General features: G+C 61.2%; 106 protein-coding genes, 7 tRNA genes, 1 other RNA gene and 2 pseudogenes (1 of these 116 cut by a window edge). 47 read left to right on the top strand and 69 right to left on the bottom strand.

Going from position 1 to position 112,375, the window contains the following annotated elements; genetic code table 11:
• Positions 1 to 1,324 precede the first annotated feature (1,324 nt).
• Genes MHK04_RS01885 through MHK04_RS01900 form a run of 4 tightly spaced genes read right to left on the bottom strand, consistent with a single transcriptional unit; the run spans position 1,325 to position 5,291 of the window.
• Complete coding sequence (locus MHK04_RS01885) at positions 1,325 to 1,699, bottom strand: hypothetical protein (protein WP_023020453.1); 375 nt, start codon at positions 1,697 to 1,699, stop codon at positions 1,325 to 1,327.
• Between the two features lie 56 nt (positions 1,700 to 1,755).
• The gene (locus tag MHK04_RS01890) at positions 1,756 to 2,505 is read right to left on the bottom strand and encodes a succinate dehydrogenase/fumarate reductase iron-sulfur subunit (protein WP_023020452.1); all 750 of its coding nucleotides are present in this window, start codon (positions 2,503 to 2,505) and stop codon (positions 1,756 to 1,758) included.
• Positions 2,505 to 4,520 (bottom strand): fumarate reductase/succinate dehydrogenase flavoprotein subunit, encoded by a 2,016-nt coding sequence (locus MHK04_RS01895; RefSeq protein WP_200288333.1) that lies wholly within the window; start codon positions 4,518 to 4,520, stop codon positions 2,505 to 2,507. The genes MHK04_RS01890 and MHK04_RS01895 overlap by 1 nt, the downstream gene beginning before the upstream one ends.
• Before the next feature lie 15 nt (positions 4,521 to 4,535).
• Entirely contained in the window at positions 4,536 to 5,291 is a 756-nt protein-coding gene (locus MHK04_RS01900; protein WP_023020450.1) for a succinate dehydrogenase cytochrome b subunit, read from the bottom strand.
• A 369-nt stretch (positions 5,292 to 5,660) separates the two neighbouring features.
• Here MHK04_RS01900 and ramB point away from each other — a divergent pair, with 369 nt between their 5' ends.
• Positions 5,661 to 7,070 carry an acetate metabolism transcriptional regulator RamB gene (ramB, locus tag MHK04_RS01905; protein WP_239207863.1) on the top strand — a complete coding sequence of 470 codons (1,410 nt, stop codon included), beginning with the start codon at positions 5,661 to 5,663 and terminating at the stop codon, positions 7,068 to 7,070.
• Between the two features lie 135 nt (positions 7,071 to 7,205).
• Here the strand turns inward: ramB and lpdA are convergent, their stop codons facing one another.
• On the bottom strand, positions 7,206 to 8,618 hold the full coding sequence (gene lpdA / locus MHK04_RS01910; protein ID WP_023027802.1) for a dihydrolipoyl dehydrogenase: 1,413 nt from the start codon (positions 8,616 to 8,618) through the stop codon (positions 7,206 to 7,208).
• A 527-nt stretch (positions 8,619 to 9,145) separates the two neighbouring features.
• Between lpdA and MHK04_RS01915 the strand changes: the two genes are divergently transcribed.
• From MHK04_RS01915 to rfbA, 7 genes are all read left to right on the top strand, one after another.
• Entirely contained in the window at positions 9,146 to 10,522 is a 1,377-nt protein-coding gene (locus MHK04_RS01915; protein ID WP_239207862.1) for an alpha/beta hydrolase, read from the top strand.
• Between the two features lie 51 nt (positions 10,523 to 10,573).
• Positions 10,574 to 11,653 (top strand): alpha/beta hydrolase, encoded by a 1,080-nt coding sequence (locus tag MHK04_RS01920; RefSeq protein ID WP_239207861.1) that lies wholly within the window; start codon positions 10,574 to 10,576, stop codon positions 11,651 to 11,653.
• A 45-nt stretch (positions 11,654 to 11,698) separates the two neighbouring features.
• A complete protein-coding gene (locus MHK04_RS01925; RefSeq protein ID WP_239207860.1) occupies positions 11,699 to 13,024 on the top strand; it encodes a M1 family metallopeptidase in 1,326 nt (441 codons plus the stop codon).
• A 122-nt stretch (positions 13,025 to 13,146) separates the two neighbouring features.
• A complete protein-coding gene (locus MHK04_RS01930; RefSeq protein ID WP_239207859.1) occupies positions 13,147 to 14,628 on the top strand; it encodes an HNH endonuclease signature motif containing protein in 1,482 nt (493 codons plus the stop codon).
• A gap of 73 nt (positions 14,629 to 14,701) precedes the next feature.
• The gene (gene rfbB, locus MHK04_RS01935) at positions 14,702 to 15,697 is read left to right on the top strand and encodes a dTDP-glucose 4,6-dehydratase (protein ID WP_200289071.1); all 996 of its coding nucleotides are present in this window, start codon (positions 14,702 to 14,704) and stop codon (positions 15,695 to 15,697) included.
• 2 nt (positions 15,698 to 15,699) lie between these two features.
• Complete coding sequence (locus tag MHK04_RS01940) at positions 15,700 to 17,055, top strand: sugar nucleotide-binding protein (RefSeq protein ID WP_239207858.1); 1,356 nt, start codon at positions 15,700 to 15,702, stop codon at positions 17,053 to 17,055.
• Positions 17,056 to 17,904, top strand: coding sequence for a glucose-1-phosphate thymidylyltransferase RfbA (gene rfbA, locus MHK04_RS01945; protein WP_023020440.1), 849 nt, complete (start codon positions 17,056 to 17,058; stop codon positions 17,902 to 17,904). It begins immediately after the preceding gene.
• A 3-nt stretch (positions 17,905 to 17,907) separates the two neighbouring features.
• On the opposite strand, the gene MHK04_RS01950 is transcribed toward rfbA, so the two are convergent.
• The 3 genes from MHK04_RS01950 to MHK04_RS01960 are packed head-to-tail and all read right to left on the bottom strand — an operon-like array spanning position 17,908 to position 20,475.
• On the bottom strand, positions 17,908 to 18,522 hold the full coding sequence (locus tag MHK04_RS01950; RefSeq protein WP_023020439.1) for an MBL fold metallo-hydrolase: 615 nt from the start codon (positions 18,520 to 18,522) through the stop codon (positions 17,908 to 17,910).
• On the bottom strand, positions 18,522 to 19,607 hold the full coding sequence (locus MHK04_RS01955) for an S-(hydroxymethyl)mycothiol dehydrogenase (protein ID WP_023020438.1): 1,086 nt from the start codon (positions 19,605 to 19,607) through the stop codon (positions 18,522 to 18,524). Before MHK04_RS01955 ends, MHK04_RS01950 begins: the two co-directional genes overlap by 1 nt.
• Positions 19,608 to 19,659: 52 nt before the next feature.
• Positions 19,660 to 20,475, bottom strand: coding sequence for a GDSL-type esterase/lipase family protein (locus MHK04_RS01960; RefSeq protein ID WP_200288340.1), 816 nt, complete (start codon positions 20,473 to 20,475; stop codon positions 19,660 to 19,662).
• Between the two features lie 146 nt (positions 20,476 to 20,621).
• Between MHK04_RS01960 and MHK04_RS01965 the strand changes: the two genes are divergently transcribed.
• Positions 20,622 to 22,244 (top strand): AMP-binding protein, encoded by a 1,623-nt coding sequence (locus MHK04_RS01965; RefSeq protein ID WP_239207857.1) that lies wholly within the window; start codon positions 20,622 to 20,624, stop codon positions 22,242 to 22,244.
• A 66-nt stretch (positions 22,245 to 22,310) separates the two neighbouring features.
• On the opposite strand, the gene MHK04_RS01970 is transcribed toward MHK04_RS01965, so the two are convergent.
• Positions 22,311 to 22,386 (bottom strand) — tRNA-Thr (locus tag MHK04_RS01970).
• Between the two features lie 87 nt (positions 22,387 to 22,473).
• Entirely contained in the window at positions 22,474 to 23,673 is a 1,200-nt protein-coding gene (locus MHK04_RS01975) for a DNA polymerase III subunit delta' (RefSeq protein ID WP_396130028.1), read from the bottom strand.
• Between the two features lie 37 nt (positions 23,674 to 23,710).
• Between MHK04_RS01975 and MHK04_RS01980 the strand changes: the two genes are divergently transcribed.
• Together MHK04_RS01980 and MHK04_RS01985 are read left to right on the top strand one after the other, a co-directional pair.
• Positions 23,711 to 25,243: an adenylate/guanylate cyclase domain-containing protein gene (locus MHK04_RS01980; RefSeq protein ID WP_239207856.1), complete on the top strand. Its 1,533-nt coding sequence runs from the start codon at positions 23,711 to 23,713 to the stop codon at positions 25,241 to 25,243.
• An 11-nt stretch (positions 25,244 to 25,254) separates the two neighbouring features.
• Positions 25,255 to 26,493 carry a DUF418 domain-containing protein gene (locus MHK04_RS01985; protein WP_239207855.1) on the top strand — a complete coding sequence of 413 codons (1,239 nt, stop codon included), beginning with the start codon at positions 25,255 to 25,257 and terminating at the stop codon, positions 26,491 to 26,493.
• Here the strand turns inward: MHK04_RS01985 and MHK04_RS01990 are convergent.
• A complete protein-coding gene (locus tag MHK04_RS01990) occupies positions 26,443 to 27,024 on the bottom strand; it encodes a hypothetical protein (RefSeq protein ID WP_239207854.1) in 582 nt (193 codons plus the stop codon). The two genes, MHK04_RS01985 and MHK04_RS01990, sit on opposite strands and share 51 nt — an antisense overlap.
• A gap of 18 nt (positions 27,025 to 27,042) precedes the next feature.
• The gene (gene topA, locus MHK04_RS01995; protein WP_239207853.1) at positions 27,043 to 30,018 is read right to left on the bottom strand and encodes a type I DNA topoisomerase; all 2,976 of its coding nucleotides are present in this window, start codon (positions 30,016 to 30,018) and stop codon (positions 27,043 to 27,045) included.
• A 248-nt stretch (positions 30,019 to 30,266) separates the two neighbouring features.
• Here topA and MHK04_RS02000 point away from each other — a divergent pair, with 248 nt between their 5' ends.
• A complete protein-coding gene (locus MHK04_RS02000) occupies positions 30,267 to 30,896 on the top strand; it encodes a DedA family protein (RefSeq protein ID WP_023020430.1) in 630 nt (209 codons plus the stop codon).
• Between the two features lie 17 nt (positions 30,897 to 30,913).
• On the opposite strand, the gene MHK04_RS02005 is transcribed toward MHK04_RS02000, so the two are convergent.
• A complete protein-coding gene (locus MHK04_RS02005; protein ID WP_023020429.1) occupies positions 30,914 to 31,117 on the bottom strand; it encodes a cold-shock protein in 204 nt (67 codons plus the stop codon).
• A gap of 177 nt (positions 31,118 to 31,294) precedes the next feature.
• On the opposite strand from MHK04_RS02005, the gene sftH reads away from it, so the two are divergent.
• Complete coding sequence (sftH, locus tag MHK04_RS02010) at positions 31,295 to 33,658, top strand: DNA 3'-5' helicase SftH (RefSeq protein ID WP_239207852.1); 2,364 nt, start codon at positions 31,295 to 31,297, stop codon at positions 33,656 to 33,658.
• A gap of 23 nt (positions 33,659 to 33,681) precedes the next feature.
• Here the strand turns inward: sftH and MHK04_RS02015 are convergent, their stop codons facing one another.
• The 7 genes from MHK04_RS02015 to ssd are packed head-to-tail and all read right to left on the bottom strand — an operon-like array spanning position 33,682 to position 38,201.
• Positions 33,682 to 34,008 carry an Rv3654c family TadE-like protein gene (locus tag MHK04_RS02015; protein ID WP_239207851.1) on the bottom strand — a complete coding sequence of 109 codons (327 nt, stop codon included), beginning with the start codon at positions 34,006 to 34,008 and terminating at the stop codon, positions 33,682 to 33,684.
• The gene (locus MHK04_RS02020; RefSeq protein ID WP_023020426.1) at positions 34,001 to 34,315 is read right to left on the bottom strand and encodes a hypothetical protein; all 315 of its coding nucleotides are present in this window, start codon (positions 34,313 to 34,315) and stop codon (positions 34,001 to 34,003) included. The genes MHK04_RS02015 and MHK04_RS02020 overlap by 8 nt, the downstream gene beginning before the upstream one ends.
• 56 nt (positions 34,316 to 34,371) lie before the next feature.
• Positions 34,372 to 34,560, bottom strand: coding sequence for a DUF4244 domain-containing protein (locus tag MHK04_RS02025; RefSeq protein ID WP_023020425.1), 189 nt, complete (start codon positions 34,558 to 34,560; stop codon positions 34,372 to 34,374).
• A 24-nt stretch (positions 34,561 to 34,584) separates the two neighbouring features.
• Complete coding sequence (locus MHK04_RS02030) at positions 34,585 to 35,181, bottom strand: type II secretion system F family protein (RefSeq protein WP_239204817.1); 597 nt, start codon at positions 35,179 to 35,181, stop codon at positions 34,585 to 34,587.
• Entirely contained in the window at positions 35,178 to 35,966 is a 789-nt protein-coding gene (locus MHK04_RS02035) for a type II secretion protein F (protein ID WP_239207850.1), read from the bottom strand. The genes MHK04_RS02030 and MHK04_RS02035 overlap by 4 nt, the downstream gene beginning before the upstream one ends.
• The gene (locus tag MHK04_RS02040) at positions 35,959 to 37,137 is read right to left on the bottom strand and encodes a TadA family conjugal transfer-associated ATPase (protein ID WP_023020422.1); all 1,179 of its coding nucleotides are present in this window, start codon (positions 37,135 to 37,137) and stop codon (positions 35,959 to 35,961) included. Before MHK04_RS02040 ends, MHK04_RS02035 begins: the two co-directional genes overlap by 8 nt.
• Complete coding sequence (ssd, locus tag MHK04_RS02045; RefSeq protein ID WP_239207849.1) at positions 37,134 to 38,201, bottom strand: septum site-determining protein Ssd; 1,068 nt, start codon at positions 38,199 to 38,201, stop codon at positions 37,134 to 37,136. Before ssd ends, MHK04_RS02040 begins: the two co-directional genes overlap by 4 nt.
• A 459-nt stretch (positions 38,202 to 38,660) precedes the next feature.
• Here ssd and MHK04_RS02050 point away from each other — a divergent pair, with 459 nt between their 5' ends.
• Positions 38,661 to 39,542, top strand: coding sequence for an HAD family hydrolase (locus tag MHK04_RS02050; protein ID WP_239207848.1), 882 nt, complete (start codon positions 38,661 to 38,663; stop codon positions 39,540 to 39,542).
• Here the strand turns inward: MHK04_RS02050 and MHK04_RS02055 are convergent.
• Entirely contained in the window at positions 39,539 to 40,255 is a 717-nt protein-coding gene (locus tag MHK04_RS02055; protein ID WP_239207847.1) for an oxidoreductase, read from the bottom strand. The genes MHK04_RS02050 and MHK04_RS02055 overlap by 4 nt on opposite strands.
• Before the next feature lie 108 nt (positions 40,256 to 40,363).
• Here MHK04_RS02055 and MHK04_RS02060 point away from each other — a divergent pair, with 108 nt between their 5' ends.
• Together MHK04_RS02060 and MHK04_RS02065 are read left to right on the top strand one after the other, a co-directional pair.
• Positions 40,364 to 40,867 carry a phage holin family protein gene (locus tag MHK04_RS02060; RefSeq protein WP_023020417.1) on the top strand — a complete coding sequence of 168 codons (504 nt, stop codon included), beginning with the start codon at positions 40,364 to 40,366 and terminating at the stop codon, positions 40,865 to 40,867.
• Between the two features lie 136 nt (positions 40,868 to 41,003).
• Complete coding sequence (locus MHK04_RS02065; protein WP_239207846.1) at positions 41,004 to 41,918, top strand: alpha/beta fold hydrolase; 915 nt, start codon at positions 41,004 to 41,006, stop codon at positions 41,916 to 41,918.
• On the opposite strand, the gene MHK04_RS02070 is transcribed toward MHK04_RS02065, so the two are convergent.
• From MHK04_RS02070 to nth, 4 genes are read right to left on the bottom strand one after another with little or no spacing between them, the layout of a single operon-like run.
• Positions 41,915 to 43,111 carry a MarP family serine protease gene (locus tag MHK04_RS02070; protein ID WP_239207845.1) on the bottom strand — a complete coding sequence of 399 codons (1,197 nt, stop codon included), beginning with the start codon at positions 43,109 to 43,111 and terminating at the stop codon, positions 41,915 to 41,917. The genes MHK04_RS02065 and MHK04_RS02070 overlap by 4 nt on opposite strands.
• A gap of 57 nt (positions 43,112 to 43,168) precedes the next feature.
• The gene (locus tag MHK04_RS02075; RefSeq protein ID WP_023020414.1) at positions 43,169 to 43,870 is read right to left on the bottom strand and encodes an NUDIX hydrolase; all 702 of its coding nucleotides are present in this window, start codon (positions 43,868 to 43,870) and stop codon (positions 43,169 to 43,171) included.
• Positions 43,867 to 44,430, bottom strand: a complete 564-nt coding sequence (locus tag MHK04_RS02080) for a TlpA family protein disulfide reductase (protein WP_239207844.1) — start codon at positions 44,428 to 44,430, stop codon at positions 43,867 to 43,869. Before MHK04_RS02080 ends, MHK04_RS02075 begins: the two co-directional genes overlap by 4 nt.
• A gap of 9 nt (positions 44,431 to 44,439) precedes the next feature.
• Positions 44,440 to 45,096, bottom strand: coding sequence for an endonuclease III (nth, locus tag MHK04_RS02085; protein WP_239207843.1), 657 nt, complete (start codon positions 45,094 to 45,096; stop codon positions 44,440 to 44,442).
• A 341-nt stretch (positions 45,097 to 45,437) separates the two neighbouring features.
• On the opposite strand from nth, the gene glxR reads away from it, so the two are divergent.
• Positions 45,438 to 46,121 carry a CRP-like cAMP-activated global transcriptional regulator GlxR gene (gene glxR / locus MHK04_RS02090; RefSeq protein ID WP_005323128.1) on the top strand — a complete coding sequence of 228 codons (684 nt, stop codon included), beginning with the start codon at positions 45,438 to 45,440 and terminating at the stop codon, positions 46,119 to 46,121.
• Between the two features lie 175 nt (positions 46,122 to 46,296).
• On the opposite strand, the gene MHK04_RS02095 is transcribed toward glxR, so the two are convergent.
• Genes MHK04_RS02095 through MHK04_RS02110 form a run of 4 tightly spaced genes read right to left on the bottom strand, consistent with a single transcriptional unit; the run spans position 46,297 to position 48,117 of the window.
• Complete coding sequence (locus MHK04_RS02095) at positions 46,297 to 47,112, bottom strand: MBL fold metallo-hydrolase (protein WP_023020410.1); 816 nt, start codon at positions 47,110 to 47,112, stop codon at positions 46,297 to 46,299.
• 18 nt (positions 47,113 to 47,130) lie between these two features.
• The gene (locus tag MHK04_RS02100) at positions 47,131 to 47,589 is read right to left on the bottom strand and encodes a RidA family protein (protein WP_239207842.1); all 459 of its coding nucleotides are present in this window, start codon (positions 47,587 to 47,589) and stop codon (positions 47,131 to 47,133) included.
• On the bottom strand, positions 47,590 to 47,748 hold the full coding sequence (sp36, locus tag MHK04_RS02105; protein WP_005323131.1) for a Sp36 family protein: 159 nt from the start codon (positions 47,746 to 47,748) through the stop codon (positions 47,590 to 47,592).
• Positions 47,749 to 47,793: 45 nt separating this feature from the next.
• Positions 47,794 to 48,117 carry a WhiB family transcriptional regulator gene (locus MHK04_RS02110; RefSeq protein WP_023020408.1) on the bottom strand — a complete coding sequence of 108 codons (324 nt, stop codon included), beginning with the start codon at positions 48,115 to 48,117 and terminating at the stop codon, positions 47,794 to 47,796.
• Positions 48,118 to 48,261: 144 nt separating this feature from the next.
• On the opposite strand from MHK04_RS02110, the gene MHK04_RS02115 reads away from it, so the two are divergent.
• The gene (locus MHK04_RS02115; protein WP_239207841.1) at positions 48,262 to 50,751 is read left to right on the top strand and encodes a transglycosylase domain-containing protein; all 2,490 of its coding nucleotides are present in this window, start codon (positions 48,262 to 48,264) and stop codon (positions 50,749 to 50,751) included.
• A gap of 30 nt (positions 50,752 to 50,781) precedes the next feature.
• Here the strand turns inward: MHK04_RS02115 and MHK04_RS02120 are convergent, their stop codons facing one another.
• Entirely contained in the window at positions 50,782 to 51,246 is a 465-nt protein-coding gene (locus MHK04_RS02120) for a GatB/YqeY domain-containing protein (protein ID WP_023020406.1), read from the bottom strand.
• A gap of 33 nt (positions 51,247 to 51,279) precedes the next feature.
• Between MHK04_RS02120 and MHK04_RS02125 the strand changes: the two genes are divergently transcribed.
• Both MHK04_RS02125 and MHK04_RS02130 read left to right on the top strand, forming a co-directional pair.
• Positions 51,280 to 52,170, top strand: coding sequence for a metallophosphoesterase (locus MHK04_RS02125; protein ID WP_023020405.1), 891 nt, complete (start codon positions 51,280 to 51,282; stop codon positions 52,168 to 52,170).
• Between the two features lie 78 nt (positions 52,171 to 52,248).
• A tRNA-Pro gene (locus tag MHK04_RS02130) sits at positions 52,249 to 52,325 on the top strand.
• A gap of 34 nt (positions 52,326 to 52,359) precedes the next feature.
• Here the strand turns inward: MHK04_RS02130 and MHK04_RS02135 are convergent.
• Both MHK04_RS02135 and MHK04_RS02140 read right to left on the bottom strand, forming a co-directional pair.
• A pseudogene (locus tag MHK04_RS02135) lies at positions 52,360 to 52,665 on the bottom strand (citrate transporter); the annotation flags it as partial.
• Between the two features lie 275 nt (positions 52,666 to 52,940).
• Complete coding sequence (locus MHK04_RS02140; RefSeq protein WP_239204839.1) at positions 52,941 to 54,389, bottom strand: ABC transporter permease; 1,449 nt, start codon at positions 54,387 to 54,389, stop codon at positions 52,941 to 52,943.
• Between the two features lie 85 nt (positions 54,390 to 54,474).
• Between MHK04_RS02140 and MHK04_RS02145 the strand changes: the two genes are divergently transcribed.
• Positions 54,475 to 55,062, top strand: a complete 588-nt coding sequence (locus MHK04_RS02145; protein ID WP_239207840.1) for a hypothetical protein — start codon at positions 54,475 to 54,477, stop codon at positions 55,060 to 55,062.
• Between the two features lie 91 nt (positions 55,063 to 55,153).
• Here MHK04_RS02145 and MHK04_RS02150 read toward each other — a convergent pair whose 3' ends face one another.
• Positions 55,154 to 56,704, bottom strand: coding sequence for a catalase (locus tag MHK04_RS02150; protein WP_200288362.1), 1,551 nt, complete (start codon positions 56,702 to 56,704; stop codon positions 55,154 to 55,156).
• Positions 56,705 to 56,809: 105 nt separating this feature from the next.
• On the opposite strand from MHK04_RS02150, the gene MHK04_RS02155 reads away from it, so the two are divergent.
• Entirely contained in the window at positions 56,810 to 57,352 is a 543-nt protein-coding gene (locus tag MHK04_RS02155; RefSeq protein WP_200288363.1) for an RNA polymerase sigma factor, read from the top strand.
• A 284-nt stretch (positions 57,353 to 57,636) separates the two neighbouring features.
• The gene (locus MHK04_RS02160) at positions 57,637 to 59,043 is read left to right on the top strand and encodes a YkvI family membrane protein (protein WP_200288364.1); all 1,407 of its coding nucleotides are present in this window, start codon (positions 57,637 to 57,639) and stop codon (positions 59,041 to 59,043) included.
• Positions 59,044 to 59,151: 108 nt separating this feature from the next.
• On the opposite strand, the gene MHK04_RS02165 is transcribed toward MHK04_RS02160, so the two are convergent.
• Both MHK04_RS02165 and MHK04_RS02170 read right to left on the bottom strand, forming a co-directional pair.
• Complete coding sequence (locus MHK04_RS02165; protein WP_086588696.1) at positions 59,152 to 60,183, bottom strand: aspartate-semialdehyde dehydrogenase; 1,032 nt, start codon at positions 60,181 to 60,183, stop codon at positions 59,152 to 59,154.
• A 32-nt stretch (positions 60,184 to 60,215) separates the two neighbouring features.
• On the bottom strand, positions 60,216 to 61,481 hold the full coding sequence (locus tag MHK04_RS02170) for an aspartate kinase (RefSeq protein WP_200288366.1): 1,266 nt from the start codon (positions 61,479 to 61,481) through the stop codon (positions 60,216 to 60,218).
• Positions 61,482 to 61,705: 224 nt separating this feature from the next.
• Here MHK04_RS02170 and MHK04_RS02175 point away from each other — a divergent pair, with 224 nt between their 5' ends.
• Positions 61,706 to 62,584, top strand: a complete 879-nt coding sequence (locus MHK04_RS02175) for a DMT family transporter (protein WP_239207839.1) — start codon at positions 61,706 to 61,708, stop codon at positions 62,582 to 62,584.
• Here MHK04_RS02175 and MHK04_RS02180 read toward each other — a convergent pair.
• Entirely contained in the window at positions 62,581 to 63,708 is a 1,128-nt protein-coding gene (locus MHK04_RS02180; RefSeq protein WP_239204849.1) for a mannosyltransferase family protein, read from the bottom strand. The two genes, MHK04_RS02175 and MHK04_RS02180, sit on opposite strands and share 4 nt — an antisense overlap.
• A 219-nt stretch (positions 63,709 to 63,927) precedes the next feature.
• On the opposite strand from MHK04_RS02180, the gene leuA reads away from it, so the two are divergent.
• The 7 genes from leuA to MHK04_RS02215 all read left to right on the top strand — a co-directional run bounded on the left by leuA (position 63,928) and on the right by MHK04_RS02215 (position 73,609).
• Positions 63,928 to 65,745, top strand: coding sequence for a 2-isopropylmalate synthase (gene leuA / locus MHK04_RS02185; RefSeq protein WP_239207838.1), 1,818 nt, complete (start codon positions 63,928 to 63,930; stop codon positions 65,743 to 65,745).
• A 44-nt stretch (positions 65,746 to 65,789) separates the two neighbouring features.
• Positions 65,790 to 66,566: a hypothetical protein gene (locus MHK04_RS02190; protein ID WP_239207837.1), complete on the top strand. Its 777-nt coding sequence runs from the start codon at positions 65,790 to 65,792 to the stop codon at positions 66,564 to 66,566.
• Positions 66,567 to 66,674: 108 nt separating this feature from the next.
• Positions 66,675 to 68,876 carry a hypothetical protein gene (locus MHK04_RS02195; RefSeq protein WP_239207836.1) on the top strand — a complete coding sequence of 734 codons (2,202 nt, stop codon included), beginning with the start codon at positions 66,675 to 66,677 and terminating at the stop codon, positions 68,874 to 68,876.
• Between the two features lie 51 nt (positions 68,877 to 68,927).
• On the top strand, positions 68,928 to 70,328 hold the full coding sequence (locus tag MHK04_RS02200) for an exonuclease domain-containing protein (RefSeq protein WP_239207835.1): 1,401 nt from the start codon (positions 68,928 to 68,930) through the stop codon (positions 70,326 to 70,328).
• 27 nt (positions 70,329 to 70,355) lie between these two features.
• Complete coding sequence (locus MHK04_RS02205) at positions 70,356 to 71,633, top strand: Mur ligase family protein (protein WP_239207834.1); 1,278 nt, start codon at positions 70,356 to 70,358, stop codon at positions 71,631 to 71,633.
• Positions 71,626 to 72,399 (top strand): type 1 glutamine amidotransferase, encoded by a 774-nt coding sequence (locus MHK04_RS02210; RefSeq protein ID WP_239207833.1) that lies wholly within the window; start codon positions 71,626 to 71,628, stop codon positions 72,397 to 72,399. The genes MHK04_RS02205 and MHK04_RS02210 overlap by 8 nt, the downstream gene beginning before the upstream one ends.
• A 109-nt stretch (positions 72,400 to 72,508) precedes the next feature.
• On the top strand, positions 72,509 to 73,609 hold the full coding sequence (locus tag MHK04_RS02215; RefSeq protein WP_239207832.1) for an HNH endonuclease signature motif containing protein: 1,101 nt from the start codon (positions 72,509 to 72,511) through the stop codon (positions 73,607 to 73,609).
• Between the two features lie 48 nt (positions 73,610 to 73,657).
• Here the strand turns inward: MHK04_RS02215 and recR are convergent, their stop codons facing one another.
• The 6 genes from recR to ffs form a co-directional block, all read right to left on the bottom strand.
• The gene (gene recR / locus MHK04_RS02220) at positions 73,658 to 74,314 is read right to left on the bottom strand and encodes a recombination mediator RecR (protein ID WP_005323161.1); all 657 of its coding nucleotides are present in this window, start codon (positions 74,312 to 74,314) and stop codon (positions 73,658 to 73,660) included.
• Between the two features lie 71 nt (positions 74,315 to 74,385).
• Positions 74,386 to 74,754: a YbaB/EbfC family nucleoid-associated protein gene (locus MHK04_RS02225; RefSeq protein ID WP_023020386.1), complete on the bottom strand. Its 369-nt coding sequence runs from the start codon at positions 74,752 to 74,754 to the stop codon at positions 74,386 to 74,388.
• 62 nt (positions 74,755 to 74,816) lie between these two features.
• A complete protein-coding gene (locus tag MHK04_RS02230; RefSeq protein WP_239207831.1) occupies positions 74,817 to 77,117 on the bottom strand; it encodes a DNA polymerase III subunit gamma and tau in 2,301 nt (766 codons plus the stop codon).
• A gap of 18 nt (positions 77,118 to 77,135) precedes the next feature.
• Entirely contained in the window at positions 77,136 to 77,717 is a 582-nt protein-coding gene (locus MHK04_RS02235) for a hypothetical protein (RefSeq protein ID WP_239207830.1), read from the bottom strand.
• Entirely contained in the window at positions 77,680 to 78,951 is a 1,272-nt protein-coding gene (locus tag MHK04_RS02240) for an aspartate aminotransferase type Ic (RefSeq protein ID WP_239207829.1), read from the bottom strand. The genes MHK04_RS02235 and MHK04_RS02240 overlap by 38 nt, the downstream gene beginning before the upstream one ends.
• A 60-nt stretch (positions 78,952 to 79,011) precedes the next feature.
• Positions 79,012 to 79,110, bottom strand: an RNA gene (ffs, locus tag MHK04_RS02245) — signal recognition particle sRNA small type.
• Positions 79,111 to 79,289: 179 nt separating this feature from the next.
• Between ffs and MHK04_RS02250 the strand changes: the two genes are divergently transcribed.
• Positions 79,290 to 79,378 (top strand) — tRNA-Ser (locus tag MHK04_RS02250).
• Between the two features lie 90 nt (positions 79,379 to 79,468).
• On the opposite strand, the gene MHK04_RS02255 is transcribed toward MHK04_RS02250, so the two are convergent.
• From MHK04_RS02255 to gluQRS, 3 genes are read right to left on the bottom strand one after another with little or no spacing between them, the layout of a single operon-like run.
• Complete coding sequence (locus tag MHK04_RS02255) at positions 79,469 to 79,804, bottom strand: hypothetical protein (RefSeq protein WP_200288376.1); 336 nt, start codon at positions 79,802 to 79,804, stop codon at positions 79,469 to 79,471.
• A 10-nt stretch (positions 79,805 to 79,814) separates the two neighbouring features.
• Complete coding sequence (locus tag MHK04_RS02260; protein WP_239207828.1) at positions 79,815 to 81,395, bottom strand: cation:proton antiporter; 1,581 nt, start codon at positions 81,393 to 81,395, stop codon at positions 79,815 to 79,817.
• 11 nt (positions 81,396 to 81,406) lie between these two features.
• Entirely contained in the window at positions 81,407 to 82,300 is an 894-nt protein-coding gene (gene gluQRS / locus MHK04_RS02265; RefSeq protein ID WP_239207827.1) for a tRNA glutamyl-Q(34) synthetase GluQRS, read from the bottom strand.
• Between the two features lie 33 nt (positions 82,301 to 82,333).
• Between gluQRS and MHK04_RS02270 the strand changes: the two genes are divergently transcribed.
• Positions 82,334 to 83,008, top strand: coding sequence for a queuosine precursor transporter (locus tag MHK04_RS02270; protein WP_369707467.1), 675 nt, complete (start codon positions 82,334 to 82,336; stop codon positions 83,006 to 83,008).
• Here MHK04_RS02270 and tgt read toward each other — a convergent pair.
• The 6 genes from tgt to MHK04_RS02300 all read right to left on the bottom strand — a co-directional run bounded on the left by tgt (position 82,993) and on the right by MHK04_RS02300 (position 88,366).
• Positions 82,993 to 84,237: a tRNA guanosine(34) transglycosylase Tgt gene (gene tgt, locus MHK04_RS02275; RefSeq protein ID WP_239207826.1), complete on the bottom strand. Its 1,245-nt coding sequence runs from the start codon at positions 84,235 to 84,237 to the stop codon at positions 82,993 to 82,995. The two genes, MHK04_RS02270 and tgt, sit on opposite strands and share 16 nt — an antisense overlap.
• Before the next feature lie 2 nt (positions 84,238 to 84,239).
• The gene (locus MHK04_RS02280; protein WP_239207825.1) at positions 84,240 to 86,795 is read right to left on the bottom strand and encodes an MMPL family transporter; all 2,556 of its coding nucleotides are present in this window, start codon (positions 86,793 to 86,795) and stop codon (positions 84,240 to 84,242) included.
• Positions 86,796 to 86,999: 204 nt separating this feature from the next.
• Positions 87,000 to 87,087: transfer RNA gene (locus MHK04_RS02285), tRNA-Ser, on the bottom strand.
• A 90-nt stretch (positions 87,088 to 87,177) separates the two neighbouring features.
• Positions 87,178 to 87,378 carry a CsbD family protein gene (locus tag MHK04_RS02290; protein ID WP_005323174.1) on the bottom strand — a complete coding sequence of 67 codons (201 nt, stop codon included), beginning with the start codon at positions 87,376 to 87,378 and terminating at the stop codon, positions 87,178 to 87,180.
• Between the two features lie 51 nt (positions 87,379 to 87,429).
• A complete protein-coding gene (locus MHK04_RS02295) occupies positions 87,430 to 87,861 on the bottom strand; it encodes a nucleoside deaminase (RefSeq protein WP_200289076.1) in 432 nt (143 codons plus the stop codon).
• Between the two features lie 25 nt (positions 87,862 to 87,886).
• A complete protein-coding gene (locus MHK04_RS02300; RefSeq protein WP_239207824.1) occupies positions 87,887 to 88,366 on the bottom strand; it encodes a tRNA adenosine deaminase-associated protein in 480 nt (159 codons plus the stop codon).
• A gap of 39 nt (positions 88,367 to 88,405) precedes the next feature.
• Between MHK04_RS02300 and MHK04_RS02305 the strand changes: the two genes are divergently transcribed.
• Positions 88,406 to 89,434: a prephenate dehydrogenase gene (locus MHK04_RS02305; RefSeq protein ID WP_239207823.1), complete on the top strand. Its 1,029-nt coding sequence runs from the start codon at positions 88,406 to 88,408 to the stop codon at positions 89,432 to 89,434.
• Here the strand turns inward: MHK04_RS02305 and MHK04_RS02310 are convergent.
• The 9 genes from MHK04_RS02310 to MHK04_RS02350 form a co-directional block, all read right to left on the bottom strand.
• Positions 89,431 to 90,471 carry a trypsin-like serine protease gene (locus MHK04_RS02310; RefSeq protein WP_239207822.1) on the bottom strand — a complete coding sequence of 347 codons (1,041 nt, stop codon included), beginning with the start codon at positions 90,469 to 90,471 and terminating at the stop codon, positions 89,431 to 89,433. The genes MHK04_RS02305 and MHK04_RS02310 overlap by 4 nt on opposite strands.
• A gap of 2 nt (positions 90,472 to 90,473) precedes the next feature.
• Positions 90,474 to 91,397 (bottom strand): DUF418 domain-containing protein, encoded by a 924-nt coding sequence (locus tag MHK04_RS02315; protein ID WP_239207821.1) that lies wholly within the window; start codon positions 91,395 to 91,397, stop codon positions 90,474 to 90,476.
• A gap of 168 nt (positions 91,398 to 91,565) precedes the next feature.
• Positions 91,566 to 91,757, bottom strand: coding sequence for a hypothetical protein (locus tag MHK04_RS02320; RefSeq protein WP_086588618.1), 192 nt, complete (start codon positions 91,755 to 91,757; stop codon positions 91,566 to 91,568).
• A gap of 61 nt (positions 91,758 to 91,818) precedes the next feature.
• A tRNA-Arg gene (locus tag MHK04_RS02325) sits at positions 91,819 to 91,891 on the bottom strand.
• Between the two features lie 120 nt (positions 91,892 to 92,011).
• Positions 92,012 to 93,085, bottom strand: coding sequence for a GTP-binding protein (locus MHK04_RS02330; RefSeq protein WP_239207820.1), 1,074 nt, complete (start codon positions 93,083 to 93,085; stop codon positions 92,012 to 92,014).
• Positions 93,086 to 93,127: 42 nt separating this feature from the next.
• Entirely contained in the window at positions 93,128 to 94,702 is a 1,575-nt protein-coding gene (locus MHK04_RS02335) for an SLC13 family permease (RefSeq protein ID WP_239207819.1), read from the bottom strand.
• Positions 94,703 to 94,960: 258 nt separating this feature from the next.
• Positions 94,961 to 96,325 carry a magnesium transporter gene (gene mgtE, locus MHK04_RS02340; protein ID WP_239207818.1) on the bottom strand — a complete coding sequence of 455 codons (1,365 nt, stop codon included), beginning with the start codon at positions 96,323 to 96,325 and terminating at the stop codon, positions 94,961 to 94,963.
• A gap of 138 nt (positions 96,326 to 96,463) precedes the next feature.
• Positions 96,464 to 96,772 (bottom strand): DUF202 domain-containing protein, encoded by a 309-nt coding sequence (locus tag MHK04_RS02345; RefSeq protein ID WP_200288386.1) that lies wholly within the window; start codon positions 96,770 to 96,772, stop codon positions 96,464 to 96,466.
• Positions 96,765 to 97,127, bottom strand: a complete 363-nt coding sequence (locus MHK04_RS02350) for a YidH family protein (RefSeq protein ID WP_049359000.1) — start codon at positions 97,125 to 97,127, stop codon at positions 96,765 to 96,767. Before MHK04_RS02350 ends, MHK04_RS02345 begins: the two co-directional genes overlap by 8 nt.
• A 117-nt stretch (positions 97,128 to 97,244) precedes the next feature.
• Here MHK04_RS02350 and MHK04_RS02355 point away from each other — a divergent pair, with 117 nt between their 5' ends.
• From MHK04_RS02355 to MHK04_RS02365, 3 genes are all read left to right on the top strand, one after another.
• On the top strand, positions 97,245 to 98,006 hold the full coding sequence (locus MHK04_RS02355) for a hypothetical protein (protein WP_239207817.1): 762 nt from the start codon (positions 97,245 to 97,247) through the stop codon (positions 98,004 to 98,006).
• A 28-nt stretch (positions 98,007 to 98,034) separates the two neighbouring features.
• Positions 98,035 to 98,418, top strand: a complete 384-nt coding sequence (locus MHK04_RS02360; RefSeq protein WP_239207816.1) for an NUDIX hydrolase — start codon at positions 98,035 to 98,037, stop codon at positions 98,416 to 98,418.
• Positions 98,419 to 98,498: 80 nt separating this feature from the next.
• Entirely contained in the window at positions 98,499 to 98,723 is a 225-nt protein-coding gene (locus MHK04_RS02365) for a hemolysin III family channel protein (protein WP_239207815.1), read from the top strand.
• A 77-nt stretch (positions 98,724 to 98,800) separates the two neighbouring features.
• Here MHK04_RS02365 and MHK04_RS02370 read toward each other — a convergent pair.
• Positions 98,801 to 98,889 (bottom strand) — tRNA-Ser (locus MHK04_RS02370).
• 110 nt (positions 98,890 to 98,999) lie between these two features.
• Here MHK04_RS02370 and hisC point away from each other — a divergent pair.
• Entirely contained in the window at positions 99,000 to 100,052 is a 1,053-nt protein-coding gene (gene hisC, locus MHK04_RS02375) for a histidinol-phosphate transaminase (protein WP_239207814.1), read from the top strand.
• Positions 100,053 to 100,445 (top strand): phage holin family protein, encoded by a 393-nt coding sequence (locus MHK04_RS02380; RefSeq protein ID WP_049358913.1) that lies wholly within the window; start codon positions 100,053 to 100,055, stop codon positions 100,443 to 100,445.
• Here the strand turns inward: MHK04_RS02380 and MHK04_RS02385 are convergent.
• Entirely contained in the window at positions 100,442 to 100,702 is a 261-nt protein-coding gene (locus MHK04_RS02385; RefSeq protein ID WP_049358915.1) for a MoaD/ThiS family protein, read from the bottom strand. The genes MHK04_RS02380 and MHK04_RS02385 overlap by 4 nt on opposite strands.
• A gap of 58 nt (positions 100,703 to 100,760) precedes the next feature.
• Between MHK04_RS02385 and MHK04_RS02390 the strand changes: the two genes are divergently transcribed.
• From MHK04_RS02390 to MHK04_RS02405, 4 genes are read left to right on the top strand one after another with little or no spacing between them, the layout of a single operon-like run.
• Positions 100,761 to 101,897 (top strand): molybdopterin molybdotransferase MoeA, encoded by a 1,137-nt coding sequence (locus tag MHK04_RS02390; RefSeq protein WP_239207813.1) that lies wholly within the window; start codon positions 100,761 to 100,763, stop codon positions 101,895 to 101,897.
• Entirely contained in the window at positions 101,894 to 102,373 is a 480-nt protein-coding gene (locus MHK04_RS02395; RefSeq protein WP_239207812.1) for a MogA/MoaB family molybdenum cofactor biosynthesis protein, read from the top strand. The genes MHK04_RS02390 and MHK04_RS02395 overlap by 4 nt, the downstream gene beginning before the upstream one ends.
• Positions 102,363 to 102,824, top strand: a complete 462-nt coding sequence (locus MHK04_RS02400) for a molybdenum cofactor biosynthesis protein MoaE (protein WP_239207811.1) — start codon at positions 102,363 to 102,365, stop codon at positions 102,822 to 102,824. The genes MHK04_RS02395 and MHK04_RS02400 overlap by 11 nt, the downstream gene beginning before the upstream one ends.
• Positions 102,821 to 103,828 carry a ThiF family adenylyltransferase gene (locus MHK04_RS02405; protein ID WP_239207810.1) on the top strand — a complete coding sequence of 336 codons (1,008 nt, stop codon included), beginning with the start codon at positions 102,821 to 102,823 and terminating at the stop codon, positions 103,826 to 103,828. The genes MHK04_RS02400 and MHK04_RS02405 overlap by 4 nt, the downstream gene beginning before the upstream one ends.
• A 19-nt stretch (positions 103,829 to 103,847) precedes the next feature.
• On the opposite strand, the gene MHK04_RS02410 is transcribed toward MHK04_RS02405, so the two are convergent.
• Together MHK04_RS02410 and MHK04_RS02415 are read right to left on the bottom strand one after the other, a co-directional pair.
• The gene (locus tag MHK04_RS02410) at positions 103,848 to 104,102 is read right to left on the bottom strand and encodes a PLD nuclease N-terminal domain-containing protein (protein WP_023020355.1); all 255 of its coding nucleotides are present in this window, start codon (positions 104,100 to 104,102) and stop codon (positions 103,848 to 103,850) included.
• A gap of 317 nt (positions 104,103 to 104,419) precedes the next feature.
• A tRNA-Ser gene (locus MHK04_RS02415) sits at positions 104,420 to 104,507 on the bottom strand.
• Positions 104,508 to 104,672: 165 nt separating this feature from the next.
• Here MHK04_RS02415 and MHK04_RS02420 point away from each other — a divergent pair.
• Entirely contained in the window at positions 104,673 to 105,629 is a 957-nt protein-coding gene (locus MHK04_RS02420; RefSeq protein ID WP_239207871.1) for an NAD(P)H-quinone oxidoreductase, read from the top strand.
• Here MHK04_RS02420 and MHK04_RS02425 read toward each other — a convergent pair.
• Positions 105,626 to 106,882 (bottom strand): aminotransferase class V-fold PLP-dependent enzyme, encoded by a 1,257-nt coding sequence (locus MHK04_RS02425; RefSeq protein WP_239207809.1) that lies wholly within the window; start codon positions 106,880 to 106,882, stop codon positions 105,626 to 105,628. The genes MHK04_RS02420 and MHK04_RS02425 overlap by 4 nt on opposite strands.
• Before the next feature lie 213 nt (positions 106,883 to 107,095).
• Here MHK04_RS02425 and wzm point away from each other — a divergent pair, with 213 nt between their 5' ends.
• Positions 107,096 to 107,947, top strand: coding sequence for a galactan export ABC transporter permease subunit Wzm/RfbD (gene wzm, locus MHK04_RS02430; RefSeq protein WP_239207870.1), 852 nt, complete (start codon positions 107,096 to 107,098; stop codon positions 107,945 to 107,947).
• 46 nt (positions 107,948 to 107,993) lie between these two features.
• Positions 107,994 to 108,797: a galactan export ABC transporter ATP-binding subunit Wzt/RfbE gene (gene wzt / locus MHK04_RS02435; RefSeq protein ID WP_086588605.1), complete on the top strand. Its 804-nt coding sequence runs from the start codon at positions 107,994 to 107,996 to the stop codon at positions 108,795 to 108,797.
• Between the two features lie 213 nt (positions 108,798 to 109,010).
• On the opposite strand, the pseudogene MHK04_RS12235 reads toward wzt, so the two are convergent.
• Positions 109,011 to 109,610 (bottom strand): annotated as a pseudogene (locus tag MHK04_RS12235) (GNAT family N-acetyltransferase); the annotation flags it as partial.
• Here MHK04_RS12235 and glfT1 point away from each other — a divergent pair.
• Complete coding sequence (glfT1, locus tag MHK04_RS02445) at positions 109,558 to 110,475, top strand: galactofuranosyltransferase GlfT1 (protein ID WP_239207869.1); 918 nt, start codon at positions 109,558 to 109,560, stop codon at positions 110,473 to 110,475. The pseudogene MHK04_RS12235 and the gene glfT1 sit on opposite strands and share 53 nt — an antisense overlap.
• 122 nt (positions 110,476 to 110,597) lie before the next feature.
• On the opposite strand, the gene MHK04_RS02450 is transcribed toward glfT1, so the two are convergent.
• The 3 genes in view from MHK04_RS02450 to MHK04_RS02460 are tightly spaced (at most 11 nt apart) and all read right to left on the bottom strand, a layout consistent with a single transcriptional unit that may run on beyond the window.
• Positions 110,598 to 111,038: a GtrA family protein gene (locus tag MHK04_RS02450; RefSeq protein ID WP_200288397.1), complete on the bottom strand. Its 441-nt coding sequence runs from the start codon at positions 111,036 to 111,038 to the stop codon at positions 110,598 to 110,600.
• An 11-nt stretch (positions 111,039 to 111,049) separates the two neighbouring features.
• Positions 111,050 to 111,958 (bottom strand): plasmid pRiA4b ORF-3 family protein, encoded by a 909-nt coding sequence (locus MHK04_RS02455; protein WP_200288398.1) that lies wholly within the window; start codon positions 111,956 to 111,958, stop codon positions 111,050 to 111,052.
• 9 nt (positions 111,959 to 111,967) lie between these two features.
• On the bottom strand, positions 111,968 to 112,375 hold the 3' portion of the coding sequence (locus tag MHK04_RS02460) for a hypothetical protein (RefSeq protein WP_200288399.1). Its footprint extends 57 nt past the window's final position; only the last 408 of its 465 coding nucleotides appear in the window; its start codon lies off the right edge, out of view; its stop codon occupies positions 111,968 to 111,970.

A 112,375-nucleotide genomic window follows, 5' to 3' on the forward strand; every position in this document is an offset into this window, starting at 1 on the left:
CCAGGCTAACTGCCTCGCCTGCCACCACGCGCTCAACAGCAGCATCCTTAACATCCTTCGGAGTCCAACGCGTCACAACTACCTCCCGGTCGAAGTGGCGCATTCACCCCTTGACAGCACGCCTGCCTTTTTGACAGATCTATCTGTAAATCTAATTGCAACAATAATTACAGGTATATTCGGAGTTGTGTTTACCCGGTTGGGGTACGATGGATTTCGCTCCATCTCTGACGATGAAGTACGGAACAAGGTGGCAATGAAGCAAGTTGAATCTCGAGTGTCAGATCTCCGGTTTTCAAAGAAGCAGTGGAAAGCTGAAAAGAAAAAATTCCGAGACCTCAAATATTAGTCCCAAGAAGCGGAAAAATGACCCCTAAGCCAACAGAATTTAGACTGTGCTCAGTACGCAAAATATAGATAGTCTAATCCTGTAGATTTACCTCATAGCAGAACCATAATTTGACGCAGGATAGCAGGTAACTTTAAGTACTGTTCTACCAAGACTCAACGGCCAGACCTCAATGACATTTTGAAGTTATAGGAACAGCTCTTTGATTGCTGATGCGCCGTAAGCCTCGAACTAGCTCCTCACACCGAGGAAAACAACCATTAACTTTTACCTGTTCCTGCAGATAGTATGAGCTTAAAACGCTCTCACCAGCTAAACTCTTCTAAGATTCAGAGCTTCAGAGTTCTGACACAATCTCACCGCCGTGGTAGGAAAGGGCCAACTGTGCTGCCGTGCCGCCCCCTGCGACGGTTTTAAGCTCATCAAACTGACAGCCATTACGGGATCGGACTCTGACCGACCCCTAGTGCCTGCGCGATAAGTTAGAGGTTAACGGTGCCGAAAAAGCTCCGCTTACCACGTACCGCCTCTGTAATAACTATAGTGAGCCGCGAGCAAATTGAATTTGTCCATCAATTCTCGAGTTGTTACGCCACCGAGCTTTCGACTCTGCCGAGTTAATTACACCAGTCTTCCAGCTTGCTGAACCTATCGTGACGGCAACAGTATAATTTATGGGTCTTCTAGGGGATGATTATGCTATCAGGCGCCCTCCTGTGAAGATCTTCGTGTAGTCGCTTTACTCTCGGAGCCGGCAACTTAGTGGAAGCCTCCTCCTCTTCAACTTACCTATCCATGTCAAGCCTCTCCTACCCATCGAAGCAATGGTGTGGAGGGGGGCATCGGCAAGCGCTGCTAAGTGCACCGTAATGTCGGCGCAGCCTTGGGTCTTTGGCGGCGAACATGCAACAACCCCCACCTCCCTGCATGTCATGCATACTGATGGACGCGGGGGTTGCGTGCTAAAGAAACGATTTAGTTGGCTCGGCCGGTTTCCTTGCGGTACTTGCGGTAGTAGCGGCGGCCATAGTGGACGGTGCTGAAGGCGGCGATAGCCACAACGGCTAGAGCGATGATGCCGATGATGGTGGTCAGGGTGTAGTCACCCTCGCCGGCGGTGCCCAGCGGGGTATCCCACACGCCGAGGCCCCAGATGAGGATTCCGGCAGCCGGGAGGCAAGACAGGATCAGACCCATGCCCACCCAGGTGGAGGTGCGAATGAGGGAAGAATGAGGAGCACCGAAGGAAACTGGGTCGTAGCCTTCAATGTAGGTGTCCTGAATCTTTCCGGAGAACTCCGGGTAAGTCTCGCTGGTGTAGTCAGCGACTGCGTGGGTGTTATCGCTCATGGCGGAGTCTTTCTGTCTTTCTCTCGTTCCTTGTATTCCTACGGAATAACCTTAGCTTAGTCGTCCTTGCCACGGAAAGCAGCACGTGCACGTTCGCGGGTAACCGCGGATACCGCGGTCAGGGGAACGCCGGCCGGGCAAACATCAGCGCACTCACCGTAGAGGGAGCAGTGGCCGAAGTTGGCTTCTAGGTCATCGACCATGTTGCGGGCACGGCGGCCACGCTCTTCCTTACCCAGCGGCATGAGGGACAGGTGCACCAGCTTCGCACCGGTAAACAGGTGTGCAGCACCATTCGGGCAAGCAGCAACGCAGGCGCCGCAGCCGATGCAGGCAGCGTGGTCCAGCGAGTACTCGGAAGTCTCATGGTTGACGTGCAGGGTATCCGCATCCGGAGCGGTACCAGCATCCATGGAGACGTAGCCGCCCTGCTCCATCACGTGATCCAGTGCCGCACGGTCGACGATCATGTCCTTGATAACCGGGTAGGCAGCGGAACGGAATGGCTCCAGCTTGATGGTCTGTCCTTCGGTGAAGTTGAACAGGCGCTGCTGGCAGGCCGGGGTGTTCTGTCCAGGGCCGTGTGGACGGCCGTTGACGGTCAGACCACAGGTACCACAAATGCCCTCACGGCAGTCAGAGGCGAAGGCGAAGGGCTCCTCGCCGCGCTCAATGTAGCCCTCGTTGACGTGGTCCAGCAGCTCCAGGATGGACATCTGCTCAGAGGCATCGTCCACCTGGACGGTCTCGAAGTGGCCTTCTTGGGTCGGTCCGGCTTGACGCCAGATCTCAAGTGTCAGTTTCATTACTTGTAGTTCCTTGTCATCAGCGGGATCGAATCAAAGTACAGCGGCTCGGCGTGGCGGATGAACTCGTTCTTATTAGCGCCCGGCTCCCAGGCGGAAACGAAGCACCAGTTCTCATCGTCGCGTTCTGCCTCGCCGTCCTCGGTGAGGTGGTCCTCGCGGAAGTGAGCGCCACAGGACTCGTCGCGGTCCAGAGCGTCAACACACATGAGCTCGCCCAGGTCCAGGTAGTCGGCAACGCGCAGGCCGTATTCCAGCACCTGGTTCATGTCGTTGGCCTCGCCCGGAATGCGGACATTAGCCCAGAAGTCCTCGCGCAGCTCACGGATCTTGGTGATGGCTTCCTTGAGGTCTTCCACGTTACGGGACACACCGCAGCCGTGGTACAGGATGTCGCCTAGCTGGCGGTGGTAGTAGGAAGGACCGTGCGGGTTCTCGCCGCGCACGCCCATGAGGCGGTCGATGCGCTCTTGGGACTGGGCCAGGGTTGCCTGTGCCTCTGGGGAATCCTCCGCCAGCTTCTCCTCGTTGAGGTGGTCGGCCAAGTAGTTCGGGATGGTAAACGGCAAGGTGAACCAGCCGTCAACGGAAGCCGAAAGCAGGGAGTTAGCACCCAGGCGGTTAGCGCCGTGGTAGGTCCAAGAGCACTCACCGGCGGCAAAGAGGCCGTCGATGGAGGTCATCTCATTGAAATCGGTCCACAGGCCACCCATGGTGAAGTGGCAGGTCGGAGCGATACGCATCGGAGTCTCATAGGCGGACTCACCAATGGCCTCTTCGTACATCTCGATGAGGTTGGAGTAGCGCTCGCGGATCTTGTCCTTGCCCAGGCGCTCGATGGCGTCGCGGAAGTCCAGGTACACCGAGTTGTGCAGCGGGCCAACACCCAGACCAGCGTTAATCTGCTGGGAGATAGCACGGGAAGCAACGTCACGCGGAACCAGGTTGCCGAATGCCGGGTAGCGGCGCTCCAGGAAGTAGTCGCGCTCTTCTTCCGGAATGGTATTCGGGTCGCGGTCGTCGCCCTCCTTCTTCGGGGACCAAATGCGGCCGTCGTTACGCAGGGACTCCGACATCAGGATGGTCTTGGACTGCCAATCGGAGTTGACCGGTAGGCCCGTCGGGTGGAACTGCACGAAGGCTGGGGAAGCCAGGTAAGCACCGCTGTCGTACGCACGCATCATGGCGCTGGCGTTGGAGTTCTTAGCCAGGGTGGACATGTGGTAGACGTTGCCGTAGCCGCCGGTACCCAGCACGACTGCGTGGCCGGTGAAGGCCTTGAGCTCACCGGTGATCAGGTTGCGGGTAACGATGCCGCCAGCGCGCTTCTTGCCATTGTCGTTGTAGACGATGATGTCCTGCAGATCATTGTGAGCGAAGAGCTCCACGTTGCCCAGGCCGATCTGGCGGTAGAGCGCCGAGGTGGTGGACAGCTGCAGCTGCTGGCCTGTTTGGCCACGGGTGTAGTAGGTACGGGAGACCTGCACACCACCGAAGGAACGGGTAGCCAGGGTGCCGCCGTACTCGCGAGCGAATGGTGCACCGATGGCGTTCATGTGGTCAATAACGCGGACGGATTCGTTGGCCAAACGCCAGCAGTCGGACTCGCGGCAGCGGTAGTCGCCACCCTTGACGGTGTCCTTGGTGTGGCGGTAGGCGGAGTCATTGTCCACCTTCTTGGCACGGGAGGCGTTGACGCCACCCTGCGCTGCGATGGAGTGCGCGCGGCGCGGGGAGTCGTGGTAGGTAAATACCTTTACCTTGTAGCCCAGCTCGCCCAGTGCGGCCGCAGCGGCGCCGGCGGACAGGCCGGTACCAACCACGAGGACCTCAAACTTGCGGCGGTTCAGCGGGGAAACCAGCTGCATGTGGTCCTTTTGGTGGGACCACATATCCTTCATTGGCACGCCGTGCGGCTCATTGGATTCCAGAATGTTGCCGGCAGATACGCCCGGAACGATGGACTGCGGATGCGAGAACTTGGGGTGCTCGCGCTTGAGTTCAGTATTAGTCATGGGTTTCTAACTCCTTTAGCTGACCAAGCCCAGGGCAACGGACAAAGGCATAACGATGTTGCCGATGCAGACAACGGCCGGGATGACGTACGCCAGGATCAGGAAGGTCTGACGCCACTTCGCACCGGTAATACCCAGGTCAGAAGCAGCGAGGCGAATGCCGTGGGTGAGGTGCAGGAACAGGAAGCACATGGCGATCACATACACGATGGTGACCGGCCAGCGGCTAAAGGTTGCGATCATATTGGCCTTCACCGCACCCTCCACAAAGTCACCTGGGGCGATGGGCTGTACGCCCAAGGTCAGGTCCAGCAAGTGGAAGATGATGAACAGCAGCAAAACGATGCCGGTAACCAGCATGGACTTGGTGGCGAAGGAATCAAGGCCGCCCATCAGGTTGCTACGGCGGAACTTGCCGCGGGACGCCTTGGAACGTGCGGTGAGAGCAAACGCGCCATAGATGTGGGCGATGATGGCAACCAGCAGGACTGCGCGGATGATCCACAACGCACCCTCATGCGGGAACAGTGGCTCGCCCATGGAGCGCAGGAATGCACCATATTCATCAAGAGCCTCGTCGCCGCCCTCAGCCGGCAAGTACAGCTTCAGGTTGCCGGCCATGTGGCCGACGACGAAAAGTGCAAATAGCAGGCCGGTGACGGCCATGATGAGCTTCAGAACCCAAGAGGGCACTCCCGGCTTCTGACGGATTGGTTCGTTAGTAATGTGGCCGTGAGCTACTGCCTCACGGTCGGGATTTCTTAAAGTCATGACACCTCCATTGTCGTCCTCACCTTAACTGGGCTTAACCGCTGGTTACCAGTCAATTCCGGCGGCGTTTCATCTAACGGTACGGCGGTACGGTTAAACTCAGAATTCTTTTAGGTAAGGGTTGCCTTAGATGGCCAGATTCAAAACGTCACTACCTTGGCTGCTCGCAATTTCGCAATATTGACGTTGCGTAAATCTTCCTCCAGTTGTGAACTTGGTCACCCAGTGTTACGGGAGTGATCCCCTTACCCCTTTATGTGTCAAACTTTCGCATGAAACCCACATATTCCCCACAGGAGGGTGAATATTCTTCACAAGATCTTTGCGATTAAGGTGCACACGCGCAGGCCACCCAGTAACCTTTCCGGCATGAGTAAGACGTATGTGGGATCCCGCCTTCGCCAACTTCGCCGTGAGCGCGATCTCAGCCAGGCTTCCTTAGCTGCCACGCTGGGACTTTCGGCCAGCTACGTCAACCAGATCGAGCACGACGTTCGGCCACTTACCGTTCCGGTCCTCCTTCGCATCACCGAGGTCTTTGGAGTTGACGCCACCTTCTTCTCCCGCGACGATGACTCGCGCCTACTCGCGGAGATCCAGGACGTCATCCAGGACAAGGAGCTGTGCCCCTCCCCCGTCGAGCTGCAGGAGCTCTCCGAGCTGGTCTATAACCACCCCACCGTCGCCCGCACGCTGGTGGATGTCCACCGCCGCTACCGCAATGTGCGCGATAAGCTCTCACTCGCCACCGATACCCGCCGCACCACCGAGGCCACCCAGGCACTGTCCATGCCGCACGATGAGGTGCGCGATTTCTTCTATGCCCGCCAGAACTACTTGGACGGCCTGGACCACCATGCGGAGCAGCTTGCCGACGCCCTCTCGGTCACCCAATTCGGCATCCGCGACACCGAACATGCCCTAGCCCAGCGCCTGCGCGATCTCCACAACGTAGACATTCGCATCACCTCACAGATGGATGGCACGCTGCACAGCTTCGACCGCGAGACCTGCGAATTTCGGCTCGCCTCGCGCTTAAGCGAAGGGCAACGCGCCTTCCGCATGGCCGCGGAACTGAGCTTCCTCGAGGCTGGCGAGGAGATCGCATCTTTGGTAAAAAATGAGCCGTTTACCTCGGATGCCTCGCGTAACCTAGCGCAACGCGGATTGGCCAGCTACTTCGCCGCCGCCACCGTGATGCCCTATACCCTGCTACATTCTGAGGCTGAACGCTCCGGCTACGACGTGGAATACCTCTGCCAGGTCTTCGGAGTGGGCTATGAATCCGTCGCCTCTCGGCTGTCCACCCTGCAGCGCGATAACCTGCGCGGCATTCCTTTTACCTTCGTCCGCGTCGACCGCGCCGGAAACATGTCCAAGCGACAATCCGCCACCGGCGTGCACTTTTCCAATAATGGCGGCACCTGCCCGCTGTGGAATGTCTACGAGACCTTCACCCAGCCGGGCATTATTTCCCGTCAGTTGGCCCAGATGCCCGATGGCCGCAATTACCTGTGGATCTCCCGCGCGGTACAGCACCATCAAGGCCGCTTTGGCGATACCAATAAGCTTTTCGCCATTGGCCTGGGCTGCGAGGCTCGCCACGCCGACCGCACCGTCTACGCAGAAGGTCTCGACCTCAAAGATCTCTCTTCTGCTACCCCTATCGGCTCCGGTTGCCGCACCTGCCCGCGCGAGAATTGTGCGCAGCGCGCCTTCCCACCCATTAACGAGGTCATCAGCATCGATGCCCACCGCTCAGCGGTGGCACCGTACTAGTTACGCATCACCACGACGAGCCTTTTCGGGGGCGTAGACATACAAAACGGCACCGCGGTCCCTTTGCCTGGTGGGCGGGGGACGGCGCGGTGCCGTGGGTGTTGCGCTCAAGGCGACGTCGCCAAGCGCCCCTGCTTAGAGGTTAATCATGTGGCCGCCGATGCCCTCGGCAGCTTCCTTCATGGCCTCAGAGAGGGTCGGGTGGGTGTGGACGTTGCGGCCGATTTCCTCAGCGGTGAGGTCGAAGCGCTGCGCCAAGGTCAGCTCCGGCAGCAGCTCGGAGACATTGGAGCCCACCATGTGGCCGCCGATGAGCTCGCCATACTCGCCATCCGCAATGAGCTTGACAAAGCCCGCGGTCTCGTTGAGACCGGCAGCCTTGCCGTTGGCGGAGAACGGGAAGGTAGCGACCTTGATATCGCGGTCCGCGAACTTCTCCTTTGCGGCCTCTTCGGTGTAGCCGAAGGAAGCGACCTGCGGGTTGCAGAAGGTAGCGCGCGGCATGTTCATGTAGTCACCCAGAAGCTGGGTCTCCACGCCGGCGATGGTCTCTGCGGCGACAACGCCCTGTGCCTCAGCAACGTGTGCGAGCTGCAGCTTCGCGGTGACGTCACCGATGGCGTAGATGTGGTCCACGTTGGTGCGCATGGTGTCATCGATGGCAATAGCACCGCGCTCGGTGAGCTCAACGCCGGTGTTCTCCAGGCCGAAGCCCTCGGTACGTGGGGCGAAGCCGATGGAAATCATGGCGCGGTCCACCGTGAGGGTGTCCTGCTTGGAGCCATCCTTGGACTCGACCTCAACGGTGACATTATCGCCGTTGTCCTTGACGGAGGTGGTCTTGTAGCCGGTCAGCAGCTTAACGCCAAGCTTCTTGTACTCCTTAGCAATGGCCTTGGAGACATCCTTGTCCTCGTTCGGCAGAACGCGGTCCATGAACTCCACGATGGTCACGTCCACGCCGTAGTTGGACAGAACATAAGCAAATTCCATACCGATGGCGCCGGCGCCGACGATGACCATGGACTTCGGGGCCTCATCGTTGAGGATCTGCTCCTCATAGGAGACGATATTGCCGCCGAGCTCTACGCCCGGCAGGGACTTGACCACGGAGCCGGTGGCGATGATGCAGTCATCGAAGGTGACGGTCTTGCCCTTGTCATCGCCGTCAGTGATTTCAATGGTCTTCTCATCCTTGAAGGAGCCAAGGCCGTTGATCTCGGTGATCTTGTTCTTCTTCATCAGGTAATGAACGCCCTTGACGATGCCCGCGGAAACCTTGCGGGAACGCTTGTGGGCTACACCGAAGTCGAAGGAAACATCGCCGGAGATGCCGAAGTCCTTTGCTTCATGGTTGAAGGTGTGGGCAACCTCAGCGTTCTTCAGCAGTGCCTTGGAAGGGATGCAGCCTACGTTGAGGCAGACACCACCCCAGTACTGCTTCTCGATTACGGCAACTTTCTTACCAAGCTGAGCTGCACGGATGGCGGCCACGTAGCCGCCAGGGCCCGCGCCGAGTACTACTACGTCATAATGTTCATTAGTCACGCCCTTTAGGATACGTAACTTTCCCCTCCATGTCGCGCATTGGGTCACACTCTTGTGCCCGAGTACCCCACGCTTCGGGGGTAAAACGCACAAAGGCCCTGCACGGTGGCGTCGGCAAGCGCGCGACGCCCCCACGCAGGGCTAGGGGCTCGGTGTTTTAGAACAGGCCGAGAGCCAGTGCAGCGGTGGAGGACATAGAGGAACCGGTGTGCAGGAACTGGCCCAGAACTTCGTTGATGGATACGAGGATGGAATCGAAAACGTTCATTTTTCTTCTTTCTGTTTTTGCCTAGAGCGAGGGATGGGCCCGCGGATGGGACCGCACTATTCACACGTTTAGAACTAACGGGAATTGTAGCGCCGCCGTTACATACGCGCTGCGTTCAGAATTATGACACACAAACCACATGCGTCACAGGTTTTGCTACATTAAAAGGGCTATTAAGGCATAGAGTCTTGCTAACACTCCCGCTATGCGGAACGATACCTACTGAGAAGATTCTCTTAACTCGAGGAAGCTAAAAAATATGCATACTTTGCGCTCTATCGGCTCCAGCGTCGCAGGCATCGCCATCGCGGCAGGAGTCCTCTCCGCCCCTATCGCCTCCGCCGTCGAGCCGGCCAAGATTCAGGGGGACGCCACCCCATCCACCATCCGCGAGGTAAACCTCACTGACTCGGCAGATCCGGAAAATATCAACTACGCCATCACCACCGAGGGCGAAAACCGCGTGGTAGATATTGCCGGACTAAAGGACAAGGACAAGTGGAAGGGTTATGCCTTCGGCCACAAGAGCGCCCAGGGCAACCACTACGGCAACCACGTCAAGGTCATGACGGCTACCTCCGCCGCCATGGGTGGCCGCGAGGTCCCGCTTGCGGTCATCTCCCCAGACGGCAACTTTGAAAAGAAGCGCCCCACCCTGTACCTACTCAACGGCGCGGGCGGCGCTGAGCAGGGCATGGACTGGATCACCGCCACCGCGAAGCGCGACGTCAACCCAGAGCAAGAGGGCGTGCAGGACATGGTGGATTTCTACACGTCCAAGGACGTCAATGTGGTCATCCCACAGGCCGGTGCCTTCTCCTACTACACTGACTGGGTTTCTACGCCGGATGCCGGCTACCTCAAGGGCCCACAGAAGTGGGAGACCTTCCTGACCAAGGAGCTGCCAGGCGCTCTAGAGGATCATATCGGAGGCAATGGCAAGCGCGGCATCGCTGGCATGTCCATGGCCGCTACCTCCTCCCTGCTGCTGGCGGAGCACAACCCGGGCTTCTACAACGCGGTGGGCTCCTTCTCTGGCTGCGCGGCTACCTCTCGCCCGCTGCCGCGCCTGTACACCCAGCTGACTGTCAACCGCGGCGGCGGCTCGGCCGATCAGATGTGGGGCGCTATGGGCAGTGAGTACAACGTGTACAACGACGCATTGGTCAATGCCACCCCGAAGAATTTGGGCCCATCCGAGACCTACGTCTCCGTGAATAGCGGTTTGGGCGGTGCCAATGACTGGGGCGCTAAGGGATCGTCCACCCTCATCGTGGAGGGCGGCGTCATCGAGGCTGCTATGAGCTCCTGCACCCACGATCTCAAGGCCAAGATGGATTCCCAGGGCATGAAGGCGGATTGGAACTTCCGCAATACCGGCACCCACTCCTGGCCGGGCTGGCGCGATGACATCTTCTCCTCGTGGAAGACCTTCGAGCGTGGCTTTAACAAGGACGCCGCAGAAGCTCCGGCCGAGCCGGAAGTAAAGCCCAACGAGCTTTCCATCGATGCGCCGCAGGCTCAGGAAAATGCGCAGATCAAGGACGCCCCGAGCGCCGCTGACCAGTCCCCTGATAAGGACTTCGTCGAGGGCAAGGAAGCCGAAGCTCCAGAGGCTGCCGCCGCTGCTGAATAAGTAGCGCAGAAGTATAATCAACGAGTTCATTAACTACAGGAAAGAAGCACAATGAAGCGTCTTAGCTCCATCCTGGCCGCCACCGCAGTGTGCGCAGGCTTAGCTAGCGCCCCGATGGCGGGCGCCGCACAGCTCACCCCGCAGCAGGTAGCAGGCAACGCCGCCCAGTCCACCCTGGCCCCACTGGAGGTCACCCCGGAATTGGAGCAGCAGACCTGGTACCAGAAGTACAAGGACGATCCGCGCGTCGATAAGCTGCAGGCCACCTCCCCGGCTATGAACGGCCGCAAGATTCCGCTGGCTGTCATTCGCGCGACGGATGAGAACCGCCCGACCATCTACCTGCTTAATGGCGCAGGCGGCGCGGAGCAGGACATGGACTGGCTGAAGCTTTCCGATGCCGTGGATTTTTACCACTCCAAGAACGTCAACGTGGTCATCCCGCAGGCTGGTGCCTTCTCCTACTACACCGACTGGGTATCCGAGCCGAACTCCCAGTATCTTAAGGGCCCGCAGAAGTGGGAAACCTTCCTCACCAAGGAACTGCCGGGCGCTATCGAGGGACACATCAAGGCCGATAACCACCGCGCCATCGCGGGTATGTCCATGTCCGCTACCTCCTCCCTGCTACTGGCGGAGCATAACCAAGGCTTCTATGACGCCGTTGGTTCCTACGCCGGCTGTGCGGCTACCGCCTATCCGGTAGAGCACAAGGCCGTTGAGCTCACCGTTAACCGCGGTGGCGCTTCCGCAGAGCAGATGTGGGGCCCCTTCGGTTCCCCCACCAACCGCTATAACGATGCGATGATGAACCACGAGAAGCTGCGCGCCACGGAGCTGTACATCTCCTCCGGTTCCGGTCTGGCCGGCAAGGAGGATACCTTCTCCTATCACGTGGCTCAGGGCACGAACCCTGCGGCGGCCGCGGCAGGCTCCGCTGTCCTGCAGGGTGAGGGCGGTGCCATCGAAGCTGGCGTGAACTACTGCACCCACAACTTCAAGGCCAAGTTGGACCAGGCTGGCATCCCGGCTACCTATAACTTCCGCAATACCGGCACCCACTCCTGGCCGCACTGGATTGCGGACCTCAAGGATTCTTGGCCGGTCTTCGAGCGCGCTTTCAATAAATAAGCTCGTTTCTTTCCGCGGCTAAAAGGGCGGTAGGCTTGCAGCATTATGAAGTTGCTTCCTACCGCCCTTTCGCGTACCCACACTGACCCTTATACCGGCGTGGATTTTAACCTCGGATTTGAGGTGTCCCACTACACGCTGGATCTGACCTACCGCGTGGAGCCCAACTTGCTCCACGGCGAGGCCGTTTTAGCAATCCGAGCGACCGCCGATTTAACGTCTTTGACCTTGGATTTGGGCGGGGCGATGGTGGCCCGTCGCGTGACCGCGAAGGGTGCACCGCGGGTGGCAAAGTTCCGCCAGTCTTCCGGTAAGTTGCGTCTTCGTTTCGCTGCAGAAATCGCCGCCGGTACGGAGTTTGAGCTGGTTATTCGCTATGGCGGTAGCCCTCGCCCCATCCGCACCACCTGGGGCGAGATTGGTTGGGAAGAAACCGAGTCCGGCTCGCTGGTAGCCAGCCAGCCCAATGGCGCGCCGAGCTGGTTCCCCTGCGACGATACACCGTCTGAAAAGGCGCTCTATGACATCATCATTACGGCCGATGATCCCTTTATCGTTGTGTCTAATGGCGACCTCGTCTCCCGCAGGGCGGGCGGCTCCACCACGCGCTGGCATTACCGTACCCGCCAGCCCATGGCCACCTACCTGGCTACGGTGCAGGTAGGTGAGTTTTCCAGCTTTGCCTTGGGCCCTTCCACTCGGGCTTGGGCTCCAGCCACGCTGCGCGAGCGGGTGCTGAATGAATTTGCCCAGCAGCAGGAGATGGTGGACTTCTTTACCTCCATTTATAGCCCCTACCCGTTTGCGGATTACCAGGTGGTCATCACGGAAGATGAGTTGGAGATTCCGCTCGAAGCGCAGGGGCTTTCTATCTTTGGATCCAACCATGTGAAGGGAGACCACGCCTTCGAGCGCCTTATCGCGCATGAGCTTTCCCACCAGTGGTTTGGCAATTCCGTGGGCCTAGGCGAGTGGAAGGATATCTGGCTCAATGAGGGCTTTGCCTGCTACAGCGAGTGGTTATGGGCCGAGCACAAGGGCGAGACCACCGCGCGCGAGGCAGCACGGTCCCACTACAACGTCCTAGGCCGCAAGGCGCAGAACCTCACCGTTTCCGATCCGGGTGCGCGCGATATGTTCGATGACCGCGTGTATAAGCGCGGTGCTTTGACCGTGCACGCCATTCACCGCCTGCTTGGCGACGCCTTCTTTAGCACCCTCCGCAGCTACCTCACCGAGCACCAGCATTCGGTGGTGGAGCCTTCCATGTTGCTAAATTCCTTCCGCGCCGCCGCTCCTGATGCCGCGCTTTTCGACGCCACCGTAGACGCTTGGCTCAACCACACGGCCCTTCCTTCATTCCCGAGTTAGTGGTTTTGGCCCTGCGTTTGTTTGGGGATTTTCTAATCTATTGACCAATCCCTTCTTTCCTGTTGACGGGGTGTTTTATCTAGGTAGAATAGAACATGTAAACGAACAGGAGGGGAGGGATTATGCAGACCACCAAGCACGCGGAGATAGACTCCGCCATCGCCCAAGTTGCCGCCGGGTTAACCCAACTGCGCGCCCTCATGCAGGATCCCTCCGACCTCTCTTTCGAGCTTCTTCACCCTCATTTCGAGCACTTGGAAAGGGCCCTGGGCAACAAGGCCGCTATTGACGCTGCCTTCGCCTTCATCGCGGAGCGCGATGACGCCGGCCGCCGCGTGGGCTCCTCCAAGGCCAAGGACTACCTGACCGCCCGCCTAGGTCTTAGCGAGTCCGAAGCCGCCGCCCGTCTGCGCAATGGGCGCAACCTATTTGCCCCTATCCCCGAACCGGAGCCCACTCCCCCACCTGCTGATCCCGATGCTGATGACGCCACACGCGCACAGGCCGAGGAAGAAGCCCGCCGCCGCGCCGACCGCGAGCGCCGCGAAGAGGAAAAGCGCCGCAAGAAGCTTTTCGAAGAAGAGCCTATCCCTGAGCGCATCCTTAACCTCATCGAGAATGAGCTGCGCAGCCTCAGCAAGTACGCCATCCCCGGCCCAAGCGAGCTGCGCAACCAGGCCCTCGAGCAGGCCAAGCGCCGCTCCTTCGATTCCTTACGCGAGTGGCTGCGTAAGGCAGTTCGCAAGGCGAATAAGCACGCCCTCAATCCTGCCGGCGAGCCCGATCCGCACGCCGCTACCCGCAAGCGGCGCTTTAGCATCTCCCGCCAAGATGCTGACGGCGGTGTGCATATCTCCGGATACCTCGACGCCTCCGCGGCCGCCATCCTTGCCAGTGCCTTTGCTCCCGCCAAAAATAAAGGCAGCGCCGATTTCAGCGCCGAGGATGATACCCGCACTTATGCCCAGCGCATGGCGGACCAATTGACCGCTGCCTTGTCGAGCTACCTTTCTGCCACCCAAAAGGACTCAGCGGGCCTTGGTTCTTTCTTCGTCGCCACCACCTTGGAAGAACTGGAGGCGATGGGCGGCGATACCCGCTTCGCCACCAGCACCGGCATCGAGCTTTCTCCGCTCGATCTCCTCCGCTTGGGTGCCGCGCAGCACGATTTCTTCTGTGCGGTGGATGAGAAGGGCTTTCCCCTCGAACTTGGCCGCACCAAACGCACCGCGTCCCTCTGGCAGAAGCTCGCCCTCGCGGCCTCCGAGCTTGTCTGCACCCACCCCGAGTGCCACCGCCCCTGGCAGGACTGCGATGTCCACCATCTGCAGGCTTGGTCTCACGGTGGCGCCACCGACCTCAAGAACCTCACGCTGCTGTGCCGGCGCCACCACGTAGACAATAACGACTACCGCGATGGCCGCAACGGAATGGGTCACGCCGAGCGAGACCCCGCCACCGGCCGGGTAGGCTACCGGGCCGCGCACGCGAGCGGGCTATCGCCCACAGTAGAGGTCAACGACCACCCCGCCGCGGAACAAGCCCCGGGACGCAGGCTCACGGATCCGCCCTCGCCACCACCGTCTCCCCCGGGCGCGGCCTGACCTCTTGCGCGCGGGCCCGCGGCCTGCCACAGCAGCCCGTCCGACTGCCCTACACTGGATAACCATGCAAACGATGCTCGTCACTGGCGGCGCCGGTTTTATCGGCGCCAATTTCGTGCGCCTCATGCGCCAGGCGCGCCCCGATACCCGCGTTACGGTGCTTGACAAGCTCACTTACGCTGGAAACCGCGCCAACCTCGCCGATCTGGATATTGACTTCGTCGAGGGTGATATCGCCGATTCTGCGACGGTAGAACCGCTCGTCGCTGCCGCCGATGTAGTAGTTCACTTCGCCGCCGAATCCCATAACGACAATTCTTTGCGTGACCCTTCCCGATTCCTCCACACGAATATCGTGGGCACGTTCACGCTGTTGGAGGCGTGCCGGAAGCACGATACCCGCTTCCACCATGTCTCCACCGACGAGGTTTTCGGTGATCTCGAGATTGGGGCAGAAACCAAGTTTGACGAGAACACCGCCTACGCCCCCTCCAGCCCGTACTCCGCCACCAAGGCAGGTTCTGACCACCTCGTGCGCGCATGGGTGCGTTCTTTTGGGCTGCGCGCCACCATCTCGAATTGCTCCAATAATTATGGGCCGTATCAGCACATCGAGAAGTTCATTCCCCGCCAGATCACCAATATTCTCTCCGGCCGCACGCCCAAGCTTTATGGGACGGGCGAGCAGGTCCGCGATTGGATTCATGTCGATGACCACAACGAGGCAGTGCTCGCCATCCTAGAGCGCGGCCGGATTGGAGAGACCTACGCTATCGGCGCGGATCAGCCAGATATCAGCAATAAGCAGGTCATCGAGCTTATCTGCGAGATCATGGGCCACACCCGCGATGGACGCGCGCTCTATGAGCACGTGGCGGACCGCCCCGGCCATGATCAGCGCTATGCCATGGATGCCACCAAGCTTCGCCGCGAGCTGGGCTGGGCCCCGCGGTTTACGGATATCCGCGCCGGCCTCGAAGACACCATCGCGTGGTACCGCGATAACGAAGACTGGTGGAAGCCCGAGAAAGAAGACGTAGAGACCCGCTACAAGCAGCAAGGACAGTAGACATGCACATAACTGAAACCGCCATCGCGGGACTACTCATCATCGACCTCGACGTGCACGGGGACAATCGCGGCTGGTTCAAAGAAAATTGGCAGCGGGAAAAGCTCACCGGTCTCGCGCCCGAACTCGCGAGCTTTCAGCCGGTGCAGAACAATATTTCCTTCAACCACGCCGGCGCTACCCGCGGGCTGCACGCCGAACCTTGGGACAAACTCATCTCGGTGGCGCAGGGCAAGATTTTTGGTGCGTGGTGCGACCTGCGCGAGGGGTCGGAGAGCTTCGGCGAGGTTATTACCCACGAGATTGGGCCGGAGACGGCGGTGTTTGTGCCGCGAGGCGTCGCCAATGGCTTTCAAGCGCTGGAGGATACCTCTTATAGTTACCTGGTCAATGAGCACTGGTCTGCCGAGGCGCGCTATGCCGCGGTGAACCTCGACATCGTGGACTGGCCACTAGAGCCCACCGAGATTTCGGAGAAAGACAAGCAGCACCACAGCCTCGAAGAGGTGAGCCCGATGCCCGCCCGGCGCATCCTCGTCACGGGTGCGAATGGGCAGTTGGGGAGGGCGCTGAAGCGCCTGCTTGGCGACGCCGAATTCTGCTCCCACGCCGACTTCGACATCACCAATCCGCCGGAGCGAAATTGGAAGCAGTACTCGACCATCATTAATTGCGCGGCGTACAACGACGTCAACGGCGCCGAAAACGACCGCGCCGCTGCCTGGGCCGTCAACGCGGAAGGGCCGGCAAAGCTGGCACGCATCGCCGCAGAAAACCAGATCACGCTGGTGCATGTCTCGAGCGACTATATCTTCGATGGGGCGAACGAAGTCCACACCGAGGCGGAGTTGCCGTCGCCGCTCAGTGCGTACGGGGCGTCGAAAGCCGCGGGTGATACCGCAGCACAGACCGCGCCGCAGCACTACGTCATTCGCACCTCGTGGGTCTTTGGCGATGGGGAAAATTTCATGTCCACCATGCGCCGGCTGGCTAATAAGGGCGTGGAGCCGAAGGTCATCCATGACCAGCGTGGCCGCCCCACGTTTGCCGAGGACCTAGCCAAGGGCATCGTGCACCTGCTCAAGTCCGACGCGGACTACGGCGTGTATAACCTATCCAATTCGGGCGATACCGTGGGCCGCGATGAGATTGCCATGGCGGTATTCATCGGGCTCGGCCACGATCCGTCCGAGGTCACGCCAGTGACGACCGAGCAGTACCGCGAAATCGCGGGACCGGAGGCGCCGCGGCCCAAGGAATCGACGTTTGCGCTGGATAAAGTCGAGGCCACCGGTTTCAAGCCGCAGAATTGGCGCGCCGCCCTGGCCCTGTACCTAGCGCTCTACCCGGAGGATTAAATGAAGGGCATCATCTTAGCCGGCGGTTCCGGCACGCGGCTCTACCCGATTACCAAGGGCATCTCGAAGCAGCTCATGCCCATCTATGACAAGCCGATGATTTACTATCCGCTGACCACGCTCATCCAGGCGGGGATTCGGGAAATCCTCATCATCACCACCCCGGAGGATGCGGGTGCCTTCCAACGCCTCTTTGGTGACGGCTCCCAGCTCGGACTCATGATCGATTATGCGGTCCAGCCGCGGCCGGAGGGGCTCGCGCAGGCCTTCTTGATTGGCGAGGATTTCATTGGCGATGACAGCGTCGCACTGGTGCTCGGCGATAATATCTTCCACGGCTTCGGCGGCGAGCTCACCCACTGCCAGGATCCGGAGGGTGGCATCATTTTTGCTTACGAGGTCTCGGATCCGCAGCGCTACGGCGTGGTGGAATTCGATGCTGCGGGGCATGCGCTCAGCATCGAAGAGAAGCCGGAGGTCCCGCGCTCAAACCACGCGGTGGTGGGCTTGTATTTCTATGACAACTCCGTCGTGGACATTGCCAAGGGCATCCAGCCCAGCGGCCGCGGCGAGCTGGAAATCACGGCGGTTAACGAGGAATACCTGCGCCGCGGCGAGCTGAATGTCCAGCGCCTGCACCGCGGTAGCGTCTGGCTCGATACCGGCACGGTGGACTCCATGAGCGAGGCTTCTGCCTATGTTGAGGTGATGCAAAAGCGCACCGGGATCGTTATCGGATCGCCCGAGGTTGCTGCCTATGAGGCGGGCTTTATCGACCGCGCCCAGCTAGAAGCACTCGCCGAGCCGCTGCTTAAGTCCGGCTACGGCGAGTACCTGCGGGCGTACTAACGGCTAGTAACCGCGCTCGATGTATTCGTCGAGGCGTGCGGCTTCGGCACCCACCGTGGTGGCGTCGCCATGCCCCGGCAGGACCTTGGTGTCCTCCGGCAGGGTGAAGACCACGTTCTTCAGCGACTCGATGATCACATCGAAGTCGGAGTACTTGCGGCCAGTGGCACCAGGGCCGCCATTGAAGAGCGTATCGCCCGACAGCAGCGTCTCGCCCACGTGCAGCACCACGCAGCCCGGCGAGTGACCAGGGGTGTGGTAGACCGTGATTTTCTCGCCGCCGATATCGAATTGACCGCGATCCGCCAGCGGCGTATACGGGGCATCGCCATTGGACTCCTGCCACAGCATGTCATCGTCCGGGTGCAGATAAACCTCGGTATCGAAGCGCTTGGCGGCCTCGGGGGCGAGCTCGCAGTGGTCATTGTGCGCGTGGGTGAGCAGGATGCCTTCCACGTGGCGATCGCCTACCAGCTCCGCTACGGCATCGAGATCGTGAGAGGGATCCACCACATAAACATTGGAGTCATCGCCCACGACGTAGACGTTATTATCCACGTCCCACTCGCCGCCGTCGAGGCGGAACTTGCCAGAAGTAACCGTGCTATCGATGCGCATTAGAACTCCACCACCGAACGCAGGACCTTGCCGGACTTCATGGTGGCGAAGGCCTGCTCGACGTCGTCAAGCGCAATGCGCTCGGAAACGAACTTTTCTAGCGGGAAATTGCCGGCCTTGGATAGCGCTACATAAGCGGGGAAATCGCGCTCCGGGAGGCAATCGCCGTACCACGCTGGCTTGATGGAACCGCCGCGGCCGTAGAGGTCGATGGCGGGAATGTCCACGTGGTCGGTGAGGTTTGGCACGCCCACCATGACCATGCGGCCGGCGTGGTCGCGGGAGTAGAAGGCCTGGCGCCAGGTGGGCTGGATACCCACGGCGTCGATGGAAACATCGGTACCGAAGCCGCCGGTGAGCTCGCGGACGGCGTCGATGACTTCCTGTTCCGACAGGTCCTTGGAGCAGATAGTATCGGTCGCGCCGAATTCGCGGGCGGTTTCCAGCTTGGATTCGTCAATGTCCACGGCGATGATCTTTGCCGCGGCCGCCAGCTTGGCGCCTGCAATGGCGGCCATGCCCACGCCGCCGCAGCCGAAGACGGCAACGGACTCGCCGAGCTGGATGTCACCGGTATTCACGGCTGCGCCGAGGCCCGCCATGATGCCGCAGCCCAACAAGCCTGCAGCGGCTGGGTCAGTGTCTTCCACCTTGGTGCACTGGCCCTCGTGGACCAGGGTCTTTTCCGCGAAGGAACCGATGCCCAGCGCAGGAGTGAGCTCGGTGCCGTCCTCGAGGGTCATCTTCTTCGAGGCGTTGTGGGTATTGAAGCAGTACTTTGGCTCGCCCTTCTTGCAAGCGCGGCACTCGCCGCATACGGCGCGCCAATTCAAAATGACGAAGTCGCCCTCCTCCACGTGGGTGACCGCAGAACCTACGGTCTCCACCACGCCTGCGGCCTCGTGGCCGAGCAGGAACGGGAAGGCGTCTTCAATATCGCCATCGCGGTAAGCAAGGTCGGTGTGGCATACGCCGCAGGCCTGCACGCGCACGATGACGTCATTAGGGCCGGGGTCGGGGACAACAATATTGACGGTTTCGACTTCCGCGCCCTTGGAACGGGCAATAACAGCTTTTACAGTCATGCGCCCGAGCGTACCGATATTTTCAAAATCGGCACATTAATGAAAATATTTTTTAAGAGCGAGCGATGACGTTGGCCGTATGCTCGTGGCCGCGCTGGTTCATGTGGATGGGCAGGTTGCCGTCGCCTGCGCTAAAGTCCACTAGACCAGCCCACATGCGCTGGTTTGCATCGGCGCACATGCCGTTATTGCGGGTGGAAGGTTTCATATCCAAGAACTGCACGCCGGTGCGTGCCGCCAGGTCCACCTGCATCCACTGTGCCTTATTCTCAAAGTCCTGGATTGGCGGCAGGAAGGTGGAATCGGCCGGGCGCGGGCCGAAGTGGAAGAGGCAGTAGTACGGGCCAGAACCGATAGTGGGGTAGCCAACGATCTGCACGCGCGCATTCGGAGCCGCACGCTTAATGCGCTCAATCTGCGGTGCGGTATGGTCCGCGAACTGCTTGCGAATCTGCGACAGGTTGAGCTCGCGGTGGTTATAGGTGTCATTGAAACCGGTAGTGATTACCACACGGTTGGTAGCCGGAGTCAGCGCGCCGGTACGGATGGCCGCATCCACCTGCTGGAAAATCTGCGGGCCGCGGGACATGGACACGGCGCCGGAGCAGGAGAAGTCCCGCACCGGAAGGCGCAGCTTGGCACCGGCACGCTTGGCGTAGTTATTGGAGGTCGGGCAATCCACGCCCACACCCTTAGAGGGATCGTAACGGTGGGCGAAGTAGGAGCCGGCATCTGGATCCGCGAGGACGGAATCGCCGAAGGCTACTAGGTTGCGCTCCGCGGCGGTGGCCTGCGGCGCGACTGCCACGCCTACGACGGCCAGCGCGGACGCCACCACGGAGAGGACTTTGAGCTGCAGAGATTTCATGAGATCCTTTTCTAGAAACACCAGTAACTTCAGGTAACTGTAGTCACTTCTGTAATTTCGAGTTGGCGGCTACACCGCGCGCCTCTCTCACGATATCGTCCATGGTTACCTTTTTGTTATCTTCGCTTTTTGGAGCTACCCCAACCGTGAATTTTTCTGATTTCACATTCCACACTGCAGCCCTCGGCCGGTTCGTGCCGGCGCTTCTTAACGCCGGACTCATCAGCCACCAAGGCGGCGCGAAGGCCCAGCTCAACCTGCTGCCGAACCTGGCCCGCTACCGCTTTACCACCGCACGCGAGATCGAGCAGGGCTACCTTGCCTGTCCGGAGCGCTTGGCGCTTATCGACGACGACGGCACCCTCACCTACCGCCAGCTGCGCACCCACACGCAGGGCTTCGCCCGCTACCTCCGCTCGCTGGACCTGCCCGAGATTCGCCTCGGCGTCATGGCGCGCAACGGCCGCGGCATCATCATTCCGCTCGGCGCCAAGGGCTATGTGGGCGCTTCTATTTACCTGCTCAACGTAGGCTCCTCCCCGGAGCAGCTGGCCGGCTGCATTGAGGAAAACGGCATCAATGTGCTCGTCGTGGATGATGAATTCATCGACCGCGTGGATACCGATATCCCCGTAATCATCGCGCACGATACCGGGGCTAGCGAGCTGCCGAAGTTAGACAAGATTGTGAAGAATCCACCGGCCGTGGAGCTGCCGCGCTTCCCCAAGCACGGCCCGATCGTGCTCATGTCCTCCGGCACCACCGGCATTCCGAAGGGCATTGTGCGGCCGGAACCGACCCTGCCGGTAGTGCTGGCCTCCATCGTGGATACCATTCCATGGCGCGCCGACCAGCGCCTGCAGATCACCGCCTCCATCTTCCACACCTGGGGATGGGCCTGCATCAATATCGCACTCGGACTGCGCAATACCATCGTCACCCGCCGCGTATTCGACGCGGAGCAGGTGCTTGACGATGTCCAGCGCTACCGCCTCGATGCCATGATTTCCTCCCCCATCTTCTTTAAGCGCCTAGTGGAGCGGGACCCAGCCGGTGAGTTCGATGCCTCGAGCCTGAAATTCATCGCCTCGGCCGGCAATGCGCTGACCCCGGAGGTGGTCAAGGAGACCAATGCGCGCTTCGGCGCCATCCTCTGCAATGTATACGGTTCCACCGAACTCGCCCTGGCGACGACCGCCACCATGGACCAGGTGGCCGCCAACCCCACCATCGCTGGGCGCGTGACCTCCGGCACGAAGCTGCGCATCCTCGATAAGGAAGGCCACCCGGTTCCGCGCGGCGAGGTGGGAGAGATCTACCTGACCAACTCCACTGCGATGACCGGCTATACCAACCCGAACCTGCGGCTCAATAAGGTGGACGGGCTCATTTCCATCGGCGATTTGGGCTACATCGATGAGCACGACTTCCTGCACGTGGTCGGCCGCGCCGATGACATGATCATTGTCGGCGGCGAAAACGTCCACCCGCAGTCCATCACCGAGGTCCTCGAGGCCATGCCCGGCATCCACGAGGTCCATGCCGGTGGCGTGGAGGATAGCGAGACCTTCCAGCGCATCGCCGTGTGGGCGGTGCCTACTGCCGACGCCACCGGAAAGGCCCTCACGGCCGACGCCATCCGCGAGTGGGTCCGCACCAAGCTCGCCGATCACTCCGTGCCGCGCGATGTGCACTTCCTATCCCAGCTGCCGCGCAACGCCACCGGCAAGGTGGTCCCGCGCCTACTGCACAACCACGGCGAGGCTTAACGCTCTGCACCCACTGCCGTGCCCACAACGGCGAAAGGCCGCAGGCTAGATAACCTGCGGCCACTGTGGAGCCGCCTGCGAGAATCGAACTCGCGACCTTTTCATTACGAGTGAAATGCTCTACCGACTGAGCTAAGGCGGCACGCTGCTTGGCATATGCCAGTGCAGCAAGAGAAAGTTTAACCTAGGGGCGCCGCGGAATAGAAATCGGCCCCGACTACGCACCCGCTTATAGGCACGCGCGACGCAGTCGGCCCACCAACCCGTCGAAGGCAATCTGCGTGCCGACGTTTTGTGTGAGCTGCTCGCGGCACAACGTGATGGCGGCCTGGCAGTCCAGCAGACCTTCCTCACTCACGCGTTGCGCTAGCTCGCCAGAAAGACCGGCGAAGTCCGGGTGGGTCAGGTCCACCTGCGCGCCAACTTTCTGCATGAGCGCATCGCGGTACACACCGGAGAGATCGATAAGAACTAAGTCCAAGTTGTCGATAACTCGGCGTTTCGCTCGCTTCTTGTGTTGGTCCTGCAGATCCTTAATGGCGGATCGGGCATCGCGCTGCGCTTTAGCCGCGCCTTTGCCCTTCGCACCTACGCCGAGGGTCTGCTCCAGCTTCGCCAGTTCGGCCTCTTCCTGTTCCTTATGCGATTCCTTCGCCTCCGAATCGACCAATTTCAGCAGCGAGGTCACCGCCTGAAAGCCTTGGGAGCCGTGGAAGACCTCTTCTGCCAGGTTGATGGCCACCGCGCGGCGCTTTTGTACCGCCGGGTCGTTGACGAGGCGTCGCGCCCTGCCGACGTGGCGGAGGGAGGTGAGGGCGGCCAAGTGGGCGTCGTGATCCGAGGCGCCCTCGCTGACCAGCTGGGCGGTAATGCTCTCTACGGACGGGGAAGGAATGTAGAGGTGGCGGCAGCGCGAGCGGAGGGTCTGGGAGAAGTCCTCGGGGGCGTCGGAAGGAGCGCACATGATGATCACTGTGCGCGCCGGCGGTTCTTCCACGGTCTTGAGCAGGGCATTCGCACCGTTATTATTGAGGCGGTCGGCATTGTTGAAGATCACTACGCGCCAGGGCGCCACCGTGGGCAGGCTCGCGGCGCGGCCGATGACCTCGCGCACCGTATCCACCGGAATGATGACTTCCTGCGGGTCCACCAGCACCAAGTCAGTATGCTGCTTCGCATCCAGCACCGCCTGGCAGGCCTCGCACCGGCCGCAGCCCGGCTCTTCCGGGTCCGTGCACATGAGTGCGGCAGCAAAATCGAGGGCGGCCAGGGATCGGCCGGAGCCCGGCGGGCCGGTAAATAGCCAGGAATGGCTCATTGCCCGCGGGTCTGCCCCCGGCATCCCCCGAGCTGCCCGAGCGGCATCCAGGATGGTGCGGGCCACGCCTGGGGTATCTGCCAATCTTTGCGCAACGCTTCCGGTATTCACTCGCCCTAGCCTACTGGTCTTACTAAAGTATGAAGACATGAACAGACTATTGCGCGGCGCACGATGGCTCATGGGAACCCAATGGCCGGTCTACGCTGCCTTAGTCCTCGGTGCGAACCTCATCGGCGCCATCGCGATCATGACATTCGTTCTCTATTTCCTTCCCATGCCGGAAATCGAGGACTTTGCCGCCGAGCTGCCGAGCTTGATGGGTGTCGCCGCGGTGTACCTCATCTTCGCCGTGATTATCGGAATTGCCGTTACCCTGCTGCTCTTCCGCCCGGTGCTGGACTGGCAGCGCAACCCAGACGAACACGATCCGAATATGGTGCGCAACCTCGTGCTGCGCATCCCCGTCTACCAATCCGCAGTAGCGGCCGCGGTATGGCTCATCGGCATCATTTTGGCCGTGGTCATTTCCGCGCGGGAGTCCGGCAGATTGGGGCTTGTCGTAGGCGTATCCGCTACCCTGGCTGGCTTGGTGGTTATCATCCTGACCTACCTGCAGGCAGAGCGCCTCGTGCGCCCGGTTGCCGCCCAGGCGGTGGCACGGCGCTTTGAGGATTCCACGCTCGAGCCACCCATCAAATACCGCCTGATATCCACCTGGCTGATGACTTCCGGCGTGCCGCTCATCGGCATCCTCCTGGTATTGATTGCCCAGCTGACCGGGCTTTTCCCGGGATCCGCCGGCGCTCTTGTTCCCGCCATCACCGCCCTGGCGCTTACCGCCCTGGCTACCGGTTTTATCGGCACCAGTTTTGCGGTGATGAGCGTCGTGGACCCGATTGTGGAGCTACAAAACGCTATCAATCGGGTGCGCCGCGGTGAGACCAATGCCGAGGTCGATATCTATGACGGATCCGAGCTAGGCGTGCTGCAGGCCGGTTTTAATGAAATGATGCGTGGCCTGCGGGAGCGCAACCGCGTGCGCGATATTTTCGGCCGCTACGTCGGCAGCGAGGTGGCCCAACGTGCGTTGGAGGAGCGCCCAGAATTAGGCGGCGAGGATCGCAAAGTGGCGGTGCTTTTTATTGACGTTATTGGATCCACCACCTTCGCCGTTAACCACTCCCCCGAAGAAGTTGTGGAGGAGCTCAATAAGTTCTTCGAGCACGTCGTCAAGGTGGTGCACCGCAATAAAGGAATTATTAATAAATTCCAGGGCGATGCAGCCCTCGCTGTTTTTGGCGCTCCCCTCAACGTTTATGATTCCACCTCCATGGCCCTGCAGGCCGCCCGCGAGCTGCGCAGTGAATTGCGCGGACTCGAGTTGCAAGCCGGCATCGGCGTGGCCGCGGGGCACGTTGTCGCCGGGCACATCGGCGGCGCCGATCGCTTTGAATATACCGTCATCGGTGATGCCGTCAACGAGGCCGCGCGCCTGACCGAGCTGGCCAAGGACACCCCGGGCCAAGTGCTCACCAATGCCGCCACGCTCAAAACCACTAACGAAGCTGAGCAGGCCCGCTGGACTATGATGAAATCCATTGAGCTGCGCGGCCGTCACCGCATGACCCAGCTGGCTCGCCCTATCCGCGCTACCCTGGCAGAACGTTCCGAGGTATAAAGAGGTTTTCAGTGAGCTCAGCTCCCCGGCCCCGCATGATCGTGCCCGATGTGGCGCGCGGCATGGCCCTTCTAGGCATCGCTATGGCCAATATGACCACGGCGTGGATCATCACCACCGACCGGCCAGCAAGTTATTTCGGCGGCATTATCGATGGCAGCGCGTGGGATAAAGCGACCGTCGTCTTCGCCGCCTTCTTTGTCCACAACCGCGGCCTGCCTATGTTTTCCACCCTGCTGGGTTTTGGCGTGGGGCTCATCGCGCTGAGCCTGTGGCGGCGCGGTTTTCCGGTGCAGGGGGCGCGCAGGGTCATCGCCAAGCGCTATGCCTTCTTGGCGGTGATGGGAGCGGCGCACATGGTGCTGCTGTTTTGGGGCGACATCATGTTCTTCTATGGCGTGGCCGGAATCGTGATTGCATTCCTGCTGCGCAAGCGGGATTCCTCCCTCATGCGCGTGGCCTATATTCTATTCGCACTATGCGCGCTGGGCGGGATTGTGGCCTTCATTTCCGGCGCGCTGGATCCCCTCGGCGTGGTGGCCACGGAGGGCATCGGCACCATCGAGTCCTACCCCGATTTGCTGCTCAGCCAGCTTGTCACCCTAGGCAGCCAGGCCTTGGCCACGCCGATCATTTTATTGATGTACCTGCCCGTCATGCTGGTGGGCTTTGTGTGGGCGCGCCAAGGCGTGCTTGCCGACGTCCCTTCCCACCGCCCCACCCTCCTGCGCTGGGTGGCCGTCGCGGTGGTCACTACCGTGGTTATCGGTACCTTGTGGTCTTTGAGCACGCTTGGGGTCATCGAGCAGCGCTGGGCGAATGCAGCCAATAATGCCAACTCTTTCCTCGGCGTCTTCACTGGCCCCGGCATCCTGGCCGGGCTCGCGTTGGTGCTGCAGCCAGTACAGGAGCGACTTTCGGCCGGGGCACCGCTGCCCGCAGTGTTATGGCCCTTTGCGGCGCTGGGCAAGCGCTCCATGAGCGGCTATGTGGGGCAGTCCATCCTCTTTTTCTGCCTCGTGCACCCGTTTATGCTGAACTTCGGTCACGAGCTGGGGGCCTTCGGCCAAGCGGTGATGGCCTTCGCGGTGTGGTTGGCCACTCTCATCTTCGCCTGCGTGCTGGAGGCCTGCGGCCGCCGCGGCCCCTTCGAGGCGGTGCACCGCCGCCTTTCCTATGGTCCGACGATGCAGCCGCAGTTACCGGGTGCGGTGAAGGCCGTCAATCAGCAGCAGATGGCCGATAACTAGGGCGCCGGTTTCGGCCGCGCACACTAGCCGCGCCTTGTGCTTGCGCTGCTTCAGCGCCGCACGCAAGGCGGTTAGCCCCTCGGCCGCGACGAGCACATTAGCGCCGTGACTCATGCCTTTGCCGGCGTCGGTGCGCAGCACTGGGTCGCCCGCCAGCGCCGAGGTGGCAAGCACGGCCGCGCCACCCACTGCCACTGCGGCGGACGTCGGCTGGCTACGGGTAGCGGCAACGCCCGCACCCCATGCGGCCGCGCGCAGGCCCCAGCCCAGGGCATCGTTGCGCGCGCCGCGGCGATACAGGCTCCAGGCATAGGCGGCGTGGTTCGCCGTTACAGCCGCCACGCCCAGCGCCGAAGGACGAGTCAGGGTGCGGGCCTTTTCCACTTGGGCGATGACCCCGGCTAGGATACCGGCGCCAACGGCGGGGTCTTCGCGGACCGAGGCGATAAGCTGCGGCTGTGCGCTGATATCGGATACGGCGCGCCGCAGGGCCGCAGCGCCTTCCTGGGTGCGGGCAAGAAAATCGTTCATGCCCGCCACCTTACGCGGTTATTTCTTGCGCGAGCCGGCCTTCACCACGTTCTTCGTGCCGGGCGATGGTTTCTTGGTTGCCTTCTTGCCGGCCTTCTTCGTGGACTTTTTGGTGGCCTTCTTAGTCGCCTTCTTCTTGGTCGTCTTCTTAGAGGACTTCTTGGTGGACTTCTTCTTGGTCTCGCCGGAAGCTTCCTTGGCGCGGCGCTCGGAGAGGAGCTCGTTCGCGCGGGCGTCGGTAAGCTGCTCCGGGTCATCGCCGCGGCGCAGGGAGGCGTTGGTGGTGCCGTCGGTGACGTACGGGCCGAAGCGGCCATCCTTCACGGTCATGGGCTTGCCGGAGACGTCATTATCGCCTAGCTGCTTGATCGGCGGCTGGGCCGCGGCGCGGCCGCGACGCTTGGGCTCGGCATAGATGCGGCGGGCCTCGTCCAAGGTAATGGTGAAGATCTGCTCTTCCTTGGCCAAAGAGCGCGAATCAGTCCCCTTCTTCAAGTACGGGCCGTAGCGGCCATTTTGGGCGGTGATCATCACGCCGTCATCCTCGCCCACCTCGCGCGGCAGGGACAGCAGCTGGAGGGCTTCTTCGAGGGTCACCGTAGAGGGCTCCATCGAGCTAAACAGCGAGGCCGTACCCGGCTTCAGCTTATTCTCGATGTACTCCTTGACGCGCTTTTCCTTCTGCTTTGCGGCCGTCTTGGTCTCCCAATTCTTGGCGCGCTTGCCTTCCTCGGCGCGTTGCTTGTCTTCCTCGGCCCGCTCCTTGGCGACGACCTCTTCGGCCTCACCCTCGGCCTTCTCCCGCTCATCATCGCGGACCACCTCGGTGACATACGGGCCGAAGCGGCCCTCCTTAGCCACAATCATGCGCCCATTTGCCGGGTTTTCACCCAGTTCGCGGCCGCCCTGTGGGGTGGCAAAGAGTTTTTCCGCCAGCTCCTCGTTCAAGCCGTCCGGAGTGACGGTTTCAGAGAGGTTGGCGCGCTGGTACTCGATGCTGCCGTCGTCATTGGTGCCGACGGCGCGCTCGATATACGGGCCATAGCGGCCCACACGGACGAAGACATCGCGGCCCTCGGTATCGGTGTAAAGGCGCAGGGAGTTGACCTTGCGGGCATCGATGGCTTCTAGGTTGACGTCGATAAGCGATTTCAAGCCACCGTGACGGGCAATGGAGGCCGCCTTTTGCTCGTTGGCCTCGGCGTTGCCGAAATAAAAGCCATTGAGCCAGGCGGTGCCGTCCTCGATACCGGTAGCAATCTGGTCCAGCTCATCCTCCATAGAAGAGGTGAAGTCATAGTCGACCAGCTCGGTGAAGTTCTCCTCCAACAGTCCCACGACGGCAAAGGCAACCCACGATGGCACCAGCGCATTGCCGCGCGAGACCACATAGCCGCGGTCCTGGATGGTCTTGATAATGGACGCATACGTGGACGGGCGGCCGATACCCAAGTCCTCCATTTTCTTGACCAAGCTGGCCTCGGTATAGCGCGCCGGCGGGTTGGTGGAGTGGCCCTCGGCGGAGACCTCCTTGGCGTTCAGGGCGCGACCCTCTTCCAAATGTGGCAGGTGGGTCTCGCCCTTCTTGTCACCCTTGGCGTCATCTGCGCCGTAGGCCTTCAGGAAGCCGGGGAAGGTAATGGTGCGGCCGGTGGCGGAGAATTCCACATCGTAGCTGCCATTATCCGTGGTAGCCGTGCCGGCCACGGTGACCTTCATGGAGGTTCCCTTGGCATCGGCCATCTGGGAGGCGACGGTGCGCTTCCAAATCAGGTCATAGAGCTTAAACTCCTCCGCATCCAACTGGCCGGAAAGCTGGCCCGGGGTGGCGAAGGTCTCGCCAGCCGGGCGGATGGCCTCGTGGGCTTCTTGGGAGTTTTTCACCTTGCGGTCATAAACCCGCGGGGAGTCGGAGACATACTCTGCGCCATAGATGCTGGTGGCGGAGTTGCGCGCAGCTGATAGGCCCTGCTTGGACAGCGAAGTGGAGTCAGTACGCATATAAGTAATGTGGCCGTTTTCGTACAGGCGCTGCGCAATGCGCATGGTGCGCTCGGAGGTAAAGTGCAGGCGGCGGCCGGCCTCCTGCTGCAGCGTAGAGGTCATAAACGGCGCATAAGGCTTGCGCGTATAAGGCTTGTGCTCGACACCAGCGACCTGCATGTCCGCGCCGCTCAGTGCGGTTTCTAGCGCCTTGGCCTGCGGCTCGGTGATGACGATGACGTCTTTGCTCTTCACGTTTCCGCGGTCATCAAAGTCGCGGCCCAGGGCCACGCGCTTGCTATTGACGGCTGTGAGGCGGGCGTCGAACGTAGCGGGATTATCCGCATCCGCAGCGCCGGTATCTAGCGTGGCGGCTAGATCCCAATAATCCGCGGGGATGAACGCCATGCGCTCGCGCTCGCGCTCGACGATGACGCGGGTAGCCACCGACTGCACGCGGCCTGCAGAAAGCCGCGGCATGACCTTCTTCCACAGCACTGGGGAGACCTCGTAGCCGTAGAGGCGGTCCAGGATGCGGCGGGTTTCCTGGGCGTCGATAAGGTTGTAATCCAGATCGCGCGTATTATCCGCAGCTTCCAGGATGGCCGATTTGGTGATCTCGTTGAACACCATGCGGCGCACCGGAACCTTGGGCTTTAAGACCTCAAGCAGGTGCCAGGCGATGGCCTCGCCCTCGCGGTCGGGGTCTGTCGCGAGGTAGAGCTGATCGCACTGCTTCAGCTTGGATTTTAGGTCCGCGACCTTCTTCTTCTTATCGGGGCTCACCACATATAACGGGGCGAAGTCATCCTCCGGGTTCACGCCAAGGCGGGCCCAGGATTCCTTCTTATACTTAGCCGGCACGTCCGCAGCGCCGCGGGGAAGATCGCGGATGTGGCCTACAGAGGCCTCCACGATGTACTTATCTCCGAGGTAAGGCTGAATCTTCTTCGCCTTCGTCGCCGACTCGACGATCACCAAGGTCTTTCCCGGCCCGGCTGCTTCTGCCACTTCGACTTCATCCCTTTCGATGATGCGAACAATAAGGTATGCACGCTTTCAGCAATCGCCCCTAGCGTACACAGTTGATCTGTGTTTCCTTTCTCGCACCATATACGCGGTTCTGCCAAAAGGCCGTTTTCAGGGGCACTATGTACCCCCACGGAACGGGTCTATACTGGCCTACTTAGAATGCCCAGTAACTGTGAAAGCATTGTGGGGCACGATAGCACACCTAAGCCGACACCCGGGGAGGATTCATGGTCGACACAATCACTATGTGGATCGAAACCGTCATGTCCACAGAGTGGATCTACCCGCTGGTCGCCGCGCTGATCTTTGGTGACTGCTTCTTCCCCGTCCTGCCGTCAGAAATCCCGCTCAATATGGCCGGCGCCTGGTCCGGCTCGCAGGGCTTCCCCCACCTGCCCACCATGTTTTTCGTGGCGCTCATCGCCGCCATGATGGGCGATAATCTCTGTTTCCTGCTAGGCACGCGGTTTATGCCCTTGCTTAAGCGCGTGCCAAAGGGATCTAAGGCCTACGAAGGGCTGAACTGGGTCAAGCGAAATATGCGCCGCGGCGGAGGGGCCGCCATTATTATCGCCCGCTTCATCCCTTCAGCACGCTTGTTTATGACCATCCTGCTGGGGTCCATGAGGTTCCCATGGATCGTCTTTGTTTTCTTCGACACCATCGGCGTCGCCCTCTGGGCTGGCGAGGCGCTGGCCATTGGTTATCTCGGCGGCATGGCCTTTTCTAATTCGCCAGTACTCGCCGTGGTGGTCAGCATCATCGCCGCCATCATCATCGGCGTGGGCCTGCAGAAGCTGCAGAATAAGTTCACCGAGTGGTGGGATACCCGCCGCGGCTACGCGGAGACGCCGTAGCGGGGAGAACAGGCCGCCTAGATGACGGACACGGACTGGGCCTGATCACCCTTCGGGCCGGAGCCAACCTCGAAGGTGACCTGCTGATTTTCCTCTAGGGTGCGGAAGCCGCTGCCCTGAATCTCGGAGTAGTGGACGAAGATATCGCCGGCGCCATCCGCGCGCTCGATAAAGCCGTAGCCCTTTTCAGAGTTAAACCACTTAACGGTTCCTTGTGCCATGGTGTGCAGTCCTTTTCTTGCTTATCGGTGCAGCGATTCCGCACCAAGGGGGTTCGGTAAATGCGTCCTTTAGCAGTACCTTAAAGTGTAAACACCGCACCAAGACATCATTGGCCTTATATCAGTGTGACACGTTCCACGCCAAAGCGATAGACCAAACCCACGAGGGGGTAAAAATTGTCTCACCCGGAAACAGATAATCCCCTGGGAACAGAGCTCCTCGAATTCATCCAGCGCCGCCTCGATGAGTCCACTCTCACCTTTCACACCACCCTGCCCCCTCAGCGCGCCCAGTATGCGCAGTGGCCGGAGTGGGTATTGCCGCAGTTGCGGGAGAAGCTGGTAGAAGGGGGCGTCGGCAAGCTGTATCGGCACCAGGCTGAACTCGCACAGGCCGCCTGGGAAGGCGAGGATGCGGTGATTGCTACCGGCACTTCTTCGGGAAAATCCCTGGGCTACCAGCTGCCCATTTTGAGCCGGCTGGCGCAGGAGCCTACCGCTTGCGCGCTGTATCTCACCCCCACTAAGGCGCTGGGTTCGGATCAGCTGCAGGCGGTGCTGGAGCTGTGCCGGGGGATTCCGGCGCTCAAGACCGTGGTGCCCGCGCCCTATGACGGCGATACGCCACAGGAATCCCGCGCGGGTGTGCGCGATCACTCGCGGTTCATTTTTTCCAACCCGGATATGGTGCATATGTCCCTGCTGGCGGCGCATGCCCGGTGGGCGCGGCTGCTGCGGCACCTGGAATTCATCGTCATCGATGAATGCCATTCCTACCGGGGCGTATTCGGCGCCAATGTGGCGCTCGTGTTGCGGCGGCTGCTGCGCTTGTGCGCGCACTATGGCTCGCGGCCGACGGTTATCTATGCCTCGGCCACCATGAAGGACCCGGGCCGGCATGCACAGCGCCTCACCGGCCGGCCGGCCCGCGCAATTACGGAGGACACCGCCCCCACCGGTGCGCGCACCGTAGCCCTGTGGGAGCCAGGCTTCATCGAGGGCGCCGAGGGTGAGCACGGGGCGCCGGTGCGCCGCGCCGCCACCACCGAAGCGGCCGAGATGATGGCCTCTTTCATCGCCGAGGGTGCACGCACCATGACCTTCGTGCGTTCGCGCCGCTCGGCCGAGGTGGTGGCCATGCGTGCGGCCGAGGTGCTCTCCGGTAGTTTGGGCCGGCCCGATTTTGCCCAGCGCATCGCCGCCTACCGCGCGGGTTACCTGGCCGAGGACCGCCGTGCATTAGAGCGCGCGCTTGACGACGCCTCCTTGCTCGGCGTCGCCACCACCTCCGCGCTCGAGCTGGGCATCGACGTCGGTGGGCTCGATGCCGTGGTCACGGCCGGCTTCCCGGGGACCGTCGCCAGTTTTTGGCAGCAGGCCGGGCGCGCCGGCCGCCGCGGGCAGGGCTCGCTCGTAGTACTCATCGCCCGCGATGAGCCGATGGATACCTATCTGGTCCACCATCCCGAGGCGCTGCTGGGAAAGCCGGTGGAGGCCAGCGTATTCAACCCCGCCAATCCCTATATCCTCTTCGGCCATGTCTACTGCGCTGCGGTAGAAAAACCACTGGATGATGCCACGATTGCTGCCTGGGGCGCCCAGGACGTGGTCCAGCAGCTGGCCGAGTCTGGCCTGCTGCGCCGCCGCGAGCGCGGGTGGTTCGCCGTACCCATTCCTGCCCACTCGCCGGAAGAACTCTCCCCGGAGACGGCGCATACCGCCGTTTCCTTGCGCGGCGGGTCAGGCGAGGAAGTGATGATCGTGGATTCTTCCGACGGCCGCCTGCTCGGCACCATCGATGCCGCTCGCGCCACCAGCCAGGTCCACCCCGGCGCGGTGTACCTGCACCAAGGCGAAAGTTTTGTCATCGAGGAACTCATCCTCAGCGATTACCTGGCACTGGCCCGCCCCGAGGCCCCGGATTATTCGACGACCCCGCGCTCCACCACGGATATCCGCATCCTGCGCGAGGCCGATAACCTGGTCAATTATTCCCCGGGCCTGTGGGTAGCCGACGTGGAGGTAGAGGTCACCGATCGCGTCACCGGTTACCAAGTGCGGCTTGCCGATGGCACCATTGGTGACGACATCCCCCTCGATCTCCCCGAACAGCGCCTGGTTACCCGAGCCGTGGCCTATACCATCGATCCGCTGGCACTTTCCGCCATGGGCGTGACGGCCTCCGATACGCCCGGCACCCTACACGCGGCCGAGCACGCCGCCATCGGCTTACTGCCGCTTATCGCCACCTGCGACCGCTGGGATATCGGCGGCGTATCCACCGCACTGCACCCCGATACGCAGCTGCCCACCGTTTTTGTCTATGACGGCCATCCGGGCGGTGCCGGCTTTGCTGAAGAAGGCTTCCGCCGCTTCCCCGAATGGATAGAGGCCACCTTCGAGGCGGTGCGCTCGTGTCCTTGCGAATCCGGTTGCCCGTCGTGCGTGCAATCACCGAAGTGCGGCAACGGAAATAATCCGCTCAGCAAAGATGGTGCTATCAAGCTACTCGGCGCGCTGGTCACCATGACGCAGGGCTAGCCGCGCTGCCTCCTTCCGCTGGCTCACACCGGCCCGGCCTTGGCCTGGGTAGAGCGGCCGCGCACTGCCGCGGTGATGATGACGTCGCGACCGGATTCGGTGCAGGTTTCTAGGGTGGCGCCATTCAGGGCGGCGGTATCGCCCGCGGCGGTGCAGGCATCCTCGCCAGTAGCAAGTGCCCAGGCGCCAGCGACCGCAGCGAGGTCGGCGGCCACTTGCGCCTCGTGGCGTGCGGCTACGCGCGAGCCCACCGCCGCCACGATAAGCAGCAGGCTCACGATGGCGACAATGATGCCGGCCGCAGCGATGGTGGCATAGCCTTCCTCGCCCCAGCGTTGCGGCTTACTCATTTCCGCCCACCTCGGCGGGAAAGACTGCCTCGGAGCGCATGGTGCCGATGGGGGCTTCCACGCTTACCGACGCCTTCACCAGCCCACCGCTTTCCTCCACGCTGACTTGGGCATCTTCGCGCGCGGGGTGGTATTCGACGCCGATGGCATGCGCACGCGCGGCCGCGCCCGCCATGTCCACAGCGGCGATATAGGATGCCAGCGTGGCAATAGCACCCACGATTCCCGCCGCGACCAAGACTAGGGAGCTTAAAGCTAAGGCGGCCTCGATGGTCACGGAGCCATCGTCATCAAATACCTTGTGCATTATGCCTCCTTTCTGCCGGCGGGAATGGTCCCGCCGGCTGGGGTTAGGTAGAGCTGCTAGCTGGGGGTATTAGAGAGGGCGTCGGTTATGATGCCTTCGATGGCATCCACCACGCCGCCGCCGTTGATGACCATGTAGAGCACCCCGGCAAGCGCCGCTGCTGCTAGAGAGCCCATGGCATATTCGATGGTGCTCATCCCCTCGTCATTGCGGATGAGCTGGGGATACTTAGTAAGTGCGTGCATGATTAGTGTCCTTTCAAGTGAGGTTTAGAGAAGTTGCGCGCCCAGGCTGATTACTACGGGCGCAAGGCCTAGAACGATGAATGCCGGCAGGAAGCACACCGCCAGCGGGAGGGCAATGAATACTCCTGCGCGCTCCGCCTGTGCTGTGGCGTGGGCGGATGCTTCCGCGCGCAAAGAGGTACAGATTCGATGACATCCGGCCGCAATGGTGGCGCCGGATTGGCCCGACATGATGACAAGCTGTGCTAAGTCCTCCAGCCCCGCCTGGCCCTTCATATGGCCCCACGCGGACTGCGTGGAAACTCCAACGCCTAGCAGCGCGGAGACGGTCTCCCACAGGTCCTGCGTCTGAGCGTCCGCGGTGCGAGCGACCGCGGTGGCGGCTCCGTGCACGGACAGCCCTGCGGCCAGGCACGCTGCGAAGAGTTCGACGTCACCTGCTACTACCAGCGGGTCCAGCGGTGCTGCGGGCTTGAGCTTGCTTATCAGTCCCCCACGCGCTTTCGGGCCATCGCGCGGGGTCTTGGCGGTGGTCTCAGTCGCACTGGTAACTGCCAGCCGGCCAGTGTGCGGTGGGAGGCCAACGAGGGCGGCCAAGGCCACAAAGATGAGCGGAGTCATGCAGCCGCCTTCCGAATAATGACGCGCGACCAAGCGAAGCCGCCGCAGGCCAGCGCCACGCCTACCACGAGAAGGACACCGCCCAGCCCGCCGCCGAAAAGAAAGCCGAGCGAGTTAGCGCCCATGGCCCCGCCCATGGCGATGCCGGCTATTGGCAAGCACGCGAGCACCGTGGCGGTCGCTTGGGGGCCTTGCAGACTAGCGGAGGTGGATTGCTGGTGGCGTCGAGAAGCATCGAGGCGGCTTTGGGCTTGGTCGAGCAAGCTGGCCACCGCAATACCGTGGTAAGTGGAAAGCTCCAGCAGGTGGCCTAAGCGGGAAAGCTCCGGCAGGGCCTTTGTATCCTCCGCATCCGTGAGCGCCATGTGGGGCGGCGCGCCACGCGCAGCGAGGGCGGCCGTTGCTTCCAGTGCGGCGGATACCTCCCGCGGGGTAGTTCCCGGCAGGGCCTCCACCCCGCGGGCAAGTGCCCCAGCCAGGGTCGCCCCTGCCCGCAGGTCCGCGGTGACCACTCCCAAATAGGCGGCCAGCCCTTCGTGGCTGCGCCGCTGCGTACGCGCGGCCACCATGTCTTTGGTGTACCAGGACACGCACCAGGCGATTATGGCGGCGGCGATAGCGATGCTGATGCGACCCACCGAGTAGAAGACCAAGCTGCCGCAAAACACCGCCCCCAGGATGACCACGGAGCTGGCCTGTACCTGGCGCGTGGCCGATGCCAAGCGGCCTGCAATCGAGGGCGCGGGCAGGAGCAGCGCGGCGGCGAGCAAGAGGAAACTAAGCATGGCTGGCCTTCCCGGCGCGCTCGCCCAGAAGTTGTGCGGAAAATTCCGCAAAGCCATCCGCCGGTCCGTCTTCGGCACTCCAGATGATGCGCGGGGTAACCGGGTTTCCCTCGAGCACGCCAATATGGGCAAGGCGGCGGCCCTGCGGGGTGCGTTCCATGGTCAGCACCATGTGTACGGCCGCTGCCAGTTGTGAGTGCAGTGCCGCGCGGTCCAGGCCGCCAAGGGCGGCGAGGGCCTCCATGCGGGCGGGGACTTCAAAGAGCGAATTGGCATGAAGCGTACCGGCGCCGCCGTCGTGTCCGGTGTTGAGGGCGGCGAGGAGATCGACCACCTCGCGGCCGCGGATCTCGCCTACCACGATGCGGTCTGGGCGCATGCGCAGCGCTTGTCGGAGCAATTGTGACATCGTGACCTCGCCGCTTCCCTCCGCGTTGGCCCGGCGCGAGACCACGCTAACGCAGTGTGGGTGGTGCGGGGAGAGCTCGGCGGTGTCTTCGATGACGAGGATGCGTTCGCGCTCGGAGACGGTTCCCAAAAGTGCGGATAGCAAGGTGGTTTTGCCGGAGCCGGTTCCACCTATAACCAGGAATGAGACTCGCTTGTCCACCACAGCGCGCAGCAGCGTAGCGATATCTTCTGGCAGCGTGCCGTTGTCTACTAGTTGGGGCAGGGTGGTCTGGGCTTGGCGCAGTACGCGCAGGCTCAGGCAGGTTCCGGCCACCGCAGGCGGGCTCAGCAAGGCATGGACGCGCAGGACGACGCCATCAGGGCGGCTAACGCGGCCATCGGCATAAGGTTGAGCATCATCGAGGCGCGTGCCGGAGGCTGCCGCCAGTCGGCTGGCCAGTTGGCGGACTTCGCCATCATCGCGGAAGGTGATGTCAGTGCGTTCGAGACCCTCGCCGCGGTCCATGAATACCGCATGCGGCCCGTTAACAACGACATCGGTAACCCCCTCTCGCCCCAGCAATGCATCAAGCGGGCCCATTCCGGTGGCGTCCTGACGCAGGCGGCGTAGTAGGTCGAGTACCGCGACGTCACTAATCACGCCGGCTTCTGCACGGATGCGCCGAGCCAGGGCTGCCGCATCATGCACCAAGTCGGCCTCGGCGGCGATGATACGCTGCATCTTTTCCAGCGTTTCCTGTGCTACTTTCTGCTCACTCACGCGCCTACCTCCTCGAGGACCGCGTGTGCAGCCTTGCGCAAGGGTGCCGGGAGGCGCTGCGGGAGGCCGCCTATTTCCACCGCGCGCGTAAGGCCCCGGGCCGTTGGCAGTTCTGCCAACACCGTGCTGTGGATGATGCTTTCTACTTCCGCCGCGCTTAACGATGCCCACTGGCGTTGCCGCAGCACCACCACACAGCTGCGCCGCGCAGCCCCGAAGCGCGCAATTAGTTGCGCGGCCGATGCAGCCGAGCGCACTTCTGCGGCCACCACTATGACCACGTGGGTACACGCATCCGGAACGGTCTCCGGGGTGCAATCCACCACGCATAGCCCTTCGCCCGCGTGGGCCGCGCCCACTACTCGCGCGAGCAGGTCCTTTTCCAGGCGGAAGGGATCCGCGACGGTACTGCGCGCGGTCGAGAGCACCGCTACCCCATCCGGCGTAGTGGGCAGCGCGCGGTAGAGATCGGCGGCATCGATACTGCCATCGCCTACGGTAAGCTCCGGCCAGCGCGCCCCCGCTTCGGCCTCTACGCCAAGCAGGAGGTCGAGGCCACCGGAGTATGCGTGGGCGTCGATAAGCAGGGCGCGTCCATCCGCAGCGCACTGGGTGCGGGCCAAGGCGGCCGCGAAGGTAGAAGCCCCCACCCCGCCGCTCGCCCCAACCACGGCGATGGTGGCGCTACCCGGTCGCGTGTCCTGCGGGGTGCCCGCGGCCGCAATGCCCGCGAGCAGCTCCTTAACCTGGGCGGGAATGATAAAGGCGCTCTCCGCGTGACAGGCTAATGCCGCTTCATAGTCAATCGGTCCAGGGTCCGCGGCAAGGAATAGTACTGGCACAGGCGCGGTGTAGGGGCGTTGCGCTGCCGCCACCACGCGGGCCATGAGGGAATCAACCAGGACCGCAAAGGCGCCTGGCAGACTGCGCGGGACGTCGCGGGGATCGGTTACGGTAAGCACATCGTGGCTGGTAGCAGCCGCGGCATGGATAGCCTCGGCGCGCAGTGCTTCGTCACCGACGGCAACGACGATGGCAGCGGAATCAGGATGTAATGCGTTCATGCCTCATAGCCTGAAGCATCCGTGCAACCGCAGCGAGGGCTCTCCGGTGGCACTGTGGATAACCCGCGATAAGTCACCGTGTGGTCCTGATTTGGTTGCCACTTCAACTAAAAACCTGTGGATAACCTCGTATCACATGGCGCTAGATATAGGTGACGGCCCGTGCATCGGGGGGTGTGCGCACGGGCCGTCAGTAACCCGGCCTCGGGGGGTGAGCCGGGGCAGGCCGCACAGTATATCGGGGCCTTGCACGCATTATTATGACATGTTCGCCACCCAACCACAACAGCTAACAGCAGTTTTTCAACGGCCATGGCGCTGACCTGCACCGAATGCGTGTTCACTACTTTATCCCCCGCACGGGCTGCCAATCCCACATTATTGACTCGCCAACCACCATTAACTGCAGCCACTTCTACACCACTAAGCGCGAAGGGCAGCTACACTCGGCAGCACACCATGACGAATTCCCGCGAATCCTTTCCTCCCCGCCCCGCTAGCACGAGTTGCGCCGGCGGCGAGCACACACGCACCGCGGCGTTTTTCGATCTCGATAAAACCATCATCGCCACCTCCTCGGCCTATGCCTTTGGCCGCGAATTTTTGCACAACAGGCTCATCTCCCCGGCCGAAGCACTGCAGCTCTCCCTGGCGAAAGCCAGCTATATGTTTTCCGGCCTCTCCAGCGAAGGCATGGACGCTAGCCGCGATCAGCTCACCGCAATGGTCACGGGGTGGTCCGTGGAGGAAGTGCGCTCCATCGCCCGAGACACCATGCACCACGTGGTCACTCCCTCCATCTATGCCGAGGCCCGGGAACTTATCCGTGCCCACCGCGCCGCGGGCGACCACGTGGTCATTGTCTCTGCCTCCGCTACCGTGCTGGTAGACATCATCGCGGAGGAGCTCGGCGTCGAGCACGTCATCGCCACCGAATTGGCAGAAAAAGACGGACGCTTTACCGGCGAGGTGCTCTTTTATTGCAAGGGCCCACATAAGGCGGAGGCACTAGAGCGCACTGCCGCCGCAGCAAACATTGATCTTAATGCCAGCTATGCCTATTCGGATTCCGCTACGGATATCCCGATGCTGGAGAAGGTTGGCCACCCCGTCGCGGTCAACCCGGACAAGCAATTAAAGCGCCACGCCATCAGCCATGAGTGGGATATTCGATCCTTTAAGGACCCAGTGCCGCTCCTGCCTGCGCCAACCGCTAAAGAAATCGGAATCGGCGCCTCCGTGCTGGCGGGTACCGTGGCGGCTATCGGCGCCGGGCTGTGGCTTGCCCAGCACCCTGACCGCCCCAGCTTCCCCAAGCGCGGGCCACGGCATACCTCTTAAGCGGCTCGCGCAATCGCGTCGGCCTCTGCACCACCGGCTGCCCAGCCAGCGAGGTGGGTAAGGAGGGCGTCGGCAAGCGCGGTGCGGTAATTATCCACCGCATCGGCATACTCAGCGCGGTGGCGGGTGTAGTAGACCTCGGGTACGGCGAAACCGCGCGGGTCAAACCCCGTATGCACAGCTGCAAGGCGAGAAGCAACGCGGGCGACGAGACCGCTGCGAGGGCCGAAAAACTGCCCTGCGGCTATCTCGGCATGGACCACGCTCGGTAGAAGGAGATCAAAGGCGGGACCATTACCCTGGGCGATAAGCCGGCCCAGCCCTTGCAGCCGCGCGCTTTCACCGGTGGGGATACCGGTGCCACCGGCCGCGACGTCAATGCGCGCTAGAACCTGCAGCGGCGCTCGGGCAAAGGAGCGCACCGTGGTGTCCAAGAGCTCCGGCGCGGCCACAGAGTAGGCGCTTACGGCGCTGGCCAACGGCCCTTCTTCCACATTCTCTGGGCCCGGATGTGGGGGGATGGCGTAGCCATCAAGCGCCACGCTAGAACGGGCGCCGCGAATAAGGGACTCGGCGGAAATGACCTCAAACTTTCGCAATCCTGCAGGTCGGCGGTGTGCACGGGCAATGGCAGCGGCGGCTTTTTCTGCACTTTCTTTCACCCCCGGCAGGCGAAACAGAGGGGATAACGCGTCAATTTCTGACATATACATTAGGATAGCCGTGGAAGTCCCTACGTATGCGTGGCACCATGGGAGAATAGTGATTCCATTATTATTAGGGACATTACAAGGTTTAGATAAACGCGAGGAGAATTAATCGTGAGCAACGATGGACTGTATACCGACGGTACTGATCAATTTGCACCGAAGGTGAACTCGATCCCATTGAGTGACGTGGATACGTCCTCGTCCGAGACCTCGGTAGGCCAGCTGGTCTCCAACGCCACCGAGCAGATGTCCCAGCTCGTACGCTCCGAGGTGGAGCTGGCTAAGACCGAACTGGCAGAGTCCGCAAAGAAGGGCGGAATTGGCGCTGGTCTCTTCGGCGGCGCTGGCACCATCGCGCTGTATAGCTCTTTCTTCTTTTTCTTCTTCCTGGCAGAGCTCCTCGCCATCTGGCTGGACCGCTGGGCAGCGTTCCTGATCGTCTTCTTGATCATGATCGTCCTCGCCGGCATCTTGGCCTTTGTTGGTCTGAAGAACGTCAAGCAGGTGAAGGCGCCGCAAAAGACCATTGACTCCACCAAGGAGCTCAAGAACCTGGTTCCGGGCAAGGCACAAAAGTCTCTGGACCGAAAGACCACCCACGGCCTCTACACCTAAACCGGCAGGCGCCACGCACACGCAGCACGCCACGCAGTCGTGCTCCCCTCTATCCGCCCTAGCTAGCCTGGGGCGGATTTTGTGTACTTTCCCCTATCCTCTACCGTTTCTGCCCCAACTATAGAAAGGCGGCACCATGGCCTTTGCACCCCTGCCTCCCTCAACGGTGGAGCTGGAGGGACCTTATGCGCATGACTTCGTCCATACCCGCGGCATCCGCCTGCACGTGGCCACGGCGGGAGAGAGCACGCAGCCACTAGTGGTACTCATCCACAGCGCCTTTGGTGGGTGGTTCGACTATCAAGACGTCATTGCGCCGCTTGCGCAGCGCGGCTTCCACGTCGCGGCGGTAGATATGCGCGGCTTTGGCATGTCCGATAAGCCACCTATCGATGCGGGGCAAGATATTCGTACCTTAGTGGGCGATATCAGCGGGCTCATCCAAGCCTTGGGCCACGACGATGCCTTTGTGGTCGGTGCCGATACCGGCGGCGCGGTGGCTTGGTGTTTAGCCGCTGAGCGCCCCGAGCGGGTACGCGGATTAGCTTCCATCTCCGCCGCCCACCCGGTGGATCTGCGCCGAGCGATTGCCGCCCGGCCGTGGGATTTTGGGTGGATTAACCTGCGCTCGCTGCTGTGCCGCCTACCCCGCGTTACCCGCGCCCAGAACCTGCTACTTAGTCCGCGCGCCTACCGCAAGGAGTTGGAGCTGGATACGGGGCCTTCGCTTAACGGAGCCACCTTTGACCGCATCCTCGATCTACGCCTGCGCGCCTCCCGGATCGGCAGCGTTCGGCGCGGAATCTTGTGGAACCACCGTATGCGCACCGCCGTTGTCCCCCTGAACTGGGTGGAACTGACAGTGGAACGACCCGTCCTTTTCATCCACGCCCAACAACGGCTGTGGAATCCCGTGGTCCGTCGCGCCGCCTTGCGCGCCCGCCACGGTTTTACCGCCACGACCGTGCCCGGTGCGAAGAACCTACCTCACGTGGAAGCACCGGCGGAGTTCGTCCCTACGCTGGGGGCGTGGCTCCAGGAAAATAGCTAATGGGCCACGCACTCACCGGTATCGACCGGGTGGGTAAGTTGCTCGACGTCCCCGATCTGACTGTTGACTTCATCAGCGGTGAGCGCATAGCCCGTCTCAGAGTCATCTACCGAGGCGCCAAAGACCACGCCTAGGACCTCGCCGGCCGTATTGACCAGTGGGCCGCCGGAATTTCCTTGCTGGATATTGCCGCGAACGGTGTAGGAATCGCGCTCCACATGCCCGTGGGAGTAAATATCCGGACCAGAAATGGTGATGCGATCGCGCACACGCGCCATCTCGGCGTCAAAAGGCCCGGAATGCGGGAAGCCCATGACCATCGCATCATCGCCCGTCTGGGCCGGGATCTGGGCCCACGGCAGCGGATCGATGCCGAGGTCGCGCGAATGCAACACCGCCACGTCCACGTCTGGGTTGTAGTAGACCACGGTCGCGTCTTTAAGCCCCAGCTTAGTATCAAGGCGCACGGTCTGTGTGCCGGCCACCACGTGGGCATTGGTGATCACGTAGTCATCGGCTGCCACGAAGCCGGACCCCATGAGGCGGCGGGAGCACTCTTCGGCGTCGCCAAGCACGTGAATGATAGAGGGCCGCATGCGGCGCACCAGCTCCGGGTCCTGCACGTCTGGGTCCGGCTCTTCTACCTCCTCGGTGCTAATAGAGTTTTGCCACGGCGACACTAATGGCGGCAGGCCGGACTCATTAAGCATCGCCGCCACGCCATTGGGCAGCGCCGCTACCCGCGCCGGCGCCGCTGAGTTGAGGTTGCCCAGAATGCGCGAATCGCGCAGGCCCTGACCGGCCGCACCACCCAAGTTGGTGGCCACAGGGATAGAAATCAGCCAAATAACCACCAAGGCGGCAAAGGCTTGGAATACCGCACCCACCGCAGAATCGAGGCGCTGTGTCTTGCGCGCCTTCATGCGGTCGCGCACGCTGCCGCCCAGAGAGGAGCCGATGAGCTGCCCGATGCCCACGAATAGCACCAAAATTCCTACCAAGAGCAGCAAGCGCAACGAGGGCTGATCCACCAGGCGCAATGCGGCAGGTGCCACGGCAATGCCCAGCACTACCCCAGCACCCACTCCGATGGAGGCCAAAACTGCCGCGAGGGCACCATTGCGCCACCCACTAAGTAGCGCCAACAGGACGGCGACCACAATCAGGCCGTCAACGATAAGCGCAGGAGTCATGGCTATGGATTCTTTCTATTTGGGGGTTAAGACGTACACGTACCGCGGCACAAGCGGTTAGGACATCTTCTCATTATTGCGGGAGTTTTTGAGGGAGTCACGCAGGTCCATGACTGAATTATTATCCCAAGGAACACTCCACCCAGAGTGCTGCAAGAGGGCCGAAAGCACGCCGGCGGTAAACCCCCAGATGACATAGCCATTGGCATGAAATGCTGGTCCTTGCCATTTTCTAAAGCCCACCACGAAGCGATTGCGTGGATCGACCAATTCCCGGATGGGTACGAGAAAGACGTCATCGGTTTCATCAGGGCTGGCGGGATAGACCTCCCCCGGCTGGTTCCAATGCGCCAGGATCGGGCTCACGGGATTGCCGGTGGCACGGATATGCAGTTGGCTCCACTGCTCTAATGGGGTCACGGAATTACGCTGCAGGTCCGTTTCTTCCCAGGCTTCCCGCAGCGCAGTATCCACTAGCGAGGTATCACCGGGATCTCGGCGGCCGCCCGGGAAAGCGATTTGTCCGGAGTGTGAACGCATGGACGGCGAGCGGTGTGTGAGCAAAATACTGCCCTCCTCCGCGCTTTCGCCGCTAAGCAGCATAAGCACAGCCGCCTCCCGTTTGACCGGCACCTGCGCAGTAGTGCCATTGAGGGACGAAGCCTGCCGGTTGCCTATGAGCTCTTGCACCTGGCTCGGATCTACCCCCAACGCTGGCTTGAGCCATTCTGGTGTGCACTCGGGACGAAGTTGGCTCATGCCGCAATCGCCTCTTTCACGGCCTGTTCAATCTCCGCTGCGGAGCTAAACGGCTGTGCAAATTGCTTGCGCACTTCGCCGTCCTTGAGCACCACTGTCACCGGAACTACGCCTGGCAGGCTCAACTGACCGGAAAATTTATTATCCGCATCCTGGAAGCTCGGCAGATCCACTCCCACGTCATTCAAGAAAGCTGCACCGTTTCCCGCGTTCTTATCCGCGTGCACACCCACGACCTGCCAGTCTGGGTGCGTCTCCGCCACCTTTTGCAGATAGGGAAGCTCCGCGCGGCACGGCTCGCACCACCACGCCCACACGTTGACCACGCTCACACCTTCATCGGCACGCTTTCCGGTGGCCTTACCGCCCAAGCAATCCAGCTCTACCCCAGCTACGGTGCCGGCTGGACAGTCTGGACGCTGCGGGACTTCTTGCGGAGCAGCCTCGGTTGGCACTGCCTCCTCGGCTTCGTCCCCACCCCGCAATTGCGAGACCCCCACTACGGCGATAACGGCAATGAGGATCGCGGCAATCACCGTGCCAAGGACGTAGTTCTTCATGCCTTAAGCCTAGCGCCCACTAGCCGCTGGACACATATCCCGCAGCACGCATGCACCGCACTCCGGCGTGCGCGCATGGCATACCTGGCGCCCATGAAAGATGACGCGGTGAGAAAACATTGTCCACTCTTCTTCTGGCAGGAGCTTGGCGATGTCCCGCTCAATCTTTAGCGGCGTCGTCTCCCCTGTGAGCCCGAGCCGCTGCATGAGGCGGCCGAAGTGCGTATCCACCGTCAGCCCCGGAATCCCAAAGGCATTCCCAAGCACCACCAGCGCGGTCTTACGCCCCACGCCGGGCAGGCTGGTGAGCTCCTTAACCGTGCGGGGAACCTCGCCTTGAAAATCTGCCACCAGCTTCTCCCCTATGCCCAAAAGGTGTCCCGCCTTAGCTCGTTGAAAACCCAACGGGCGCAGGATGCGCTCCAGTTCCGACCGCTGCGCTGCTGCATAATCCGCGGCCTCGGGGTAGCGGGAAAAGAGTTCAGGGGTCACCGAGTTCACGCGCTCATCCGTACACTGGGCAGAAAGCACCGTGGCTATCAAAAGCTGCAGCGGGGAGTCATAATCCAAGGCACAACGCGCATCTGGATACTCCTGTGCCAAACGCCTATTTATCTCCGGTGCCCGTAGCTCCGACGCGCTGGCCGCTGACAGTGCTGAATTCATGGCATAAAGCTTAGTAGACTAGGAAAACATGATTTCACTTGTGATTCTGGTACCGCTTGCGATCGCCCTTTTCGCCCTCCTGATGGAAAAGCTCGAGGCAGTTGTTTTCGCTGACTAAGCCGCAAACTCGCTGGCCGGAGTTGTGCCTCTAGCACGATCAGAGTTTCTATAGTGTGACAAAAATTCACTGAAGTACCAAAAGTGACCAATTACACTGTAAGATGAAACGCGTTACACAGTGACCCCGCTTGTTCCGCATTGTCGAGTGCATGAAAGACCGCACCCAGATGTGGCGCAGGCGCATCTATGGACTTTCGTAGTCGACATCCAAGGAGTAAAACGTGGAAGGCGTACAGGACATCCTCTCCCGCGCCGGAATCTTCCAAGGCGTTGATCCCGTTGCAGTGCAGCACCTCATCGAGCAGATGGAGACCGTGCGCTATCCGCGCGGAACCACCATCTTCGACGAGGGCGAACCTGGTGACCGCTTGTACATCATCACCTCGGGCAAGATTAAGCTCGCTCGCCACGCCCCGGACGGCCGCGAAAACCTCCTGACCGTCATGGGCCCATCCGATATGTTCGGCGAGCTGTCCATCTTCGACCCGGGCCCGCGCACCTCTTCCGCAGTATGCGTGACCGAAGTTCAGGCGGCCACCATGAACTCCGAGCTGCTCAAGAAGTGGGTTGGTGACCACCCCGAAATCGCACAGCAGCTGCTACGCGTCTTGGCACGCCGCCTGCGTCGCACCAACGCCAACTTGGCCGACCTCATCTTCACGGATGTTCCCGGCCGCGTGGCAAAGACTTTGCTGCAGCTGGCCAATCGCTTCGGCGTCCAGGAAGGCAGCGCCCTGCGCGTAAACCACGATCTCACCCAGGAAGAGATTGCCCAACTGGTCGGCGCCTCTCGTGAGACCGTCAACAAGGCGCTCGCCACCTTTGCCCACCGCGGTTGGATCCGCCTCGAGGGCAAGTCCGTGCTCATTGTCGATACCGAGCACCTCGCCCGCCGCGCTCGCTAAGTAAGCGCGAGCTCGCCACACCCCCGCTTAAAGCGGGGGTTTCGCTGGTTTTCGCCCCCTTGCCCAGCATTACGTGGAGGCCAGCCCCACTTCCCTGGTGCACCAGCGCAGGGGCTAAAACAATTAAGCCCCTTTTCCTACTAGGAGGAAAAAGGGGCACATATGGAGATACGGCTTATTTAGTCTTGCCGTCCAAATACTTCAGCGCGGTGCGAGTGGACTGCTCCGCAGCGTGGCGTAGTACCGGATCCACATCATCGTACATCTCGTTGACCAGGGTATTCAGATCTACATCCTCACCCAAGCGGGCGCGGATCTCCTTAATCTGATCAAGGCGGTAGTGGCGGCGGTCGATATACTTGCGGGCTACCTGGGACGTGTCATCCAAATCTGGGCCGTGCCCTGGGAACAACGCGATATCCTTACCGCGCTCCTCTAGGGTATCCAAGGTGTGCAGATAGTCGGCCAAGTTTCCGTCCGTCTCCGAAAGCAAAACGGTGTGACGGCCTGCGATGGTGTCACCGGAAATAATGCCTTCGAGGCGGGAGTTTCCTACTTCACCGCTCCACACAAAAAAGCAGGTGGAGTCCGCGGTATGGCCAGGAGTGTGAACAACCTCGAGGCGAGGGGTGATGCCATCGAGGGAGATATGCTCACCATCCTGCAGCGCCTCAGCACCGTTGCAGTAACTCGGATCGAATGCGCGAATGGGGGCGCCGGTCATCTGCCGCAGGCGCTGCGCGCCAGATGCGTGATCATCGTGGCGGTGAGTAATCAAAATCAATGCCACCTCACCTGCGTTGCGGTGCACAACGTTGAGATGGCCTTCATCCTCTGGACCCGGGTCTACGACGATCGCCCGGGAGTCTTCAGCGGCGCGAATAATCCACGTATTCGTACCCTCAAGGGCGGTGTAGCTGGGGTTATCACAAAGGACTACGCCAACGGATTGGCTGACGGGACGCAATTGACTATATGCAGGGTGCTCCATAGTTACTAGCCTATCCGATCAAGCAGCAATTTCTACGATTAGTTCGATCTCTACCGGCGCGTTTTTAGGCAACGCAGCCACACCAACGGCGGAGCGAGCATGCGTTCCGGCATCCCCAAAGACTTCACCAATGAAATCCGAGGCGCCATTGATAACTGCTGGCTGATCTGCATAGCCCGGATCAGAAGCCACGAACCCCACAATCTTTAGCACGCGGGAGATATTATCTAGGCCCACCTCAGCATCGATGGCGGCGAGCGCATTGAGCGCCGCGATACGGGCCTGTTCTTGGGCTTGTTCCGTAGTGATTTCGGCACCAACCTTGCCGGTCAGCGGCAAGGTTCCCTCCACGAGGGGAAGCTGACCGGAGGTCCAGACCTGATTTCCTACGCGCACGGCTGGTACGTAGGACGCTAGCGGCTTGGCGACGCCCGGTAGCTCGTACCCCAGCTCCTGCAAGCGAGCATGAAAGCCCATTTACTCTGCCACCTCGCGCTTGAAGTAGGCCACGACGTTTTCTGGGTTCGGGCCAGGGGTGACGGTAACCAGTTCCCAGCCGTCTTCACCCCAAGAATCGAGGATCTGCTTCGTAGCGTGGGTAAGAACAGGTGCGGTTGCGTATTCCCATTTAGTCATGGGTCCCATTCTAACTATTAAATACGCCCCACGCCGTCAAAATTCTTAAATCCCGACGAGTTCGCCGCCCTCAGCCAAGTAGTGCGCCCAATCCGTGATGTGAGGGTTCTTGCGCAGCAATGCACGGCGCTGACGCTCGGTCAGCCCGCCCCAAACACCAAACTCGACGCGGTTATCCAAAGCATCGGCACGGCATTCGGTCAACACCGGGCAGTGGCGGCAGATGACCGCCGCCTTGCGCTGTTCTGCACCGCGCACAAAGAGGGCATCCGGGTCACCCTTACGGCATTTAGCCTGGGTAACCCACTCACCACGCTCGGGATTTCGGGCTGTATTAGACATTCCAGCAGTCTTCACACGAACGGTCATGGGTGAGTGTGCTCCTTCCCAGACGGAATACTATGTAACGCGCCTAAGTCTATTCACCCAGGTAGAAGATTGTCTAACACGTCACACTTTAGGGGGTGCGAGTGATCTTCCACCCACCGAGGGCGACCACGTAGTGTATGGGGCGTGACTGTCATCAAATCTTTGGCCAAGATAGCCCTGTCTACGGTCTTGGTAGGCGCGCTGATCGCCCTGGCCCTTGCCCCCTTCGCGGGCATTTCCGGGGTAGCGATTGCCCGTACTAACGAAACCATGCAATCTGACCTGCAAGATCTGACGGCCGGAAATATCCCTGGCGTCACCACCATTAAAGATGCCAAGGGCAAGGACATGGCCTATGTCTTCAGCCAGCGCCGCCACCCAGTGGAGGGCAAGAAGATTTCTAAAGCCATGAAAAACGCCATCGTCTCCATTGAGGACGAGCGCTTTTATGATCACGAAGGCGTAGACTTCCAGGGCAATTTCCGCGCACTGTGGACCAACCTGACCTCGGGTGGTGTCTCCCAGGGTGCTTCTACCATCGATCAGCAGTACGTAAAGAACTACTTGCTGTTGGTTTCTGCTACCACCGATGAAGAGCGTGCCGCGGCCACCGAGCAATCCATAACCCGCAAGCTGCGCGAGATGCGCATGGCTACCAAGATGGATGAGGAGTTAGATAAGGATGACATCCTCACCAACTATCTCAACCTGGTGTCTTTTGGTAACCATGCCTATGGCGTCGAGGCCGCAGCCCGCACCTATTATGGCACCCACGCCTCTGAGCTCACGGTGCCACAAGCAGCAATGCTGGCGGGCATGGTCCAATCCTCTGAGCGTCTCAACCCCTATACCAACGCCGGCGAAGTAACCGAAAGGCGCAATCTCGTCCTGCAATCCATGGCGGATAACGGCTATATCAAGCAGCAGGAAGCGGATAAGTATAAGGGGGAAAAGCTGGGCGTCGGCAAGAAGCCCCAAACGCTAGCCAATGGCTGCATCGGCGCGGGTGACCGCGGTTTCTACTGTGATTATGTCCTGAAGTACCTGGATAAGAAGGGCATTAGCGAAGAACAGCTGGCGCGCGGTGGCTACACCATCAAAACCACGCTGGATCCAACGGTGCAAAATAAGGCCCTTCAGGCCGTGCAAAGCCACACCAACCCGGACGCCCCGGGCGTGGCGGAAGTCATGGACGTCATCAAACCCGGTAAATCGGATCGCAAGGTGCTGGCCATGGTCTCCTCCCGTGACTATGGCTTGGACTTGGACAAGAATGAAACCATCCTGCCGCAGCCCTATTCCCTGGTAGGCAACGGCGCCGGCTCCGTGTTTAAGGTCTTTACCGCCGCGGCCGCGCTTGAGGCAGGCTATGGCATTAAAAACACCGTGGATGTGCCCACCCGCTACGAGGCGGAAGGCCTTGGTCACGGCGGCGCCGCCGGCTGCCCGGCGGACCGCTACTGCGTGGAAAACGCTGGCGCCTATAAGGCCACCATGACGCTGCAGGAAGCACTGGCCCACTCGCCCAATACGCCATTTATCAAGCTCACCGAGCAGGTAGGCGTAGCCCCCATCGTTGATATGGCCGTGCGCTTGGGCCTGCGCTCCTACGATGACAAGGGCAGCTTTGATAAGGACACCTCGATTGCCCAGCACACCAAGGAAGCCAATTCGGGTTCCTTTACCCTGGGCCCAGACCAGGTCAACCCGCTGGAGCTAGCCAATGTGGGTGCCACGCTGGCCTCGGATGGCAAATGGTGTGAACCCAACCCCATCGCCCAGATCACCGATAAGGAAGGCAACGAGGTCTACCTTAAAGAAACCCCGTGTGAGCAGGCGGTGGATAAGGACGTGGCCCGCGCCATGAGCAATGCTTTGTCCGAAGATGCCAAGCAGGGCACGGCCAAAGATGCCGCCCAGGCGGCCGGCTATTCCAGCCCTATCGCGGCAAAGACCGGCACCACCGAGTCCAACCAATCCTCTGCTTTCTTGGGATTCAATGAGGGCATTTCCGCCGCTCCTTATATTTATAACGACGGCACCTCCACCGTCCCGCTGTGTACTGGCCCGGTGCGCCAGTGTGCGGGTTGGGGCAACCTCTACGGCGGCTTGGAGCCGGCGCAGACCTTCTTCAGCATGGCCTCCCAGCTGCCGATAGCAACCAAGGCTGGTCTGCCGAACTACAATAAGAAATACGATAACGGCACCACGGCCGATAAGACCCTAGATGGCCTGCGCGGCAAGTCCGAGGCCGAGGCGCGCCAGGCCTTGGAAGCTAAGGGCTATGTGGTCAAGACTTCCCGCGTCATCGGCGGCGATGTGCCTTATGGCCGCGTAGTTCGCGCCATTACCGGCAAGGATGGCAAGAAGAAGGGGGCAGAAATTACGCTGCAGCTTTCCGACGGCGCCGGGGCCTCCCAATCTCCCTCCTCCGGCGTGGCCGATGCTAACTCCACCGGCACACAAAACAGCACCGGCGGCGCTAATACCGACGGTGCTACTAGCCCGGGCCGCTCGACTGGCGGCACAGGCGGTGACGGTGGAGGGGGCGGATTCTCGCCGGAAGACTTTGGCATCCGCCAAGAGGACATCGATAACTTTGCCAACGATATCCGCAGCCTGCTTGGCCGCTAGGCTCCGCCGCCCAGTGTGGTCTCGCCCGCTCTAGCTCAGCTGGGCTTTGACCTCAGCGGACAGGCGCTTGCCGTCCGCTTGGCCGGCGGCCTTGGCATTGGCCACCTTCATTACGGCACCCATCTGCTTCATGGTGGGTGCTTCGCCGTTTTCGGCTTCGACCTCGGCGATGGATTCCTTCACCAAGGCCTGCAGCTCGGACTCGTCTAGCTGGCGGGGCTGGTAGGCCTCGAAGAAGGGGACATCAGCAAGCTCGGCTTCAGCCAACTCCGGACGCCCATTTTCCTCATAGACCTCGGCGGACTCGCGGCGCTTTTTGATTTCGCGCGCAATTACCTTAAGGATATCGGCGTCCTCCAGCTCGTGCCGGGAGCCGTTAGTCTCCTCGGCCTGGATGGCGGCCAGCAAGGCACGGATGGCGCTGGTGCGCTGCTTCTCCTTCGCCTTCATTGCGGTTTTCAGATCTGCACGGATGGTTTGTTTTAGCTCGCTCATGCCTATCAATGTACGCCAGGTAGGGTGGTAGCCGTGAAACTTTTACGTATTCTTGGCGGCCTCACCGCTGCGGGCCTGGGCGCCGCAGCATGGGGCTATAGCGAACTGACCAAATTCGAGCTCAAGGAATATACGCTCCCCCTGCTGCCCAAGGGCACTCTGCGTGGCAAACCGGAATTTCGGTTGCTCCACCTTTCTGATCTGCACATGATCCCGGGCCAGGAGACCAAAATTGCCTGGGTCTCTGCTCTCGACGCCTTGGAGCCGGACCTCGTAGTCAACACCGGCGATAATCTCTCCGATCAGCAGGCCGTACCCGATACGCTGCGCGCTCTCGGTCCGCTGCTGGCCCGCCCCGGCCTCTTTGTCTTTGGCACCAATGACTACTGGGCCCCGCGTCCGGTCAATCCCTTCAAGTATCTGCTGGGCAAAAAGCGGGAGCCTTCCTATGTGGATCTGCCCTGGCGCGGTATGCGCGCCGCCTTTATGGAGCACGGATGGCGCGATGCCAATCAAGCCCGGCATGAATTCAAGGTAGGCAACGTTCGTCTTGCCGCCGCCGGCGTTGACGATCCCCACCACGATCTGGATGACTACTCCGAAATCGCCGGCCCACCCAACGAGGATGCTGATTTGTCTCTGGCCCTCCTCCACGCTCCCGAACCCCGCGTGCTAGAAAAGTTCGCGGCCGATGGCTACCAGCTCTCCCTGTCCGGCCACACCCACGGCGGCCAAATTTGCCTGCCGGGATCCCGTGCACTGGTAACCAATTGCGGCATCGACCGCGACCGCGTGCAGGGGCTCCACGATTTCGGCCCGATGAAAATGCATGTCTCCAATGGCTTGGGCACCTCCAAATTTGCCCCCGTACGCATCTTCTGCCGGCCCTCCGCCACGCTGCTAAAAATCACTGAGGTGGACTAAACGCAGCCACCTGCCGTTTTGTTGATTGCGCTTAGCTTGCGTTAAAGTATCGAGGTACCGCTTTTCAAGGCGGAACGCCGGGATATGGCGCAGGTTGGTAGCGCGCTTCGTTCGGGACGAAGAGGTCGCAGGTTCAAATCCTGTTATCCCGACCATGAGCCCGCAGCTGTGCTGCGGGCCTTTTCTTTACTAGGCCAACATTCCCGTAAACAGCGCTGCGGCCACCAAGATGGCGGAAAATAGCCACGCAATGGGGAAAGCCAGCTTGAGATATTTACCCATCTGGCCTTCCGCTAGCCCCAACGCCAACCATAATGCGGGTGAGAACGGCGAGACGAAGGTGCCCACCACGTTGCCAATGATGAGCGCGCAAGCCGCACCCATACCGCTGACCCCAAAGCTTTCCACGGTTCCCTGAACAATAGGAAGAACTGAGAAGTAATGGGCATCCGTCGAGGTCAACAAGTCAAGCGGTACGCCAAGCCTGGAAACTACCCCACCCCGATAAAACGGCGGCCGTTGTGCACGGATTCTTGCGCAGAAAATGCAGATAAATACCCCATATATGGGAAACGACGCGGTGCCCCTACAGCGCCGCGTCGTCCCTATTCCCTATCACTCACAACGGATTGGAGAAACCGTTTGCCTACCCCCTAAGTAGGCTTTGTGAGCAAGACCAACTGTAGCATTCACACAATGCAAACGGTAGCGGACACCAAGATTCCCAGTTTCCACCAATATTTTTTATTCTTAGGTCTGCATTTTCAGACCTAATTGACCGAATCTTTAGTTTTTACTGTGGACAAGGCCCACCATTTTGCACTTAACCCAACGAGAGTGACAGCCAACAATACCGCAATCCCAGCCCAGAGGACGGCTTGTTCGCCTTCGTTGCCCGCCACCGTGACAGCCGCGGTAGTCCAATTCAGCGGCAAAAGATTAGAAATAACTTGCCATACCTTAGAAACCCCGGCAATTGCGGCGGATTTCCACAACCAGCCCACCAGTGCGGTCTGGCCGATGCCAAAGAGTGCCGCAAGAATACTGCCGGCAGTAATACCGCACAGGCCTAGCAGGCCACGCGTAATGGCCGTCATAGACAGCGCGCCCAGGAGAAGCGCCACCCCAGCCCAGGCCGCCGCCACGGGAGTAATACCAGTGGCAAGCACGAAGAGGAGGATTTCCCCGATGGCCACCGCAGCCAGCGTTCCGCCAGCCACCATTAGCCAAGGGCGGAACCCTACGTGCCAGGCCACGCCAGCTGCTGCACCTGCGAGCAAGACCAAGGCGGAGATCAGCAGCGCCACAATAGGACTCAGCAAATGCGTCGGGCCTTGGGATGCAGTATGCACCGGCGGCAGGGCACGCTGAATATCGCCCACGTTCGTCTGATTTTGGGCCGCCATGCCGGAGAGCTTGCCGGCGCCGTCGTCAAGCTTGTCCACGCCTTCCTGCGCCTCACCGACGCGCTTGCTAAGCTCCGCTATACCCTCATTGAGCTCTTGCGCGCCCGATACCGCCTGATTCACGCCATCGTGATAGGCGTAGCCATTGACTGCCAACTGATTGGACAGATCGCGCGAGCCGTCCTTGAGCTTCTTGAGCTGGCCAGTTACCGAATTATCCAGGCGGAAACTATTCACCCGCGCGCGGAGATCACCCAGCTGCGCGCGAATATCCTTCGCTTCTTTGGATTTATTGCCTTCTAGATCGTGCATCGTGCCATCGATGGCCTGCAGGATCTGCCCCTGGACGGCCCCGAGGCCGACCACCTGGTCCACAGCGCCACCTACGCCATTGGCCAGCTCCGTGGCGCCGCCACCGAGCGTATTGGTTCCAGACTGCAGCTGATTGAGGCCGGATACCAGTTCTTGGGAGCCCGTCGCCAGCTTGTCGACGCCCCCTCCAAGCTCATCCGCCCCCTTGTTGAGCTCCCCCGTGCCGTCGTCAAGCTGCTTGGCGCCCGATTTAAGCATGCTTGCCTGTGCCTGGGCGCGGCTGGCTGCTTCGGCGGCTTCTTTCACCTCTGGAGAGGAAGAATTTTCCCGTGGCGCGCCAAACGGCTGCGCGGCGCTAGACCAAGCATGGGCAGGTTCCCACTGCGCGAGGCCCGCCACCGTAGCTCCGATAACCAACGGCAGGGCAAGCAAGAAGATCAAGAGGACGCTGCGCCACCGGGAGGGAGACGCAGCGTCTGGGGAAGCAAGGCGTGAGGTCATGGTAATGAACCTATCCTTGCAGGTCACTCCCCTGCTGCAGGCGCGCCGAGCACCCCACATTGCCGATTACTCTAGAATATATGGCATGCCCCACATTTATTCCCTAGCTCCTTCCCGTTACCTTGCCACCGCGGCCTTCGTGCCGCTGTGCTTTGGCCTTGTTGCCTGCTCCAACGACGCCGATACGTCCGCAGAACCCGAGTTTTCCGATGCCACTGCTCTTAGCTCCTCCGCCGAGGAGACCTCCTCCGAAGAAGCCACGAGTGAGGCCACCACGTCGGCAGCCGCAGAGACCACCGCCGAGGCTGAACCTACTTCCGTAGAAGCAGCTCCCTCCACATCCCCCGCAGAAGCAGGCGATAAAGAGAGCGAAGACCAGGCCGCCGCGCCCGCCGATACAGGCCAGGGCGATTGCTCCCCAGAAGCGCTACAACCCACGGCCCCCAGCATGACAAATATCCGAGTCAGTGACTGCGATGGCCAATGGGCGCACTTCGGCAAGGACAGCACGGACTGGACGGCTTGGGCGCGCTACGACAATGGCCAGTGGGTAGCCATTGAGCCCATTGGCGAAGCCACCTCCGGCATGACCGCCCCGTGCTACGACGTAGACAAGTGGGCCGCCGAGGGGGCGCCCGCTTTCCTTACCGAAAATATGCGCCGCTGCGACTAGCCGCACAGCATAACTTCGCCCCCGTACCGCGCTTTATAACTGCGCGATACGGGGGCGGAGTTTTTAGTGCGGAGGGACTGCCGCGGAAGGATTACTTCTTCTCGGCGTAGACCTCACGCACGCGCTGGCCAAGGGCTGGGTGCACCTTAGTCCAGTAGTCGTAAACGCGCTCCTCGGTTTCCTCAGATACACCTGCCATAGCATTGGTGATATTGGTAACCAAGCGCTCCTTGGCGGCGTCATCATAGACGTTTTCGTACAAGTCGCGCGCCTGCACGAAATCATCATCTTCGGAGTGGCGAACGTACGGTGCACGCACCAGATCGCCGCCGTAGGACTCCGGATTGATATAAAGCTCCGCCGCGGTGGTGGTCTCGAGCTGGGAGCGGTCATTCACAGCGGCGTCGTCAAGCACGCCAGTACCCTTTTCATAGCGGTTCGGCGAGTACACCGGATCCTCCGGGGCATTGAAAAGGAACTGCATGCTGCCCTCGTGCTGATAAGTATTGACCTCATCCACATTCTGTGGCTGGTTGACCGGCAACTGCTGGTAGTTCGGGCCAATGCGGTAGCGCTGCTGGTCAGCGTAGGCGAAAACGCGTGCCTGCAGCATCTTATCTGGGGAGAGGCCAACACCCGGCACGATATTGGATGGATCGAGCGCCACCTGCTCAATCTGCGCAAAGAAATTGCGTGGGTTGCGGTTGAGCACGAAGTAGCCCACATCGTGCAGCGGGTAATCCTTCTTGGACCAGACCTTGGTTAGGTCGAAAGGATTAAAGCGATAGTTCTCCGCCTCATCCAGCGGCATGATCTGTACCTTGACGTCCCAGACTGGGTAATTGCCCTCCTCGATGGCGTTGTAGAGGTCCTCGCGGTGGCAATCCGGGTTCTGGCCGGCGGTCGTGGTGGCCTCCTCGTCGGTGAAGTTCTCTACGCCCTGGCGGGTCTTAAAGTGGTACTTCACCCAGAAAGCCTCGCCTTCTTCGTTGACCCACTGGAAGGTGTGGGAGCCGTAACCATTTTGGTGGCGGGTCGACTTCGGCGTGCCGCGGTCACCCATAAGGTAGGTGACCTGGTGGGCAGACTCCGGGTTGCGGGTCCAGAAATCCCACTGCATATCCGCATCGCGCAAACCATTGGTGCCCAGACGCTTCTGGGAGTGGATGAAGTCAGGGAACTTCTGGCCATCGCGAACGAAGAAGACTGGGGTGTTATTGCCCACGATGTCCAGGTTGCCTTCCTCGGTATAAAAACGCAGCGCAAAGCCGTGTACATCGCGCCAGGTATCCGGGGATCCCTGCTCACCGGCGACGGTGGAAAAGCGGCCCATCATCGGGGTGACGGTGCCCTTCTGGAAGACCTTGGCCTTGGTATAGGCGGATACATCTTCCGTAATGTGCAGCTCACCGAAGGCGCCGTGGCCCTTAGCGTGCGGGGTGCGCTCCGGCACGCGCTCGCGGTTGAAGTGGGCAAGCTTTTCAATGAGGTGGATGTCATTGAGCACCACTGGTCCCTGCTGGCCAGCAGTCACCGAGGTGTTCTCGGAAGGAACTGGTTGGCCAGACGGGCGGGTGGTATTGCCCTTGCCAGCGGGGCGCTGGCCCTTGTTCAGGATGTCATCAGCGGTGAAATCAGTCATTTTGCCTCCTGGCAATCAGTGGATATGTACCACCAGTGTGGCAAAAGAATCACCGGTTGTCAGGGGTCTAAAAGGAGTGTAGGGGCTACTGGTAGATTCATTCAGGTGACTCACCACTCCGCAGCAGATGACGCCCGCGTCACCGACCTTGCCCTTCGGGCCGGTCGCGGTGACCGTGCGGCGCTGACGGAGTTTATTAGGGCTACCCAGGATGATGTGTGGCGTTTGCTAGCGCATTTAGGCGGGCCGGAAGGCGCCGACGATCTCACCCAAGAGACCTATCTGCGCGTGATCAGCGCCCTGCCACGCTTTGCGGCCCGGTCCTCGGCACGCACGTGGTTGCTGTCTTTAGCCCGGCGGGTGTGGGTGGATAATATTCGCCACGATATGGCCCGGCCGCGCAAATCTGCCACCGAATACGAAGACGCCATGGGTGCGGCACCAGAAGAGTCCACGGCATGGAGTGAATGGATAGATGCCCGCGCGCTTATCGACGCCCTCCCGGCCGACCGCCGCGAAGCCCTCATTCTCACCCAGGTGCTGGGCTACACGTACGAGGAGGCGGCCAAGATTGCTGGCGTGCGGGTAGGTACTATCCGCTCCCGCGTCGCGCGCGCCCGCAAGGATCTGATCGCAGGGACAGGTTAATACCCCCATACCGGCCCCTTGAGGCGGCGAGATAATTTCACCTGCAAATTGTTACGTTCTGGTTACCTTGCACCCCAAGAGCCCCAGTTTTTGGCATTTAGCTGCAGATTGAGCACCAGACGCTGGGTGAAGGAGGCCACAATTAGGGCGATTCTTGCCCGAAGTATTTGTCCAATGTGTGGTTTATTAGATCTGTACACACGTGATAAATCGACCGTCGATCCGGGCCCGCGCGATCCCAATGCCGGGCCCGGCGCGTGTGAGTAAGAGAGTTTCTCCCTTTCATGTTAAAACGCGCAATCGGAATTTCCATGGCGTTTATCGGCGTCGTCGTGGGCGCAGGCTTTGCCTCCGGCCAGGAGGCCATGCAGTTCTTCGTAGCCTTTGGCGAGTGGGGTCTGTGGGGCATCGCCCTAGCCGCTGGCCTGATGATGATCACCGGCGTGTCCATCCTGCAGCTCGGCTCGTATTTCCAGGCAGAGGAGCATACCGCTGTCTACGACAAGGTCGCATCGCCGTTTACCGCCAAGATTTTGGACTGGTCAACACTAGTTACTCTGTTTTCCATCGGCTTCGTCATGTTTGCTGGCGGCGGCTCTAATATCAATCAGCAGTTCCCCTCCGTTCCGGTATGGGTGGGCGCCACCGCGATGCTGATTCTGGTACTGCTCGTCGGCCTGATGGATGTTGACCGCGTGACCGCGGTCATCGGTACCATCACCCCGTTCATCATTATCTTCGTGGTGATTGCCACCGGCTACACCATTCTCAACGCAGATGTTGATTTTTCTTCCCTCAATGACTGGGCAGTAGCTAACGTCGATACCTCGCTACCTAACTGGTGGCTGTCTGCGTTGAACTACACCGGCCTGAACGTTATGACGGCTGTGTCCATGTCCATCGTCATTGGCGGTAACTTCCTGGATAACCGCGCAGTCGGCATCGGCGGCCTCATTGGTGGCCTGCTCTACCTGATCCTTTTAGCCCTGCTGGTCTTCGCCCTCTTCTTCGAGGCCGAGACCGTCAACGGCGAGGATATGCCGGTGCTGGCCCTCATCACGAGCATCCACCCGGTATTCGGCGTGTTCATGACCTTCATCATCTACGGCATGGTCTTCAATACGGCTATCGGTATGTTCTACGCCTTGGGCAAGCGCTTGACCCGCAATAATCCCAAGCGCTTCTACCCTGTCTACGCTGTTTGCTGCATCATCGGCTTCGTCCTGTCCTTCGTGGGCTTCCAGACGCTGGTCAGCAATGTTTACCCAATTCTGGGTTACCTGGGTCTGTTGATGATCGTGGTGATGGTCTTCAACCGCATCAAGAACGGCAGCAAGCTCTCGGATGAGTCCGACCGCCGCATGCGCGCACACGAGCTGGTTTCCCGCCGCTTGGATCCACGCAAGCGCTTCACCAAGAAAAATGAGCGCGAGCTGCGCAAGCTGGCTGCGGCTTCCAATATGGAAACCACCGAGTTCGTCACCAATATCGCAGAAGAGATCCACGAAGAGCTCGAAAACGATGACGACCTTGACTACGACCGTGAAGATCCGGAGCCATCCGTGACCTACGTGCAGCACACCAAGCCGGAGGTTCCGTCCTCCGATAGCGACCTTGACTTTGGCAAGAAGGATGCTGCCGCTGATAGCGGCAAGGCTACGGGCACCGCCAAGCCAGTCTCTGAGGACTAGCCTTCTCGCCCACGTCAATCAAGATAAAAGCTCGGCGCCCTCCTTATCCCGTAACGAGGAAGGAGGGCGCCGAGCTTTTTGTGTAACCTGCGACGAAGCGGAACCTGCTTAAACGAGTAGCTCCGCGATCTGGATGGTGTTGAGCGCGGCCCCCTTGCGCAGATTATCGCCGGCGACAACGAGCACGAGGCCCTTGTTATCGTCCACCGTCTGGTCCTGACGGATGCGGCCTACCAAGGATTCGTCGATGCCGGTGGCAGCGAGCGGGGTGGGGACGTCGGCAAGCTTAACGCCCGGGGCACCGCTCAAAAGCTCGGTGGCCTGCTCGGGGGTGATTGCCTTGTCGAACTCGGCGTGGATGGTCAGGGTGTGGCCGGTAAAGACCGGGATGCGCACGCAGGTACCTGCAACCTTCAGCTCCGGAATGTCTAGGATCTTGCGGGATTCGTTGCGCAGCTTTTGCTCCTCATCGGTCTCTAGGGAGCCATCATCCACGAGGTTGCCGGCCATCGGCAGCGCGTTATAGGCAATGGGCGCCACATAAGGGCCAAAGTCCTCGTCATTGAGTGCAGAGCCATCGTGGACCAAACCCACATTGTGCTCGCCAACCGAATAGACCTGCGCGGCCAGCGCCTGCACGCCGGCCAGGCCGGAGCCGGAGACCGCCTGGTAAGAGGACACATGCAACTTGTTCAGGCCCGCGGCATCGTGCAAGACCTTCAGCACCGGCATAGCGGCCATGGTGGTGCAATTCGGGTTCGCGATGATGCCCTTAGGGGTGTTCTTGGCTTCCTGTGGGTTGACCTCGGAGACGATGAGGGGAACCTCTGGATCCTTGCGGTAGGCCGAAGAGTTATCCACCACGGTCGCACCGGCCGCGGCGAACACTGGAGCCCATTGCTTGGAGGTAGAACCACCGGCAGAGAACAAGGCGATATCAACGTCGGCGACGGATTGCTCGGTAACCTCGGCGAGGTCCTCAACGGTAATCTGCTCGCCGCGGAATTCCAGCTCGGTGCCGGCGGAGCGGGAAGAGGCGAAAAAGCGCACCTTATCGGCCGGGAAATTGCGTTCTTCCAAGATGGAGCGCATAACGCGGCCGACCTGGCCGGTAGCGCCTACTACTGCAACAGTGGTCATGACTATAAATCCTCTGTAGTTGCTGTGGGTGTTTAACGTCCGGTTCCAGCATAAACCGTGGCTTCTTCTTCGCCACCAAGCTGGAATTTCTCGTGCAGCGCACGAGCGGCCTTTTCCAGGTCAGCCTCGCGGGTGAGCACGGAGATGCGGATTTCAGAAGTGGAGATGAGCTCCATATTGACGTTGACGTCGCGCAGGGCCTCGGTGAACTCTGCGGTAACGCCCGGGTGGGATTTCATGCCGGCGCCGACGAGGGAGACTTTCCCCACTTGGTCGTCATACAGCACATTGGCCCAGCCTCCTTCAGATTTCAGCTTGCTCAGCAGCTCCATGGCACGCGGGCCGTCGGCACGCGGGCAGGTGAAGGTGATATCGGTGGTGCCGTCCTCCAGGGAGGAGACATTTTGCAAGACCATATCGATATTGATCTCTGCATCGGCAATGACGCGAAAGACCTTCGCAGCCTCCCCCGGGCGATCCGGGATGCCCAGGACGGTGACCTTTGCCTCGGACTTATCGGTTGCTACACCAGTTAGTACTGCTTCTTCCACGGGGATATCCTCCATCGATCCGGTAACTAGGGTGCCGGGGTCATTTGAATAAGACGAGCGAACTCGCAAGGGTACATTGAATGCGCGGGCGTACTCCACGCTGCGCAGGACCAAAATCTTGGAACCTACCGCGGCCATCTCCAACATCTCCTCAAAGGAGAGCTTGTCTAGCTTCTGCGCGTCTGGGACGATGCGCGGGTCTGCGGTGTAGACGCCATCAACATCGGAGTAAATCTCACACACGTCCGCGTTTAGCGCGGCAGCAAGTGCCACCGCGGTGGTGTCGGAGCCACCGCGACCCAAGGTGGTGACATCGCGCGATTCCTTATTAACGCCCTGGAAGCCGGCGACGATACAAATCTTGCCTTCGTCCAAAGCCTCGGTCAGGCGGCCCGGGGTGACGTCCACGATGCGGGCATTGCCGTGGCGCTCGGTGGTGAGCACTCCGGCTTGGGAGCCGGTAAAGGACTGGGCGTGGGCACCAAGCGATTCCACTGCCATGGCCACCAGAGCATTAGAGATTCGCTCGCCGGCGGTGAGCAACATATCCATCTCTCGCTGCGGCGGGACAGGATTGACCTGGGCGGCAAGGTCGAGCAGCTCATCGGTGGTATCGCCCATGGCGGAACACACCACGACAACGTCGTTGCCCTGCTTCTTGGTGGCCACGATGCGCTCCGCAACGGCGCGGATGCGGTCTGCGGATTCGAGGGATGAGCCGCCATACTTTTGCACGATCAGGGCCACGGTAAGGATGCCGCCTTTCGTCGTTCAAGGCATCCCTGGCGTGTGTGTACACGCCCGGAAATACCTGTCGTTCATTAGTCAAAGACCCATGTTACCCCGCAGGGTCTTTGCCCTCATCATAATTCCTAGACAATGCTTAATTTTTATTCACACGCCCCCAATGTTAAGCGCACCACACGCTCGCTTCCTCAGCGCAGAAAAACGCGCGCCATGCAGGGAAGAATATGCATATAGCAGGATTTTTTACTACCGTTGAGCGGGTGTTAAGCAACCTCCTCGCCATCTTTTTCGCGCTCGCATCCGCGCTGACGGTTGCTTGGGGCACGGTCATCCGCCACCGCATTGCCCTCGACGCCGATGATTCGGTCATGCGCGCCGCCATGTCCAACCCCTTGTGGTGGGTGGGCACCGCGGCCGCCATTGGCGCCTATGGCCTGCAGGTCATCGCCCTCGGTTTTGGTACCTTGCTGGTGGTCCAGCCCATCTTGGTGCTGTCCTTAATGTTTACCCTGCCGCTTTCGGCGTGGTATTCCGGCCGCAAAATGCCTTTCCACGAGGTCTTTTGGTCTATTGCATTGACCATCGCGGTGGGCATCATGGTCGTCTACGGCCGTCCGGTCGCAGGAAACCCCCGCCCGGAATGGAGCGATTGGTGGCCGGCGCTCCTCGTGGGGTTGGTCACCCTCGCAATCTTGGGCGCGGCAGCCACGAAGCTGCCAGAGCAGCGGCCTTTAGCCTTGGGCACGGCCTGCGGCGTCATCTACGGCTTCGTCGCCCTGCTATCAAAGGCCGTGGTGGACATTTTCACCCACGAAGGCCTTGCCACGCTACTGGCAAGCTGGCAGTTCTACGGCCTCATCGGTCTCGCGCTCACCGGCACCGTGGTCCAGCAATATTCCTTTAATGCCGGCCCCCTAGCCCATTCCCTGCCGGCCATGACCATCTTTGAACCCATCGTGGCCTTCGGCTTGGGCTACATGGTGCTGGGAGAGAAATTCCTCATCGATACGGCCGTCGGTTGGGCAATTATGCTCATCGCCCTTACCGTTATGGTGCTCTCCACCATCGTGCTCTCCCGCAGCCCGGTAAGCCAGCGCGGCTAAATGGCCCACTCAAATACGCCGAGCATATAGGCCGAAAACCACGCCCCGAACAGGGCCCAGGCGCCAACCGCCACGCTTGCCGACGTCCCCTTTTTCACCCACGGCAACAACACAATCACCGCCGGCAGGAGCAGCCGGGGCCGCGAGTGCATAATGCCATCAGAAAGCAGCACGTTCGCCATCAGCACCGCAGAGAATAGCCAGGCCGCTAACGGCAGGCGGCGCCATGCCAACACAAGGAAAACCGGGGCAGCGATCATCACGCCGGCGCTGAGCAGATATCCACCGTTAGTAGCCCCGCTAAGCGTCTCCCAAAGCCAGATAACCGTGGCTTTGCCGCCATCAAAGCTGGAGTTCCAATGTTCTTTCTGGATCCCAAAATAACCGCCAACTTCTTTGAGATGGCTGCTCGACCACCACAAATACCCCACCAGCGGCACGACCGAAAACACCACCGCGGCCCAGGCCCGCCAGTTCTTTCGCGCCCGCAGCAGCACCATGAATGCAAAGACCGCAACGAGATCCACCGCGGTAAGACGCACGAGTCCGGCTACAAAAATTAGTGCCGCGGCAGCCCACCATCGCTCATCTACGAGCGCCACCACCGCCCATATGGCCAGGGCCCCAAAAAGTGCCTCGGTATACGGCATGGAAAACACGATGGACATCGGCGCACAGGTCACCATCACAGCACTGAGCACCTGGGCCCACTTCCCCATGCCCATGCGCGCAGCCAAGGCCATCACACCGGCAGCCAGCGCGATGCTAAAGAGCACATTGAGCGCAATGGCCGTGCCCGCTTCGTCGGTACCAAAGATGCTGCTTAACCCACGCACGAGGAAGGGGAATCCCGGGAAGAAGGCCATGGTCGTCTCATGGACCGGCCCATCCGTAGAAATATCCGCACCAAAGTACCCGCCGCGGGCGATTTCTACGTAGTGCTTAGCGTCCCACTTATTGAGCAGCCCCCACAGCTTATCGTCCTGCGCGGCGGCCACCGCTGCGAGTACGCCTACGCGCAATGCGGCTCCAATGAGTGCAACGAGTGCGGCAGGCGCCCACAAGGAACGCAATATGGATGATGTTTGGGGCTTGGCATGGCGGGGATTAGACACGAAAGGCATGGTACCCCACCACCACCGCGTCTCATTGAATGAAATCTCTTGCCGCACAGTGAGAAAGCCTGTAGTGTGACCGATATGACACAGCGGAATGACCTACTCCTTATCTGCCGCGGCGGGATTTCGGCCTAAGCACTGGCCAGCGCCCCGTCGCGGAGTCCGGCTACCCAAGCCCAGCTGGCCGTCTTTCCCCATAGACACCAGAAAAGGAAACCGCACCCCATGTCCCCCACCGACTCTTTTATCAGCGCCCCGCGCGACATCACCACCCCCACCGGCCCACGCCGCGAAGGACAACCCGCGTGGAATAAGCAGCGCGGCTCCGCCATGCCCCACGAACGCTATCAACCCTTCGCCGTCGAGGTAGAAGACATCGACCTGCCGGACCGCACATGGCCCAGCCAGAAAATCACCCACGCTCCCCAGTGGTGTGCGGTGGATCTGCGCGATGGCAATCAAGCGCTGATTGATCCCATGAGCCCAGAGCGCAAGCACCGCATGTTCGACCTGCTGGTCAAGATGGGCTACAAAGAAATCGAGGTGGGCTTCCCCTCTGCCTCCCAAACCGATTTCAACTTTGTCCGCGAAATCATCGAGGGCAATAAAATTCCCGATGACGTCACCATTCAGGTCCTGGTACAGGCCCGCGATCACCTGATCCGCCGCACCTTTGAAGCTTGCGAGGGCGCCAAGAACGTCATCGTGCACTTTTATAACTCCACCTCGAAGCTGCAGCGCCGCGTAGTCTTCCGCAAAGACAAACCTGCCATTAAGAAGCTGGCCACCGATGCTGCCACACTCATTAAGTCCATCGCCGCCGACTACCCAGATACCACTTGGCGCTGGGAATACTCCCCCGAATCCTTCACCGGTACCGAGCTGGACTTCGCCCGCGAGGTCTGCGATGAGGTGGTAGACATCATGGATCCGTCCCCAGAGAATCCAATGATCATCAACCTGCCATCCACCGTGGAGATGATTTCGCCCAATATCTACGCCGATTCCATCGAATGGATGCACCGCAATCTTGCCCGCCGCGAGGACGTCGTGCTCTCACTGCACCCGCATAATGACCGCGGCGAGGGAATCGCCGCCGCCGAACTTGGCTTTATGGCGGGCGCGGACCGCATCGAAGGCTGCCTTTTTGGCAACGGCGAGCGCACCGGCAACGTAGATCTCGTCACTTTGGGCCTGAATATGCTCACCCAGGGTGTGGACCCGCAGATTGATTTTTCCGATCTGCCGCAGATTCGCGAAACCGTTGAATACTGCAACCAGCTGCGCGTGCCGGAGCGCCACCCCTATGGCGGCGAATTGGTCTTTACTGCGTTCTCCGGTTCCCACCAGGACGCAATTAATAAGGGCTTGGACGCGCTGGCAGCCACCATCCGCCCCGGCGCGAATAATACCGAGGTCTCGTGGGAAGAAATGCGCGAGGCCATCTGGGAGGTTCCTTACCTGCCCATCGATCCAAAGGACGTGGGCCGCGACTACCAGGCGGTCATCCGCGTCAACTCCCAGTCTGGCAAGGGCGGCGTTGCCTACATCATGAAGACCGATCACGGCATCAATATGCCTCGCGCCATGCAAGCGGAATTTTCCAGCGTGGTCCAGGAAATCACCGACTCCGAAGGCGGCGAGGTCAATTCCAAAAACATGTGGGATATCTTTGCCACCGAGTTCCTGGACCGCGAGGATCCGCTGACCCTGGAGTCTTTCCATATGGACAATGCCCCAACAGAAGATGGGGATGCATCGGTGACCGCCACCGTGGCTTTCCACGGGGAAAAGTCCACCGTCTCAGGCAGCGGTAACGGACCCATTGCGGCTTATGCCAACGCCCTGGAATCCCTGGGCATCGACTTCGAGGTCATGGAATACTCCCAGCAGTCCCGTTCCGCCGGCGACGACGCCGAGGCCGCCTGTTATATCGCCGCCGACGTCAACCAGAACAAGGTCTGGGGAGCGGGCATCGCCGGGTCCACCACGCGGGCTTCCATCAACGCGATTAACTCCGCCGTCAACCGCGCCCTGGCCTAGGCCTGCTCGCCGGCGCCGCGGCCCGGCGTGGTAGAAGGGTGGGTATGCCTTCTTCTACCTACCTCATACCGCACCGTGGCTTGGGCGCCGTGCAGGCCCTGCCCATCTATGATGCGCAGACGAAGGAAAACCGAGAGTTCACCGTCACCTTGGCACCCCGCCCGGACGGCGGGTTGGAGGTGCGTACCGACTCCACCATCGGGCACATCACCAGCGCCGACCACGCGGAGTATCCCGAAATAGATCTACTACTTCGCGCCGGGCTGACCCCTGCAGCCACCGCCGCGCCGCAGCCCGATGGCTCTCTCTCGCTGCTGCTGCCCCGGCCGGGCCTTTGCCTGCCGGCGAATAATCCGCCAGCGGGCCCGTGGACAATGCTGGGCTATGCCCCACCCATCGACATCGCCGATCTTCCCGCGGATCTGGACATTCCCGCCCACGCCCGCATGCACGTATTGGTTACGCTCTCGCCCAGCACCACCGGTTCCGGCACCGATGCTTATTTGGGCCCGCAGTTTGTGGGGCGGTTGGAAGGGGTGGACGTCGCCAAGCAGGGCATAACCCTGGCCCATGCCTACCATGCGCCGCGCAACACCGGCCGTGTGCTCAGCATCTACGCGGGGGCGCCGCTGCCGGATTCGAAGGAAGCCTCGCTTGCCGACGCCGCCCCTACCTCCCCCGCCGCCACCGAAACCTTCGAAACCACGAGCTTCCGCGCCATAAGCACCGATGACCCCACACCCCGCCGCCGGTGGTGTCCCGCCGTCGTGGCCCTACTAGTGAGTGCAGCGCTCATCGCCGTGCTCATTTTTATTCTGTAAAACTTTCGGGCAGGATAACACCCTTGTTCACCGGCCGGGGAAATTGGAAATGGCCCACGGCAGTGCCTAAAATACAGTGTTACTATTACCCCCTATCGAAAGGCCCCAATGACTTCGCTGGATTCCGCCACCTACGTGGTCCCTGACCACGGTTTTGGCGTGATCCATAATCTGCCCATCGAGGATGTTTCGCCAGAAGTTTTCAGCGAACTGCTCGAGTCCACCGCCGCAGAAGGCGGTTACCTCTCTGCGGAGCTCGGCCCCCGCACCGCCCAGGACGGCTTCGCGGTGTGGATCGGCGATTCTCTCCTTGGCCGTCTCAGCGCCGCCGATTCCCAGGCCTACGCACTCTTTGACTGGGTTCTCAGCGCCGGCCTACGCCCACGCGCCACCGCCCACGTGAGCATGACAGATGCCTCCGGCGAAGAGTGGCCCACGCTCAACCTGCTCCTGCCGGCACCGCACCTGTGCATCCCCGCCAATAACCCGCCGGCGCAGCGCTGGACCATGCTGCCGGGCGAGGCTGCCGCCACATTGACGGAGTTTTCCAAAGACGTCACTGGCTTTCCGCACACCGACGAGCACTACCTCGTCTCCTTGCGCACCCGTGGTTTCCTGCGGCGAAATACCGTTGATGTCTATGTCAATAGCATCTTCTTAGGCTCCCTCCCGCGCGATGCCGCCCGCGAGATTGCCCCCGCCGTGCTCGACTGCACCAAATCCGGCCGCCTCGCCATTGCCCACGGCTACTTCCACTACGACGCCGATGACCGCCCCGCGCTGACCATCTACGCGCACAACGCTGCCAATAGGCACCACGCCGGCCTAGTTCTGGGCGTTGTCGCCGGTGGCGCCGCCGTCATGTCCGCGGCCACCGCAGCCCGCGCACAGGCCGCAACCAGCGTTCCCAGCGGCCCCACTGCCGGAATCTCTGCCGCTGGCACCTCCTCCACAAGTGGTTTTGCCATCACCTCTGCCGCCAATGCCGCCGGCGTTTCTGGGGCCGTGACCTCGAATCTGCTGGCCGCAGCCGGTGTCGCCGTGCTAGTTGGTGGCGGCACCACCGTGGCTACCCACATGCTTAGTGAGGACGAAGCTCTTTCGGACACCCACTCGCATTCCACCGCGCCTGCTCCGAAAAGCAATCATTCCACCGACGATTCTTCCCATTTCGATGGCATTGGTCCCAAGCGCCCCGCGCACCCCGCCACGCCCCGCATCCACGATGCTGGCCCCACCAGCGGTGTCGCCGCGCCATCCCGCGCGGATTCCCCGACCCAGCACCCGCTTGCCGACGCCCCCTCTGAGACACCACCGCAGCACCGCCACGCCCCCGCGCCCCAACCGTCTAAGCAGGCGCGGCCGACGCACACCCCTCAGACTGACCGTGCCACGACCCCTGCCGCCGGCCACCACGGCAAGCACCGTGGTGAGGACCATGGCGAGCACCACCGCCAGGATTCCCAGGCAATTTCCCGCGCCACCTCCGCCGCAGCCGCTGCCGCCGCCGCTGCGGCTAAAAGCGTCGAATCGACCCCGGCTTCGACTCCGGCCGCGGCGCCATCTTCCAGCTCTGAGCCGGCACCGCAGCTAGCGGCGAAGGAACCGACTGCAACCTCCACGTCTTCGTCATCGGCCGAGCCTTCCCAGACAACGCAGACCACGGAGCCCGCGCAAACCACGGCATCTACGGATTCTGCAACTTCGACGTCACCATCGAAGGCCACGACGTCGACGGAGGCTACCGCACCTGCCGAGCCGTCCGACCTACCTACTTCAAATACGCCTACTTCGGAAAAGACTTCGGCTGAAACGACCACAACTGAAGACGGCGCCACCACCTCGACGGATAAGCAGACGCCACTGCCCGCACCAGAGTCCTCAGAGCCAACGCCTGCGGAGCCGACTGCGCCTACAACGACATCTTCGTTATTGACCTCGGAGCCCCAGGCTGAGCCGGCACCGGATACCACCGTGCCAAGCACCACTATCCCAGGTTCCGAACTCGAGCCAACGCCAGAGCCGGAAACTACTGTCCCAACGACGACCATCCCTGGCTCGGAAATCGTGCCCACCCCGGAGCCAGAACCAGAGGTCGAACCGGAACTGCCCACGGCAGACCGTGGCGCGCCGGACGGCTCGGATGACCCCCTCGTACCGCTCGAACCAGAAGAACCGACAGAGCCGAAAGAGCCGGAAGAGCCGAAAGAGCCGGCTGAACCGCAGCAGCCAGAGACACCGAGGCACCCTGAAGAACCTGAGGAACAAACAACCCCGCCGAAGGTCATTGTCGTCGTTGTAGAAGATTAAGCGGCGCGCCCTGTCCCCCTGCATGAAATGCGGGATACTACACTGAGTTTAATGAACAACACACCTGGCCCCTCCCCGCAGCACCCGTCGGCGTCGGCCCCAGCGCCGTCGCCCGCGACGGTAGCTTCGCGTCACGCGGCCAGGTCCACAGCGCCCAAACCAGGCATGGAACAGCGCCGCACTAAGCCCCGCCGTGCGGTCCGTGTCTCCGGGGAGCCAGACGCCCCGAAACCCAAGCCGAAACCGAAACCGCACCCACCGGCTCAGCAACAGCCGCAGCAGGCCGACTCGTCCAATGAGGAAGCGGACTTTCCCTATGTGGCGCTGACCATCCAGACCACCGGCATCCATCCCAGCACCGGGCGCATCGTTACTATCGACGCCATTACGTTCAACGACGCCAGCGAGCAGGGCCAGCAATTCCACGCCGTCCTCAAGCCCGATATCGATGCCGGGCCGCGCCACCTCCACGGGCTGAGCACCACCGATATTGAGCAGGCGCCAGCTTTTGGCAAGATCCTCAAATCGCTGGACAAGCTTATTGACGGCCGCACACTCATCGTCCACGACCTCCCCTATACCTGGGGTTTTCTCGTCGCCGAGGCCCGCCGTGCCATGATGGCCGCCGCCCGCCAAAATCGCGCGCGCAACCGCGGCCGCAACAAGGGCCGCCGGCGCCGCCAGAAGGTCGGACACGTACCCACCCCCGTCCGCATCATCGATACTTTGGGCACCTCCTATGCGCAGCAGGTGCGGTCGAATGATGTGCGCTTAGGGGGTGTCGCTAAGCAGAGCGGCTTGGACGCTTCGCCACAGGCCTCGGTGGAGCGCGCCAAGCGGCCCGAACCCGAGACTTCGCGCGAACAAACCGAACTGCTCATCGCGCTCTACCGCAAGCAACGAGGTGGCACGGTGCGCAGCTATGCGCCCGAGGACGTGCGCGCCGACCGCTTCGGCCTGCAACGCTCCCACGTGCGAGTCGACGCTGCCGAAGCCCCCGCCCAACACCACAACCCCGGCAAATACGAGCCGGGCAAGGAACTGCGCCGCGGCATGGAAATCGTGGTCGCTCCGGAAATCCTCGAGGACCCGGACACCATCATCGCCGCGCTCATGCGTGAGGAGCTCAATTATTCCGAAAAGCTCACCCGCGAATCCTCGCTGGTCGTGTGCAACGTGACCACTGACCTGGTGGGAAAACCCATGCACGCCCACCGCAAGGGCATTCCGCTGATGTCCGATACCGCGTTTCTTGACGCCCTCACCCGCATCGAAGACGCCGTGCCGGAACCCGAATCCGGCAAACCCACGCCCCGGCCCCAACGCTCATCCCACAACAACAAAAAAGGCGGCGCTAAGAACCAAAAGCGCCGCCGTCGCCGGGGCGGCCGCGGTGGTCGCGGCAGGGGCCGACGAAATTCTGGCGGCTCGGCGGGGAAAAAGAACGACTAAGCCGCCCGCGCGACTACCCTAGGGGACATGAGTTTTAGAGTCCCGGGTGCGCTGAGGAAGTTGCGCACCACCACCGCCACTACCGCCGCGAAGCTGGCCACCACCGCTTCCCGCGCCACCGGCCGTGGCGCCGGCGGAATGATCGGTGGTCTAATCGCCAATGCCATTGACCCTTCCATCATGACCAACCTGGGCGGTGGGCGCCCGGCCGTGCTAGTGACCGGCACCAACGGCAAGTCCACCACCACCCGCATGCTAGCCGCTGCAGTCCGCGCCGAGCACACCGTAGCCACCAACGACGGCGGTGACAACATGGATGCCGGCATCATCTCCGCACTCATGGCCGGCAAGGACGCCTCCCACCTGGTACTCGAGGTGGACGAGCTCCACGTGCCCCACGTAGCCGATAACCTGAACCCGCAGGCGCTAGTTCTGCTCAACCTCACCCGCGACCAGCTCGACCGCGTGGGCGAGATTAATAAGATCGAGCGGGCTCTGCGCGGCGCTGTGGAAGCCCACCCGGACATGCTCGTCATCGCCAACTGCGATGACGTTCTGATGACCTCCGTGGCCTATGACGCCAAGAATGTCATCTGGGTTTCGGCCGGCGCCGGCTGGCTCGGCGATTCCGTTACCTGCCCGCGCACCGGCGGGCACGTCGTGCGCACCGAGGATGACTGGTACGCCGTCAAGCCGCTTGCCGACGGCCGCGAATTCCGCCGGCCGCAGCCAACGTGGGGCGTCGATAAGCATGGCATTATCACCCCCACCGCTAAACGCCCCCTGAACCTGGCGCTGCCTGGCCGTGCTAACCGGGGCAACGCGGCCCAAGCCATCGCTGCCGCCGTCGCAGGCTTCGGCGTGGACCTCGACAAAGCCATTGCGGCCGCCGAAAGCATCGATGATGTGGCCGGTCGCTACTCCACCATTCACTGGCGCGGCCGCGAGATTCGCTTGCTGCTGGCCAAGAACCCGGCCGGCTGGCAAGAAGCGCTGTCCATGGTGGACCGCAGCGCCGATGGCTTGATCATCGCCACCAACGGCCAGGTGGCCGATGGCATTGACATGTCCTGGCTGTGGGACGTGAAATTCGAAGGCTTCAATGGCCTCAGCGTGAAGGCCGCCGGCGAGCGCGGCACCGACCTGGCGGTGCGCCTGGTCTACGCCGATATCTCCCACGAGCTCATCCCGGATCCGCTCGATGCGCTCGCCGCCTGCCCGGAGGGTCGCATCGAGGTCCTCGCCAACTACACCGCCTTCCGCGATTTGAAGAAGGCGCTTTCCAAGGAGGCCACCAATGCTTAATATCGGCCTAGTGCTTCCCGACGTCCTCGGTACCTACGGCGACGACGGCAACGCCCTCGTCCTGCGCCAGCGCGCCCGCATGCGCGGCTTCGAAGCGGAGATTCACCCGATCCGCTTGGGCGAGCCCGTGCCCGAGATGCTGGATATCTACACCCTCGGCGGCGGCGAAGATACCGCGCAGATTCTGGCCGCGGACCACCTGATTTCCGATGGTGGCCTGAGCCGCGCCGCCAACGCCGGCCGCCCGGTCTTTGCCATTTGTGCTGGCCTGCAGGTCCTGGGTGAGTCCTTCCGCGCCTCCGGTCGCATCATCGACGGCGTCGGCCTGCTCGATGCCACCACGGCCGGCATGCAGGACCGTGCCATCGGCGAGGTGGCTTCCGAACCCACCCGCGCTGGCGTTACCGCGGACCTCACAGAGCCGCTCACGGGCTTTGAAAACCACTTGGGCGCTACCATCCTTGGCCCCTCCGCGCAGCCCCTCGGCACGCTCACCCGTGGCAATGGCAATGCAGACCAGGCCGCCACCGCCGACCTTGCCGATGGCTCCACCCAGCGCACCTACGAAGGCGCCGTCCAAGGCAGCGTCATCGCCACCTATATGCACGGCCCGGCGCTGGCCCGAAACCCGCAGCTGGCCGATCTCCTCCTCGCCCAAGCGATGGGCGTGACCCTCGCGGATCTTGAGCCGCTTGAAATTCCGGCCGTTGACCGCCTGCGCGTCGAACGTTTCAACGCCTCCGAGCCCCCGCGCTCCCAAAGATAGGCCCATAACTGTGGATAACTGCGCCCGACGGCCCTGAAACCCCGAGTTATCCACAGGCCCGGCCGCTGCCCCTTGTAGCCGCGCATCCCACGCCAATAGGCTGCGGGGCATGACGTTATTGGAGCAGCTGGGCGACATCACTAAGCGCGGCGTGGATCTTCTCGAAGAGGTCCACGCCGCCTCCAGCCTGCCCCTGCCCGCGGACCAAGCGCGCACCCTGCGCCGGACCGCCGCGGCCTTTCTCTCGCCCACCAGCCATTCGCGCTACCAAGCCCGCGCACTGGCCGCCGCGCGCCGCAATCACCACTGCCTAGAGACCCTCGCGCTTATCGCCCGTCGCTCGCGCAGCATTAGCGACCCCACCAAGCGCTGGCAATTCCGCGAGCAGCTCTGCGCCACCGCCGGCACCACCGCGCACGTCTCGCGCGCGGCTACCCGTCTGCTGCGCGAACTCAACCCTCCGCCCGAGCGCGAAGACGGCGGACGCCGGATAATGCACGGGGAGAAAACCACCCTGAGTTTCACCGGCCCCGCCGCACAAATGGCCGATATCTGGGCCGCCGCTAAATCCGACCCGCTAGCCTGGCTTAACGGCTCCCGCGCCGCCGCGCCCGCTACCGTGACTACCAATGTCATCATCGAGCTGCCGGATTATCTGAAAATCCTCGCTGGAAACGGCGATGATATCCGCCTCGCTATGACCAACGGCGTCACCATCACCGGCGCCGAATTAGTCCGCCGCACCCTAGCCGGCGCGGGACTCTTCACGCTCATCCATCCCGAGCGCGGCCCGGTCAACCTCTACCGCACCCGGCAGGCCTCCGCCAAGCAACGCCGCATGCTCCAGGCCGAAGGCGCCCGCTGCGCCTGGCCCGCTTGCCGACGCCCCGCCTCCGAATGGCAAGCCCACCACCTCCTGGAATACTCCCGCGGCGGCCACACCCATCCTGAGAACATGACGCTATTGTGCCCGTATCACAACTCCATCAACGGGCTGCCGGGCCGCGGCCGGATGGCGCGCATTCGGGGCCGGATCGCCTGGCTCCCGCCCGCTAGCCAGGACAGGCATACACACATAGGGCACAGCAACGAACCCGACAACAGGCGCAGCGGTCGCAGCAGCAGACGCAGCACTATGACAAACGACGCGCACGGCCCGCCGGTATTCACCGGCCGAGCGCGAACCGGGCCTACGGCCGCCGTGCCCTAGCCGCTGTAGCTCCGCATTCGCCCAGTACTGGCCGGGGCGCTCAACGTGCTATATGGTCAGGCGGCCGGAAAGCGCGCGAGACAAGGTGAGCTCGTCCACAAACTCCAAATCGCCTCCGAGCGGCATGCCGGAGGCCAACCTGGTGATCTTCAGATCAGGGAAGTCGCGCAGCAAGCGCACCAGGTATGCGGCGGTCGCCTCGCCCTCCGTATTGGGGTCGGTGGCGAGAATGACTTCGTGGATGGTGGGGGTGGCGTCGTAAAGCGGGGCTTCGGGGGTAGAGTCTGCAAGCTCGCGGTCCGGCAACACACCGCCTAGGCGCTGCAGCAGTGTGGAGATATTCAAATCACGCGGACCCACATTCGCCAGCGGATCCAGCGCGCCGCCCAAGACGTGATAGCGGCCCTCATACTCGCCCGTGCGCTCAATGACCTGGATATCCTTGGGTTCCTCGACCACGCAGATAGTAGAGGCGTCGCGCTGCGAGTTAATGCAGATGCGGCAGACATCCTCACGCGAAATATTGCAGCAAATGCGGCAGAAGGTCACGCCGTCGCGCACCGCGCCCAGCGCGTTTTGCAGCCGCTCGATGTCCTCGGGTTCCATGTGCAAAACGTGAAACGCGATGCGCTGCGCCGACTTCGGGCCGATTCCCGGCAGGCGCGAAAACTCGTCGATGAGGTCTTGCAGAGGTCCTTCAAACATCAATTACTCCCAAAATCGGCAAAAGCCGCCGCCCCACCCCGGGGCAACGGCCTTATATCGTATCGCGCGGGCTACTGGTTGCCGCCGAAGACATCCTCAAAAGACGGGCCGCCCTGACCACCCATGCCCTGGGACAGCGGGCCAATCTTTTCCTGTGCCAGGCGTCCGGCCGCAGCGTGGGCCTCCTTGAACGCACCCATAACCAGGTCCTGCAGCGTATCGACGTCCTCTGGATCCACGATGGACTTATCAATCTGCAAGTCCACGAGCTCGGCGCCGCCAGTCATGGTCACCTTGACCAGGCCATTGCCTGCCTGGCCCTCGACGTTGGTAGCGAGGATTTCTTCCTGCGCCTTCTGCAGATCCGCCTGCACCTGCGCGGCCTGCGCGATGAGGTCGTTCATGTCATTTGCCTGCTGCATTGGGTCTTGGTCAGCCATGGTGTTTCCTTTCTAAATCAACTTTAAATTTCGCTACCGCCCGAGTGTACCGTGCTCGCCGCTTAGGCACGCCGCGCGCCTAGTTCCCGCTCCAGCAATTCCATCGCTACCTCGGTAGCGCTGCGATGATCCATCTCGCCGGTGGACTGCGCGGCCTCCATCATGTCGCGTTCTTCGTCATCGCGGGTATAGGCCGGCGGTTCCTCGGGCGGTGCCTCATAGGTCTCCGGCTCGGGTTCGGGCGGCAGCGGCACGCCGTTGCTGAACTGCGATTCATCGCGCTGCTTGGCGGCCTGCGTCGCCCGTGCGATGCGCGAGCGCCAGCCCGGCGTGTTTTCCTGCTTACTCTCCGCCTCCTGGTCGTCGGCAGGCTCGCGCGCGGGCTGATTCGGTGTCCACGCCTCCTTGCGCTGCGCCGGACGTGGGGCATTGAAACCGGCGGTCTTCGGGTCAGTGCCTACCACGCAGGTCACGGCCACATCGCGCTGGAACTCCTCCTTGAGCACCTCCACGATAACGGCGTTATTGGCGGGGGCATTGATTCGCTCGGCCAGGGCACCGGTGGTGTGTCCCAGCGTCAGCGTGCCATCGCGGAAGCCAAGCACACGGGCTTCGGCAAGCATAATTTCCGCTACCTTATTCCGCTTTCCGACGCTCCCCCTCAACGCCACCCATTTCTCCCTCACGGCTTCCGCGAAGTCGCCGTCCGGCTCTTGCGTTGCCTGCGGTTGCGCCGATTCCGACACCATTTCCGATGCCGTCTCCGCAGCAGGCTGGCCCCCAGATCGCGCCGTTGCTTCCTGGGCGGATTCCTCCGCGCGGGCCGGTACGGGTTTCTCCAATGGCTCGCGCTGCTCCTGCCGCTCCTTCTGGGCTGGCGCCGACTGCGGTATGCGCCGTTCGCGCTGCCACGGATCCTGGGACTCTTGCGGCTCCGGCTCCGGCGCCGACTGCGGCTGCGGCTCTACCTGCGGCCGCTGTTGTTGCTGCGGGTTTTGCTGCTCGGCGGACGATTGCGCAGTATTAGCCGGTGTCTGGGTCTGAGGCTGCGGCTGGGCGGCGGGCTCAGAGCCATCAGAGCCAGCGGAGTGCTGCTCCTGGGACTTGGCGCGACGGCGCGCGATAATGGCGGCCGCAGCGGACTGGGGGTCTTGGGCACCTGCGACAGCTGAGGTTGCCGCGGCGGCACCACCCGGGGTCGCAGGGCCGGCAGGCACGGGCGCTCCGGGCGCGGCCGCGGGGACGGTGGCGCCGGTGGCCGCGGGGCCGGTGGACCCGATAAGCAGGTGCGCGCACATGATTTCCAGCAGCAGGCGCGGCGACGTCGCGCCGGTGAGATCGCTTATGCGGTCGTTGACCGTGGATGCCAAGTAGGTCAGCTGCGGGCCGGAAAAACGCTGCGCCTGGGCGGTAAGCACAGAAGCGCGGTCAGTGGGTGCGGAGACAAGGCCGGCCTCGATAGCGCCGGGCACGGCCTGCAGGATCATCAGATCGCGCAGGCGGTCGAGCAAATCGATGGCAAAGCGACGCGGGTCGTGGCCGGCCTCGATGACATGGTCCACCATCGCGAAGAGGCCGGGTTTGTTTTGGTTGGCGAGGGTGTCGATGGCGTCGTCAAGCAGCGAAACATCGGTGACACCCAGAAGCGGCCGGGCGAGGTCATAGGTCAGGCCATCGGGCCCGGCGCCGGCCAGCAGCTGGTCCAGCAAGGACAAAGTATCGCGCGGGGAACCACCGCCCGCCTCAATGACCATGGGGTATACGGCGTCCTCGACATGCACGCCCTCGGCCTCGACGGTGCGCTGCAGCAAGCCCTTCATGGCCGGCGGGGTCAGCAGGCGGAAGGGATAGTGGTGGGTACGCGAGCGAATGGTGCCGATAATTTTCTCCGGCTCCGTGGTCGCGAAGATGAAAATGACGTGCTCCGGCGGCTCCTCCACTACCTTGAGCAGCGCGTTAGCGCCGGAGGGCGAAATCATATGCGCCTCGTCAATGATGAAGATGCGGTAGCGCGATTCGGCCGGTGCGTAGTAGGCGCGGTCGCGCAGCTCGCGCATGTCCTCCACACCGTTGTGCGAGGCGGCGTCAAGCTCCGTCACGTCCAGGTTTCCGGGGCCGCCGGGGGCCAGGGAGACGCAGGAATCGCACTTGCCACACGGCGTCGAGGTCGGCCCGTGCTCGCAGTTGAGCGAACGGGCCATAATTCGCGCCGAGGAGGTCTTGCCGCAGCCGCGCGGGCCGGAAAAGAGATAGGCGTGGTTGATGCGCCCTGCATCGAGGGCGGCGGATAGCGGCGTGGTGACCTGCTCTTGGCCCACGACCTCCGCAAACGTTGCTGGACGGTATTTCCGGTATAAAGCCACGGTTAGCCAGTTTACCGGCTAACCCTCGCGCGACCAGTCCAGCAGGTCAATGCCCTGCTCGGCCACTGCCCCCTGCAGCTTGCCGACGCCCTCTTCTACCCCAAACGCATATTCCGAATCTGTCAGCATGACCAGCTGCAGGATGAGGGTCAGGCGGCCCTCTTCGCGAAACTGCGGGGTCTGCCCGCCCCACAGGTACGGCGCGATGAAGAGTCCGTGGTGCACGGTAATTCCCGGCGCGTCGAGGATGGACGGCAGCATCACGCCCGGCTGCGCCGGAAGCAGACCGTCGGCCTTCTCGAAAGTATCGGCCGCGGCGTTTACGGCGGCAGCCACCTCGGGCTGCCCGGTACGCGCCACCGTCAACAGCTCGCAGCGCACATCGGTGCCGTCGTCCTGGCTCTGCAGGCCGGTGTCGGTGTTATTGAAGGTGGTGGTGAGGGCGAGCGATTGGGCGTCGGCAAGCGCGGCGAGGCCTAGCCGGCGCTCATCGACGTAGCGGAACTCCAGCGGCGCCGGGATAATCTCGCTCAGCCACAGGGCAGACTCGTCGGCGTTGATTTTAGGCCCCCAGCTTCTCCACGGCGGCAAGCAGCACACAGGTAGCGACGCCGTCCATCGCGGCCTCAACCTCTTCCTGCGGCGGCAGGGTTGGGGCGAGGCGGATATTGCGGTCATTGTCGTCCTGGCCATAAGGGAAGGCCGAGCCCGCCTGGGTAAGCAGGATGCCGGCGTCGCGCGCAAGCTCCCAGACGCGGTTGGCGGTGCCGTCGACAACGTCGAGGGAGATGAAGTAGCCACCCTTCGGGTTGGTCCACTGCGCCACCTCGTACTCGCCCAGGCGCTTTTCCAGGATGCGCAGCACCGCATCGAACTTCGGCTTAATCAGCGCGGCGTGGCGGCGCATTACCGCGCGCACCCCTTCTGCGGAGCCGAAGAACTCGTGGTGCGCGAGCTGGTTGATCTTATTCGGGCCGATGCCGCGAATGCCGGCATGCTCTAGGTACCACTCGAGGTTATCCTCCGAGGTGCCGAAGAAACCCACTCCCGCGCCCGCGAAGGTGATCTTCGAGGTGGAAGACATGGCCCAGAAGCGGTTCGGGTTGCCTTCTTCCGCGGCGATATCCAGAATCGGCAGGATTTCCGGGAATTCTTCCGTCAAGGTATGCACGGCGTAGGCGTTATCCCACACGATGCGGAAATCCGGTGCGCCGGCCTGCATGCGGGCGAGGCGGCGGGCCTTGTCCTCAGAAATCACGGCGCCGGTGGGGTTGGCGAACATCGGCACCACCCACATGCCCTTGACTGTCGGGTCCGCCACCAGCTTTTCGACGGCCTCTACATCCGGCCCGTCTTCTTCCATCGGCACCGTCACCAGCTCGAAGCCAAATTGCTCCGTGATGGCAAAGTGGCGGTCATAGCCCGGCACTGGGCAGATCCACTTGAGTTTTTCTTCCTTGCTCCACGGCTGCGCGGAATCATTGGTGCCGAAGAGGAACGCCCACGAAATCAGGTCAAACATGATGTTCAGGGAGGAAGAATCTGCGGCCACGAGCAGCTCGGGGTCCATGTTGGTCAGCTTGCCCCAGATGTCGCGCAGTTCCTTGATGCCCTTTTGGTTGCCGTAGTTACGCAGGTCGTTTCCGGCCGCGTCGGTGTAATGGCCCTGGCCTGGCAGGGCGAGGAGATCGTTGGAGAGGTCTAGCTGCGCCTTCGCTGGCTTGCCGCGGGTCAAATCCAGTTTCAGGCCCTTAGCTTTAAGGTCCTCGTAGTCCTTACGGACCTGAGCGGCGAGCTCAGTTAGTTCGGACGATTCCAAAGTAAGAAGCGACATGCGTATGTCTACCTTCCATGTATAGGGCGACTTTTAGCCCCCAATAGTAACGCACGCCATACAAAAAGGGGACCCCGCGCACCCGTCAGAGCCTCCTGACCCTTGCTGCATTCCTGCCCTGGGGGAGTTCAGAGGATGGACGCCACGCGGAATCCTGCCCCATACTTTAACGCCCGAGCGCCGGTTTAGCCAAATGGGACTCCGGCCGCGCAGCCCTCCGCCGCTCGCGGGTACCGCTCTCGATACCTAGCCACCACACAACGGTTAAAATTCCCCGAAAACACGACCTGACCTGGCGATTGGTAAAATAATTGCCACGGCTGCTAATGTTTCTTCTCGGAGGATTCGACTAGCGGCCTATGTCACACGCCTGGAACGCGTGCGGGGTTCACGCCCCTCGTGGGTTCAAATCCCACATCCTCCGCCACAAGAAATCCCGGCTCCTGCTGCATAGCAACGGAGCCGGGATTTTTGTTATACCTGCGCTTGGCCGCGCTAGCCGACGCCGCGCTAGCCGCTAATCGATGACCGACGGTTCGTAGCCGTCTTCTTTTAGCCACGCAATATGCGGCGGGGTGTTCATGCCCCACTCAGTGCGCGCCCAGAGGAAGGCCTGGGCGACCTCGGCCTCGGGATAGCCTCCGTCGCGCAGGTACTGCCGGAAGCCGTTCGGGCCCGAGTCCTTGATCCACAGCCAGACGTAGTCGTCGAGGGAGTCGTCGGCAAGCAGGCCTTCGAGCCCGGCCGGCACAAACTCGCGCTCGGCGCGCACGCGATCCGCCAGATCCTGGTCGAGGAAGTCATAGAGGTAATCCAGCGCGTCCTCAAGCTGCGCATAATCGAAGGCATTCATGCCGCCCAGCCTAGTGGCGCTTGGTGCCCAGGACCATGCGGTCGATTTCTTCCAGCACCTCGTCCACGATGGCCGGGTTATAGGCGCGATAGCCGCGCATGCGCAGCAGCTCCTCCTGTGCCGCCGTCAGAGCGGTCCGGCGGGCCTCCAGAGCTACGTGGCGGAACTGCCAGGCGCGTTGCTTGCGGGAGTCTTCGGAAACATCCTCGCCATCACCAATCCGGTCTTCCAGCCATTGGATAACGTTGGCGGAAATTTCCGGATCCACCTTTTCGGCGTCGGGCGCGATATGCCCATCCGGCCGGAAGTTCGACAGTGCCTCGATGCTGGCCGCACGCGCACGGCCAACCACGGCAGCGCGCATCTTATCGCTGGCAATCTGGGAGGCTTCCGTGAGGTCGAGTCGCTCCATCAACCACGGCAAGAGCAGGCCGGGCACCACCATCGTGGCCAGCAAGACCGTCAACGCGATGACGGCGAGCTCATGGTGGAAACTAAACACGCCCGCCGGGATGGACAAAACCAGCGCCAAAGTGACAAGTCCACGCATGCCGGACCACGTCATCAGCAGTACCTCTTGCAGGCGCAGCGGCGCAACCCGTGGGCGGCCGCGGGAGACGTTGATGCGGTAATAGGCATACATCCACACCAAACGGACAACAAAGGCCACGAGGGACAAGATGACGCCCACGACCACCGAATGCCACAGGTCCGAGCCCACTTCGCCGATGGCGGTATTGACCGTCAGGCCAATGAGTCCGAAGGCCACGCCAGTAAAGAGCAGTTCGATGGTCTCCCAGAAGGACTGACCGGATAGGCGGTCCTCGGCCTGGATATCGGCCCGGGAATTAAGTTCTACGGCCGCGATGACCACGGCGATAACGCCGGAGGCACCGAGTTCCTCCGCGATGAGGTAGACGGCAAATGGCGTCACCCAGGTCAGCGCGTTGCGCGCGGTGACGTCATGGACGTGGGTAATAAACAGCGCCACCAGCCGGCCGACGACCCACCCCAGGCCGCCCGCGACGAATGCGGAGTAGAAGAAGTTGAGCACACCACCGCCGAAGGAGAGCTCATCGCCTTGGGTCACGGCCGTCAGCGCGAGATTGAAGGCGACGATAGAAGCGGCGTCATTAAACAAGCCCTCGGTCTGCAAGGTGGTGATGATGCGGCGCGGGATGCCGGCGGGCTCGGCCACGGCGTCAACGGCGACGGGGTCCGGCGGGGCGATGGCTGCACCGATGAGGATGGCCGCAGCCAGGCTGATACCGGGCAGGAAGGCATAGGCCGTGAAGCCAACGGCCAGCGTGGTGGCGACCACCAAAAGCACGGATAGGCTCAAGATAGTCACCCATTGTTCACGGATAACGCCCCACGAGGTGCGCCGGGCCAGCGCCCACAGCAGCGGCGGCAGGAAAATCGGCAGGATGAGCTCGGTGGGCGGTTCAAACCTGGGTAGCCCCGGCACGAAGACGGCGCAGGCGGTGATGATCGTCAGCAACGCCGGCCACGGCAGCCCAATTTTGTCGCCAATGGCGACGACGAACACGGTCAGCAGCATGAGCCCAATGAGCACCAAAAGAACGTCCATGGGCCCAGATTTTACCCGTGCCAGGTATAGGGATCAGGAGGCAAGCGATCGGGTTCGAATTGCGCGAGCAGCTCTGCGGCGCTGTCGGCTTCATATCCCAGGGAGGCCGCCAGCTGTTTGACGACGTCCCCCACCTCCCCCATTTCCCGCATGGTCACCGCACCGTCGCGCTTGGCTAGGCGATCGCCAGATTCATTGAGCACGAGCGGGACGTGGATATACTCCGGCGCTGCGATGCCGAGCAGCGAGGCCAGGTAGGCCTGGCGCGGCGCGGAGGAGAGCAGATCATCACCGCGGACGACTTGGTCGATACCTTGGAACGCATCGTCGACGACGACGGCCAAGTTATACGCCCAGCCGGTGTCTTGGCCGCCGCGGCGCAGGATGAAGTCATCCACGTCGCCGGTATAGGTGCCGTGGAGGGCGTCGTGGATGGTGAAAGTGGGGACGTCGGCAAGCAGGCGAAGGGCGGGCTGGCGATTCTGGGCCGCAAGCTCGGCACGCTTGGCCGCGCGCTGGTCTTCGGTGAGGTTGCGGCAGGTGCCCGGGTACTGGCCGGGGATGGCGTGCGGGGCCCGGGAGGCTTCGCGGATGTCCTTACGCGAGCAATAGCACTCGTAGGTGGGCAGCTGGTCCAAGGCTTGCTCATAGGCAGCGTCGCGATCGTGCTGGTAGATGACCTCGCCGTCCCAGTCCAGTCCGAGCGCGCGCAGGTCCGCCAGCTGGCGCTCGGCCGATTCCTGGGAGGAGCGCTGCTTATCGATGTCCTCCACGCGCACCACAAAGCGCCGCCCCGTCGAGTGGGCAAAAAGCCACGCCAGAAGCGCCGTGCGGAGGTTGCCGAAGTGCAGATCCCCCGAGGGGCTCGGCGCGTAGCGGCCGGCGCCGGTGGTCGCAGAATTCATGCCCACAGTCTACGGGCTGGCACAATGGCGGGCATGGAAAAAACGAACGGCGCTGAAGTGCGCTTCATTCCCGTCCGCTCTACTCTCTACCCTTGGCTGGTCACCGTGTTTGTGGTGACCTTCCTGATTTCCAATATCAACGCCACCAAGGGCGTCCAGCTCGGCCCGCTGGTGACCGACGGTGCCTTCTTTCTATTCCCGCTGGCCTATATCGTCGGCGACGTGCTCTCCGAGTGCTATGGCTTTAAATCCACCCGGCGCGCGGTCTACATCGGCTTCGCGATGGCCATCTTGGCGGCCGTGTGCTTCTATATCGCCATTTGGCTGCCGGCGGCCGATTTCTATGAGGGCCAGGAGGCCTTCGCGGCCACGCTTGGCCTGATGCCGCAGATTCTGGCCGCCTCGCTAGCCGGCTATCTCGTGGGCCAGCTACTCAATGCCTGGACGCTGACTGCGATGAAGAAGCGCTCGGGCGAAAAGGGGCTTTTCGCGCGCCTTATCGCCTCTACCGTGGTGGGCGAATTCGGCGATACGCTGCTGTTTTGCGCCATCGCCGCGCCGGTAATCGGCGTGGATACGGTGGGTGGTTTCATCAACTACGTCATCGTGGGATTCGTGTGGAAGACCCTGATGGAGGCCGTCATGCTGCCGGTGACGGCCATGGTTATCTCGTGGGTTAAAAAGCGCGAGGACTACTTGCCGGCGTAGTAGCGGCCGAGGAATCCATCGCGGTAGGCCTCGTAGTAGCCGCCGTCGATGGCGGCGCGGATATTATCCACCAGGCGAATCATGAACTCCACGTTGTGGATGGTGCACAGCGTGCCTGCGAGGAATTCCTTCGCCTTGAGCAAGTGGTGCAGGTAGGCGCGGGAGTAATTCTCAGATACGTAGCCGCCGAATTCCTCGTCGACCCCAGCGAAATCGCGCTTAAAGCGCGCATTGGTGAGGTTCATGCGGCCGTCGAGGGTGTAAACGCCGCCGCGACGCGCCAAGCGGGTCGGCGCCACGCAGTCGAAGGTATCGGCACCGGCCTCGACGGCGGTGAAAATATCGTCCGGCTCGGAGATGCCGAGCAGGTGGCGCGGCTTGTCCTCGGGTAGCTCATCGCAGACCCAGCCGACAATGGTGCCCAGGTTTTCCTTCTCCAGCGCGCCGCCGATGCCAAAACCGCCAAAGCCGCGCTTGCCTTCCTCTCGGGCGGTGCGATCGAGGTCGAGCAGGCCGCGGGTGGCCTGGCGGCGTAGGTCCTCATACTGCGCGCCCTGAACGACGCCCCACAGGGACTGCTTCGGCCGGTGGGTGCGCTCGCGGGTGAGGCGGTCGTGCTCATCCAGGCAGCGCTTGGCCCAGCGGTACGTGCGCGCGACGGATTCTTCCTGGTAGGTACGCGTATCAACGAGCGTGGTCAGCTCGTCGAAGGCGAACATGATGTCTGCCCCCAGCCCGTGTTGGATCTGCATGGACTTCTCGGGGGTGAAGCGGTGCTTGGAGCCGTTGATAACGGATTTGAAATCCACGCCGTCCTCGTCCACCTGCGCCATGCGCTCTTTCTTTGCCGCGCGGATGTCCTTATCGCTAAGTTCCGCGATATCCATCGCAAGGACCTTCTTGAAACCTACGCCCAGCGACATCACCTGGAAGCCGCCGGAGTCGGTATAGGTCGGGCCGTGCCAGTTTTCAAACTCCGCCACGCCGCCGGCCTCGTCGACGATATCGTGGCCTGGCTGCAGGTAAAGGTGGTACGCATTCGACAGGATGGCTTGCGCGCCGGTGGAGCGAATCTGCTCCGGAGTCAGGGTCTTTACCGTGGCTTTAGTGGCCACCGGGATGAAGGCCGGGGTCTGAATATCGCCGTGTGGGGTGTGGATGACACCGCTGCGGCCGTGCTTGCCGGGACCTTCGGGCAGGCGCTTGCCGATGTCGAAGCTCAAGTCCATTTCTATTCTTCTTCCTTGTCTGCAGGGATAGGGGCTGGGGTGGCGTGTTTAGCTTCCCATTCTTCTTCCAGGGCGGTGCCTTCGATGTCCAGGGTGGGCAGAATCTTGGCCAGCCACTTTGGCATCCACCACGTCGCGCGGCCCATAAGGAACATGGTGGCGGGGACGAGGGTCATGCGGATAAAGAAGGCGTCGAAAAGCACGCCGGCGGCCAAGGCAAAGCCGAAGATCTGGATAAATGGAAGCGGCTGGTTAATAAACGCCACGAAGACCGAAATCATAATGATGGCTGCGGCCGTTACCACGCGGGCGCCTTGGGTAAAGCCGGTGATGGTGGCCTCATCGACGGCGCTATAACGCCCGCCGGTGCCCTCCGGGTGGCGAGAGATGTGCTCGCGCATGCGAGTGACCAGGAAGACCTGGTAGTCCATCGCGAGGCCAAAGGTCACGCCGATGAGGAAGATGGGCATGAAGGAAATCAGCGGGCCCGGCGCGGGCACCAGGTTCCACAGGCCTTCCTGCCAGACCAGGACGGTCAGGCCGAAGGCGCCGCCGACGGACAGCAGGAAGCCCAAGCCCGCAACCAGCGGCACCAAGATGGAGCGGAAGACCAACAGCAGCAGCACAATGGCCAGACCCACGACGATGGCCAGGTACGGCACCATGGCTTCCTCGAGGCGCTCGGTGATATCGAGCTGCACGGCCGTCAGGCCGGTCAGGCCGATGTCGGTACCGGTGGCGTCCTCGATCTCGCCGGTGGCCGAGCGCAGCGCGTGCGCGACGTTCACCGTTGCAGCGTCCGTGGGCGCGGTTTCAGGGGTAACCATGATCTGTGCGGCGCGCTTGTCCTGGCTCAGGCCGACAATCTGCGCGTGCTTCACCCCGCCCAAGCCCTTGAGCTGGTCCGCGGTGTAGAGGAAGGACGCGAGCGCGGCCTTATCCTCTGCGGAGGTGTCTACCACCTCAGCGGCCGGGGCGATCTCCGGCTCGGCTGAGGGCTGGTCCCCCAGCGGCTGCTCAGGCATCTCCTCTTCGGGGGCAGCATTCTCGGCCGCGTCCTGCTCCGGCGCGGGAGCGGGTGCGGGGGCTGGGGCTGGTTCGGGTTGGGACTGGGCGTCGACAAGCGGGGCCAAGGCGCCGGATTCCGCGTTGACCGTGTGGGCATCGACCACGGCGAGGAAAGGACCGTTGACGCCGGGGCCAAAGCCCTCGGACATGATGTCGGCGGCCTTGCGCTGGGTGGTATCGGGGTTCGACGTGGTATCGGCCGGAAGGGCAAGCTCCATCTGGAGTACCGGCGCGGTCATAGCCCCCAAGGAGAGCACGACCAGCGCCATAGCCAGGCCGGGCACCTTCTGGACTAAACGCACCCACCGGTTGCCCATGGTGGGCCCGCGGCGGCGCTTGCCCTTGCGGGTCGGGTTGCCGGCCACGCCGGGGATTCGGCCATGGAAGGCCTTATCGCCCAGCAAGCCCAGCATCGCAGGGATGAGCGTGAGCGAGACCAAGACGGCGATCGCGACGGTGCCGGCGGCGGCCAAGCCCATGGCCGTGAGGAAGCCAATGCGCGCAATGATGAGCGCGAAGAGCGCGGTAAAGACCGTCGCGCCGGCAAAGACCACGGAGGAGCCGGCCGTACCCACCGCCATGCCTGCGGCATCGGGCCCATCCATGCGGCGGCGCTCGGCGCGGTAGCGCGAAAGAATAAACAGCGCATAGTCGATGCCCACAGCCAGGCCGATCATGATGGCCAGAACCGGGGTCATATTATTGAGCTCAATCCAGTGGGTGGCAATAAACATGCCCAGCGCGCCGAGTCCCACGCCAATGACGGCGGAAACCAATGGCATCCCCGAGGCCACCAGCGAGCCGAAGGTAAAAATGAGCACGAGGAAAGCGACGCCCAGCCCGATGATCTCGGAGGTGGAGTTGACCGCGATCTCATCGCCAAAGCCGGCGCCATTGCCTTCGACGGTAAGGCCGCGGTCGCGGGCGATATTCATCGCCTCGGTGACGGTGTCTTTATCTGCTTGCTCCACGCTATAAGGCGACTCGGCGTCAAAATTGAAGGTGGTATACGCAATGGTCTCGTCATCGTTGACCATGGCGAGGTTATCCGCGTCAGCGCGGGCGGATGCTTCCGGCAGCCCCATATCCGTGAATTGGTGGATGACCTGATCTTGCAGACGGGGCGAGACCTCAAGCGGGTTGCCAAAGCGCGTGGTATCGCCCATCTTCAGGTTGTCCTCGAGGTAGGAGATGGTGGCGTCGATGGCCTCGCGGTTTGCTGGATCAGAAAGCTTCTGGCCATCTGGGGCCTTGAAGACCACGTTGACCGAGGGTGAATTGGCAGGGTTGCCGCCCTCTGGGAAGAGGTCCATGGTCTTATAGGTGGCATCGATAGACGGGGTTCCCTTAATGGAGAACTCGCTCGTCATCGGTTTCATCAGCAAGGCGGCGGCACCGCCAACGGCGGCGAGCAGCAGCAGCCATGCCACGATGACCTTCCACTTATGGAGGAAAGACCAGCGCCCAAGACGATAAAGCAATGTAGCCACGGGTAGATGTACCTTCGCATTCACGTGGGGGACGGGGTGAACTTCGCCCTAGTGTAGTGGCCGCACCCTATAATCCCCTATCGCGAAGCCACCTGCGTCCCAGTTTTCACAGCTGGCGGCCAGCCGGGCCCCTCCCCCCGTGCCCCGCGGCCTAGCCGGGAAAAAGAAAATCCCGGCCTGCGCAAACAGACCGGGATCTCGGTGCGGTGGCGGCGGGATTTGAACCCGCGGTTGGGGGTTACCCAACAATCGCTTTCGAGGCGATCACCTTCGGCCGCTCGGACACGCCACCGCGTTCCAGATTACGGGAGTGCGCCCGAGCGACAAAATCGCTGCGCCAGCGGGGTGCCAGCGCAGCGATATGCAGAAATACGGATGAGGATTAGTCGTCCTTCAGGCCGCCGATAACCTCGTTAGCCTTGTCCTTGATACCCTCGGCAGCGTCGGACAGCTTGTCCTTAGCCTCGGAGGTGACCTGGTCGGCCTTGCCCTCGTTAGCTACGTCCTTGTTATCGGTAGCTTCGCCGTAGGCTTCCTTTGCCTTGCCTACGAGGCCATCCTTCTTGTTTTCCAAATCGCCCATAATCACTCCTTTGAGTAGACGGATAATGTATGAGCACCAGTGTACGCACTTTCAGCGCAGGTCGCCGAAGAAGTTTCTGAGCAACATCGCGCATTCCTCTTCCAGAACGCCGCCGCGAACCTGCGGGGCAAAGGGGGCGGTGGGGGCACGCAGGACATCGATAAGCGAGCCGCACGCGCCGGTCTTGGGTTCAAAAGCGCCGAAGACTACGGAAGAAACGCGCGCAGCCTGCAAAGCACCGGCGCACATGGCGCAGGGCTCTAGGGTGACGACAAGTTCGCAGCCGGAAAGGCGCCAGCCGTCTCCATAGACGCGCACTGCTTGGCGGATGGCCTCTACCTCGGCGTGGGCAGTGGGATCGGCGCGTTGCTCGCGGCGGTTTACTCCGGTGGCGAGTTCGGCTCCGGTGGCGTCAAAAAGCACCGCACCCACCGGTACATCGCCTGCCGGGGTGCACTTGGCGACGTCCAGGGCGCGGCGCATGCGGGCCTCTGCGCGCTGGAGGGGCTCAGGCGTTATCAATGACGTCTTCCAGTTCATCGCCGAAGCCGAGCTCGCCGGCGATGCGCAGCAACATATCAGAAGGCCAGTCTTCGTCATTGTCGATGATGTAGCCCACCTGATCCTCGGATAGGCCGAGATCGGCGAAGATATCGAAATCGCCCTCGCCATACGGGTCGGCCTCTTCAGGGTCCACATCCGGGATTTCATGGTCGTTGATATCCATGAAATCGGCCGCAAAGTCATCATCAACGCCATAGGTGGCATCCGAAATGAGCATCTTCACCCCGCCCGGCACGGGGCGCACGGCGATGAAATAGGCATCCTCCACGCACAGCAGCGCGAACGCAGCGCCCTCAGAGCGCAGGCTGCGCACCGCATTGATGGAGGTCTGCGGATCCTCGAAGTCATCGTTGAAGCTGCGCACCAGCCACTGGCCCGTATTACGGGCGACGGTTACTGCGAAGGAGTAATTTTCGTTGCTCATACCTCGTGAGATTAGTCGTGTTGTGCCACAATTGTCACCGTGAGTTCTCAAGATGTTCAACGCCCTATCTGCATAATCGGTCTCGGCCTCATCGGCGGCTCTCTGCTGCGCGATCTAGCCGGGTATAAACACCCCGTTTTTGGATATAACCACTCCACTTCTGGCGCCCGCACTGCAGTAAAGCAGGGCTTTGACGTCACCGATGATCTTCCCTCTATTTTGACCCGCGCGGAAGCCGAAGATGCGCTCATCGTCATCGCTGTTCCCATGACCGCGGTGGGCGAGGTCCTCGATGCCATCCAGGAGCACGCGCCTAGCTGCGGTATTACAGATGTGGTTTCCGTAAAGACTGCGGTACGCCAGCAGGTCCTCGAACGCGGCATGGAATCGCGCTACGTGGGTGGCCACCCGATGGCGGGCACCTCCAAGTCCGGTTGGGATAACTCCCAGCGGGACCTCTTCCGCCGTGCGGCGTGGGGCATTACTTATGACTATGCCGCAGAGTGCGAGGCGCGTGGGGAAAAGATTCCTAAGCAGTGGATTGAGACCTTTACCGAGGTTGTACGCATGACGCAGATGGTGCACGCGGAGGCGGTTCCTATTCGCGTAGCTAACCACGATGCTGCGGTGGCGCGCATTTCCCACCTGCCGCATGTCTTCGCCGAAATTCTCGCCGTGGTGGGCGATAACGGCGGAATCTTGGCGCAGTCCCTGTCTGCCGGTTCTTTCAAGGACGCGACGCGCGTGGCCGGTACGCAGCCGGAGCTAGTGCAGCAGATGTGCGAAACCAATGCCCCGGCGTTGGTGGAGGCTTTGGACGAGGCCTTGGATCTGCTTCGCGACGCCCGCGAGAAGCTCGACTCCCCCGAGCCTTCCATCGCCGAGCTTTCCGACGCCGGTTATCGCGCCCGCACCCGTATCGATGCCCGTTCTGGCGCGCGCAAGGAATCGGTCTCCCCGGTCAAGATTTCTTCCCGCCCGGTGCTGCGCCTACACCCAGGCGGCCCGAATTGGGTGGCGCAGCTGCGCCAGTCCGAGTCCCTGGGTGGGCGCATCGAGATTTTCTAGCGCTTGCGACCCCGTAGGCCGGGAATGCGGGATACTACCGCGGCGGCAATAAGACCTAGCACTGCTATTTCGGCATAAAGCCAAGCGTGGTCGGCGCTGGTCTGCGGGGTTTTCGGCGGTTCGGGAGTGGTTTCCGCGGTGAGAATCGCTTCCTTATCGCGTCCGCTTACCACTCCCTCGATCCAGTCCTTGGTGCCGGCCAGCGTGGTAATAGCCGCGCTAGGTGAAGGCAGGTCTGGGTCCCCGTTCGCGGTGCCCGCCGTGGCGAGTCCGGCGAGTTTACCGTCGACAAAGAAGGGGCCGCCGGAGTCACCGCCTTGCATACCGGCTCGGCCGGTGGAGTGAACATCAAGGATGGCGCTTTCGATAAGCGGCATCGGGCCATCGGGCGCCCCGCTCGGCATCGCCCCACCCGGCATCGCCTCGCCGGCTGGCACGCTTTCTGTACCCTCCGGTGCTTTAAGCCCCGGCATAGCCTCGGCCGCGGGAACGCTTTCTCCGCCATCGGCATCCGCACCGGCGCTCGCGGCAGCGTCCGCGCCAGCAGGTTCGGCGGGGCTACCGCCGAGGAGCTCGGCCACTTCCATTTCCGCTTGGGGCAGCTGACCGCGGCGCGCCATAGAAGAACTACTGCTCCAGCCGTAGAGTGTGCCGCGTTTGCCCGGTTCCGGAACTTGGGTGGAAATCTCTGCGAGCTTTGTATCGGTGACAGGGGCGGTGAGGTGGAGAAGGGCGGCGTCGGAAAGCGGGGATAGCGCCCACGAATCGGCGTCGTAGGTGGTGCCATTGATGCGGGCCTGCGTGCCCTCGTTGTTGACGGACTCGAGGCAGTGGCGGGCGGTGAGCACCCACTGGGCGGCCACGAGAGTACCAGTACAATCACCGAAGCTACCCACGCGTCCTATCTTGAGTTGGGCGACGGTGCGGGCCTCCGGGGAGTCCGTTGCTGGATCACCGTGTTCGAGAGCAGTGGCCGGGGCGGCAGTCAGTGCCACGATGCTGGCGGCGAGCAGGGCAGGGAAAATTTTGTGCTGCATGATTAATCCTTCTTTCCGGCAGGAACGGCGATGGAAATAGCTTTGGCGACGGCCCATTCGGCCGGCCCCTTTCCTATCAGGCGGCGCCACAGGGTTGCGATAACGAGGAAGAGGGCAATGAAAGCGCAGGCCCAGGCGGTGTTGTGCAGGGCGATGTGGCTTTGCCAGTAGTAAGCGGTGAGCACGTGCAAGATGTAGATGCTCAGCGACATCGCACCTAGCGCAGCAAAGGGATAGACCAGCTTAGGCGCAGCTCGACCAGCAAGCAGGCAGAGGTGTAGGACGACTGCAGCGACGGCAATGGACAGCACGATCTCACCCACGACGCCGGTGTGGCCGGTAAAACGTAGCCAACCAGGAATGTCCGTAGTAAAGCGGAAGTAAAAACCGATAGCGGCAACGATGCCGGCTATAGCAGTGGAAACCCACTGCGCAACTGCGCGTTGCTTGCGAATATAGATTTCATAGAGCAGCATGCCGGCGAGGAAATAAGCGATATAGGCCAGCAGTGGGTAGACCTGCGGTAGGGTCAGCGGAGCGTATTTCACGGTCGCGGCTACGGTGGCCGCAGCGAAAAGGATTAGCTTCCAGGCCCAGTGCAACGGGGGAACCCAGCACAGCAACATCATGGTGATGCCAATTACTACTAGGACGACCTGAATCTCTCCTCCAAGGGGCAGTAGAGCAAGGCCGATGAGTGTAATTATGCAGCCTCGGGCGAGGATGCGCAGAAGCGTCGTCACCGTGAAATTGCGGGCAATGATCATCAATGTGATGCCCGCCAAAATGGCAAAAAGCGCGGCGGGCAGGCCGTTGAGGATGACTTTGGTATGCCACACGAGGGAGGCCATGTGCAGGACTACCATGCCAATAATGGCAAGTGAGCGGGCTATATCAAGCCCAACGATGCGCGAAGACGCGGACACCGGGCGTTCTCCTTCAAGACAGAGGGGAGCGCGTTGCCGCAGTCCCCTTATTAATAAAGACTTTCTTTTTCTACTAAGTCTGTCTGGGAGGTTGCTGTGAATGTTTTATACGTGTCCTGCATTTTATAAAGGGGTTACATATGACTTATTGCGGCAGTGAAAATCCGCCTAATCGCGGAAGTTATCATCGCGATATTTGCGCGACCGAGAGGGATCAGCAGCAAGCTTGAGAAGCGGGGCGCATATTAGACCAAGCACAACTCCGCCCAGAAGGAGCCACAGGCTCCCAGAACCGAGCCATAGTGCGAGGCCAAGGACAATGCCGGCAATGAGACCCGGCAGCAATGAGGAAGACTTCATAGACGGGCACCTGCGAAATAGATTAGATACAAGAAAAGCCGCCCGAAGGCGGCTTATTTTGTGCGCCCGGAGGGATTCGAACCCCCAACCTTCTGATCCGTAGTCAGATGCTCTATCCGTTGAGCTACGGGCGCAGACCGTTGGTAAGCAGTGCGTGCGCTCTGCTGTGCAACGAGAAGTAACTATACCCACGGTCTGGGAAACTACCAAATCCCCAGTTCACTTGGTGTTTACCCACGAGAAGCAGGAAGGCTTTAGGAAGGAATGAGGGCGGCAACTTCGACGTCGGAAAGCAGGGCGTCCCGGAAAGCTTGCAGGGTGGCCTCGTGGTCGAAGTCAATGCCGATGAGAACAATTTCAGCACCAGGGGTCACGCCATTGGCCGCCCAGAGGGACGCGGGCATGATCTGGAGGTTCGGGCCGGCTTGCTGCCAGGCGTGCGCAACGCGCAGATCGGTATCGATCCAGCAATAACCCTTGGAACGCACCAGACCGGTACTGGCCCGCAGGGCGGCAAGTAAGCGCTCGCGATTAAAGGGCCGATCCGCACGAAAGACCACCGAGGAGATGCCATATTCCTCGGTCTCGGGAGTATGTGGGTTGGCCAGTTCTTCGGCGTAGCCGTGATAGGCGGCAGCGGTAGCTGTGTCATACAAGTGGGCATCGAGGACGAGTCGCGGGTCGATGACACCGTTGGTAACAATCACGACGCGGGCACGGGGGTTCATGGCGCGCACGGTAGCGATGACCCGTTCGGTTTCGGCAGCATCAACCAAATCAGTCTTGGTGATAAGGATAAGGTCAGCAAACTCAACTTGGTCCACTAGGAGGTCAGCCACGGTGCGGTCATCGCCAGGCGTGGCTTCGATGCTCTGGGATGCGAGACTCTTGCCACGGCGCAGCTGGTCAAGAAAGGTGGAAGCGTCCACGAGGGAAACCATGGTGTCGATAGACGCGGCTTCGGCAAGCGTCGTGCCATCTTCAAACTCCCACTCAAAGGTGGCCGCAACGGGCATAGGCTCGGAAATGCCGGTGGATTCGATGACAATCTGATCGAAGCGGCCGGAGCGGGCGAGTTTGCCCACGGATTCGATGAGATCCTCACGCAAGGTGCAGCAGATGCAGCCATTGGATAGCTCGACAAAGCGATCCTCGCCGCGCTCAAGGTGGCCCTCGCCGGCAACGAGGGCGGCGTCAATATTGACCTCGGAGAAGTCATTGACAATGACGGCCAGCTTGCGCCCCTCGCGGTTAGCAAGCAGGTGGTTTAAGAGCGTGGTTTTTCCGCTGCCTAAAAATCCGGACAGCACGGTAACGGGTGTAGCCATTCCCTAATGATAACGTTTTTCATTAGGGAATGGCTATGTCGCCTAGATTGAGAGGCCGAAGATAGGCACTGCCAGTAGATACACCGTAAGGGTAATGAGGAAGATGCCGATGATATTGAGTCCGAGACCGCCCTTGATCATCTCGCCAATCTTGACGTAGCCAGAACCATAGGCAATGGCGTTCGGCGGGGTAGCCACGGGGAGCATAAATGCACAGGTTGCCGCGAGCGCCACTGGGATGGTGAGCAGAAGAACGTTGATATCTCCCTCCGCGGTCAGGCCAACCCCCACGGCAACGCCGCCCATGATTGGAATGAAGGTGGCAGCCGTTGCGGTATTAGAGGTGATCTCAGTCAGGAAGAGCACCAGTGCGGCTACGGCGGCGACGACAAGGACAACTGGGAGGACGCTCAGTCCCTTAGCCATCTCACCAATCCACAGGGACAGTCCGGAAGAATTAAAGACCGAGGACAGCGACAGGCCGCCGCCGAAGAGCAAGAGAACGTCCCACGGCATCTCATTGGCAGTCTTCCAGTCGAGCAGTCGAGTGCGACGCTGATTATCCGCCGGAAGAATAAAGAGCACGATGCCGGCAGCGATACCCACGATGGCATCGTCATAGTTCTCAAATTCCTTAAGCACCAGCGGCAGGATTACCCACGCTGCGGCGGCCAGAACAAAGATGATGCCGGTCATAATCTGAGGGCGGGTCCAAGGGCCGAGGGCCTTAATCTCATCGTCGATAAGCTCACGGCCGCCCGGAATATCCTTCATCTCTGGCTTGAAAATGGTGATAAGTAGTGCCCAAGCAATCAGCAGGAAGATCACGGCAAGCGGCACACCGACCGCCATCCATCGACCAAAGCCAAGGGTAATGCCCCAGGTATCGGCCATATACGCGTTCAGGAAGGCATTCGGCGGGGTGCCAATGAGCGTGCCCAGCGAACCAATGGACGCGGAATAGGCAATGCCCAGCATGAGGGCCGTGGCAAATTTCTTTTGCTTCTCCCAGCCACCTACGGTCTCTGCGGTCAGCGCGAGCACCGAGGTACCAATAGGCAACATGACCACGGCCGTAGCCGTATTAGAAACCCACATGGACAAAAATCCGGTGGCCAGCATAAAGCCCAAGATGAGGCGCTTGGGAGAGGTACCAATCACCTTCACCACATAGAGGGCCAAGCGGCGGTGCAGGTTCCAGCGCTGCAGGGACAGCGCGATGAGGAAGCCACCCATGAACAAGAAAATGGTGGCGGAGGCATACGGGGCGCCTACTTCCTTGATTGATCCGACGCCAGCTAGAGGGAAAACAACCAACGGAAGCAGCGCGGTGGCAGCGAGCGGAATAGCTTCAGTCATCCACCACACGCCCATAAGGATCGTCACCGCTGCAACAGCGCGGATGGCACCAAGCGTGTACTCGGCTTCCGGATCTGCGCCAGAGGAGCCTTGGACTGTCTCGATGGCATTGGAGGGGAAGATAAAGAAGACAAGTACCGCCAATGCCAAGCCCACGAAGAGGCCAATAAACTGCCGGCGCCATTCGCCGCGTGGGACTTTAGGGGCTTCGTCACCTTCGGTGTGGGCGGTGGATTCGTGAGTATGCGGGGTGGTCATACCGCGCGCTCCTTCACTAAGAGAGGACTGTGCTGAGGGATATGCTCCGTACTTCCCAGGTTATTAGCTGGCCTAGACAGCAAATAGAAAGTTATCTAATTCACTGCGAAGCATGCACTGACCATACAAAACATGTGACGCAGAAACCATATCCCGTCACAATAAACCACCCCCGCACCCCCGAATAGCACACACCACACCTGCCTAAAACCAGAAATGGCTCCACCACTCCTCCACCCCCGATCGATGAAGGATGGGTTAAATTCCCAGCACGGTCTTGGCAATCAGGAAGTAAATAATGAGGCCCGTAGCATCACAGAAGGTAGAGATAAACGGGTTAGAAAAGACCGCCGGATCGGCACCGATGGTCTTAGCCACGATGGGCATCAGCCCGCCTACGGTCGCAGAAATCGAGCAAATCAAAAACAGCGTCGAACCGATGACTAGGCCGATGCTCATGCCATAAACCAGCGTAGCCAGGCCCAGTCCCGCCAAGCCGAGCACGGCACCTAGCAACATGCCGACGCGTAGCTCGCGCCACAAAACGGCAACGAGGTCGCGGGTGCGGACATCGCCCAGCGCCAAAGCACGGGTCACAGTGGTGGCAGCCTGATTGCCGGTATTGCCACCGGTGCCGGTCAGCAGCGGGATAAATAGTGAGAGAACCACGGCCTTGGCCAGCGTGCCTTCAAAGGAGTCCAATACTTGCACAGTCAACAGCGCAGAAACTGCTAGCACGAGCAGCCATACGATGCGCGAGCGCACCAGCTTGAGCAAAGGCGTGGATAGGTACGGCTGTTGAAGGGCCTCGGTACCGCCAGCACGAGCGGAGTCCTCGCTATCTTCTTCCTCCACAATGTCCGTAGCATCGTCCCACGTCAGCAGACCAACCAAGCGGTGCGAATCATCCACGATTGGCAGTGCAAGAATGTCCAATGGGAGGAACCAACGCGCGGTTTCTTCCGCGTCAGCACTAGCACGGGCAAAAATGGGATCGTGCATAATATCGGCCATGGTCAGCGCGGAATCAGCGGTGAAGATTTCGCGCAGGCTCACCACTCCCACAAGACGCCTATCCTCGCGGGTAATGGGCACGGTGTAGATGGTTTCCAGCTCATGTGCGGTCTCCCGCAGTTTAAACAGCGCGTCCCTAACGCTCATGTCCGGGTGGATTCCAGGCACCTCGGGCGACATTCGGCGCCCCACCGATCCCTTGACATAGCCCAACACCACGCCCGTGACATCGCGCTTGGATTGAGTCAGTGAGCGCAGCAGCCGGTCCGCAATCTCCGCGGGCAGCTCATCCAGCAAAGCCACGCGGTCTTCCGGATCAAGCTCGTCGAAGAACTCATAGACATCAGCATTGCCCAGCTCATCGATGATATCGGCCTGGTGCTTTGCATCGAGGGCATCAAAGACGACGATTGATTTCTGGCGCGGCAGCAAGCGCAGGGCCAAGGCCGACCGGACGGCATTTTGCCGCTCGACGACGGCGATGAGTTCCTGCAGGGGCACCCTCTCCAGGAGTTCCTGGAGGCGCGGGGCCTTGGTGGGGTCAATGGCGTCTTCTTGCTTGAGCCATGCCTCGACAATATCGCTAGCCCGCTCGGTGGTCTCCGCCATGGCCTACCCGCCTTTCCAGCCCCAGGTTATTGACTTCAGCCTTCTTAGACTACGCCATTTGCCCAGAAAATCCGCCAGAGATCCTCCCTGGCCGCATGACGACGCCCAGAAGCCACCTCAATGACGACACCGAGATAACTACAGGAATAGACCCCACAGGGCGAAGGCTGCCAGCAAAGACACCAGACCGGCAGTACTGGCCAAAATGATTGCATGCGGAAGGGGAGCCTGGGAAGACAGGGCGACGTCGACAAGCGAGGCACGTTGCCACACCGCCAAGACCAGCGCCAGCACCCCGGCGGCAAGGAGGACGAGCGGCAAAAAGACGTGCACACTCACCGCCCGCATCACGCCTAGCAACACTAAGGAAAGCGCCAAAAGGGTGCGCTGCCAAGACAGGCGCGTGCGCTCTGGTTGCAGACCAGGATCAAAGGGCTGGTTAGACAAGGAACTCGCCTACCAAAAGCGCACCAGCCACCACCACGATTACAGCAACAAGGACCGGAAGGCCGAAACTAAACGGTAGCGATCGATTCTCTCGCATTGCGCGCTCTGATTGCTTCCAATGCCCCCACGCCACCACGGGCAAGATAATGGCGACTATCAACATGAAGACCGATACCGCGGCACGCAGGGTGCCTGGCAGCGGAACGTCAAAGGCCTCAAGTGCTACTCCGCCAGCAATCAACGCCAGGGAAGTGCGAATCCACGCCAGGAACGTGCGCTCATTAGCGAGCGTGAAACGCGGATCAGGGTCGGTGCCAACTGCAAACACCGAACGGGGAAACCTCGAGTCACTCATGGGCACCACTTTATATTCATTTGTCTCTTGCGTCGCGACAGGCCCACGCAACGCTTCGCCTTACCGTAGCCTCATAGGCACAGGCCAGCCCCCTGAGCCAAGGAGCATCCATCCCCTATGAACCTGCGCTTGTGCAACTACGTGCCATCCTCCCCGCACGAGGACGAGTTTTTCAGCAAAGAGAACATCAAGCGCGTCAGCACCCCAAATACCCGCCCCGATGCCACCGGCTTGCGCGAGACCGTTTTTAACAACGGCCCGTGCCCCTCCAAGAACCATACGAAATTCGACTTCCTCTTCCAGCTCTTCCATATGGGTAGCATCGTAATTCTGGGATTCTTCCCCTTTGCTCTTACCGGGCTCGATTTCCGCATCGCCTTGCTCATCAGCCTGTCCATCATCGCATTCGGCATTTCCAAGCCCGTTCGCTGGCTGGCCTCGACCCACAATGAGCGCACTCTGCTCCGCACAGCGTGGGCCAATAACTGGCTCGAGTTTTATCCCGTGCTGGTGGGAAACTTCTACCACTGTGATACCAAGGAAGAAAAGAACCCTGTAGGCGATGACCACTATTACTTCCACCGGGCGCGCATCATGGTGTTCTTTCCTGATGGCTCCACGGAAGTACTACCAGAGCTCGCAACCGTGAAAGCTGTCGACTATCCGCCTGAATTGATGAGGACAGATGGCACTGCCATTGCGGAAAACCCCGACGATCTGCGTGTGAGCCCCAGCGTTAATAATGGCTGGACACTACTTGCCGTGCTCGCCGGTGACCCGGTATCCGCCGGTACTCCCGACATCGGCTTGAAAGAGCAACAAATAGAAGCAGCGCTTGCCCAAGTGGAGCGCGAGTGGGCACCCGGCATTCTGAACTAACCCGCCGCAGCGAGTTATAGTCGGGCCCATGATTGAAGTTGCCGCCGTAGTTTTCCGTAATTCCTTTGGCCATGTCCTCACCGTGCGCAAGGATTCGTCCACCAAGTTCCAGTTACCTGGCGGCAAGCTTGAGGCTGGCGAAACCCCCGCACAGGCCGCAGCCCGCGAGGTCGCAGAGGAAATCGGTGTGGAGGTCCGCCTCCCGGAGCTTTCCCCGCTCGGCACCTTCGACGCGCCGGCCGCCAACGAACCCGGCGAAACCGTGCGCGGCCACATCTTTACCTATCCTCGCCCAATCCTTGCCCGCGCAGCCGCAGAGATTGCGGAAGTCGCATGGGTAGACCCCACCAACCCAAATCGCGAGCTCGCCCACCTACTGCGCGACGAGGTCTTTCCTGCCCTAGAATCCTAAGGCCCTGCTTGATCCCTTAAGAATTTCCTATTGCAGCTCCTGGGAGGGCAACCTAGAGTTATTTTCATCAGAATTGAGTGATGAAAGGACTGACCCCCATGCCGCAGCAATCCACACTGGGACCTATCGTGACGATTACTTTCCTCGTCCTAGGAGTCATTAGCTCTGTTATCGCCATTCTCATGGTGCCTGCCCTCTTCCACGAGGTCACTTCCCTGCGCGCTGCGGCTTTTACCGGAAGCTTCATCTTCGGCACCGGCATGCTCACGCTCTTCCGCCGCTGCGCCAAGTACCAGCGCAAATAGCAGATTTCTCCGCTTCACGGCGCCGGCGAGAATAAAACCCGAATAAAAAATCCCGAGCACACTCGCTCGGGATTAATTGGCGGAGATGAGAGGATTCGAACCTCCGGACCCCAGAAGGGTCAACTCCTTAGCAGGGAGCCCCATTCGGCCGCTCTGGCACATCTCCACGGTTCACAAGGAACCTCGTTTGAGAATACCTGCCTGCCCCGCCGCTGCCAAACTAGCCCCCCCTGCTTTCGCTCCCGTAGCAAAGGCGCAGGCCCTACAGTGGTAGGCATGATTCGCCCCGATCTGAAAGCCATCCCTGCCTATGTCGCTGGTGCGCGCAACGATGACGCACTCAAGCTCTCCTCTAACGAGGCGGCTCACCCGCCCTTGCCAGAAGCGGCCGCTGCCATGGCGGAGGCAGCCGCACAGGCTAATCGCTACCCGGATATTGCGGCCACCGCACTGCGCGAGGACCTAGCCGCGCACCTGGGCGTGGATCAGGAGCAGGTGGCGGTGGGCACCGGCTCATCCGCACTGTGCCAACAGTTGGCTGAAATTGCCGCCACCCCTGGCGAAGAAATCCTCTTCCCATGGCGCTCCTTCGAGGCCTACCCCATCTTCGCCCAAGTGGTGGGCGCCCACCCCATTCCGGTTCCGCTCAGTACAGACCAGCGCGTGGACCTTCCTGCCATGGCGAAGAAAATCACGGATAAAACCAGGCTCATCTTCGTGTGCAATCCCAATAACCCATCGGGTACCACGATTACCAAGGCCGAGTTCGCCGCATTCATGGATGCCGTGCCTGCCGACGTCCTCGTAGCCCTCGACGAGGCCTATATCGAATACAACCGCGCCACCGACACTCCGCTGGGCACGGAGCTGGTGGGTACCTTTCCCAACCTGGTGTGCCTGCGCACCTTCTCTAAGGCTTATGGCCTGGCCGGGGTCCGCATCGGTTATGCCTTCGGCCCGGAAAATATCATTGAAGCCCTCAATAAGGTGGCTATCCCCTTCTCCGCCAGCACCGTGGCACAGGTTGGCGCCCGCGCGGCACTGGCGGCGCAGGATTCGCTGCGGGAGCGTACCGAGGAGACCGTCGTCCAGCGCGAGCGCTTAGAAGCAGCCCTGCAGGACTGGGGCGTGCCGCATTCCGAGGCGAATCACGTGTGGCTGCCGGCTCAGAATCTTGCCAGTCTTGGCACTCCGCAGGAGATAGCCGCCCGCCTCGCCGAACGCGGCGTGCTCGTTCGCGCCTTTAGCGAGGGAATTCGTATTACCGTTACTACCGAGGAAGAAACCGACACTTTGCTTAAGGCATGGAATGCAACCGTAGGAGGCTAAATGCGATCGCTTATTAACTTCGCCCTGAATGTCTTTGCCATTGCGGTGGCGCTGTGGGCCGTGGTCACTGTCATTCCCGGAATCTCCATCACTCCGGCCGAAACCGGAAATTTCATCGCCATTGCCATCGTCTTCATCATCATTAATGCCGTAGTCACGCCGGTGCTGCGCGTCCTTGGCGCACCGCTGACGTGCCTGACACTCGGGCTGTTCTCCCTCGTCATAAACGGCGCAGCGCTCATCATCGTGGAGTGGGCGCTCAATACGCTTGACCTCGGGATTGGCCACCTTGTCATCGACTCTTGGGGCGCCGCGATTATCGGCGCCATCGTGCTGTCCATCGTCAGCAGCGTCATCAATTTCTTTACTAGTCCGCTGCGCCAGCGCGATTAGCCGCCCGCAAAAGGTGGCAGAACGTCCACGCGGGTCACGCCGGCCAGGGGAGAATCCATGGCGGTGTTCCCAGCGCCGTCGATAAGAAAGCTACAGCGCCCCAGCACTTCTTTCAGGCTCATGCCGGCCGCAGTGGTGCCGGTATGGTCCTTGCCCAGCTGCACTACCAAATCACCCAAGGTAGCGGGGGCGTCTACCTGCTCAGAAGCCACCCCCGCGGCGGCGCGTGCGGCAGCGAAATAGTGAACGGTCAACATGCCTTCTACTATGCCTACGCACCCCTGCCGTGTCGAGACCGTGGGTAAACTAGCCGTCATGCGCACACCTGAAGCCCACGCGCGTGAAGTCGCCGCGGCCCTGCCCGTACGTCACGTAACCACCGTGGCCCTCAATCAGGCACAGGAAATGGTCTTAGCTGCGGATATCCGCGCTGATTTCCCTTCCCCGCGCTTTGATAATTCACAAATGGATGGCTACGCCCTCCCCCAGTGTGCGGCCGGGACTTACCAGGTAGGCCCCACCATCGCCGCCGGTACAGAGCCCGCCCAAGTGCTCCACGGCTCACTCAACGCGGCCTGCCCCATCATGACCGGCGCCAAGGTGCCGGAAGGAACTGCAGCCATCGTGCCCATTGAGCACTGCGAACCACAAGAATTCCTCGCCCCGGGTGACCGTGTCACCGTGCCGGAGACCTCACCTGGGCAATTCATCCGCCGCGCCGGCTCGGACTTAGAAGAAGGCGCCCTCCTGGCGGCCCAGGGCGATAAACTCACGCCGGTCCGCTTGGCCGCCCTTGCTTCCCAAGGCATCGCCGAGGTGGAGGTCTACCGCCCCGCCCGCATCCTGATTTGCACCGGCGGAGCAGAAATCGGCAGTGGTAGCGCCGCCATTCCTGACGCCAATGCGCCGTTATTGACGGCATTGGCCCGCCGCGCCGGCATCGACGTCGCGGGCTATACCACCACCGATGATGACCCGGAGGCCCTAACCCACGCTTTCGCAGACGCCATTGCGCAACATCACCCGGACGCCATCATTACCTCGGGCGGAATCTCTGCTGGGAAGTTTGAAGTAGTACGCCAAGTGCTCGATGGCTGGTTCGGCCATGTGGACCAGCAGCCCGGCGGGCCACAGGGTATCGCTACTTTCCACGGCACGCCGGTAATCTGTCTGCCGGGAAATCCCCTCTCCACGTTGGTAAGTTTCCGCCTCTTCGTTGCTCCGGCGCTGGGTTGGGCACCGGAGTCTTTCCGCGTTCCGCTCGCGGCAGGCATTGAAGGCCTCGCGCACAAAGAGCAATTTCGCCGTGGGCGCGTCGATTCCCACGCCCATATCCTCGGTGGTGCCAGCTCCCATCTGCTCGCCCAAGCGGCCGATGCCACCCATCTCATCCGCATCCCAGCCGGCCAACGCCTTGCGGAAGGCCAGGAAGTTGAGGTCTACCCACTATGAGCCCACAGCGCACCGCCATCGTCATCGTCGCTTCTACCCGCGCCGCCGCAGGAATCTACGAGGATCGATCCGGCCCCATCGCGGTGGAATTCTTGCGACGCAAGGGCTTTGACTGCCCCGATGCACGCATCGTCCCCGATGCCGATATTGCCGCCGCCGTTGCTGCCGCCTTCGCCGAAGAGCCCTCGGTCATCTTGACCTCTGGTGGCACCGGCCTGACTCAAGATGACAAGACGGTAGAAGCTGTCGCGCCGCATATCACCCGCGAGCTGCCTGGCATCGCAGTGGCCTTCTGGCAGAAAGGCTTGGAAAGCGTGCCCACCGCGGTGGCTTCCCGCGCGATTGCCGGTGTTAATGACTCCACCTTTGCTATGACGCTGCCTGGTTCCACCGGCGGGGTAAAAGACGGCTGTGCGGTTTTGGATAAATTAATTGTTCCGATCGTCGATATGTTAGAAGGAGTACATGAGCACTGATCCCTCCTATGTGGCCGAACAGACCGGCTGCACCATTGGCACGCTTTTGGGCGATCAGCCCCTTGAATCCCACCTTGCCGCTGCCAAGGAAGAGACCGCCACGGCCGCCATGGGTGCCGTTGTCACCTTTGAAGGCGTCGTCCGCGATCATGATGGCGGCCGGCCGAATGTCACCCTTCTTTCCTATAGCGCGCATCCAACCGCACCGGAAAAGCTGCAGGAAGTCACCGATTCTGTCGCGGCTAACCACCCAGTGCGCCTCTGGGCCGCCCACCGCACGGGGGATCTCAAGGTTGGTGACCTAGCCTTTGCCGTAGTTGCGGCCGCCGCGCACCGCGGCGATGCCTTTCGTGCGGCCGAAGAATGCGCCGATCGCGTCAAAGCCGAGGTCCCTATCTGGAAAGAACAAAGCCACGGCGATGGCTCCACTCACTGGGTGGGGCTGGAATGAGCATCCGCTATGCCCGCCAAGAAGCGCTCTGGGGCGAGGAGGGACAGCGCAAGCTCAGCGCAGCCCACGTGGCTGTTATCGGCGCCGGCGGCCTAGGCTCCCCCGCCTTGCTCTACCTGGCCGGTGCGGGCGTAGGCCACATTTCGCTTTTCGACGACGACGTGGTCTCCCCTTCCAACCTGCACCGCCAAGTCATCCACACCACCGCGGCCATTGGCACGCCGAAGACTGATTCCGCCGCGGCCGCCGTCCGCGCGCTCAATCCGGAGGTGGACATCACCTGCCATGGTCGCCTCGAAACGGCCACCGCCCTCGAGCAATTGCGCGGCTGCGACGTGCTCCTCGATGGCACGGATAATTTCGACGCCCGCTACCTGTGCTCTTGGGCCGCCCATAGCTTGGGCATTCCGCACATTTGGGCCTCTATCTTGGGATTCGATGCGCAAATGAGCGTCTTTTGGTCGGGCAAGGGCCCCGTGTACGAGGATGTCTTTCCCACTGCCCCTGCCCCAGGCGAGGTTCCTTCGTGCTCCCAGGCCGGCGTTCTGGGGCCGATCGTCGGCGTGGTGGGATCCGCGATGGCCTTGGAAGCCTTAAAAATCATTACCGGCGTCGGCACCCCGCTTATGGGCACGCTCGGCTACTACGAGGCCCTTTCTGGGACGTGGGAGTATATCCCCATCCGTTCCACCGGGGCGGAGCCTACCCAGCCGGACGATGCCCCCGAGGTCCGCGAGATCCCTGCTCACGCCATGCTTATCGATGTCCGCACAGACCCCGAGCGCGCCCAGTCTACCATTCCTAATTCAGCGCATCTTCCCCTCAACCGCATCCTCGCCGGTGAAAACCCCGATATCGCACGGGACGAGGTAGCCGTTATATATTGCGCCAGCGGCATCCGCTCCGCCCAAGCCGTCCACGCTCTGCGCGAGCGCGGATACTCACAGGTGGTTTCCCTGCGTGGCGGTATTAACGCGTGGTTGGAACAACAAGGAGCGTCTTAACGCGCCCCCGGCGAGTCGTCTAGACCCTTCTATTCTTGTCTTCTTTTCCGCGAACAAAGAGGAACCAGATCAGCGGTCCTAAGAAGGGCAGTGTGAAGGTAGCGACGATAAAGAGCACCTTCGCCGCAAGCGTGTACCCAGAAAAAATGATAGAAATTAAGGCCGCTATCCAGAACGCGACGAGCAAAAGGATGGGAAGGAACCCGAGGAACCACCACGTATCGTTAGGGTTAGTAGATTCCGCTGCTGCTAGGTAAAACTCCGAAGTGCTCATAGTGTCCTTTCGCCGAGTGATTTTTATCTTCGCTACAGAGCTTGACCACAATCACATCTCACTTGCCCTGTACATTTCCAAGATTAAGTCTGCGCCGCACCAGGCACATCATCCCCCGGTATGAAATGCCGCAGCACCACAAGAAGCAGGTTTTAACCCCAAGCCGTTTTCCGGTGCCCCGCCATGACCAAGTTCGGGTTAACACCATCCAGGGTGAGGCCTCCCGGGATAGCCGCACATAAGTAAAACGAGAAAACGGTAACTCCTAGCGTGAGCCAGAAGCTACCGAGGTATCGCCGAGTCATAAATTATGACGTTGGCGGAGACGGCGGGATTTGAACCCGCGGAGGAATAAACCTCGCCGGTTTTCAAGACCGGTGCATTCGGCCGCTCTGCCACGTCTCCACGTTGTATATCGAAGGCACTTTTCTTGCCCACGAAGCAACTTGGTCAGTGTACTAAATAGATGGCCTGGTTTCCCAAAAATCCACCTGTAGTTCTGAAATGCAGCCCCTTTCGTGGCGCAGGACACACCAGGTTCGTTAAATTGGGCCTATGACTACAGGAAAAATGAAGGCAATTGTCCAGACCGATCCTCAGGAGCGCCGGTCCCTAGAGCTCCACGAGGTCGAGGTTCCCCAGCTCCAGCCGGGCGAGGTGCTCGTCAAGGTGCAGGCAGCAGGCGTTAACCGCGGCGATATCCTGCAAACGATGGGAGCTTATCCGCCGCCACCGGGGGCGTCAGAAATCCTGGGCTTGGAAGCAGCGGGCATCATCACGGACGCCGGGGATACCGACTGGGAGGTGGGCACCGAAGTGGGCTGTTTGCTCGCTGGTGGTGGCTACGCCGAATACGTTGCGGTCCCACAGGGCCAGCTACTTCCTCTACCCCAGGGGTATAGCGTTGAGGAAACCGCGGCGGTAGTCGAGGTTGGATGCACCGTGTGGTCCAACCTAGGCATTGAGGCGGGGCTGCGCGAAGGCCAGCGTGTACTCATCCATGGCGGAGGAGGCGGCATTGGCACTTTCGCCATTCAGGTGGCTAAGGCGCTGGGGGCAGAAGTGGCGGTCACGGCCGGTTCCCAGGAGAAGTTGGAGCGTTGCCGCGAGCTGGGCGCCGACATTCTCATCAACTACAAGGAGCAGGACTTCTTAGATGAGTTAAAGGGAAGCTGCGATGTCATTTTGGATATCATCGGCGCAAAATACCTTGAAAAGAATATGAAGTGCCTAGCTAAGGACGGCAAGCTCATCATTATTGGCATGCAGGGCGGCACCAAAGCAGAAATTAATTTGGGAGCCATGCTGCCCAAGCGCCTGACCATCCAGGGGACGACGCTGCGGGCCCGCGATCTAGAAGACAAAGCGCAGATTGTGGCGGGCACAGTAGAAAATGTCTGGCCCATGTTGGAGGATGGCCGGGTAAAGCATGCGTTGCACGCCACTTACCCGCTTGCCGACGCCGCCCAGGCCCACGCCGCCCTAGACAGCGGCGAGGTCACCGGCACTTTGGTGCTTAGCGTTTAGGCCAAGGAAGCTACGACGCGGGTGAGGTGTTCGACGTCGTGATAAGTGTTGAAGGGGCCAAGCGCAACGGTAACGGCGCCGCCGATTTCCTCCACGCCCATCTCCGTTAGCAACGGGGTCTGCGGGGCAAGCGTGGTGACCAGCCCATTATCAAAGAGACGCTTGTACACGGTCTCCGCCGGAACACCCTTCACAGCAAAGGTAAGGCGCGGCAGGCGATCATCGGATGCGCCTGCGGCCGCCTCTCCCGTCACTCCGAGGATGTGTACGGCAGGCAAGGTGCTCAAGAAGGAATAAAGGTCCCCGCGCAGGTCCTCGAGGTAGGCGCTAAGCGCATCCATAGAGGTGCGCAGGCGCTTGCGGCGGGAGCCATTCTCCCCACCGGCGAGGGCGGCAAGATGGTCCACGAGTGGTCCGACACCGCCGGCCAGGCCAGAGGAAATTGGCGTTTCCAGCTTGCGAGCGCCCTTGCTGGCATGCACCGGATCGAGGGCATCGAGGCGGCGGAACATACGGGTATCGCGGAATACCAAGGCCGCTAGCTGCGGGCCGCCCAGCAGACCAAGGTCGAGACCCAAGATATCGGCACCGAGCTCATCGAAGTTGATGGGGCGGTAGGGGGCGATCGCAGAGACGTCGAGAAGCGTCCAGGCGCGAGAGCGTTCATGCACGGTGTCTATGATCTCAGCCGTCGGGGAGACCGTACCCAAAAGCTCGTGGGCGGCAGAGAAAGCGACGAGTCGCGTGGAGCCGTCGACAAGCTCGGCGAATTGGAAACCCGGCAACTCACCCGTACCTAAGTCCGGCTGGGCCCAGCGGGTTTCTGCTTTAACCTCAGAAAATGCTGAATACAAGGAAGGCGGGTCCAGCTTTGAGAGCACTAGTGAGGAATTGCTGCCGAGCAGCGGGCGCGCCGCATGCGCCAAGGACTGGTAAAGCACCGGCAGGGAGGGACCGAGCACCACGCGGTCTGCTTTGGAACCGGTCAGATCTGCTACGGCCATGCGCGCAGCGGTGTAATTCCCATCTCCTTCCAAGCGCCCCGGCGCAGGTGTGGCAGAGTGGGCGCCGCCCGGCCCTTCCTGGGGCGCCACCGCGGTAGACATACGGAAAGAGCGGGCCACGCCGGAGGCTACTCGCTCAGAAATCTGGGGAACCGCGTGCGCGTTGAGGTAGGTCCAACCATCAGATAGCCCGGTGTATAAACCGCGCACACTGAATACGTCATAGTGCGCCGAAGCTCCTGCTGGCATTTCGGTCCCTTCTTTTTTCGCGCTAGGCATCGCCACTCAGTGGCGGTCGATTCCCTACTGTATACGCGTTTGCCGCAAGTTTCCCAAATCTGGATTTTCGCTGAATATGGCCGTTTTCGCAGGCTAGCGGCGTGTAGTTCCCGTTTGCCCAGCCCGCGCGCTAGGGTGTTGAGCGTGCAAGATAACAATCAACTGCGCGCTGATATCGCCCGCATGACCTCCCAGCCAGATGGCGAGGCCACCCCAGCGTCCCAGTCCGAGACCCTCAAGGCCGCCTTCGCGGACCTTGCGCAGGGTGCACAGCAGCGCGAGCTGTGGTTCAAACTGGGTATTCAAGATATTAAGCAGCGCTACCGCCGCTCTGTCCTGGGCCCGTTTTGGATCACCATCGCCACCGGCGTGATGGCCCTCGCCTTGGGCCTTTTGTACTCCATGCTCTTCCAGATTACCGTTGCGGAGTTCCTCCCCCACGTCACCGTGGGCCTTATTATGTGGACCTTCATTTCGGGCTGTATCAAGGAAGGCTCCACCGTCTTCATTGATAATGAGGGCTTGATTAAACAGCTTCCCGCCCCTCTTTCGGTGCACGTCTACCGCCTGGTGTGGCGCCAAACATTATTTTTAGGCCATAACCTCATCATCTGGCTGTTGCTTATCCTCATCTTCCCGCGCAGTCTGGGTTGGGAGTTCTTCCTCTTTATCCCAGGCTTGGCGTTGTTGTTGGTCAACGGCGTGTGGGTCACGATGTTCTTTGGCATCATTGCCACCCGTTTCCGTGACGTAGCCCCGCTGCTGGAGGCTTTAACCCAGCTCTTGTTCTACGTCACCCCGATTGTGTGGATGACCAATACCCTGAAGGATCAGGGCGGTGCCGTGGCCGGGCGAGCCCGCATCGCGGAGATCAACCCGCTCTATCACTACCTAGAAATCGTCCGCGCACCCATGATCGGTGAGCCGGTAGCCGCCTACCACTGGTGGATCGTTATCGGCTGCACCGTGCTCGGCCTGCTCATCGCCGGCTTGGTCATGCGCAAGTGGCGCTTCCGCGTCAGCTACTGGGTCTAAGCCCACGCCCTGTACTTGTGGAGATTCCTCGAAAGGATACTGACTGATGGTCTCGATTGATACGTATAACGCGTGCGTGGACTTTCCCATCTTTGATGCCAAATCTCGCTCACTGAAGAAGGCCATGCTCTCTTCTGCCGGTGGTGCCATTGGCAAAAATGCCCAAAACACCGTCGTGGTGGAAGCCCTGAAGGACATTAACCTGCACCTGCGCGAGGGCGACCGCGTGGGTTTGGTGGGCCATAACGGCGCCGGTAAATCCACCTTGCTGCGCCTTTTGTCTGGGATCTATGAGCCCACCCGCGGTTCTGCCGATGTGCGCGGCCGAGTGGCCCCCGTTTTTGATTTGGGCGTAGGCATGGACCCGGAAGTTTCTGGCTACGACAACATCATTATCCGCGGCCTGTTTTTGGGCCAGTCCATCAAGCAGATGAAAAAGAAGATGGATGAGATTGCGGAGTTTTCTGAGCTCGGCGACTATCTCTCCATGCCGCTGCGCACCTATTCCACCGGTATGCGAGTGCGCTTGGCGCTCGGCGTGGTGACCTCCATTGAGCCGGAAATCCTGTTGTTGGATGAGGGCATTGGTGCGGTCGACGCCGCCTTCATGGCCAAGGCACGCGTACGCCTGCAGGAGCTGGTGAAGCGCTCCGGCATCCTAGTCTTTGCCTCCCACTCCAATGACTTTTTGGCCCAGCTATGCAATACCGCCTTGTGGATCGACCACGGTGAGATCCGCTCCGTAGGCGAGGTTTCCGAGGTCGTCGGTGAGTACGAAGGACCTGAGGTGGGCGACTACGTCCGCGACCTGCGCGAGCGTTTTGAAAATGAGGACACCAGCGGCAACTAGCTGAGCATATGCAGCAGCGGGTCCCCCCACACCCGTCACGTCCACCTGCACCCCTTCCGGCCGGTGATAGTCCACAGCGCTCAGGCGCGCACTGACCACCGGCCGGTTAATTTTTCCTGGGCCCGCAGGCTCTTCCTTTTCCTCGGTGCTAACGCGGTAGCCCAACTTTTCACTCACCCGGGCTGAGGCGCGGTTGGTTTTTATCCAACTGGTGCACAGCGAACCCGCATCGAGGTGCAAGAAGGAAAACGCCGCCATCGCCTGGCGGATAAGCGTGCCATAGCCTTGGCCTTGAAAGCGGTGCAGCACCCATGATGCAGTTTCTATTTCCCGTGCGGCCGCAAAATTTTCTGCCGCCAGGTCCACCACGCCTACTAATTCTTGGGTTTCTACCTGGCGAGCGATGAAATCCAAGGTCCACTTCTGGGGACACAGCTTCGCTCGGTGCTCCCATCGGTGCTGGGCCATGGCGGCGGGGGTATTCGTCTTCTCATCAAAAAGCCAGGGAAATGCATGTTCTGGAATGTCGTCGCCATAGATATCTTCCGCACACACCTGCGCTACCTGTGCGATGTCCTCATCGCGCATGACACGCAGGTCAACCCCGCGGCCCGTATCATCGCAGGCCCGAATGGTCACCGCAAAAGGCGGCCAGAAGTTTTCCATAGGCTTCACAGTATCCGCAAAACTGCGCCTATATCCACTTTTCGCTCCACCAATGCGGAGTGTTTCTGCGCTGGTCCCCCACCCCGGTGGCAAGATGAAACCCATGACTGCCACCCTGACTTCTACCGGTTCTACCGCCGCCGTCATTGTTACCCATCAGCGCGCCGAACTGCTGCGGGCATCGCTCGAACAGGTGGTACACCAAACCCACCCCGTGCAGTGGGTGATCGTGGTGGATAATGGTGCGGAAAATGCAGTGCGTGAACTTGTCGAGTCCATGGCGGGCGACCGCGGCGTCTACGTGCCTTCGGAGACCAACCTGGGCGGAGCTGGTGGCTTTGCGCTAGGCTTTCTCACCGCCCTTTCTTTGGGCGCGGATGCCGTGTGGTGTGCCGATGACGATGGCCGCCCCGCCGATCACACGGTCCTTGCGGAGCTGTATCGGGTGGCCGAGGCCAACCGTTTGCATGAGGTCTCGCCAGCGGTATGCAATATCAACGATCCCGACCAGCTCGCCTTCCCCCTGCGCCAAGGCCTAGTGTGGCGCCGACGGATGGATGAGCTGGAGGGCGTTTTCCTGCCTGGCATCGCATCGCTATTTAACGGCGCGCTGATTTCCGCAGCGGCCATGGAAATCATTGGTGTGCCAGACTACCGGCTCTTTATCCGCGGCGATGAGGTGGAATACCACCGCCGGCTGGTCAACTCCGGGCTCTCTTTCGGCACGGCGCTGACCACAAGCTACCTGCACCCAGATGGATCGGATGAGTTCAAGCCCATTTTGGGCGGCAAGATGCACACCCAGTTCCCAGAGGGTGAGTTCAAGCGGTTTTTCACTTACCGCAATCGCGGCTATTTATTGTGGCAGCGCGGCATGCGCAAGCTACTACCACAGGAATTCGCCCGCTTTGGTTGGTTCTTCCTGGTCCAGCGCCACGATCCGGCCGGCTTTCTCGAATGGCTCAAGCTCCACAACCGCGGGCGCAGGGAAGATTTCCGGCGCCCTAGCTAGGCCGAAGCCGAACTGCAGGGGCTGGGCAAGGGGGCGTCGATAAGCGCGGCACATTACCGCCACCACCGAGAGTTTGACGCCCCGCGCGCGCAGATTGGTCGGGCTCGATTCCCGTGGCGAGGTTATTTTTCTTTAAAAATGAAGGCCCTCTGAATGGCAAAATTGGTCACTGTGGCCACGCCCTGGGCGATGACAAAGGCGATGGTGTCTTTAAGCACGCCTTCTAAGCCAAGGGATAAAAGCGGCTCATTGAGCACCCAGTACAAGAAGTTTTGAACCGCGAAAGTGGAGGCGTACAAGATCCCCACGGTGACGGCCGTACGGCCGGAGACCTTAGCCCCAAAGGTCCACCGCGCATTAGCCAGGTAGGCGGCAATGGTGCCAAAAACCCAACCGATGGCCTTGGCGGCGGAACGGTGGAGTCCCACATACGTCAATAAAAGCGTCAGGCCATAGTCAATGGCGGCGGCACCTACACCCACGGAAATAAATCGCACCAGTTGGGTGTGCAGCGAGGTGGACGAAGGTTTTACTTCTACGGCGTCATCAGCGGAGTTAGTCACGAGTGAGTAGCCTACCCGCGCAAGAGCGCTCGGTACATGTCCAACCGATCCACCGGCGCGGCGGATTCGGCACCATAGGCGCCTATCCCCGCCAATTGCTGCAACGATGCCGCACATAACTCCCGCACTTCAGCCCCGGTCAGCGCCGAGCCATCGTCATTGACCCAGCCGAGGGCATCCATGGTGGTCTCCACGACGGAATCGGTCAGCTCCGCGCCCCCCATGCACGATAGGGCTAGCGCCATGGACCAAAAGGCGTCTTTGCCTTCATGGGTAACCTCGCGCGGCAGGCTGGCGAGCACGCGGGCAGTTTGCGGTGACAATTCGGTACCCCTGCTCAGGTCCATCGCCTGCAGCAGCGGAACAAAGTCATAGAGCTTGGTGCGCTCAATCAAATCACGCACAGGGGACGCTACCGCGGAAAGGACCTCATCGGTGACTTCTTGCCCGGTCAATTCCCGGTTGACGCTGGTTAATTCAAAGGGTGCAAAGAGCGAGCCCGAGCCGCCTACGCATAGCGCTTCCGGGGTGCCATTATCGCGCGGATAAATTTCAGCTACCACCAGCTCGAAGTCCCATAGCCCCCAGGCGAAGTCGATTTGATCGCCTTCGCGCCAGAGGAATTCGGAGGCCTGACGTTCCGGATCGATGCGCGGGCCACGCGCCTCGGTGTGTTCATAAAAGTGCCAGGGGGATTCCTCCTCCGGCAGGCCAAAGCAAATGCGCAGCACACGGTGCAACTCGGTGAAGGTCAGGGCATCGCTAAAGCCAATCTGGCGGTGCACCTCACCATCGGCGCGGATATTCGCAGCTTGGCAAATGATTGTTAGGGGCTCGCGTTTGAGGGATACCACGCTATTGGCGCGTTTGGCCCGCGCCTGTGCGATATCGGTGACCCCTGCGTTCATGGGCCCCACCATACGCAAGTTTTAGGAAGCTAGTTTTGCAATATCGCGCGCTTCCAGCTCACTAATCAGGAACGTCAGTGCCGCGCCAATGGCGCCCAGCAGGGTCCACGGCCGCTTGGCACCGCGCTTACGCAGGAACTTTACCATTCGGCGGGAAATTGCAACGTTCATCCAGCCGCCTAGGATGAGCAGCAGCACCACTGCGGCAAAAATGGCCCAGGGTTTGAGGCCCTGATCGGATGCATCCTGCGGGGAGCGCGGCTCATCACCATCCTGTTCCGCGTGCGCGTTGGTATAGGCCACCAGGGCACCAAAACCAAAGAAAGACAAGGTATAGGCAGTAATCAAACCGCCTTTGGATGTGATCCAATCTGGATAAGAGGTCGCGATACCCACAGCAGCGGCTTGGGTAATGCGGCCCGCCAGGGT

The sequence above is a fragment of the Corynebacterium nasorum genome, from assembly GCF_022345765.1.
GTDB lineage: Bacteria > Actinomycetota > Actinomycetes > Mycobacteriales > Mycobacteriaceae > Corynebacterium > Corynebacterium kefirresidentii.

Bases quoted from the DNA above. Each gene is read 5' to 3' on its own strand.
- wzm (WP_239207870.1), top strand. From the start codon at position 107,096: ATGACCTCCCAGCCAGATGGCGAGGCCACCCCAGCGTCCCAGTCCGAG.
- MHK04_RS01960 (WP_200288340.1), bottom strand. From the start codon at position 20,475: ATGAAATCTCTGCAGCTCAAAGTCCTCTCCGTGGTGGCGTCCGCGCTG.
- MHK04_RS02405 (WP_239207810.1), top strand. From the start codon at position 102,821: ATGAGCATCCGCTATGCCCGCCAAGAAGCGCTCTGGGGCGAGGAGGGA.
- MHK04_RS02395 (WP_239207812.1), top strand. From the start codon at position 101,894: ATGAGCCCACAGCGCACCGCCATCGTCATCGTCGCTTCTACCCGCGCC.
- MHK04_RS02270 (WP_369707467.1), top strand. From the start codon at position 82,334: ATGGAAAAAACGAACGGCGCTGAAGTGCGCTTCATTCCCGTCCGCTCT.
- MHK04_RS01930 (WP_239207859.1), top strand. From the start codon at position 13,147: ATGCAGACCACCAAGCACGCGGAGATAGACTCCGCCATCGCCCAAGTT.
- rfbB (WP_200289071.1), top strand. From the start codon at position 14,702: ATGCTCGTCACTGGCGGCGCCGGTTTTATCGGCGCCAATTTCGTGCGC.
- MHK04_RS02075 (WP_023020414.1), bottom strand. From the start codon at position 43,870: ATGAGCCAACTTCGTCCCGAGTGCACACCAGAATGGCTCAAGCCAGCG.
- MHK04_RS02350 (WP_049359000.1), bottom strand. From the start codon at position 97,127: ATGAGTGACTCGAGGTTTCCCCGTTCGGTGTTTGCAGTTGGCACCGAC.
- gluQRS (WP_239207827.1), bottom strand. From the start codon at position 82,300: ATGAATTCTGCGACCACCGGCGCCGGCCGCTACGCGCCGAGCCCCTCG.
- MHK04_RS02215 (WP_239207832.1), top strand. From the start codon at position 72,509: ATGACGTTATTGGAGCAGCTGGGCGACATCACTAAGCGCGGCGTGGAT.
- MHK04_RS01915 (WP_239207862.1), top strand. From the start codon at position 9,146: ATGCATACTTTGCGCTCTATCGGCTCCAGCGTCGCAGGCATCGCCATC.
- MHK04_RS02310 (WP_239207822.1), bottom strand. From the start codon at position 90,471: ATGCAGCACAAAATTTTCCCTGCCCTGCTCGCCGCCAGCATCGTGGCA.
- MHK04_RS02180 (WP_239204849.1), bottom strand. From the start codon at position 63,708: ATGCCTTTCGTGTCTAATCCCCGCCATGCCAAGCCCCAAACATCATCC.
- glfT1 (WP_239207869.1), top strand. From the start codon at position 109,558: ATGAAACCCATGACTGCCACCCTGACTTCTACCGGTTCTACCGCCGCC.
- tgt (WP_239207826.1), bottom strand. From the start codon at position 84,237: ATGGACTTGAGCTTCGACATCGGCAAGCGCCTGCCCGAAGGTCCCGGC.
- MHK04_RS01900 (WP_023020450.1), bottom strand. From the start codon at position 5,291: ATGACTTTAAGAAATCCCGACCGTGAGGCAGTAGCTCACGGCCACATT.
- MHK04_RS02160 (WP_200288364.1), top strand. From the start codon at position 57,637: ATGTTAAAACGCGCAATCGGAATTTCCATGGCGTTTATCGGCGTCGTC.
- MHK04_RS02200 (WP_239207835.1), top strand. From the start codon at position 68,928: ATGAACAACACACCTGGCCCCTCCCCGCAGCACCCGTCGGCGTCGGCC.
- MHK04_RS02290 (WP_005323174.1), bottom strand. From the start codon at position 87,378: ATGGGCGATTTGGAAAACAAGAAGGATGGCCTCGTAGGCAAGGCAAAG.
- MHK04_RS02025 (WP_023020425.1), bottom strand. From the start codon at position 34,560: ATGCACGCACTTACTAAGTATCCCCAGCTCATCCGCAATGACGAGGGG.
- MHK04_RS02095 (WP_023020410.1), bottom strand. From the start codon at position 47,112: ATGGAGCACCCTGCATATAGTCAATTGCGTCCCGTCAGCCAATCCGTT.
- MHK04_RS02175 (WP_239207839.1), top strand. From the start codon at position 61,706: ATGCATATAGCAGGATTTTTTACTACCGTTGAGCGGGTGTTAAGCAAC.
- recR (WP_005323161.1), bottom strand. From the start codon at position 74,314: ATGTTTGAAGGACCTCTGCAAGACCTCATCGACGAGTTTTCGCGCCTG.
- MHK04_RS01890 (WP_023020452.1), bottom strand. From the start codon at position 2,505: ATGAAACTGACACTTGAGATCTGGCGTCAAGCCGGACCGACCCAAGAA.
- MHK04_RS02385 (WP_049358915.1), bottom strand. From the start codon at position 100,702: ATGTTGACCGTTCACTATTTCGCTGCCGCACGCGCCGCCGCGGGGGTG.
- MHK04_RS02455 (WP_200288398.1), bottom strand. From the start codon at position 111,958: ATGGTGGGGCCCATGAACGCAGGGGTCACCGATATCGCACAGGCGCGG.
- leuA (WP_239207838.1), top strand. From the start codon at position 63,928: ATGTCCCCCACCGACTCTTTTATCAGCGCCCCGCGCGACATCACCACC.
- MHK04_RS02140 (WP_239204839.1), bottom strand. From the start codon at position 54,389: ATGACCTCACGCCTTGCTTCCCCAGACGCTGCGTCTCCCTCCCGGTGG.
- MHK04_RS02355 (WP_239207817.1), top strand. From the start codon at position 97,245: ATGAACCTGCGCTTGTGCAACTACGTGCCATCCTCCCCGCACGAGGAC.
- MHK04_RS02005 (WP_023020429.1), bottom strand. From the start codon at position 31,117: ATGGCACAAGGAACCGTTAAGTGGTTTAACTCTGAAAAGGGCTACGGC.
- hisC (WP_239207814.1), top strand. From the start codon at position 99,000: ATGATTCGCCCCGATCTGAAAGCCATCCCTGCCTATGTCGCTGGTGCG.
- MHK04_RS01925 (WP_239207860.1), top strand. From the start codon at position 11,699: ATGAAGTTGCTTCCTACCGCCCTTTCGCGTACCCACACTGACCCTTAT.
- MHK04_RS02380 (WP_049358913.1), top strand. From the start codon at position 100,053: ATGCGATCGCTTATTAACTTCGCCCTGAATGTCTTTGCCATTGCGGTG.
- MHK04_RS02335 (WP_239207819.1), bottom strand. From the start codon at position 94,702: ATGACCACCCCGCATACTCACGAATCCACCGCCCACACCGAAGGTGAC.
- rfbA (WP_023020440.1), top strand. From the start codon at position 17,056: ATGAAGGGCATCATCTTAGCCGGCGGTTCCGGCACGCGGCTCTACCCG.
- MHK04_RS01955 (WP_023020438.1), bottom strand. From the start codon at position 19,607: ATGACTGTAAAAGCTGTTATTGCCCGTTCCAAGGGCGCGGAAGTCGAA.
- MHK04_RS02030 (WP_239204817.1), bottom strand. From the start codon at position 35,181: ATGACTCCGCTCATCTTTGTGGCCTTGGCCGCCCTCGTTGGCCTCCCA.
- MHK04_RS02020 (WP_023020426.1), bottom strand. From the start codon at position 34,315: ATGCACAAGGTATTTGATGACGATGGCTCCGTGACCATCGAGGCCGCC.
- MHK04_RS02015 (WP_239207851.1), bottom strand. From the start codon at position 34,008: ATGAGTAAGCCGCAACGCTGGGGCGAGGAAGGCTATGCCACCATCGCT.
- MHK04_RS02410 (WP_023020355.1), bottom strand. From the start codon at position 104,102: ATGAGCACTTCGGAGTTTTACCTAGCAGCAGCGGAATCTACTAACCCT.
- MHK04_RS02070 (WP_239207845.1), bottom strand. From the start codon at position 43,111: ATGACTCCTGCGCTTATCGTTGACGGCCTGATTGTGGTCGCCGTCCTG.
- sp36 (WP_005323131.1), bottom strand. From the start codon at position 47,748: ATGACTAAATGGGAATACGCAACCGCACCTGTTCTTACCCACGCTACG.
- MHK04_RS02390 (WP_239207813.1), top strand. From the start codon at position 100,761: ATGCGCACACCTGAAGCCCACGCGCGTGAAGTCGCCGCGGCCCTGCCC.
- MHK04_RS01950 (WP_023020439.1), bottom strand. From the start codon at position 18,522: ATGCGCATCGATAGCACGGTTACTTCTGGCAAGTTCCGCCTCGACGGC.
- MHK04_RS01940 (WP_239207858.1), top strand. From the start codon at position 15,700: ATGCACATAACTGAAACCGCCATCGCGGGACTACTCATCATCGACCTC.
- MHK04_RS02330 (WP_239207820.1), bottom strand. From the start codon at position 93,085: ATGGCTACACCCGTTACCGTGCTGTCCGGATTTTTAGGCAGCGGAAAA.
- MHK04_RS02225 (WP_023020386.1), bottom strand. From the start codon at position 74,754: ATGGCTGACCAAGACCCAATGCAGCAGGCAAATGACATGAACGACCTC.
- MHK04_RS02150 (WP_200288362.1), bottom strand. From the start codon at position 56,704: ATGACTGATTTCACCGCTGATGACATCCTGAACAAGGGCCAGCGCCCC.
- MHK04_RS02400 (WP_239207811.1), top strand. From the start codon at position 102,363: ATGAGCACTGATCCCTCCTATGTGGCCGAACAGACCGGCTGCACCATT.
- MHK04_RS02210 (WP_239207833.1), top strand. From the start codon at position 71,626: ATGCTTAATATCGGCCTAGTGCTTCCCGACGTCCTCGGTACCTACGGC.
- MHK04_RS02420 (WP_239207871.1), top strand. From the start codon at position 104,673: ATGAAGGCAATTGTCCAGACCGATCCTCAGGAGCGCCGGTCCCTAGAG.
- MHK04_RS02165 (WP_086588696.1), bottom strand. From the start codon at position 60,183: ATGACCACTGTTGCAGTAGTAGGCGCTACCGGCCAGGTCGGCCGCGTT.
- MHK04_RS01895 (WP_200288333.1), bottom strand. From the start codon at position 4,520: ATGACTAATACTGAACTCAAGCGCGAGCACCCCAAGTTCTCGCATCCG.
- MHK04_RS02195 (WP_239207836.1), top strand. From the start codon at position 66,675: ATGACTTCGCTGGATTCCGCCACCTACGTGGTCCCTGACCACGGTTTT.
- MHK04_RS01920 (WP_239207861.1), top strand. From the start codon at position 10,574: ATGAAGCGTCTTAGCTCCATCCTGGCCGCCACCGCAGTGTGCGCAGGC.
- nth (WP_239207843.1), bottom strand. From the start codon at position 45,096: ATGAATTCAGCACTGTCAGCGGCCAGCGCGTCGGAGCTACGGGCACCG.
- MHK04_RS02055 (WP_239207847.1), bottom strand. From the start codon at position 40,255: ATGTATATGTCAGAAATTGACGCGTTATCCCCTCTGTTTCGCCTGCCG.
- MHK04_RS02360 (WP_239207816.1), top strand. From the start codon at position 98,035: ATGATTGAAGTTGCCGCCGTAGTTTTCCGTAATTCCTTTGGCCATGTC.
- MHK04_RS02100 (WP_239207842.1), bottom strand. From the start codon at position 47,589: ATGGGCTTTCATGCTCGCTTGCAGGAGCTGGGGTACGAGCTACCGGGC.
- wzt (WP_086588605.1), top strand. From the start codon at position 107,994: ATGGTCTCGATTGATACGTATAACGCGTGCGTGGACTTTCCCATCTTT.
- MHK04_RS02080 (WP_239207844.1), bottom strand. From the start codon at position 44,430: ATGAAGAACTACGTCCTTGGCACGGTGATTGCCGCGATCCTCATTGCC.
- MHK04_RS02240 (WP_239207829.1), bottom strand. From the start codon at position 78,951: ATGTCGCTTCTTACTTTGGAATCGTCCGAACTAACTGAGCTCGCCGCT.
- MHK04_RS02295 (WP_200289076.1), bottom strand. From the start codon at position 87,861: ATGCGCCGCGCCCTGGACGTCGCCAAGTGCACCCCGGCAGGCGATGTA.
- MHK04_RS02260 (WP_239207828.1), bottom strand. From the start codon at position 81,395: ATGGACGTTCTTTTGGTGCTCATTGGGCTCATGCTGCTGACCGTGTTC.
- MHK04_RS02000 (WP_023020430.1), top strand. From the start codon at position 30,267: ATGGTCGACACAATCACTATGTGGATCGAAACCGTCATGTCCACAGAG.
- MHK04_RS02065 (WP_239207846.1), top strand. From the start codon at position 41,004: ATGGCCTTTGCACCCCTGCCTCCCTCAACGGTGGAGCTGGAGGGACCT.
- MHK04_RS02300 (WP_239207824.1), bottom strand. From the start codon at position 88,366: ATGAGCAACGAAAATTACTCCTTCGCAGTAACCGTCGCCCGTAATACG.
- MHK04_RS01990 (WP_239207854.1), bottom strand. From the start codon at position 27,024: ATGAACGATTTTCTTGCCCGCACCCAGGAAGGCGCTGCGGCCCTGCGG.
- MHK04_RS02050 (WP_239207848.1), top strand. From the start codon at position 38,661: ATGACGAATTCCCGCGAATCCTTTCCTCCCCGCCCCGCTAGCACGAGT.
- MHK04_RS01885 (WP_023020453.1), bottom strand. From the start codon at position 1,699: ATGAGCGATAACACCCACGCAGTCGCTGACTACACCAGCGAGACTTAC.
- MHK04_RS02205 (WP_239207834.1), top strand. From the start codon at position 70,356: ATGAGTTTTAGAGTCCCGGGTGCGCTGAGGAAGTTGCGCACCACCACC.
- MHK04_RS02255 (WP_200288376.1), bottom strand. From the start codon at position 79,804: ATGAATGCCTTCGATTATGCGCAGCTTGAGGACGCGCTGGATTACCTC.
- ssd (WP_239207849.1), bottom strand. From the start codon at position 38,201: ATGAACGCATTACATCCTGATTCCGCTGCCATCGTCGTTGCCGTCGGT.
- MHK04_RS02425 (WP_239207809.1), bottom strand. From the start codon at position 106,882: ATGCCAGCAGGAGCTTCGGCGCACTATGACGTATTCAGTGTGCGCGGT.
- MHK04_RS02365 (WP_239207815.1), top strand. From the start codon at position 98,499: ATGAAAGGACTGACCCCCATGCCGCAGCAATCCACACTGGGACCTATC.
- MHK04_RS02110 (WP_023020408.1), bottom strand. From the start codon at position 48,117: ATGACCGTTCGTGTGAAGACTGCTGGAATGTCTAATACAGCCCGAAAT.
- MHK04_RS01980 (WP_239207856.1), top strand. From the start codon at position 23,711: ATGAACAGACTATTGCGCGGCGCACGATGGCTCATGGGAACCCAATGG.
- MHK04_RS02120 (WP_023020406.1), bottom strand. From the start codon at position 51,246: ATGAGCGAGCTAAAACAAACCATCCGTGCAGATCTGAAAACCGCAATG.
- MHK04_RS02145 (WP_239207840.1), top strand. From the start codon at position 54,475: ATGCCCCACATTTATTCCCTAGCTCCTTCCCGTTACCTTGCCACCGCG.
- ramB (WP_239207863.1), top strand. From the start codon at position 5,661: ATGAGTAAGACGTATGTGGGATCCCGCCTTCGCCAACTTCGCCGTGAG.
- MHK04_RS02320 (WP_086588618.1), bottom strand. From the start codon at position 91,757: ATGAAGTCTTCCTCATTGCTGCCGGGTCTCATTGCCGGCATTGTCCTT.
- mgtE (WP_239207818.1), bottom strand. From the start codon at position 96,325: ATGGCGGAGACCACCGAGCGGGCTAGCGATATTGTCGAGGCATGGCTC.
- MHK04_RS02190 (WP_239207837.1), top strand. From the start codon at position 65,790: ATGCCTTCTTCTACCTACCTCATACCGCACCGTGGCTTGGGCGCCGTG.
- MHK04_RS02035 (WP_239207850.1), bottom strand. From the start codon at position 35,966: ATGCTTAGTTTCCTCTTGCTCGCCGCCGCGCTGCTCCTGCCCGCGCCC.